Genomic DNA, 115,343 nt, shown 5'->3' with positions numbered 1-115,343 from the left:
CCGGTTTCTGAACCAGCGTCTGAGTGGCCAGAACATGTTCGACTTCAGACGTGCCGATACCGAATGCCAGGGTGCCAAATGCGCCGTGGGTCGAGGTGTGCGAGTCGCCGCAGACCATGGTAATACCCGGCAGGGTGAAACCTTCTTCGGGGCCGACAATGTGAACGATGCCCTGACGCAGGTCATTCATCGGGAAGTAATGGATGCCGGTATCCTTGGCGTTCTGGTCAAGGGTGTTGACCTGGATACGGCTGTCTTCTTCCTTGATGCCTTCGGAACGGTCCGTGGTCGGAACGTTATGATCCGGAACGGCAAGGGTGAGTTCCGGGTGGCGCACTTTGCGGCCAGAATTGCGAAGGCCTTCGAAAGCCTGCGGGCTGGTCACTTCATGAACGAGATGGCGGTCAATATAAATCAGGCAGGTACCATCATCCTGCGTATCGACCACGTGACTTTCCCAAATCTTGTCAAAAAGGGTTTTAGGCGCACCCATCTCGACCTCCTCTTAAAATCGATCTTGTATGCAGCGACGACCAGACAGTTGTGCCGGCAATGGACGTTAAACCGGGGATGTTTTTTACGACGGCAATCCCTGGATTGCGATGTCATGCGGCGCACTGTGTCGCCTGTTCCTCCGGGCATCCGGGTTTGTCCCGATATGCGAAATTTTATTATCCAGAACCGCACGGACTTGATCGTTTTTGCCGCGGGAGTGCCTTTATACACTCAAGCTTCCAAATCGCAAGCAACCGGGCGCGTGTTTTTTTACGCAATTACATCCCAAAGTAGATTCAGGGAAAATTGAGCATCCTGTAGTAGCCAAAACAACCAGATTCCGGGGGATGCGGCCAAAACAGGGATATCTGATATAAAATAAAGTTATATGTTATTCGCAAGGTTTCCGCGCGTTACATCAATCGGGCGCGAAAACCGGCGATTCGATATGATGCACGTATAAAGTGTATTTCGGGGTTCTTTGTCGCCCGAAACACAGGCAAAAGAAATAGCCCAAAAGAAACGGGCCCACCCGAAGGTGAGCCCGTAAATCATTCCGACAATACGGAACGCAGATTATTTCTTGCGTTCTGCAGCGGTCAGTTTGCCTTTGTGACCGGTGGTCTGTTCGGCGATACGCGCCGATTTACCGGTACGGCCACGCAGGTAGTAAAGTTTTGCGCGACGAACGTCACCACGACGGACGACTTCGATTTTGTCGATCGCCGGGGAGTAGTTCTGGAAGATACGCTCGACACCTTCGCCCGATGCGATTTTACGCAGGGTGAAGGACGAGTTCAGGCCGCGGTTTTTCTTGGCGATGCAGACGCCTTCGAACTGCTGGATACGCTCGCGGGTGCCTTCAACGACTTTCAGGTGAACACGGACGGTGTCGCCTGCGTCGAATTCCGGAACTTCGCGTTTTGCAGCGATTTTATCGAGCTGATCTTTTTCGATCTGCTGGATGATTGCGTTGGTCATGGTTTAACCCTCTTTGATGTGCCCGCGTGCGACATACTGATCCCAAAGGTCAGGACGCCGAGCACGGGTAATTTCCTCTGCCTGAGCATGCCGCCAGGCTTGTACCTTGGCATGATGTCCGGAAAGCAAGATCTCCGGCACGTCACGCCCGTTCCAATTGGCCGGGCGCGTGTAATGCGGATATTCAAGCAACCCGGTTTCAAAGCTTTCCTCGTCGACGGATTCGGTCTTGTTGACCACACCTTCGATAAGGCGAATGCACGATTCAATCAGGACCATGGCCGGCAGTTCGCCGCCCATGAGGATGTAATCGCCAATGCTGATTTCCTCGACCGCGTGTTCATCAAGTACGCGCTGGTCGATACCTTCGTAGCGACCGCACAACAGGATGGCACCCGGTCCCGCTGCCAGTTCGCGGCAACGTTTCTGGTTCAGCATTTTCCCGCGCGGGCTGAGATAAATCAGCGGCAATTGCGGAGCTTCCGCACGCAATTCACGCAGGGTGGCGTCGACAATATCCGGGCGCATGACCATACCGGCCCCACCCCCGAAAGGATTGTCGTCAACAGTGCGGTGACGGTCGGTTGCATGATCACGGATGTCTTTGACATCCAGCGACCAGATCCCGTTTTCCAGTGCCCGTCCGGCCAGAGACTGGCCGAGCGCGCCCGGGAACATTTCCGGGAACAGGGTTGCAACCTTGGCCTGCCACACAGACATCGATCAGGCCTCCTTTCCGCTGCCGGTCGCATTTTCTGCGCCTACTGCATCGGCAGTGACGGCATCAGAATCGCGGTCGGCCTGAGAGTCCTTGCGGGAGCTGCCCGGACGGCGGGTACGATTTCCCGGTCCTTCTTCTTCCTGCAAAAGCCCCTCGGGCGGATTTACCACCAGCTTGCGTTCCGAAAGCACCACATCGGGCACGACTTCCTTGGTAAACGGCAGAACGACGACTTTGCCACGGACTTCTTCCAGCGCGATTTCGATCACATCGCCCGCGCCAAAATCAGCCACACCCCGTACCGTCCCGAACAGCGAACCATCAACATGATGGGCTTTCAGGCCGACAAGATCGGCAAGATAGAATTCGTCTTCGTCTTCCGTTTCCGGCAGGGCCGTCCGCGGTACGTAAAGCTTGGTTCCCCGCAGCCGTTCGGCGGCGTCCCGGTCGTTCACACCATCGATCTTGGCGATCAGCTGGTCGCGAACATGTCCGACAGGAGACAGTTTGAATTTCGCCTGTCCCTTGGCGTCGAACAACGGGCCGTAACCGACAAGGTTATCCGGATCGACGGTATAGCTTTTGACGCGCACGGCACCACGCACCCCGTGCGGGGCGGTGATCATGCCGACGCAGACAAATGCATCGTCGGTTTTGGATTTGCGGGTATCAGCCATTTCGGTTCACAAATTTCCGGTATCTGATCAAAGCGTGCGAAAAGCTTATTCTTCGCTGGCAGCTTCTTCAGCAGGAGCCGCAGCAGCTTCGGCAGCTGCAGCAGCAGCGGCTTCGGCTTTTTCAGCTTTCTCACGAAGGCGTTCCTGGGCTTTCGCCTTCGGAGCAGACTTCTGGGGCTGTTCGGTCGGTTTGAACGCGTCAGCCAGGCCAGCTTTGCCCAGGAAACGTGCAACACGATCGGTCGGCTGTGCGCCAACGCCCAGCCAATATTTGATGCGCTCTTCTTTGAAGGTCACGCGGTTGTCAGCATCCTTCGGGAGCATCGGATCATAGGTACCGACTTTCTCGATGAAGCTGCCGTCACGCGGGGCACGGGCATCTGCAACTACGATACGGTAGTACGGACGCTTTTTGGCACCGCCACGGGAAAGACGAATCTTGACAGCCATTCGGATAAGTTCCTTTCAGCTTGGGTTTGTAGTCTTCAAGTTACGATCCCGGAGGATCAATTTATTCCGGTTCAGGGAACCGGGGTGTTTGGTTCTTTCGAAAAATCTTGAGAACCGGGGGCTTGGCTATTTCTTTTTACCGAACCCCGGAAATCCCGGCGGCAAACCACCGCCGCCCAATCCCGGGAACCCGGGCGGTAATCCGCCCCCGGCACCGGGAAATCCTTTTGGCAACTTGCTCATATCGGGCATGTCGCCGCCTTCGAGCATCGAGGGATCCATTTTCGGCATGCCGCCAAACAGTCCCTTTTTGCCCATCTTGCCCATCTTTTTGATCATGGTGGACATGGTCTGATACTGTTTGAGCAGCTTGTTCACATCCTGAACCGAAAGACCGCAGCCTGCGGCAATACGCTTTTTGCGCGATGCCTTGATCAGGGCCGGGTTTTCTCGTTCCTTGGGCGTCATCGACAGGATGATCGCCTCCTGATGGGTCAGAAGTTTGGGATCAAGCTTGGTCTGCGACATCTGTTTTTTCAGCGCGCCCATGCCCGGCAGCATCCCCATGATGCCGGAAAGATCACCCATTTTCTGAAGCTGCTTGAGCTGGGAAAGAAGATCGTTCAGGTCAAACTGACCCTTTGCGAGCTTCTTCGCCATTTTCTCGGCGTCTTCCTGTTTGATCGTCTCGGCAGCCTTTTCAACAAGGCTGACGACATCGCCCATACCGAGGATACGGTTGGCGATACGATCCGGATGGAAGGCTTCCATCTCGTCGATTTTTTCACCGGTACCGAGCATCTTGATCGGGCAGCCGGTGATCTGACGCATCGAAAGAGCCGCACCACCGCGTGCATCACCGTCGATACGGGTCAGAACGATACCGGTAATGCCGACCTTTTCGGCGAATTCCTTGGCCACATTGACCGAGTCCTGACCGGTCATCGCATCGGTGACCAGAAGGGTTTCGGCCGGGTTGACCGCGTCACGGACCTGGGCGACCTCGCTCATCAGTTCCATATCGATATGCAGGCGACCTGCAGTATCGAGGATGACGGCGTCATAGCCTTCCTTGCGGCCCATATCCATTGCGCGTTTTGCGATCGATACCGGCTTTTCGCCCATAATGATCGGCAGAACGTTCAGGCCGTTATTGTCGGCCAGAATTTTCAACTGCTGCTGGGCGGCCGGGCGATAGATATCAAGCGACGCCAGCAGGACTTTCTTGTTGCGCTTTTTGGTCAGATGCAGCGCGATCTTGGCCGAGCTCGTGGTTTTACCCGAACCCTGCAGACCGACCATCAGGATCGGAACCGGCGGGGTGGCCGCAAGGTTGATATCCTCGCCTTCACCCAGCATGTTTTTCAGTTCGTCATGAACGATCTTGACGACCATCTGGCCCGGTGTGACCGAACGCAGAACGTCCTGACCAACCGCACGCTCGGTTGCATTGGTGATGAATGATTTGACGACCGGCAGCGCTACGTCAGCCTCAAGCAGGGCGACGCGTACTTCGCGCATGGCTTCCTTGACGTCGGATTCTTTCAGCGCGCCACGTCTGCGCAGCTTATCAAGAACCCCGCCAAGGCGATCGCTTAGTCCTTCAAACATTCCAAATCCCGTCTGTGTTTCCGGTGTTTCCACCGTGTGCGCACAAAAAACTAAAACCCAGTGCTCGACAACTCGAGGACTGGGGGAGTCACCCCTTGGGCGACCTTTGTTGCGCAGGGTTTATGCGATAGGGGGTGGAGAGTCAAGCGCAATCAGGCGCAAAAGCGCGATGTTCTGCGCTTTTGATACCGCTTTCACCGCAATCGGCGATTCGTCCCGGCCAAGCCACTGTTTAACTCACGATATGGGCTGGTTCGATGGCGTGATTGTCAATCAGGCGGGCCTTGCCAAGATGGGCGGCGACAAAGACGCGGTTGGGACCTGTGACGCGTTCGGTGACCAGTTCAAGCGTATTGGCATCCCGGATTTCAAGGTAATCGATCGCGCTGAAACCCGCGCGCAGGATGTCTTCGCGTCCCCTGGCCAGAAGCGGGCCGATTTCCGCACCGGATACCGCGGCTTTAACGATTTCGCTTAGAACCCGGTTAAGGGTCGGAGCAACAGCACGTTCATCTGGGGTGAGGTAACGGTTGCGCGATGACATTGCCAGTCCGTCTTCCTCACGCAGGATCGGTGCACCGATGATTTCGACCGGTATGTTCAGGTCGGTGCTGAAACGCCGGATGACCATCAGTTGCTGATAGTCTTTCTGGCCGAATATCGCGCTATCGGGCAAGGCTTGCAGCAAAAGTTTGGTTACGATCTGGGCGACGCCGTCAAAATGGCCGGGCCGGGCGGCACCGCACAGCACGTTGGTCAGGGATCCGTCAACGCTGACACGGGTGGCAAAGCCATCGGGATACATTTCTTCGACCGAGGGGGCAAAGCACAGCTCCACCCCGGCAGCATCAAGCATCTTCTGGTCATCGGGCAAGGTGCGCGGATAGGCACCGAAATCCTCGTTGGGGCCAAACTGCGTCGGATTGACGAAAATGCTGACAACAACACGATCAGCGTGATTGCGGATATGCTCCGTCAGGCTGATATGCCCGGCATGAAGGGCCCCCATTGTGGGAACCAGTCCGACGCGCAAACCTTCTGCGCGCCATTGGGCAATAACCGCGCGCAGTTCTGCAACGCTGTGAACGGTTTTAAGCGTCATTGTCGTGTTGTCGATCGTCTGTTGGGCGTATGCGGTGCTGCTATTTTACAGCGCGCAATTTGCCGGGTTTGGTTACGCCAAAGCAATGATCATCGGTCGGAAACTGACGTGTCCGGACTTCGGTGGCGTAGCTTTCAACCGCCTTGGAAATCTGATCGCCGAGATTGGCATAGCGTTTGACAAATTTCGGGGTGAAATCGGAAAACATTCCGAGGATATCTTCGGTCACCAATACCTGTCCGTCGCAGGCGACAGATGCGCCAATGCCGATGGTTGGAATATCGATTTCCGTGGTGATGCGTCGTGCCACGGCTTCGACAGTGCCTTCGACAACAACCGAAAATGCACCGGCTTGGGCAACGGCTTTTGCATCGGCAAGCACCTTGGCAGCAGCGTCGTCACCACGGCCCTGACTTTTGAAGCCGCCCATGGTGTTGACCTGCTGGGGCATCAGGCCGATATGGGCCATGACGGGAATACCGCGCTGGCTCAGAAACGCGATGGTGTCGGCCAGCTCGGCGCCACCTTCAAGTTTCACACCTGCGCAACCGGTTTCGGCCAGAATGCGTGATGCGGTGCGGAACGCCTGTTTCTTGGATTCCTGATAGCTTCCGAATGGCAGATCAACGATCACACAGGCGTTCGAGCTGCCGCGCATGACAGCCTTGCCGTGGTTGATCATCATGTCGACGGTGACGGCAAGGGTGCTTTCCATGCCGTAAACAACCATGCCCAATGAATCACCGACCAGAAGAAGGTCGCAGTGTTCATCCAGGCGTTGTGCCATCGGCGTGGTATAGGCCGTAAGGCAGACAACCGGTTCTGCACCCTTGCGGGCACGAATTTCAGGAACCGTGATGCGGCCCTGTTTTCTTGTGGTGGCACTCATGACGTTTCTCCCCCGGTATAACCGGATTTGGCTGCCCGATCTGTGTCAGGCGTGCCGTCATGTTTACAATATGATGACCATTTGCGGGAACTGTTTTTTCGCAATCGCGAAACAGGCTTTTGGTCGAATAGCCTTTAACAGGACAGGTTCCCGTTATTGCAGTTGCAGGATATTCAGTCCATTTCGCGATTTGTTGTGCATTTGCACAACGCAATCACAAACCTTCGGCAAGGTCTTCGAGCATATCAATGCCGACCGCTTCGATATGACGGTTATCCCTTAGCGTAATCGTCGCTTCCTTGCGCAACTGCGTCAGGGTTCGTGACACCGTTTCAATGGTCAGGCCAAGATAATCGGCGATGTCGGAACGGCTCATCGGGACCTGGATCGTGTCACTTTCCTCGCCGCGATGTTCCTGACGGCGGGCCAGCATCAGAAGGAAGGATGCGACTTTTTCCTTGGCGGTCTTGCGACCGAGCAGCAGCATCTGGTCCTGTGCGGCGGCCAGTTCGTCAACCGCCATGCCCAGCATGCGTTTTTCAAGACGCGGGAATTCGTCAAACAGCTTTTCAAGCTTCTCACGCGGGAAGCGGCAGGCGGTTACCGGCTCGATTGCTTCGGCGGTGTAGCTGTATGTGGTGTTCAGCGCCAGACCAAGAAAATCACCGGGGAAAAGGAAACCGGTGATCTGTCGGCGGCCATCACCCAGAAGTTTGTAAAGCTTTACCGAACCCGATGTGACGTTGAAAACGTAATCGGCATCTTCGGCTTCATGGAAAATCGTGCTGTGCGGATCAAACTGAACATGAGTCAGCATCTGGCGCAGACGGTCATGCTCCGTACCCTGCAAAGAAGAGCAGAAGGTCAAGTCCTTGATTCCGCAGGCCTCACAAAGCTGGGAACGCACAGACATGGCAAACTCCGGAGCTACATTTATTAAGGTGTTGAATTGGAATTAATCTATTCGATCAGATAGGGGCAGTTCAAGCGATACTAACGTTTCATTCAGTTGTTTTTCGTATGGCTGTCCTGCGGTTCCTGATCGTCGTCATCAAAAAGGATGCGATTGGCGGCCCCTTCCATATCATCGAACTGCCCGGATTTAAGCGACCACAGAAATGCCGCCAGCCCGAGAAGTCCCAGAAACAGGGCGATTGGTATCAGAAGTAATAGGTTGCTCATACTGACGGAGCTCCTGCCTCTTGGGCACGTACGGCGAGGGGTGCGCGATCTTCGATTGCCGGTTTGTCACTTCCTGATCGCAGGCGCAATGCGTTGGCAATTACAATCAAAGATGATGAAGACATCGCAATGGCGGCCACCAGTGGGGTGACCATACCCGAAACCGCCAATGGAATCGTAATCATGTTATAGCCAAACGAAAGCATGAAATTCTGCCGCACAAGCCGGTCGGATTTTTTTGCAACATCGATGGCCTCTATCACGGCTGAAAGACGATCCCCCTGAAACACGATGTTGGCGACGTTCTGGCTGATTTCGGCGGCACTGGCTGGTGACATGGATGCGTGGGCCGCGGCAAGTGCCGGCGCATCATTAATGCCGTCACCGACCATAAGGTCGCATTTTCCGTCTTCTGCGCGGCGGGCGATTTCGTTTGCCTTGTCCGCCGGAGATAGTTGTGCCTTCCAGTCGCGGATGCCAAGCGTTTCGGCAAGCTGCGATACCGTCACCGGCCGATCCCCCGACATAAGGGCGATATCAAATCCGCGTGCAGACAGCGTTTCGATAACCTGTTCGGCATCATGGCGCGGGGCATCGCGGAAAACAAATCGGACGGCTGCCCGTCCCGGTTCCTGTAACCATATTTCGGGGCCCGCAACGTGGCTGGAAAGGTCAGCATTTTCAGCAATGCCGCAAAATGCACGGCTTCCCAGCCGAACCACGCCACCGGGCAATTCCGCAGACAATCCCTGCCCTGGATGTTCGGAGACGTTGGCGATTGGTGTTACATTTCCGGCGGCCCGAACCAGGGCACGGGATAGTGGATGGGTGCTATTGGCGGCGATGGAAGCCGCAAGTTCAAGCGACCCTTCATTTTCGGTATTGCTTATTAATTCGGGCTTGCCGGTGGTTAATGTACCGGTTTTATCAAAAATGACACCGCGAATGCTGGTCAGTCTTTCCAGTGCGGTGGCCGATTTGACAAGAATCCCTGCACGCAACAGCCGCCCGGTTGCAATCACCTGAACGACCGGCACAGCGAGCGCCAGCGCGCAGGGGCAAGTGATGATCAGAACGGCAATCGCATTCATCAGGGCATCCTGCCAGCCAATCCCGCCAATCAGCCACCAACCCAGAAATGTCGTGCCTGAAAGAATATGGACCACGGGGGCATAGGATTTTGCCACCCTGTCGGCAAGGGCCACATATTTGGCACGTCCCTGTTCGGCATTTTCCATCAACCGGACAATTTCCGCCAAAAGCGTGGTTTGACCGGTTGCGGTAACACGTATGCGCAAGGGGGCTGAAATATTGGTTGTTCCGGCAAAAACGGTCGCGCCCGGTTTGGCAATGCCGGGGATGCTTTCACCCGTGATCAGGCTGGTGTCGATATCCGACTGCCCGTCGAGGATTTCACCATCAATGCCGATCCGTTCACCTGCGGCCACCATAACAATCATGCCCGGCTTTGCCTTGTCCGGCGCAATCAGTCGGCGGGTGCCATCGTCATCCAGGACCGTGACCGACCGGGCATTTAGCGACAGCAGATGTTCGGCCGCCGATCGGGCCTGACCGCGAGCACGGTTGTCAAGATAACGACCGACCAGCAGGAAGAACAGAAGTGTTATCGCCGAATCAAAATAGGCATGAGGGCCGCCCCGCATGGTTTCGGCCAAGCTCATGCCAAGGGCAAGAATAACGCCGAGGCTGATCGGGACATCCATATTGACCCGGCGATTGCGCATTGCGCCCCATGCGGATCGATAAAACGGGATACCGGCATAGGCCGCCGCCGGAAGGGCAATCAGGGCCGATATCCAATGGAAAAGATCGCGGGTTGCCCCGCCCATGCCCTGAAAATACCCAGCCCAGACGGACACCGAAAGCAGCATGACATTGCCTGCGGCAAATCCGGCAACTGCCAGACAGCGGAGCAATTCGCTGTTGCGGGCCTGGGTCGCCTGTTCGAGCGCTGCGGGATCAAACGGAATCAGCCGGTATCCCATTTGCAGAACCGGTTTAACCAGCTCATCGACATCGGCAATGTCGCCGTTCCATGCCATCCTTAGGCGGCGGGTGGTCATGTTGACGCGCGCATGCAGGACGGACGGATTTTTTTGCAAAAGGGTTTCGATCAGCCAGACACAGGCAGCACAATGAATGCCGTCTACCATCAGGTTCAGATGATGAATGCCTTTGTCGTCGGTACTGGCAAGGTCGGTGAAATTAATCGCTGCGATTTCATCCGTATCGGGGCGCAAAGGTCTGGTTTTTGGATCAATGCTTCGACGGCTGTAATAAGATTTCAGCCCAAGATCACCCAGAAGCGCGAACGCACCTGCACAGCCCCGACAGCAGAAATCGGGTCCCGCCGGTGACATGGATGTCACCGGATCTCCACAATGGTGACAGGTGTTCGGGGTTGTCATGGTTTTACAAGAACGGTCTCGACGGTTTGGTAATCATCACCAAGAGCGCGTGCAACGGTCCGGATTTCCCAGCGTCCATAAACCGGGAAGGCGGCACTGGCACGATATTCCCCCGGGGCGATTTCGGCCAGCCGGACAGTCTGGTCAAGGTCATCACGATCCGAACGGCGCAGAACGATTTCCATTTCTGCACCGCTGATCGGTTGGAAATCACGATCCCGGAACAGGACAGTAACCGTCGCGGACTGATTGATCAGGCCATCAACGGACAGTTTGCTGCGCCATCCCAGTTCTGCCTGGCGTTGCGCGCCTGACATTGCGGCATTGTAATTATTGCCTTCTTCAAAGGCGTGTTTGGTGACAAGGCCATTCCAGCTGGTCATTGAAAACGTGATCAGCGAGATATTGGCAATCAGCATGATCGCGAAACCACCGACGAAATACCACGGGATCAGACGATCCGATTTGCGCGGGCCGGTGCCAGAAGCCTGTGATGTTGTGGTCTGGATCGTCATAATCTTTATCTCCTGCCCGGTGGCACGTGATCGGCGGCCGGATCATCAGGCCGGTCCGGTTATTTCGGACCGGCAAATACCGTATCATAAGTTTCGCGAACATTATCCTCCGGATCTGTCACGCTGAACTCGAAGGGTGTTGATTCACTGCTTAATGTTTCCGGATTTGCCGCAACAAAGACGCGGAAACTGCCGACACGATCAGGTGCGACATCCAGACTGAATGTGCCGTCCTGGTTCGGTGTCAGACCGATCACCTGAAAATCGCTGGCATCAAGGCCTTCGATCTGAAGGATATAGGTTTTCTCAGCCTGTTCCTTGTTCAGGACTTTCAGCGTATAGCCGTTTCTGACGTCGCCATCTGACAACGTGACAAAGATCGGGTTACGGTCACGCAGGACGTTGACCTCAAGCGTTGTGCGGTTCAGAAGCCCAAAAGCCATTACCGAGGCAACAAGCACGAGAATGACCGAATAGAAAATCGTGCGCGGGCGGACGATGCGGATTTTGGTTGCCTTGCCATGGGCACGAAGCTGGCTGTTTTGCACGGAATCGAACCGCACCAGATCGCGCGGGAAGCCGACTTTGTCCATCATCTCGTTGCAGGCATCAATGCACAGGCCACAGCCGATACATTCCATCTGCAATCCGTCACGGATATCGATCCCCGTTGGGCACACGTTAAAGCAGGCATAGCAATCAATGCAGTGACCGACTTCCGGGACTTCGCCGCGGACAAGGTTTTTACGCTTGATCGGACCACGCGGTTCGCCGCGCCAGCCTTCATAGGTGACGATCATCGACTCGTCATCAAGCATCGCCGACTGGAAACGCGGCCACGGGCACATATAGGTGCAAACCTGTTCGCGCGCCCACCCAGCCAGCAGATAGGTCGAAAAAGTCAGGAACGCGATGGTGACATAAACGCCCAGTGACGCTTCGCCGGTAAAGATATCAACCATTACCGTGGGGGCATCGTTGAAATACAGCACGAAGGCACCACCGGTTGCGGCGGCAATCACCAGCCATGAAAGATGGGTTGCGCCAATTTTCCAGATTTTTTCGAATGTCCAGGGCGATTTGTCCAGACGCATGCGGGCATTGCGGTCCCCCTGAATATGGCGTTCGACAAGCATGAAAAGATCGGTCCACACCGTTTGCGGGCAGCCATAACCGCACCAGATGCGACCAAACAGGGATGTCGCCAGAAAAAGACCGATTGCCGCCAGGATCAGAAGGCCGGTGATGTAATAGACTTCCTGCGGCCAGATTTCGATAAAGAAGAAATAGGCGCGTCCCATATCCATATCGATCAGAACCGCCTGATCCGGCGCCGATGCGCCACGATCCCAGCGCAGCCAAGGCACGATCCAGTAAATCGCAAGCAGGGTAATCAGGGCGAACCATTTCAGGTTACGGAAATACCCCGACACCCGTTTCGGATAGACCTTGTCGCGGGTTTTATATAAGGGCTGGTCACGATCATCTTCCGGCAGCGTGTCATTTTGCGGGACGGGATGTGCGGGATCGGGCTGTTGCAAATGGGGCATGGCCATTGTCGCTACCTGACTGTTGTGCCGCATCGCCGATAACTGCTCTCTTGTGGTTTTGGGCCACCAGTCACCGGCACATCACGCGACATTGGCATGCGGCATGCCAAGCCGGATTAGGATTATTCAAATTGCAGTGCCAACATACGAAAAACCCGCCGCACCCCACCATGATACAAATCAATTTTTGATCAGATCACAGTGCAGAAAGGTGCGGCGGGCAGAAGATTTTAAAGGTTACTGACCGCCACCAAGCGAGTGGACGTAAACCGTCAGCATTTTGATGGTTTCTTCGTCAAGACGACCACCCCAAGCCGGCATCACGCCACCGCGTGAATTGTTTACGGTTTCGGTGATGTTGGCAGCATCGCCGCCATACAGCCAGATTGCATCGGTCAGGTTGGGCGCGCCCAGTTCCTGAACACCCTTGGCGTCTTCGCCGTGGCAGGAAGCGCAGTTATCGGCGAACACTTCGGCTCCGCGATTGGCCGATGCCTTGTCGGTCTCGCGACCGGTAAAGGCCAGGACATACTGAACGACATCATTGATGTCTTCGCGTTCAAGTATCTCGTCACGACCAAAGGCGGGCATATCGTTGAAACGGGTGTCTTCATTTGCATCCCAGCGGACACCGACATGCAGCGTTTCATTGATGGTTTCAAGCGAACCACCCCACAGCCAGTCATCATCCTGCAAGGATGGGAAGCCCGGATTGCCCGAACCGCCCGTGCCGTGACACGGTGCGCAGTTCTCGGCAAATACCGCCTTGCCGCCTGCCATCGAGAAATTCAGCAATTCGCTGTCATTGACGATTTCATCAAGATCCAGTGCTGCCAGACGCTCCATATAGGGGGCGCGTTCGGCGGCAACATTGGCCATGGTTTCGTGCAGCTGTGTACGGTTGGTGGTTTCAAACATACCGGTGAGGTAGCTTGTTGCGGTTGGCCAGGACGGATAAACCACCCAATAGCCGACCGACCAGATGATTGTGGCCCAGAAGACATACACCCACCAGGAAGGCAGCGGTGTGTTCAGCTCCTTGATGCCATCCCATTCATGACCGGTGGTTTCGTGGCCAGAAACCTGGTCTTTTTCGACATGTGTCGACATAGCTCGGTTCTCCCCCTAATCCTGATCCCGAAGCGGAATCCGGGCATGCGCATCCATATCTTCGCGGCGTTTCTTGCTGGGCCACATGACCCACGCAATGATCGATCCGAAAAGCAGCATCAGCCACAGACCCCACAAGGGGCGGAAAAAGTCAGCGAGTTGCGTAAAGAATTCCATGACGTTCCCCTTCGCCTTAGCGCAGGTTCAGCTGCGGGTTGTAACTGGTGAAATCAACCATCCGGCCCAAGACCTGCAGATACGCGACAAGCGCATCCATTTCGGTCAGTTTTGCCGGATTGCCATCAAAGTCACCGGTTGCCGCATTCGGATAGCGTGCAAGGAGTTCTTCGTAATCCTCGTCCGCCATTGCCTGCAGATACAGGTCAGCCTTGGCATTCTCGATCTGCTCGTCGGTGTAAGGAACACCGACCATTTTCAGCGTTTCAAGGTGTGCCTGGGCGTCATCGAACTTCAATTCGCGTTCCGCCAGGAACGGGTAGCCCGGCATGATCGATTCCGGCACGACCGCGCGCGGATCAATCAGGTGGGCAACATGCCAGTCGTTGGAATATTTGCCACCAACACGGGCAAGATCCGGGCCGGTACGTTTCGATCCCCACTGGAACGGATGGTCGTACATCGATTCCGCGGCAAGGCTGTAATGGCCATAACGTTCGACTTCGTCACGGAACGGGCGAATCTGCTGAGAATGGCAGTTATAGCAGCCTTCGCGGAGATAGATGTTACGTCCCGCCTGTTCGAGCGGTGAATAGGGACGTACTCCTTCTACCTTCTCGATGGTCTGTTCCATCGTGAACAAGGGCACGATTTCAACAATACCACCGATGATGATGGTCAGGAAGATCCCGAGGACGAGAACAAAGACGTTCTTTTCAACAATATGGTGTTTTTTCAGAAGCATTTTCCCATCCCCCTTATTCGGCGGCCACGGTGGCAGGTGTGCCGATCGGTGCTTCGCGACGCAGATCACCCCTGATCGTCTTGTAGACGTTCCAGACCATGATCAGCGACCCCAGCACGAACAGCAGACCGCCCGTTGCACGAATGATGTAGTAGGGGTGCATGGCTTCAACGGTTTCGATGAAGGAATACTGCAGGAAGCCCAGATCGTCATAGGCACGCCACATCAGACCCTGCATGATCCCCGATACCCACATCGACGTGATGTAAAGAACGATACCGATGGTGCCGAGCCAGAAGTGATGGGCAACCAGACGCATTGAATACAGGCGTTCACGGTGCCACAGGACCGGGATCAGGTGATAGATCGCGCCAAACGACACGAATGCCACCCAGCCAAGTGCGCCGGAATGAACGTGACCAATGGTCCAGTCGGTATAGTGCGACAGGCCGTTGACTGCCTTGATCGACATGACCGGACCTTCGAAGGTCGACATGCCATAGAAACCGACAGCCGCCACCATGAAACGCAGGACCGGGTCGGTGCGCAGTTTGTCCCATGCACCCGAAAGCGTCATCAGGCCGTTGATCATCCCACCCCAGGACGGCATCCACAGCATGATCGAGAAAGTCATGCCAAGGGTCTGCGCCCAATCCGGAAGTGCGGTATAGTGCAGGTGGTGCGGACCAGCCCAGATGTAAAGGAAGATCAGCGCCCAGAAGTGGATGATCGACAGGCGATAGGAATAGACCGGACGTTCAGCACGCTTCGGAATGAAATAATACATCATGCCGAGGAAGCCTGCCGTCAGGAAGAAGCCCACCGCGTTGTGGCCATACCACCACTGCGTCAGCGCATCCTGAACACCCGAGAACATCGAGTAGGATTTGGCACCCGTGAACGAAACCGGTATCGCCAGGTTGTTGCCCAGATGCAGCATCGCAATCGTGACAATGAAGGCCAGATAGAACCAGTTCGCCACATAGATATGCGGTTCCGTACGTTTAAGCAGCGTACCGACGAAAACGGCAAGATACGCAACCCAGACCACGGTCAGCCAGATATCGACGAACCATTCCGGTTCAGCATATTCACGGCCCTGGGTAACCCCCGTGACATAGCCGATTGCGGCCATCACGATGAACAGTTGGTAGCCCCAGAAAACAAACGACGGAAGCGCCTTGCCACCATAAAGTGACGTGCGGCAGGTTCGTTGCACCACATAGAATGACGTCGCCAGAAGGGCGTTGCCGCCAAAGGCAAAAATCACTGCCGATGTATGCAGCGGGCGCAGACGTCCGAAGTTCAGGAATTCGTTATCAAAGTTAAGCGCCGGAAACGCGAGCTGCCAGGCAATTAAATCGCCCGCCAGAAATCCGACGACGCCCCAAAATACAGTCGCCAGTGCGCCCCAGCGCACAACGTCCATATTATAATCAACAGCAACTGGCGTTGATGCTGTCTGTGCCATGCTCCCCTGGCTCATGCTTGACTCCCGTTCAAGGTGTTCGGGTGAGTTGTCCCCAATCCGATCGGTCAACTCCATCAGTCCCGGCGGTGACCGGGTGCGACACATGCCATCCCCTTGCCACCTGCACCAAAAGCCCCACCGCTGCGGTGATGCGCTATTTGCGGCATCACATGCAAAACGGACGAGGCTTTTGAATGTCTGATGATTATGCGGGCAGGAGCCGCCGACGCCATTGATCCACGTCAATATCGGCGTGCAAAAGCTCCGTGTCTTTCAATCTTCAGGCAAAGCTCACCCGAGTTGCGGGACAATTGATTGCTAAGTGTGTTTATGCGCGTTCGGGTCTGCAAAGGTGTTGATACAGGTCAAGGTGGCCCCGAATTCTTTGCGGCATGATCGTCAAAATTCCCGGGAAGAGCAGCAATCATGTCAACAACCTATCAGGCACGGCCCTTAACACATCACACGGCGGATATGACCTTTCCGCTCGTGCAGATGATGCAAACCGGCCTTACGGTGGAACGCTGGCGCGAGTTTGTTGCCGAATTCTGTACGGATCGCGGCAACAGCGTAATCGGTGCCGGATGCGACGATATTCTGTGGCAGCGCCCGCGCGGCATCATCGTGATTGCCAATGAGCGGGGGTATATCCATGGTCTGTTTTCCTATCAGGTGCGTGACGACATTGCCGAGGGCCTTGTCCTGCATGTCGACAACATCATGGCGGTCGAAATCGTTTCCAGGCCCTATGTGCTTGATGCGATGCGCAATGCGATGAACCGTCTGGGTCGTGAACATCATTGTGCGGCGGTTCATGTTTCGGTCGGCGAAATGGAAGAACGCCTGCGCGATTATTTCAGCGGAGCCGGCTTTGTGCCGCGCAAAATCCGTTACTGCGCACCGGCAGCACAGCATTGATCGCATTGAGTTTGGTGGACGGCATCCGCTGACACCGTTATAAGGCGGTTATGAACGGTATTCCTTTTGTCAAAATGCATGGTCTGGGAAATGATTTCGTTGTCTTTGACGGACGACGCGATCCCGCCGTGCTTGATCTTGATAACGCGACCGCGGCCCGTATTGCCGATCGCAAGACCGGAGTCGGTTGCGACCAGTTGATCGTGATCGAACCGGCGCGAGACGAGCTTGCAGATGCCTTCATGCGCATTCGCAATAATGACGGCGGCGAGGTCGAGGCCTGCGGCAATGCCACGCGCTGTGTGGCAAACATTGTCATGGGTGAACTTGGCCGCAAGGATGTCATTATTGAAACCGTTGTCGGTTTGCTTGATGCCAATGGACTGGCCGATGGTCGTGTCACCGTTGATATGGGGCAGGTCAGGCTGGACTGGCGCGATATTCCGCTGGGGCAGGCGGTGGATACCAACCATATTCCGTTGTCTCTGGGCGGCCTGTCGGATGCGGTCGGTGTTAATGTTGGCAATCCGCACGCTGTGTTCTTTGTCGATTATGTCGAGTCGATTGATATCGAAAAGTTTGGTCCCGTCCTTGAACATCACGAGATGTTCCCCGAACGCGCGAATATCGAGGTATGCAGCATCATCGGCGAAAACCGGATTCGCATGCGGGTCTGGGAACGCGGTGTCGGTGTGACGCGCGCATGTGGCACGGGTGCCTGTGCTGCCGGTGTTGCGGCTGCGCGCCGTGGTTTGACGGGCCGGAAAACTGAAATCATTCTGGATGGCGGTCCGCTGACCATCGAATGGCTGCCCGATGATCATGTCCTGATGACCGGGCCGGTTGCGACCAGCTTCTCGGGTTTTTTGCACGGATCCCTTCTGGGACAGCATTGATTGGATTTATGGTGCCGACCCCGCGGGCAACATGACGGGTCGGTGTCGTTATGAACGGGTTCTCCGTTCACCCCATGTCGGGACGCCCCCTCCCGTCTTTTGTTAAACTCAAAAGCAGGTTCAGATAATGGCTGACTTCAATACGCTTGACGGTGTCAATGTCGCTGGCAAGCGCGTTTTGCTGCGCGCTGATCTTAACGTTCCGATGAAAGATGGCGTTGTGGGCGATACCACCCGCATCGAACGCACGGTTCCGGGGCTGATCGAACTGACGGATGCCGGTGCGAAACTGGTTGTGATTACCCATTTTGGCCGCCCCAAGGGCGAACGCGTTGCCGAAATGTCGCTTAAGCCGGTTGCTGATGCTCTTGCCAAACAGCTTGGTCGTCCGGTGAAATTTGCCGATGACTGCATTGGTGTAGCGGCGGCAGACGTGGTGAACAGCCTTAAGGACGGCGAAATCGCGGTTCTGGAAAACCTTCGCTATCACGCGGCAGAAGAAAAGAATGATCCGGCCTTTGTTGCCGAACTGGCAAAGCTTGGCGATATTTACGTCAATGATGCCTTTTCCTGCGCGCACCGTGCGCACGCCTCGACCGAGGGACTGGCGCGCAAGCTTCCGGCCTATGCCGGTCGTCTGATGCAGGCCGAACTCGAAGCGCTTGGCAATGCGCTTGAAGCACCGAAACATCCGGTGATGGCAATCGTTGGCGGTGCCAAGATTTCAACCAAGCTGGACCTTCTGGGCAATCTGGTTGCCAAGGTTGATCAGCTGGTCATTGGCGGTGGCATGGCCAATACCTTCCTTGCGGCTAAGGGTGTCAATGTTGGCAAGTCGCTGTGCGAGCATGACCTTCTGGAAACCGCGCGCGAAATCTTTGCCAAGGCCGAAGCCGCCAATTGTGAAATCGTTCTGCCGGTTGATGGTCTGGTCGCCAAGGAATTTAAAGCGCATGCCGATCACACGGTTTCCGACATCAATAATGTCGAAGCCGATGGCATGATCCTTGATGCCGGGCCGAAAACCATTGTCGATCTGAACAAACGCCTTGAGACTTGCGAAACGCTGGTCTGGAACGGTCCGCTGGGGGCGTTTGAAATCGCACCGTTCGATACGGCGACGGTTTCCGTTGCACAGCAGGCGGCAAAACTGACCAAAGCCGGTAAACTTTTGTCGGTTGCGGGTGGTGGGGATACGGTTGCGGCCCTTCGTCATGCCGATGCCGATCAGGATTTCTCCTATGTCTCGACGGCGGGCGGTGCCTTCCTCGAATGGCTTGAAGGCAAAGAGCTGCCGGGGGTTGCTGCCCTGCGTGGCTGATCCGCAATCTGCCGATTCTTAAATGCAAAGCCCCGCCGATTGGCGGGGCTTTTGTTATCCGGGCAGGCTGTTGTTTGCTGTTTGGGCGATGATTGTATCGCGATCTTTCAGGAAGGCTGCGTAACCATTATCCATCATTGCACTGGCCAGTTCGATATAGACGGCAAACAGGCGTGACAGGGTATCGGTTTCTTCCGGGTCAAGGATCGCCAGAAGTTCAGCCGACCGGGCCTGTCCGGTTTCAAAATGTTCCCACGCGCGTTCCAGAAGGATGGTGCCCAACCGATCCAGATCATCATATTTCTTCTGCCCGATGGCATTTCGGATTTCGCCAAGCGTGATATCGGCGGCAATCAGGATTTCGGCGGGTATCGTCACCAACCTGTCAGGGCCTTTGATATCGTCTGGCAGGTCACGCAGGATATGCACCACATAGCAGAAAATCGCCATGTCGCGCGCATGATAAAGCGGTGGGTTGGTCAGGGGGGATGTATATCCGATCTCGTTATCGAATCGTGCCGAAAGCAGATAGACAAAAATCGATGCTGGGGCCGCCGTTGCCCCCTCGCAATAGGCAATGAAATCGTCCCATTCATCCATCGGGTCTTCGGCAACATCGCGGCGCAATGCATCGGCCAGATCAACCCACGGATCAACTTCCAGGTCGCTGCGTCCCAGTGTCAGACGCAGGGCATCAAAAACCCGCTGGTTGAGCGGGCCGCTTTCGGGATGTGGATTGTCGTTATCCTTCTTGGCGGCTTCGATTTGTTGCTGCCACTGGTCAATCGCGATCAGGGTATCTTCGCGGGCATAGTCCCGTTCATGATCGGTCAGTTCAAGGAACCCGTCATCGACGATATCATCAATCACCCGCATCGACGCATAGGCGGCCAGAAAGAAACGTTGCCGTTCCGGACCAAGGCGCATGGCCGCACGATACAGATTGGCATTTTTGGCCGCAGCAAGGTCGTTGCAGGCGGAAAAGACGTCGGCATTCGGCCCGTCTATCGGTGCTGGCGTGGTGGTCATGCTTCGCGTCGTCTTTCCCTAATGAGTCCTGACCCTACGAGTCATACAGCCTCGTTCGGGCTGACAAAAGGGTAATTGAGCATCGCGTGCAGGATTGGTTCAAAGCGGGCTCAGAATTCCAGACGATAACCCGCCGTCAGGCCAAGCATTGCATCGAACCGGTCGGGTTCTGCTGCATTGGGGCCTGATGAAAGGTCGCTGGTTACACGGCCGTGCAATCCGATCCAGATATCCTGAAACGGCATGTAGGACAGGCTTGCCGCAATGCCTGCATCATCTGTTCCCGCAGGATTGCTTGAAAAGTTCTGACTGTAAACGCCACCGGGACGATGCGTTGGTGTCACATCGTAATCATTGCCCGACCCGATGCTGGCACTTTGTCCAATCGGGCCATTCAATTCGAAAACCGGGCCGAAGGCAAAGCCAAGATCGGGACGTGGCGCAAAACCGATTCCAATCTGGGCGGCAATACCGTTGCTTGATGTTGGTTGGCTGTCCATTTCAAGCCAGAAAAGGGACTGGTCACCCTCGGAATCGCCCAGCACGATCCCCCGATTGCCTCGCGTGGAAAAATAGTTGCGCATGCCACCCGGGGATGCGGGCGGTAAAATACCGGGAACCAGCGAATTGGGGGAGCCATCGATTTGGGGCAAGCCAATCGTTACACCGGTTTCATCTGGCGTGGAAGTTAGTGTCGACTGTGCTTGGGCCGTTTGCGAAAACCCGCTTGCCATCACAGCAATTGCAAGGCTTGCAATCGGCCACATTATTGGACGTGATACATTCATGCCTCGTATCCCGACAGCCTGATCCCAGTTGATGCACATCCCCTTGTGCGAACAAATACTGGATGTTTCCGGTCCCGGCTTTATCAGTCGGTGAGGAACGCCTTGATGGCTTTTATCTGTTCCTCGTCATTCAAGTGGGGTGCGTGACCACAATTTGCCACTATTAAAACCGGCATTTCCGGTTTTTGTTCCCGCATTTTTTTTACGATAGCGGGCGGGATCAGATCAGATTTCGCACCACTGATCAGCATTACGGGGCATGGAAGGGCGTTGAATTGATCCCAGGCATCAAAGGAATCAATATGTTCGGCAAAAACGCGCATCACTTCGGGATCGTAATGCATCATGAAATTTCCGTTGGGCATGCGCCGGACGGAACGCGCAGAAATAAATGACCATGTGGCTTCGTCAGTGATCCCGAACGGCGCATAGACCAGTTTGACGATTTCCTCGACATCATGAATTGTTTCGAACTCGGGCGTTGTGCCGACATATGACTTGATGCGGGCAACGGCGGTCGGATCAAGTTCCGGGCCGATATCGTTTAAAACCAGCTTTTCGATCCATCCGGCAGCTTCGGCTGTAACGGCAAGCCCGATCAGCCCGCCCATCGACGTGCCGATCCATTTGCAGCTTGAAATTTTGAAATATTCAAGCATTTCAAACGTCTGTGCGACGTAGAAAGGCAGGGTATATTCGCTGTCGGGATTCCTGGCCCACCCGGAAAGCCCGCGTCCGATCATGGATGGGCACAGGACGAAATAGGAATCGGTGAAATGCGGGGCTACATGATCGAAATCATCGGCCAGCCGCGCCAGACCGTGGCTCATGACAAGGGCCGGTTTATCCGGTGTGCCCCATGTCCGGACATGAACTTCATAACCGCAGCAGGGAATAAAATGATCACGAAAGGCGGGCATGGATTGCTCCTTCGGATGCCCGCCAATAAAACGGCGTGTCGGACTTAGGCGTCGCGTTTGCGGGCAATCATGAATAACCGGTTGAACGGAAACAGGGTGATGCCATCTTCACGCGGGGGATAGACCTGTTTCAAGCGGGTTTTGTATTTTTCGCAAAATGCGGCGCGCGCATCATCGTCGGGCAGGGCGGCCAGAACCGGCCGCAAGGCGGTTGACGAGGTCCAGTCAAACACCGGGTCTTCACCATGCAAGACATGGCAATACTGGGTCTGCCAAAGATCAATGGCATCACAGTCCGGGGAAAGAACATCGAAATAGTCGCCTGGCCGCATGATCCGGATTTGCTGGGTTGCTTCGGCAACGGCATCGCGCCATTCAATTCCGGCTTCGCCAATCAGCTGATGACTGGGGGCCAGGAAATTGTTCGGCACCTGAATGGCCAACAAGCCGCCGGGTCGTAAAAATCGTGTCAGCCGCGGGAACAGTTTTGCATGTTCGGGAACCCATTGCAGGGCGGCATTGGAAAACAGGATATCGATTGGCTCGTCAGGCTCCCATTGCGCGATATCAGCCTGTTGCCATTCTATATTTTCACCGCGTGTGCTGGCGGTTTCGAGCATTTCCGATGATGAATCAATCCCGACAATACGGACATCGGGATTTTCTGGTGTCCGATACGCCTGATCTAGCAATGCGGTGATTGAACCCGGTCCGCAGCCAAGGTCGACAATGTGACGCGGTACAAAGCCATCTGCCGGCTTGGGCAGGCGGGCGATCAAATCTTTGGCCGGGCGGCGGCGTTCATCGCCAAACAGGCCGTAGCGAACGGGATCCCAGTGTGTATTGGTCATACCCTGATCCATACCGCGCATGGTCCTGAAAGAAAACCTTTAAGGCGATGCGAACCGTTTCGGCGTTACTTATGGGAGTCCTTTTCCTGCTGGTCATAATGTCCCTTGATCAACTGGAACATGAACAGCACCGCCCCGATGAACAGTGCCAGACCAACAAAATACGAGTAGCCGTCAAGCGAACCCGAGGCATAGAACAGGCCAAAAAGACCTACCACGATCGTCAGAACACCGAAGATCAAGCGATCTGCACCCATCTTAGAACTCCTCTAAACTTCTGATGTATCTTGATTTTCTGCAATCTAGCGCTTTGCGCGCAGTGATCAAGAAATAACGTGGCGTCTTATGCCGTCCCCGAATTTCGAATTCTTTGAGGTACATCACGAAAGATTTCGACCAGTTGCAAATAAACCGGTCTTTTGAACGGCACGATCAGATCGGGCAAAGTTCCGAAATCGGTCCAGCGCCACGCGTCGAATTCGGGATGAGGCACATCGATTTTGATATGTTTTTCCTTGCCGGTAAAGCGCATGGCGAACCATTTCTGTTTCTGGCCACGATATTTGCCTCCAAATGCCTTGCCGATCAGATGGTCGGGCAGGTCATAGGTGAGCCAGTCGGGGGTTTCGGCAATGATGTCTGCCCTGTCGGTTCCGATTTCCTCGGACAGCTCGCGCCGTGCGGCCTGTTCTGCGGTTTCGCCGTCGTCGATGCCGCCCTGCGGCAATTGCCATGCTCCTTCAAATCCGATCCGGTTGCCGATCCAGACCTGTCCGTCATCATTGAACAGCGCAATCCCGACGCATGGACGATAAGGTAAATCTTCCGCTGTCAGGCCAGCTCCGCCGGTACTTTCGATCGGCTGATCCTTGTCCGGCTTGGCAGCTTTCTTCGACTTGCTACCTGATTTCTTGGCCATTTTTACCCCCTGTCCGCGTTTACGCGTCAGCTATGCCGTCAATTCTCGATTGTTTCATTTGCACCGTCGCCGGTATCTTCCGGGGCGGCATTCTGCTGCGCACGTTCTTCGGCCAGTGCCGCTTCACGCCGGGCGGCTTCCGCCTCGACCGCAGATTGCGGTGTGACCTGCATCTTTGCAAGGGCCGAAACCGGTGCAAGCTGAACCCCTTGACGCGCAAGCCGTGCCGACCAGTTGCGAAGGCGCTGAATGGTGACCGGATAGGATTGCGCGATCCCGATGGCGACACCATTGCTTTTTGCCTGCTCAACCAGATCGTTCAGGCGGGCGTCAATTTGCCGTCGGCTTGGTATTTCGTCGATCATGATATTGCCTATGGCATTCGGGGTATCGGCATTCGATGCCAGTTGTGCGCCAAGACTGATCGATCCTGAATTCGTGCCTTCAACATACATCAGGCCCGTCCGGTCGATGAACTCGATAACCGGGCGGATGGCACTGTCAAGGCTGCCAAACTTTGATCCAAGATAACTGACCACACCAGCATAGCCGGGGAACCGCGCCAGCAACCATTCCAGCCTGACAAGGTTTTCACCTTCCGGAAGGCTGGTCAGAAGCGCACGCGGACCGGGATCGGACAGCGGGAAGTCGATTGGCTCCATCGGCAACTGCAAGAATACTTCGTGACCCATCGCCCTTGCATTGGCTGCGACCTCGGGCAGATTGTTCGAATAGGGTGACAGCGCCAGCGAAATGTTCAGCGGCAAATCTTCGATTGCGGCCTGTGTTCTGTCACTATTCAGGCCGATACCGGTGACAATGATACCGACATAGGGTTGGCCTTCAACCGCGTCAAACGGGCGTTTATAAGCATCAAACGGCGTCGTGCCATCATCGGCAATTCGCGGAATGCGCCCAAAGCTGCCTTCCTCATCCAGACCGGGAATGGGGGCCGGGCGCAAGGGATCTGGCTCTATGGGCTGATCAAGTGCGCCTTCCTCGGCAAGGGCTGCAAGTTCTTCGGGGGTCGGTGTTGTGCTGCCTTCGGTCGTGCCATCCTGTCCCGGTGTTCCAACCAGATCTGCAACGCCTTCAAGCTGTTTGGCAATGTCTTCTGCATTTTGCGGTTCGCCGGACTGGTTGGTGCCGGCATTGGCAAGGGCCTCCTGCTCGGCACGGGTGCGTTCTTCAACGTCACGCACGCCCTTGGCGATTTCTTCCTGAAGTTCGCGTTCGGAACCGGGAACAGCAGCGATTGTTTTCGGGCTGCCCAGATGGAACAGCCGCCATCCGGTTTCTGGATCAAGGATCGGGATCAGGCCAATTGCCGCGGCCCCGATGGGGCTTAGAAACAGGGCAACGATCAGGAGCTTGGACAACCACCAGCGCCGCGATGGCGGACGCTTGGGCAGGCGTTCCCACTGGACCTCAATCGGCAGCTCGTTAAAGGGAAGATCCTCGTCAGACAGGGTGTTTGAAACATCTTCTGTTTCTTCATCGCCCATGTCATCGAGAGGATCCCGTTCCTTCTTTCGGCCAAACCGCAAGGATTTTATGAGTTTCCTGATCACGAAAGGTCAGTCTCTTTCGGTATTCGGTTCGCACCTCACCCTTGCGGGCGGGGTGCGAACAGGGCAATGCCCCGGATCATGTCAAGTGCACGTGACAGCTGATAATCCTCCAGCGCGATTTCCTCGGCGGCACTGCGGCGATCATTTGCATCGCTTTCAGCATTGCTGATGGTTTCGTCCTCGTTGCGCAAGGCACCGTTAAGGTCGGCTTCGGACCGGCGCTGGGCGGCTTCGATGCTCTCGACACGTGCTTGCGGTACGATGATGTCAGGCACAATGCCGACTTCCTGAATCGACTTACCCGACGGCGTGTAATAGCGCGCTGTGGTCAGACGAAGTGCCACGTTGCCCGGCATCGGCAGGATGGTCTGAACCGATCCCTTGCCAAAGCTGCGCGTTCCCATGATGACCGCCCGGCGGTGATCCTGAAGGGCGCCGGCAACGATTTCCGATGCGGATGCCGAACCATCATTGACCAATACAATCATCGGAAGACCGTCGGCAAGATCACCCGGACGGGCGTTGTAACGTTCGGTGTTTTCGGTATCGCGCGGACGGGTTGATACGATTTCACCCTTGTCTAGGAACGCATCCGAAACCGAAATCGCCTGATCAAGCAATCCACCCGGATTGTTGCGCAGATCAATCACGAGGCCCTTCATTTCCGGGCCGATCTGATCGCGCATATCGGTGATCGCGCGTTGCAGGCCGCTATAGGTCTGTTCGTTGAATTTGGTGATGCGGATATATCCGACATCGTCTTTTGCTTCGGAGCGGACCGACTGGATTTTGATCACGGCCCGGGTCAGCGTCACGTCAAACGGTGCGGCTTCGCCCTTGCGCATGATGGTCAGGCGGATATCGGTATTGACCTTGCCGCGCATCATCTCGACTGCCTCGTTCAGGCCAAGGCCCCGGATCGGTGTGCCGTCGATATGGGTGATGTAATCGCCCGGCTGCAAACCGGCTTTTTCGGCTGGCGTGTCATAAATCGGGGAAATGACTTTGACAAAGCCCTCTTCCATGGTGACTTCGATGCCAAGCCCGCCAAACTCGCCGCGGGTATCAACCTGCATTTCCTCGAAATTATCCATATTCAGATATGAGGAATGCGGATCAAGCGATGTGAGCATGCCGTTGATCGCAGCTTCGATGAGCTGCTTGTCATCGACTTCCTCGACATATTTCGATTTCACCTGTTCAAACACATCGCCAAACAGGTTCAGCAGCCGATAGGTTTCGGCCGAAGTTGTTGGTGAAGATTGCGCCAGCGCGGGCGAAGCAAGGCCCAAAGTCATGCCGGTAGCGAGTGCGAATACTGCCAATCGAGAGGTTTTCATCCACTTACCTTGCCGTTTTTCGAGGCCAGCCAGGGAAGCGGATTGACCGCTTCGCCGTCATGGCGCATCTCCAGATAGAGTTTAGGCGATATTTCACCCATTATTCCAACAGGTTCGCCCGCCAACAAATACTGTCCTACCACACTGTCGAGCCGATCAAAACCGGCGATAAGACTATGGTATCCTTCGCCGTGTTCGATAATCAAGAGGCGGCCATAGCCACGGAACGGCCCGGCGAATACAACTTTGCCGTCAAAGGGGGATACGACTTGCGCGTTTGGGCGCGTATCGATCTCGATCCCTTTGGAATGTGTAACCGCCAATCCGTCCGGTCCGCGGGACCGTTCGCCAAACAGTGTAACGACCTTCCCGCTTGCAGGCATACGCAATTGTCCGTGTGCCAGCGTGATCGAACTGCCAACGGCCATTTCTTCATCGGGGGCGGTTGACGGTTTGCTTGCCGGGGCCGTCTTTTCGGCAGGTGGGACGGGTGGTTCGTTTCTGGCAATGGTCGATGGGGGCGGGGCAGGTTTGGGCTCTTCACGTTTGGCAATCTGGCGTTCCGGTTTCATGCGGGGTTCGGGAACGCCTTCTGCCCGCTTTTTCAGGCTTTCCAGAAGATCGCCCAGTGATTTTGCCTCGGTCGCCAGTTCATTGACGGCGCGCGATGCCATTTTGGCCTCTGCCTCGGTTTCCGAACGCAGTTTGCGCTTTTCGTTAAGCAGAGCGGCTAATGACTGGCGTTCTGCCTGTAATTCTTCGGTGGCGGATGCCATTTCGCTGCGGCGCGTGCGGATGTCTTCGCGAAGGGTGCCGATTTCTTCAAGTTCGGCCCGCAGATCACGAGCATGCTGTTCGACGCCGGGCAAGGCGGCCTTCAGAAGGATCGCGGATCGCAACGTATCCTGCGGGCTGGTCGGAAGGGCGATCACGGCTTCTGGCGGAGTGGTCGACAGCCGCTGCAGGGCCATCAGGATGCGGGCATATTGCCCGGCTTTGTCTTCAAGGCTGGTGGCGGCGCGCTTTTCGCGGATTTCAAGTTCGGCAAGCTGGTCTTCAAGCTCGGTCAGCTTTGTCTCAAGGCGTTGGGCACGTCTGGCAACCGAAATGGCTTCGGATTGAAGCGCCTGTTCCTCGGTCCAGAGCTCTCGCGATTTGCGTGACAGGAATTCTTCCTGTTTCTGTTGTTCGGACAACTGGCTTTCAAGTTTATCAAGCTGGCTGTCGACCTTGCGCAGCGACTGCGCAAAAGAGGGCGCAGCCCCGCCCGCAATCATGGCTGCAAGCACAGCCAGCGCAGGCAGGGCGGTCCTGGAACGCAGATCAGCTCGCAAGAAGCGCATCATTCCCTTTCAAGCCCTTGATCAACGGTTTGCCGGTCATTTCCTTGGGCTGCGGCAGGCCGAGAAGCTGAAGCAACGTTGGCGCCACGTCGGCAAGGCGGCCATTTTCCAGTGTGACACCTTCTGGCCCGTTTACCAGAATGGTCGGCACCAGATTAAGCGTATGTGCGGTGTGCGGTTCACCGGTTTCCGGATCGACCATCATCTCACAATTACCGTGATCAGCGGTAACGAACATCACACCGCCCACCGATTTAACCGCATCAACAACCTGCCCAAGGCAGGTATCAACTGCTTCAGCGGCTTTCATGGCGGCTGAAAGAATGCCGCTATGGCCGACCATGTCGGGATTGGCAAAGTTCAGAATGATCGCGTCATAGGTTTCTGCCCTGATAGCAGCCACCAGCTTTTCGGTTACTTCCGGGGCCGACATTTCGGGCTGGAGATCATAGGTCGCAACCTTGGGCGAGGGTACCAGAATACGGTCTTCGCCTTCGAAAACCTGTTCTTCGCCGCCGTTAAAGAAGAAGGATACATGCGGATATTTTTCGGTTTCCGCAATGCGCAACTGTTTCATGCCTGCCCTGGAAACAACTTCGCCAAAGATATTTGGCAACACCTGCGGCGGATAGATCGCATCCATATATTTCGCATGGTCGGACGAATATTCGACCATGCCGGCCTGTACGGCGAATTTGATCGGGGTGCCACGGTCAAAGCCGTCAAAGTCCGGTGCGCAAATGGCGGCCAGAATTTCACGCGCGCGGTCGGCGCGGAAATTGGTCATCAAAAGTCCGTCGCCATCTTTCATGCCGTCATAATCGCCAATTACGGTCGGCAGAACGAATTCATCCGTGGTATCGGCATCATAGGCCGCCTTGATCGCGGTTTCGGCACTTTTGGCGATCCGGCCATCGGCGTAATTCTTGCCCTGCACCATCGTGAAGTAGGCTTGGCTGACACGTTCCCAGCGGTTGTCGCGATCCATCGCGTAATAACGCCCGGTGACGGTCACGATTTCAACATTGGCATCGCCAATCAGGGAGCGGAATTTTTCAAGGAATTTGGCTGCACTTTTGGGCGCGGTATCGCGGCCATCCAGATAGGCATGGATTTTTACCGGCACACCGGCTGATGCGATGATTTTGGCAAGGGCTGCCATATGGGCCTGATGGGAATGCACCCCACCTTCGGACAGAAGCCCTGCGATATGACAAACACCACCACTTTCTTTAAGCTTGACGATGACTTTTTTGACCGTGTCGGTTTCGGCAATCAAACCGGTTTTGACCGCGTCATCAATTTTCGGCAGTTCCTGCATCACAACCCGACCGGCACCCAGATTCATATGGCCGACTTCCGAATTGCCCATCTGCCCTTCGGGCAGGCCGACATCCAGACCGCAAGCCTTTAAAAAGCCGGTCGGATTATTGGCATAAAGCGCGTCCCAAACAGGGGTATTGGCCAATGCAACCGCATTGTCCTTGCTTTCCTCGCGATAACCCCAGCCATCCAGAATGCACAGCACCACCGGACGCGGGCGCTTTACGGTATTTGATACAGTCACAATCATAATCCCACGAAGTAAGGTACACGAAATAAGGTAAAAGGCTGAATTACCGGTAAAGATGGTTATTTTCCGGTAATTTCACCATCCGTACAATGACGTCGGGCGCGGTGGGTCCGCCATCAGACGCTGCCAATCATAGCATTTTCAACGCGCAATCTATCATGAATGGAAGCATTGAACAGCCTTCCGGCCGGGTATTTTTTGTGCGGTTGCAAAGCTGCTTTTTGACAAGGCTTGCCACCTGCCTGTAATCTGGCATGCAACGGTGATACCTCGAATAACCGCGATGGGAGAGCCCGCTTTGATTCTGCGATCAGATCGGCGCCGAAGGAGCAATAGCCCCGAAAACTCTCAGGCAGATGGACCGTTGCGGATTGAGGCTCTGGAGAGAGAAAGCGGTACGGGGCCAACGCCCGGAACCATATTTCCACCGAAGGATGAAGCCATGTTGTCAAAGGCGGTTGTTTTTGGTGGCAGGGTGCACAATCTCAGGTCAAGGGACAGAGGGGGCAAGACACCGGTTCTATAACGTCGTGCGGCATTTTTCCGCATGACAAAGAGCCGTGGGAGGCCCTTTTGACCGAAGAAAACAAACAACGTCCGCAAGACGTTAACCTTTCCGTTGTCGATCTTTATACCATCGGGATCGGGCCATCGAGTTCGCATACCGTCGGTCCGATGCGGGCAGGCTATCGGTTCTGTCTGGAACTCGAAGCCCGGAACATTTTGGAAAAAATCGGCTCGGTAATTGTTGATCTTTACGGATCGCTTGCCCTGACCGGCAAGGGGCACGCCACCGATACCGCGGTGATCATGGGGCTTTCGGGGGAACGACCGCGTTCTGTTGATCCCGACCGGATCGCACCGACGATGGATGCGATTGACCGGGACCGCGAATTACAGCTTTATGGTCGCCATCCGGTTTCCTTTAACCGCGATACCAATCTTGTGTTTCACATGGCCGAAAGCCTGCCCGAACATCCCAATGGTATGCGGATCACCGCCTTCGACCATGATGGTATTGTTTTGCACAAACAGGAATATTTCTCGGTCGGGGGTGGATTTATCGTCTCGGGAGATGATCGTGGGGCGGAATATTCCGGCGATAACATAACGCTGCCTTATCCTTTTTCCTCGGCCGACGAATTGATGGCGATCTGCAAACAGGAAAAGCTGTCTATTGCCGAAGTCATGGCCGAAAATGAAAAAAGCTGGCGCGACCCCGCCGAAACCGAGGAATTCGTTGATCGCGTGCATCGCGCGATGATGGATTGCATCGAACGGGGCTGCAAGTCGGATGGTATTCTGCCCGGCGGGCTGAATGTCAAACGGCGCGCGCGTAAACTTTACCTTGAACTGACCGAACGGCCCGAAGCCGGGCTTAAGGATCCGTTGACCGTGATCGACTGGGTCAATCTCTATGCCCTTGCGGTGAACGAAGAAAATGCTGCGGGTTCGCGCGTGGTTACGGCGCCGACCAACGGGGCAGCAGGCGTCATTCCCGCCGTGCTGCGCTATTACGAACGGTTCGGGGCCAATGTCACACAGGGAAAAATACGCGAATTCCTGTTAACCGCGGCGGCCATTGGTTCGATTTATAAAAAACGCGCCTCGATATCGGCTGCCGAAGTCGGTTGTCAGGGTGAGGTTGGTGTCGCCTGTTCGATGGCAGCCGGTGCCCTTTGTGCGGTTATGGGCGGCACGCCAGAACAGGTTGAAAACGCCGCCGAGATTGGTATGGAACATAACCTTGGCCTGACCTGTGATCCGATTGGCGGTCTGGTGCAGGTGCCTTGCATCGAACGCAACACCATGGGGGCGGTCAAGGCGATCAATGCCGCCCGTCTGGCGATGCGCGGTGATGGTCAGCATACAGTGTCCCTCGACAAGGTGATCGAAACCATGCGCCAGACCGGTATCGACATGCAAAGCAAATACAAGGAAACCAGCCAGGGCGGGCTTGCGGTTAATGTCAACGTCGTTGAATGCTGATTTGCCTGTCGAAATGACCCTCACACACCTCCGAAGCCATTGTTTTGGAGGTGTTTTTCGTCCGGCCTGATTCTTGCCACCTTGGATCTGTATTCTGATATGCTCAAGTAATTGATAACGGGGCAAAGACCCCGAACAGGTTGGGCAAAGCATGAAAAAGAAACTGTTCCGCATCTATATTGCGGTCAGTCTGGATGGCTATATCGCGCGCACCAATGGTGCGGTTGACTGGCTCGATGATTTCGATCCGGCCGAGTTCGATTTTGAGGGCTTTCTGGGCACCGTGGGAACACTGATCATCGGGCGAAAAACCTTTGATCAGGTGATGGAATTTGGTGAATGGCCTTATGAGGATCGCCGCACGATTGTTCTGACATCGCGCGATTTACCCGATAAACGTCCGGCCAATACAGAGGCCTATGGCGGCAGTCTTGTCGAACTGGCAAGATTGCTTCGCGATGACAGGTCCGATACCGGCGATGTCTGGATCGTCGGCGGGGCCAGTGTCGTGACCCAGTTCCTGTTTGGCGGTCTTGTCGATCAACTTGAAATGTTCATCATTCCGGAAATTCTGGGGGATGGCATCCGGCTGTTTGGCCGGGATGCTGCGGGCACAACACTGAAACTGGTGGCATCGGAACACTACAAGTCCGGTGTTGTGCGCATGCAGTATGATTTGCGGTAAGGCTGGTTATTTCAAGGTTTCCAGCTTTTCGGCAATCTTTGATGAAAGTTCGCGAAGGGCATTAACAGCACTGCTTTGCCAGTCGCTGTCAAGGACCATCTGCATCTTTTCCTGATAGCTGTCGGTGACTGTAACCGGTTCGCCCTTGTTCAGTTCATTGCCCTTCAACGTCACTTCGGACTTGTTATGCACCGTGACCTGCCAGAAACCGGGTTCAAACCATGACCAGAACTTGATCAGGTCGGCATCGACGGCGTCGGCGCTGTCATATTCGGCGTCCCCCGGTTCAAGAACACGGTATCCGGCCTGTTTGAAGCCGTTGGAGATTGCCTTGTTGACAGCATCGGCAACGGTTTTGCCTTCGGGCAGCAAAACATCCCCCATCGCCATTCCGTAACCATTGCGTTTGCGGGCATAGGCACGCGACGTAAAGGTGACATCATCAATCTCGTCATTCGACAGTGACGGGATATCTGGTGTGGACGGATCAATCTCGAACCGGCGTTTGTCTTCGACCGAAACGATTTTAACGGCCGGCCCAGTCGCCGGGTTCTCAATTTTGGCCGGTTCCTGAATTTCGACAACGCTACGCGAAGCTGCGCACGCGCCGGTCAGCATTGCCAAACCGATAACGGCGGCAATCTTTAAGTATCTGGTTTTCATCGTTAATTCCCCTTCTCAAACAGATGGAGGAATACTCAGGGATAAATTTTGAAACAACTTATCCAAGAGTGGGGGAACCGATGCTTTTGGTGACTTCGGGATTATTCCCGGTGATAGGGATGATTGGTCTGGATCGCGTGGGCGCGGAAAAGCTGTTCGGCAATCAGGGCGCGCACCAGCATATGGGGCCATGTCGCCTTGCCAAGTGACCAGAGCGTATTGGCGCGTGATTTGATGGCGTCTCCATGCCCATCGGCTCCGCCAATGGCAAAGGCGATATTTCCTGCATATTGATCGATCCAGCCTTCAAGTTTTGCGGCAAAATCGATGGAACCGTATTCTTGTCCGCGCTCGTCAAGTGCGATCAGAAAGGCATTATCGGGGATGACGCCCAGCAAAAGCTCCGCTTCGCGGTTTTTGAGCTGATTGGGTGGAAGCTTTTTCTTTTCTTCGACTTCCCGCACGGCAAAGGGCCAGCGCAGGCGCGCCGCGTAATAGTCAAAAAGATCTTTTTCGGGGCCGTTCTTCATCCGGCCCACTGCAGCAAGGGTAATTTGCATCTTTCCGATCCGGCTTTGGCCCGCATGGGGACCACCGATAGCCGATCCCCGCGGTGGTCAGGGCAAACCGGGGCGGACTGTATTAATACAGCCGCGCCGCCTGCTGTTTAAGCGCCGGGTTTTCAACGCCCCACATCTGTTCGATGTTGTAAAAAGCGCGAACTTCCGGGCGGAACAGGTGAACGATGACATCGCCGGCATCAACCAGTACCCAGTCACCCTGTTCCTTGCCTTCGGCCATTGCACGGCCCTGGCCGGCATCTTTCAGCTTTTCGACAATATGTTCTGCCATTGACGCGACCCTGCGAGAGGATGAGCCGGTTGCAATGATCATATGATCGGCAAGGGAGGTTTTATCGGTCAGATCAATGGTGACAAGGTCTTCGGCCTTGTCGTCTTCGAGCGTGCTCTGGATAAGGGCAAGGAGCTCGCCCGGGGTCAGAGTCTTTTTTGCGGTACCTATGGTCGCCACCTCAATTTACGCGAGAAATCCCGATCCAATTCGGATTCGGGAAATTCCCGCCGGTCAAACCTGCCATCTGCCTTCGGCGCGGATTGCGGTCGAAGAGGCCGGATGGCGCTTTATTGGCAGGTAAACCCAGGCCGGAACATCGAGATCGGCCAGCAAACCCGCCCTGTCCGATGGGATGCGCCAGCGTTCCATACGCTTGGCTGCCGTCCCGGACAATGCCTTGTTAGAATACCCCTCACGGTCAAGGACCGCAATGGGAGCGCGCAAAATCAACCTGTCCCACCATTTCCATTTATGAAACTGGGCCAGATTGTCCGCCCCCATCAGCCATACGAACCGCGTTCGGGTAAAACGACGCTGCAAGGCTGCGAGAGTGTCGGCCGTATAGCGGGTTCCAAGTTCTGATTCAATTGCAGAAACAACAATGCGGGGATGCTTTGCCATCATCAATGCCGAATCGAACCGGTCGGCAAGGTCTGCCATGCCCTGCGTCGGCTTTAGCGGGTTTTGCGGAGACACCAGCCACCAGACCGCGTCAAGACGCAGGCTTTTCAACGCTTCAAGCGATATATGAAAGTGCCCTTCATGTGCCGGATTAAAGGACCCGCCCAGCAATCCGACGCGGGGCGGGGCACTATGGCTTCTGGGCGTAGAAAAGCTCATGGGCGGGTCTGGCCGGTGCCGCGCACGATGTATTTATAGCTGGTCAGCTGTTCGACTCCGACCGGACCGCGTGCATGCAGCTTGCCCGTCGAAATGCCGATTTCCGCCCCCATGCCAAATTCGCCGCCATCGGCAAACTGGGTCGATGCGTTGACGATCACGATGCCGGAATCAACACCGTTCAGGAAGGTGGCGGTCGCATCGGCATCCTCGGCCAGAATCGCATCGGTATGGTGCGATCCATATGTGTTGATATGGCTGACTGCCTCATTGACCCCGTTGATGACCTTGATCGACACAATCGCATCAAGATATTCAGTGACCCAATCCTCGTCGGTTGCGGGCAGAATGCGATTATCGGCTTTCTGCGCGCGGGCATCACCGCGCAATTCACACCCCTTGTCGGCAAGGACGGCGGCAATTTTCGGCAACAGATCATCGGCAACCGCCTGATCGATCAGGATGGTTTCGGTTGCGCCGCAAATGCCGGTCCGACGCATTTTGGCATTCACCACGATATCAACGACTTTGGTAACATCCGCACTGGCATGTATATAGGTATGGCAAAGCCCTTCCAGATGCTTGAACAACGGAATGCGGCTTTCATCGGTTATCCGCGCAATTAGCGATTTGCCACCGCGCGGGACGATGACATCAATATAATCGGACAGTTTCAGCATCTCGCCAACCGCGGCGCGATCCGTAACCGGGATCATCTGAAGCGCATGTTCAGGCAAACCGGCATCAAGAATACCGGCGAGCATGCAATCGAATATCGCACGCGATGAATTGAAGCTTTCCGAACCGCCGCGCAGGATCGCGGCATTGCCCGATTTAATGCACATGGCACCGGCATCGGCGGTCACATTTGGGCGGCTTTCATAAATGATACCGATCACGCCAAGCGGTACCGATACGCGTGCGATATCAAGCCCGTTGCGCTCCGGGCTCCAGCGGGCCAGTTCGCGGCCAACCGGATCGGCAAGGTCCGCAACCGCCTCGACTCCGGCTGCCATGCTTTCGATGCGTGCGGGATCAAGCGCAAGGCGGTCCAGCAGGGCGGGCGTCAGACCCTTGGCGCGACCTGCTTCCATGTCGCGTGCATTGGCGGCCAGAATGATATCGGCATTTTCGCGCAATTTGCGTGCGGCCGCTTTAAGGGCATTGGTTTTTGGTTCGGACGGGACCTGTGCCAGTTTCAGCGAAGCTTCACGGGCATTGATGCCCATGTCGCGCATTAATGCCGCGATGTTCTGGTTTTCGATGCTGGCAAGTGCCGTCATGGTCCTGGTTCCGTTCCTTGAAGATGTCCCGCGGGCCGGAATTGCCGGGGCGGGCTTATCGCAATTTTATCGACAATTTGACAAAATATCCCTCTGACCGCGCAACTGCAATCGTCTAGCGTCGATAAATCAATGTTTTGCGAACTATCCCGTAGACGGCAAGACACGCTTTCTTGTCCGGCTTGCTTGCCAAATCATTGATTACGGGCCATCTGTTGTTTTGGGAAAGCGGGACGTCAATCAGAAAGTCGGGGCTGTGCCGGACACGCCACATCATGCCCACCAGGGGATAAGAACGTGAAAAATATGGGTGATAACCAGCCATCAGCCCGCGCTGAATTTGGTGTTGTTAAGACTTTTCTGCCGTATCTGTGGCCGCGTGGCGAGTTCGAGCTCAAGACCCGTGTGGTGATCGCCCTGCTGTTTCTGGTCGGGGCGAAGATCGCCAACGTTTATGTCCCGGTTCTGTATAAATACGCGGTTGATGCCCTTGGCGGCGGCAAAGCTGGTACCGGCTCCGCAGGTGCGGACACGACATCCCTGATCGTTGTGCCAGTGGGGATGATCGTCGCCTACGGGCTTGTGCGTGTTTTATCTTCGGCCTTCGGGGAATTGCGCGATGCTGTTTTTGCCAAGGTCGCGCAACGCGCCATTCGGACATCTGCCCTTGGTGTTTTTGAACATCTGCATGCCCTGTCGCTGCGGTTCCATCTGGATCGCCAGATGGGCGGGCTTTCGCGCGCCATTGAACGCGGGGTCAAGGGGATCGAATTCCTTTTATCCTTCATGCTGTTCAACATCCTGCCGACCCTGCTTGAAATCTTCATGGTCTCGGGCATTCTTTGGGTGCTGTATGATTTCTGGTTCGCGCTGATCACGTTTGTCACCATCGTGATCTATATCGCCTTTACCCTGATCGTCACCGAATGGCGAATGAAGTTCCGCCGCGAAATGAACCAGCGCGATGACGAGGCCAACACCAAGGCCATCGATAGTCTGATCAACTATGAAACGGTCAAGTATTTCAATAACGAGGATCACGAATCCCGTCGTTATGACAATGCCCTGCGCGGCTATGAAACGGCTGCGGTGAAGTCACAGGAATCCCTGTCCAAACTCAATATCGGGCAGGGTGCGATCATTGCAGTCGGTCTGGTTCTGAATATGCTTCTGGCGGCAAATGGCGTTAAAAACGGCAATATGACCGTTGGTGACTTTGTGCTGGTGAATACCTATCTTTTGCAGCTTTATATGCCGCTCAACTTCCTTGGTTTTGTCTATCGCCAGATCAAGCAGTCGCTGACTGACATGGAACGTATGTTTTCGTTACTCGACGTTGAAAAGGAAGTCGAAGACAAGATTGGCGCACCGGCATTGGCGTGCGGCGAGGCGGCAATCCGGTTCGAGGATGTCAAATTCGCCTATAATCCCGACCGCCAGATACTGAAAGGTGTCAGTTTCGAGGTTCCGGCGGGCAAAACCGTTGCCGTCGTCGGGCCGAGCGGGGCGGGAAAATCGACCCTCACCCGTCTGATGTTCCGTTTCTATGATGTATCATCGGGCAGGATCACGATTGACGGGCAGGATATCCGCGATGTGTCGCAGACATCCCTGCGTCGCTCGATTGGTATCGTCCCGCAGGACACGGTCCTGTTTAACGATACGATTGCCTATAACATCGCCTATGGCCGACCCGGCGCGGACGAGGCGGAAATCAACAATGCTGCCAAACTCGCCAGTATCGATGGCTTCATCGCCGGTCTACCGCAGGGCTTTAAAACCATGGTCGGTGAACGCGGGCTTAAACTTTCCGGCGGAGAAAAGCAGCGTGTGTCGATTGCGCGCATGTTGCTGAAACGTCCGAAAGTCATGATCTTTGACGAGGCAACGTCGGCCCTTGATACCCGTACCGAAAAAGACATCCAGCAGGCACTTCGCGATGTGTCGCGCGGGCATACGACGCTGGTGATTGCGCACCGGCTTTCGACCGTGATCGATGCCGATGAAATCATCGTGTTGCGTGACGGGCAGGTCGCGGAACGTGGCCGCCATCAGGACCTTTTGGAACAGGACGGCCTTTATGCCGAAATGTGGGCCCAGCAGCAGGAAATCCGGGAGGCCGAAGAAATCCTTGCCCATGCCGGGGAAGCGACCACTTAGGACGTTTTTTACTGGAATCCTCCCGTTTCAATCCCCACTATAAAATCGGATGGCATTGGGAGCCGTCCGGTCGGGGGAAGAAACCGGGGGAACAGTAATGACACTAAAAGGCCGACATGATCATCACGGTCATGATCACCATCATCCTCATCACGATCATGAGGTGGATGAAGGCGTTTATCGCGATAATCACGCACCCGAAATTGACCGGATGCGTCGCAATATGCTGGTCGGGCTTGGCATGTTGCCGCTCGCGGCCATGGTGCTTAACCCGGTGCGGCAGGCCTGGGCGATCAGCAATGAGGTCAATATCCGCGAAGACGGGCAATATCGTTACATCCGCTCCAACGCGATCCCGGATCACGCGACCGGCAGCTTCCCCAATCGTCACAATCCTAACAGCATCAAGGCACAGTCGCTTGAATTTCGTCTGCCGGTCAATCCGCAAAGAACCGGGCGCTTCATACCCAACACCCACGGTCTGTTCGGGATTGCGGTCAATGGGGTGCCGTTTGACCCTTTCACCGCTGAATACTGGCAGCGTGATCGGCAATCCGGATGGCGGTACGAGGCGATATCGCCCACGCTTGATCTTGGTCTTGATGAAAACAACGCCCATGTGCAGCCCGATGGCACGTATCACTATCACGGCATGCCAAAGGGTTTGATCAAAAGCTGGTCACCGGAACAGCATTCAATCCGCATCGGTTTCGCCGCAGATGGTTTCCCGATCTATGCCCTGTTTGGCTATCATGATCCTGAGAGACCCGATGCCGGGGTCAAGGCGCTGAGTAGTTCGTGGCGCGTGAAAAAAGGTGTGCGTCCGGGCGGGCCGGGTGGCAGTTATGATGGCACCTTTGGCGAAGATTATGAATTTGTCCCCGGCCTTGGTGACCTTGACGAAGCCAATGGCCGTGAAACCGTTACCCCGGAATACCCCGGCGGTACCTATGCCTATTTCGTGACAGAAAGTTTCCCCTTCATTCCGCGCTTTCTTGCGGGCCAATCCGATCCAAGCTTTGCCCGGGGGCCGGGTGGTCTTGGACCGGGCGGTGGACCAGGTGGCGGACCGGGCGGCCAACGACCCGGCGGTGGTTTTGGCGGGCCAAAAGGCTTTCCGGGGGATCGTCCTCCTCCGCCGCCATTCGGCCGTAACGGTGGTCGCGGGCCGGGTGGTTAAGCCCACTTAGGGCATGGGCCCGAAGACCTGCGTGATATCAAGAAGCCAAAGTGCCGTTGAAATGGTGATGAAGGATAGCAATGTCGCAACCATAAGCGATGCGGCACACAATCCTTCATGGCCATAACGTTGCCCAAAGATGGCGTAGATGCTTAGCATCGGAGAACAGGCGAAACTGACTGCCGCAATCTGTAAAACCGGTTCCATTGGCGGCAGTATCCAAACCAGAGTGAATACGGCAACCGGATGCAGGACCAGCTTGCCGAAGACAATGCGGGCCATGTCAATCCGCATGCCTTTCAGCTTCAACCCGACCAGTCCTGCACCGATGACAAACAGGGCCACCGGGCCGGATGCCATGGCCAGCATATCGATTGCCTTCAGGGCCGGACCGGGCAAGTTGATTCCTGTAAGGGCAAGACAAAGCCCAATAAAAATCGCAATGATGATTGGTGTCTTGCACAGGCTTTTTATCGCATTTCCAAGAACGTGAAGGCGTCCGTGGCCGTTGTTATTGGCACTGTCACCAAGAACAAGAACAAGCGGCATCATTACCAGGGTTTCGATCATTACACATAGTGTAAGCGCGATTGCTGCCGGTGGGCCAAGCACCTGTACCGCCACCGGATAACCGATAAAGCCGCTATTGGAAAAGGACATGCCAAGACCCTGCAGGGTCGCATTGGCAAAGGATTTCCGCGCAATAAAGCGTGTATAGGCGATGCCCAGCGTCAATATGATCAGCGACCCGCCACCATAGGCGATCAGAAATTCGCCGTGAATGATTTCGGCCGGTTCGCGCCCCGATAGCGTCTTGATCAGAAGGGCAGGCAGGGCAAAATTCATCACGAACGCGCCCATGCCGCGTGCCACATCCTGCGATATGATATTTTGCCGGACCGCGAAATAGCCCAAGGCGATGATCAGAAAGATGGGGCTGGTGATGGCCAGAACGTCAAGCATATGATGGCATGTCCCGAAATCGGCGTGGGTATCTGATCAACAGATCGCGCATGCGCCAAAAATATTTGATTTCATACATATCCCGTGCAATGGCAGACGGGTCAAGAAATGGAATGGATTTATCAATGAACCAACCGGTAATGGATTGGCCCGAAAGCCTCATGCCCGATGCCTTTCGCGGTCTTGATGTTTTGCGATCCGTTTCCGCGCGTGGTCAAAAGGCCGCCGGTCTGCTTTTACAGCATGGCATATGGAATGAACTTGCCGGGTTTGATCCCATTGTCGCCGGAACTTTTCCGATAAATCTTGATATCGTCGGATCAGATGTCGATATTTTGTGCTATTGCCCGGATGTTGACGGTTTCGAAGCCCGGGTGCAGACGTCGTTTGGTTATCTTGATGGTTTTGGGTTGCATCACCGTCCAGCGACGCAGCATGTCGGTTCGGCCATTGTCGTGCGGTTTGTTCTGGATGACCTTCCGGTCGAAATTTTTGCCACAGGCACGCCATCGCAAAGCCAGTTCGGCTTTCGCCATATGCTGGTCGAGGCGCGTGTGATCGCTCTTCTGGGCGAAGGCTTTGCATCAGATATCCGGCAATTGAAACGGGGCGGAGTTAAAACCGAGCCTGCCTTTGCCCGCCTGCTGAAGCTTGGCGGGGACCCCTATATCGCCCTTGATGGATTATATGAACTAGGGTCTGATGCCCTTCGTGATCGGGTTATGGCCGCGATCAATCCTTAAGATCGTCGAGACTGCCAAACGTATCAAGCGCACGATAACGCACGGTATCACGTCCGTTTTCCTTGGCCTCGTAAAGGGCTTCGTCGGCAATTCTAAGGATGTCGTGAGGCTCGTACTGTCCCGTTGATTCATTGGATATCCAGGTCGCCCCGACACTGACCGTGATCGGAACGGGATTGCCGTTCATATCGCTGACCCGGCATTGATCACGCACCGTATCGCACAGCTTGTAACCCAGATACATGGTCTGTTCGAGGCGAAGCCCCGGCAGGATACAGACAAATTCCTCGCCACCGAACCGGCCGACAATGTCATGATCGCGCAGGCTGGATGACATGATCGCGGCAATCCCTTGTATCACCTTGTCACCGATCAGATGGCCATAGCTGTCATTGACCTTTTTGAAATGGTCGATATCGAGCATGAAGATACCCGCCGAACCCCCTTTTATCCGCGAACTTGACATTTCGCGCGCCAGCAATTCCTCAAGCCCGCGGCGGTTCCACACCCCGGTCAGGCTGTCGATCATCACATCGCGATGGGCGGCATCAAGGTCGGCCAGAAGCTGTTTCTGGCTGCGTTCGGTATAGCGCAGCGCTAGAACAGTTTCGACCCAGTGGGCCAGATCCTTCAGGGTTTCGATTTCGCTATCTGAGAAATTGCGTGTTTTTGAATCGATAATGCAAAGTGTACCAAGCTTGAATCCTTCCGCGTTCGAAAGCGGAACACCGACATAAGACCGGATATGAGGGGCACCCGCTACCAGGGGATTGTCGCTGAAACGCTCGTCATTGATTGCATTGCCAACGACAAGCGGCGCGTCATGCATGATGGCATGACCGCAGAACGAAATATCGCGCGATGTTTCGGACGCGCTCAGATTGACCCGGGATTTGAAAAACTGCCGATCGCCATCAAGCAGCGAAATTGCCGTAAACTCGGTCTTGAAAATGCGTTCGGCCAAGCGCGTGATCCGGTCAAGCTCCGGGTCGCGAGGTGTCGACAGAATACCCATGCTTTCAAGCGATTTCTGCCGTTCGCTTTCGTTTTCCGGTATCGGTGCAACTTTCAAGCCGAATCTCCTGTGACGACATTGATCTATTTTAGGTAGAATCTAGTGTCGTTCAAATAATCCTTTGGTGCGGTCTTTCAACGGTTCAGCATTGAAGACAACCCTGTCACGGCCGCTGTATTTTGCGCTATAAAGTGCCTCGTCCGCCGTTTCAAAAACCGCCTTGCGGTTGATCGGGCCCATAACAGGCGAAAGCCACGTCGCCCCGATGGAGATTGTGAGATTAAGTGTTTTACCCTCGCTCGTTTCAATCGGGGTATTGCGTAGGATATCGCATAGTTTCTGGGCGATTTTCGGTGTCATGTCACGCGTCATGCCGGGAATGACACAAACAAATTCCTCGCCGCCGACCCGGGCAATGATATCGTTTTCCCGCAGATGATTTTTGAGCATTCCCGCAATGCTGATGATCACCTCATCGCCGATCAGATGCCCGTGCGTATCATTGACCGCTTTGAAGTGATCGATATCGCACAACAGAACGCCACAGGGTTCGGGGACCGGTGCGCCATCCGGCGCCAGCTCGCGATCAAGGATTTCGTCAAGTCCGCGCCGGTTCCATAGTCCGGTCATCGGGTCCATCATGCTTTGGCGCACCGCATCATCAAGGTTCTGCAAAAGGCGTTTCTGGCTGAATTGTGCGAACCGTAGCAGCAAAACCATCTCGACCAGATAGGCAAGGTCCTTGAGGTTATCGATATCGCGTTCGCTCATCTCGCGCGGTTTGTTGTCAAAGATGCAAAGCGTTCCGATCGGATAACCCTCGTGATGATGCACAGGCATTCCGGCGTAAAAAATGATCGGTTCGTTACACGCCACCAACGGATTGTCGCAAAATCGCTGGTCGGCACGCGCATCGTTGATCACCATTGGTCCGGTTCGGGTGATTGCATGTCCGCAGAACGAAATATCACGGCTGCTTTCGAGTTTTTCGAAATTTGCCCGTGATTTGAAAATCTGCCGGTCATGGTCCAGAACCGTCACCGTGGCCGATTTGACGTCAAAGATACGCTTGGCAAGCGACGTGATACGATCCAGTTCCGGTTCTGCATCAAAGGTTGCGATGCGCATTCGCGTAATGACGGCCTGACGTTCGGCTTCGTTATGCGGTATTGGAGCAAGTTCCATTCTTTCCTCTGACCATGCTTCTGCCTTTTAAGTGGGAAGCCGACAGGGGATTTCCAGATGGAACGCAGTACCGGTCAGACAGAAACAACCGCGTCCCCAACGCGGATTGCACCGGGTTCGATGGTGCGGCACGTAACACCACCCCGCCAATCGGGGGAAAGCGCCTTTTCAAGGCCTGCGGCGGCTTCTTCCATCCGGTTACAGGGATCGGTTTCGCCGGTGACTTCAAGGACCAGATCACCGATCCGGATACGTGCCCCACGCGTTCGTGGCAGTTTTATCCCCCGCACCAGCAAATTGGCCCTGCGCGTGGTCCATGGCAAGTCCGCGCGGTTAATCTCGGCACAGGCCGCCAGCCAGTCCTCTTCGGCCAGAACCGTGATCTGGCGTTTGCGAAGCCTGCCGCGATAATCGCCATCAACACCGAGATCAAGACTGACATTAACCCTGTCCAGTGTTTCCATCGGTGCACGGGACCGGGGCTTGCGGGCGATACCTATCAGGGTGGCGGTCATGGCTGTTTCTCCGATCAGGTTTTCCATTGGCCAGATACGACCCAGCGGCCGGCAAAGTTTTCGGGCACCAGAATGGTCTGGCGCGGGGTGGCGCTGTCATCGCGTTCCGGGTAATCGGTGGTGTAATGCAGACCGCGGCTTTCATGGCGCCACAATGCTGACTGGATGATCAGCTTGGCAACCACCGACAGGTTGCGCAATTCAAGCAGGTCATTGGTGACACGGAAATTGCCGTAATACTCGTCTATCTCTGATAACAGAAGATCAATGCGATGCTGCGCACGTTGCAGACGCTTGGTGGTGCGCACAATGCCAACAAAGTCCCACATCACGTTGCGCAACTGTTCCCAGTTATGGGCAACGATGACTTCCTCGTCGGAATCGGTAATCCCGGTTTCGTCCCAGTCCGGCAGGTCGTTGAAGCGGTCATCAACCGGAAGGGCTTCGACAATGTCGCGCGCCGCCGCCTCGCCAAATACCAGACATTCCAGAAGCGAGTTCGACGCCAGCCGGTTCGCACCGTGAAGGCCCGTTCCCGCACATTCGCCAATCGCATAAAGCCCGGTCAGATCGGTGCGCCCGCGAAGGTCGGTCAAAACCCCGCCGCAGGTATAATGCGCTGCCGGAACAACCGGTATCGGCTGTTTGGTCATGTCGATGCCATATGTCAGGCAGGTTTCATGGATGGTGGGGAAATGCTCGCGGATGAAATCCTCGCCCTTGTGCGTGATATCAAGGTACACGCAATCCGCACCCAGCCGCTTCATTTCATGGTCAATCGCGCGCGCGACAATATCACGCGGGGCCAGTTCGCCGCGTTCGTCAAACCGGTCCATGAAACGCGTACCATCGGCCAGCAGCAATTTGCCACCTTCGCCCCGAACGGCCTCGGTAATCAGGAATGATTTGGCCTGCGGATGATACAGGCAGGTCGGGTGAAACTGGCTGAATTCCATATTCATCACCCGGCAACCCGCACGCCATGCCATGGCAATGCCATCGCCTGTTGATCCGTCGGGGTTGGACGTAAACCGGTAAACCTTGCTCGCCCCCCCGGTGGCAAGCACCACGGTGCGCGCATTGAACGACCGGACCTTGCCGGTTGTAAGATCAAGCGCATAGGCACCGATGCATCGGCGGCCTTCGCCGCCCAGCTTGCGGTCTGTCACCAGATCAATCGCAAGGTAATTCTCAAAAATCTTGATGTTCGGATGTTTGACCGCCTCGCCCTGCAGGGTGGTCTGCACCGCGCGCCCGGTGGCGTCGGCGGCATGAACGATGCGGCGGTGGCTGTGCCCGCCTTCCCGTGTCAGGTGAAAGGGCTGGTCATTGCCGCCTTCCGGATCACGGGTCAACTGAATGCCAAGTTCATCAAGCCATTTGATGGCGTTGGGGGCATTGCGCGCTACAAATTCGACGGTATCGCGCTTGCACAGTCCGGCACCGGCAATCAGGGTATCTTCGACATGGCTTTCGATGCTGTCGGCGGCATCAAGAACGGCGGCAATCCCGCCCTGCGCCCAGTTGGTTGAACCATCGTCAATCTTGCCCTTCGATAGAACGGCTACCTTTACATGCGGGGCGAGTTTCAGTGCGGTGGATAAACCGGCAGCACCGCTGCCGATGACAAGCACATCATAATGGAAGGACAGATCGGTCATGATATCCCATCGCTTGTGAGGCAAGGCGACGGATGGCGTCTGGCGCGGTGGCGTCATCATCCGGGGCCCGAACAGAAGCGGCAGAATAGGACTGCTTGCGACGAAGCTCAAACATTATCGTCGCAATTTTGCCAGCAATTACATTGATATTGTAACATGTCATGCTTGCATGACATGCACCATCGCCCAGATACTGGGAAACGGAATTTGATCAGAAGGGGAAGGTAGATGAGCGCATCGATACCATCCGGGAAAGTTCATGCTGGCGGCTGCCATTGCGGCGAAGTCCGTTATGAAGTGCACGGCAAATTGCATGATACCAAGATGTGTCACTGCAAACTGTGCCGCAAACTGCATGGCCATGTCAGTTCATATGCCCGGGTGGAAAAGGATGCCCTGCATCTGATCCGCGAAGAAGGATTGCGCTGGTATCGCCTTTCCGATCAAAGCGACCGGGGCTTTTGCAAGGAATGCGGATCATCCCTGTTCTGGCGACCGGTCCGTTCGCAGGAAGTTGCGATTACACCCGGAACGCTTGATGGTGCATCGGGCATATCGACATCTGCCCAGATGTTTTGTGAGGACAAGGGCGACTATTACCCGATTGATCCGGCGATCCCCGCCTATGACGGGGATGACGAAGCCTGATTGGAGGAGTTGATGTGCAGTCAGTCCTGATCGGTCACGCCGGGGACCTTCATCCAGGTCAGTTCGTGCTTGTTGTTGTAAAGATGCACGACCTTTGATCCGGGAATGTCGGCAAACTGGGTAATTGCGGCATAATCAGTGTCACCCTGCAGCTTGATGGTGCAGATGAAATTGGTTGCCATCCCGGCATCTATCCACTGATTGACCAGCTGGAACAACCGGTCTGGATAACAGATCACATCCGAACAGAGCCAGTCGATATAACCGATTTCGTCAGGATTGAGGCCGAACGCGCTTTCCTGCCGGAAATCGACACGCGGTAATTTGGCGATCTTGGGATCAAGCCGCGCCTTGTCGATGCTGATCACATCGGTGCCAAATTCATGCAAAACCCATGTCCAGCCGCCGGGGCTGCCGCCCAGATCCATGGTGCGATCACCGGCTTGCGGTGTTACCCCAAGCCGCGTGAAGGCTTCCCATAGTTTCAGATAGGCGCGGTTGGGCGGGGTGGTCTTGTCTTCTTCAAACTCGACCTCGCCGTTTTTCCATGGGCTGGAACAATCCATCGACGCGATGATCGTATCGGGATCGATCAATGTCCATGACCCCAGTGGCGCGGTCGGGGCCGGTTCCCCAAAAACCTGCCGTTTGGCCGATACATGCGGCAGGTTGGCCTCGATCAGTTTCGCACGCGAAAAATGATCGAACTTGAACATGGCCCAGTTGCGCTGATTGAATTTCAGGATCTTGGCCGCACCCTTGATCGATGGGATCGCCATACGCACCGGGTTGCGCCAGACATTCTGCGCCCAGAAAACACGCCGTTCTGGACCGGGTGCAAACATCAGCCGGTCGTGGCTTTCGATCACGTCGCCAAGTTCGGCGCGCAACTGATCTTCAAAGCCGACAGGGGCGAGATAGCCGGTCGCATCCATCGGTTCGATGACCGCATCGATACCGTCGGGGATGTCAAAAGTCCGGGTGGTGTGTGTCTGATCGTTTTTCATGGGCCGCTTTTACGCTGATTTCGCCCAATAAAAAAGCGGGAAAGCCGCATAACAGCTTTCCCGCTTCGTCAGGTGCCGGGATTACCGATCAGAACTTGTCGGCCTGAACCAGACCGTCGATCAGAAGTACCTTGGTGGCATCACCCTTGATGCCGAAATCGTTGTCATTGATCAGGGCGAGCGCACCGTCACCCATAACCGCAAGACCTTCGATCTTGGTCGGGGCCATCGGATAATCGGCACTGTCAAAACGAAGGGTTTTAACAACTGCCTTCAGGTCAAGCTTTGACAGGTCGTTTTCCTGTTCAAGCGACGGGCTGGTCGACATGTCGTCCCAGCGCGATGCCAGAATGTTCGATGCACCATCAAGTTTGACTTCATGCAGTTTGGTGGTGCCATCGGTCCGTTCCAGAACCAGCAGGCGGTCATCGCCAAGGCCAAGGACCTCGGAAATGCGTGGAGCATTCTGTTTGTCGGACGGATCGTTGCGGAAGGTCTGCGGATCATCAAGTTGATAGATATATTCGCCTGCAAGCTCGCCCTTTACGCGGTCATAGACAAACAGACGGGTATTCTTGGCGGTTTTGTACGCATCGGCATTCGGGTTCGCCAGCGGGTTCTGCACCATGAAATACAGTTTGCTTTCATCGGGCGACACGGCCATCGATTCAATGCCGCGGTTGGTCTGGCGGGTGACAAGGATCGCCGGAAGGCCGCCGCTAACCTTATAGGCAGCACCTTCGAAGTCCTTTTCCGAGCCGGCCGGAACAATACGTTCATTAACCGTGCCATCAGCAGCGACATGCAGGATCGACGGGCCATTTTCTTCACCGATCCAGTACGAACCATCCGACAGGCGAATGATACCTTCGGCATCGATCGACGAAACCGACTGTGCCAGTTCCTTGCCATTGGCATCGACCGGCTTTTCGGTTTTGGCAACTGACAGTTTGTTGGTCAAACCGGTCAGTGGCACACCATTTTGGTCTTTCAGCGCAATGACATCCTTGACGTCAAAGCTGCCGTCATCATTCAGGAAGATGGTGTAGATCGACGGCGAATAATCCGGGGTCGGATAGACGCGAACCTTGCGGCCCTGGCAAACGACATCTTCGGAAACGCCAAGCACGTCCTGCACGTCATCGCAAACAAAGTTCGGACCGCGATCCGATACCGCATAAAACATATTGGTCGGATCACCCGGACGGCGATAGGCACCCGAACCGAAACCAACCGTCAGGTCACGTGCCTTGCCGCCATCCACCATGACAGTCGACAGATTGTTAATCGCACTTTTGGTTTCGAAAACCTTGGCCTCGCCCGCCATTGCCGTTGTCGCAAGAAGCATTGCAGCAATACCGGCAAAACCGGCTGCAATCGTCCGTTTCATGGTGTGATCCCCCACATCGTGTAATGCATACGAAGAAACGCCCGAACCCAGTTTAAGCATCGGTTCAGGCGCAAGTGATGGAGTTCACATTAGAATTTTACTGTGACAGTTTGTTTGCGATTGCGGGTCGTTTCCGTGAAACAACAGAAAGTCGTGATTTATCGTCGAAAACCGGCGGGACAGTTACCAGAAATCCTCGCGCCGGACGGTAAAGGTTTCCGCAACACTGGCATATTCGTGATAGCCCAGCCTTGCCAGTGGCTCGAACAGGGTGACATCGACCATGCCGTCACGAATGATTGCATCATCGATATGCAAGCCGACCACTGTACCGATTACCATCGCGTTTTCGCTTTGCGGGGTGGGGCCAGGCAGATCGACAATCTGGAACACCTTGCATTCCATATGGATCGGCACCCCTTTGATCCGGTGTGCGCGGACCAGTTTGCCGGGTTCCTTTTCAAGACCGGCATAATCAAATTCGTCCTGTTCCGGCGGTAACGGAGCCGAACAGAAATTGATTTCGCGCAGCATGGCACGCGGGGCGACTGCGGCAATAAACTCGCCGGTTTCACGGGCATTGTTCAGGCTGTCAATCGATCCACCGGATGCAAACATGACCATTGGCGGATTACCACAAACCGCATTGAAAAATGAATAGGGGGCCAGATTGGCGTGCCCGTGTTTATCGACCGTCGAAATCCAGCCAATCGGACGCGGCGCGACGCAGGCCTTGAACGGATCATGCGGTAGGTTATGGGGTGTTTTTCCGGGTTCGTAAAACATGATGTTTCCGCTATTCCTGTTGATCGCCCGAACGGGGAGCATAATCATCGCCGCGCAGTGTTTCTGGCCGTTCCGAAAGATGCAGGCGGGTTTGCTGCAACGGGGTCTCGGCGATGATGTTGCCACGCCGGATGACATAAAGCCGGTTGGCGCGCAGCCGGATGGCTTCTATTGTATCGCGGGCCTGCAACACGACGAAATCGGCATTGTTGCCAACCGCAATCCCGTAGCCTTCAAGGCCCATGATTTTTGCCGGTTCGGTTGTTACCGCGTCAAAACACGCCCGGATATCATCACGTGATGTCATCTGCGCCACATGAAGCCCCATCGATGCGACTTCAAGCATATCGCCCGATCCCATAGAATACCAAGGGTCCATCACGCAATCATGGCCGAATGCCACAGTAAGACCCGCCTTGCGCAATTCGGACACACGCGTCATGCCGCGGCGTTTGGGATATGTATCGTGGCGTCCCTGAAGGGTGATGTTGATCAGCGGATTGGCAATCGCGCTGACCTCAGCCTCGGTCATCAGGGCGATCAGTTTCGATACATAATAATTATCCATCGAATGCATCGATGTCAGATGCGAACCGGCGACCCGTCCCTGAAGGCCAAGGCGCTGCGTTTCATAGGCCAGCATTTCGATATGACGTGACAGCGGGTCGTCGGTTTCATCGCAATGCATATCAACCCGAAGGCCCCGGTTGGCCGCCATTTCGCAAAGTTCGGTGATGCTTTGCGCGCCGTCCGCCATGGTGCGCTCGAAATGCGGAATACCGCCAACAACATCGACACCTTTATCAAGTGCGCGAATGACATTCTGCTTTGCCGTCGGGCTGCGCAGATAACCGTCCTGCGGAAAGGCGACCAGTTGCAGATCAATATAGGGGGCGACCTGTTTTTTGACATCCAGCAACGCATCGACCGCAAGCAGACGGTCATCACAGACATCGACATGGCTTCGAATGGCAAGCAGGCCCTTGGACACTGCCAGATCGCAATAACGAAGCGCACGTTCGATCACTGCCTCTATCGTTAAAAGCGGCTTAAGCTCGCCCCAAAGTGCGATGCCTTCCAGCAGCGTACCTGACTCATTCATCCGTGGCAGGCCCAGGGACAGGGTCGCATCCATATGGAAATGGCTGTCGACGAAGGGCGGGCTGACCAGCATCCCGTCGCAATCGATTTCCTCGGCCGCCAGGATCGGCAATTGCGGCCCGATTTCGATGATCTTGCCATCCTTGCATGCGATATCAACGCCGGTACGGCCATCGGGCAGATTGGCATTTTTCAGGATCAGATCGGCTTGCATGGTGGCGTCCTTCGAAAGTGGAGCTTTTAAATCATCAGAGTCTTGGGTTGGCTGGGGCGGTGATGCAAATCAACGCTGCCCCTTGAACCATGGCACCAGCAACGCCTTGGGATAATCGGCCTTGCGCGCGACAATGATCAGGGCGGCAATCGATAACAGATAAGGCATCATCAGGAAAACCTGCGATGGCAGGAACGCGCCGACCTCGGTTTGCAGGCGGACCTGAAACGCATCAAACGCGCCAAACAGCAACGCACCCAGCAACGCCTTGCCCGGTCGCCAGCTTGCAAACACCGTCAGTGCAATACAAACCCAGCCACGACCATTGATCATGCCAAAGAAAAATGCATCAAACGCCGACATGGTCAGAAACGCACCGCCCAATGCCATCAGGCTTGATCCGGCAACCACGGCCCCGATGCGCAGCGCATAAACCGATAACCCTTGCGCCTCGACCGAGGGCGGATTATCGCCAACCGCCCGGATCGCAAGGCCAAGCGGGGTGCGATACAAAACCCAGCCGGTGACAAACACCATGACAAGCGCCAGCATCGTAAGGGCTGTTTGCGAAAAGAGTGCTGGGCCGATAAACGGCAAATCCGACAGGATTGGGATATCAAGCGGCTGGAACGGGATGATCCGCGGCGGGGACGACACATCGGGTAATGCCGTGCGATAGGTGAAATACGACAGACTGGTCGCCAGCAACGTCACCCCGATCCCAGACACATGCTGTGAAAGGCCAAGCGGCACGGTCAGGATCGCGTGGATCAGGCCGAAAAATCCCCCGGCCAGGGCGGCGACCAGAACGCCACCCCATAATCCGGCACCCAGCCAGACAGCCATCCATCCTGCCATCGCCCCGGCGGTGAAAATGCCTTCGATGCCAAGGTTAAGAACTCCGGCGCGTTCACAAATCAGCGCGCCCAGCACCCCGAAAATCAGCGGTGTTGCAATACGAAGGGCTGCGGCCCAGAAATTTGCGGTCAAAAGGATATCGATGATTTCCATGGTCTTTACCCTTTAACCCGCCGATTTCTGGCGTTCGAAATGGACCATGAACCGGGTCAGAAACCCGCCGATCAAAACGCACAGCAACGCCATTGCGACAATCAGATCGGCCAGATAACTTGAAACGCCAATCGCGCGGCTCATGGAATCTGCACCGACAAAAACCGACGCCACAAACAGTGCGGAAATGATCACGCCAATCGGTGACAGCCGGGCCAGCATGGCAACGACGATCCCGGCATAGCCATAACCCGGCGACAGATCGGTCGCGAGGTAGCCACGGGTTCCCGCCACTTCCGATACACCGGCAAGTCCGGCCAAACCACCAGACAGCATCGCGACCAGCACCATGGTTTTGGTCACCGAAATGCCGGAAAACCTGGCTGCGGCGGCATTTTCACCAACAGCGCGGATTTCAAATCCCCAGACGGTGCGCTTGACGAAAATCGCCAAAGCCACGGCACATATCAGCGCGACCAGAAGCCCCATATGCACCCGCATCCGATCGATCAGCGGCGGTAGGACGGCGCTATCAATCACCGGTTCGGACTGGGGCCACCCCATCGACATCGGGTCTTTCAGCGCACCTTCGAGCATCATCTGCACAAACAGAATGACGATGAAGTTCAGAAGCAAGGTGGTCACGACCTCGTCCACCCCCAGCCGCGTTTTCAAAAGCGTCGGCCCGATCAGCATCACTGCCCCGGCGAGAGCCCCGGCAATCAGCACCACCGGGATCATGATATAGCTTGGCCCGTCAATGACACCTGATCCGATGGCAACGGCGGCCATGGCCCCCATGTAAAGCTGCCCCTCGGCCCCGATATTCCAAAGCTTGGCCCGAAATGCGATGGCGGCTGCCAACCCGGTCAGGATCAACGGTGTCGCACGTGTCAGCATTTCCGAAATTGAAAACATCGATCCGAAAGCGCCACTAATCATCAGGCCATAGGCCTTGATGATCGGTGCCCCGGCCAAGGCAAGTGGGATCGCCGCCAGAAGAATGGCGATAATTGCCGCCATGACAGGCACGCCATAGACCATGATTGCGGGTGGATTGGTGCGGGGTTCAAACCGAATCACGCCGGGTCTCCTGATCTTGGGGCATTTTCATCGGCTTTTTCGCGGGGCTTTGTGCTGGACTCAAAATTATCAGCCCCGAAATCGATATCGCCTTTTTTCTGTCCAGCCATCATCAGGCCAAGCTCGGACCTGTCGATATCATGTGCCGCAATTGCTGCCGATACATGACCGGCATGAATCACCGCAATCTGATCGGACAGGGTCAGAAGTTCATCGAGATCCTCGGATATCAGAACCACCGCTGCCCCGCCTTCGCGTGCCTCAAGAAGCCGCCTGTGGACTTCGGATTGCGCACCAACGTCAAGTCCGCGTGATGGCTGGTTGGCGAGGATCAGTTTTGGTGATTTTTCCAGTACGCGAGCAAGGATAAGTTTTTGAATATTCCCGCCAGATAATAGGCGTGCAGGGGCATCCTGGCCCGGGCAGCGCACATCATAATCTACAATTGCATGTTCGGCCCGTTTGCGGATTGCCTCGAAATCAAGAAAGCCAAATTTCTGGTAATCGGGGGACCGGACATCTTCAATGGCGATGTTTTCCGCCACCGTCATCGATCCGACCATGCCGTCATGATGGCGGTCTTCGGGAATGCGAGCGATGCCATTCTGGGCGAACTGATGGGCATCGAATTTCGTGACTTTTTCACCAAAAATCTCGACTGAACCAATATCAGGACGATCCAGCCCTGCAATCAATTGTGCCAACGCCGCCTGCCCGTTACCCGATACCCCGGCAATGCCAAGAATTTCGCCTTCACGCGCCATAAGGTTCACCCCATGAAGGGAACGTCTGGCATCGCCACGATCAATCGTAACATCCCGAAGTCCTATGACCGGTTTGCCCGGTACGCGTTCGCTGCGTCGGCTGACCGGAACATCGCGGCCAACCATCAATTCGGCAATTGATCGCCGGTCGGCCTGATCGGTTGCCATTTCGCCAACCTTTTTGCCGCCGCGCAGAACCGCGATGCGATGGGAAACCGCCAGAACCTCGGCCAGTTTATGGGCAATGATAATGACCGAAAGCCCGGTCGCGGCAAGTTGGCGAAGGGTTGCAAAAAGGCTGTCTGCCTCCTGCGGCGTCAGAACCGCGGTCGGTTCGTCAAGCACCAGCAAACGGGCATCGCGATAAAGGGCTTTAAGGATTTCAACGCGCTGCTTTTCGCCGACGGTCAGTTTGTGAACCGGCTGATCAAGATCGACGTTAAGACCCGATCCCGCCATCAGCTTCGTCAGTTTGGCCCGTGCACCGGTGCGGTCGCGGCGCAGGCGGAAAATCGGTTCCGTACCAAGGACAATATTATCAAGGCCGCTTAGATTTTCGGCCAGCGTGAAATGCTGATGAACCATGCCGATGCCGGCATCAAGGGCCGCCTGCGGTGTGCCGGGTTCAAGCGGGGCAAGGATGCCATCCGCACCCGCGACCATCACGGTTCCCCCGTCGGCGACATAATGGCCAAACAGGATGTTCATCAGGGTGGTTTTGCCCGCACCGTTTTCGCCAAGCAGGGCAACGATTTCACCCTTGTGCACATCAAGGTCGATGGCGTCATTGGCGATCAGGGGGCCGAATTTCTTGGTGATTGCAGCCAGTTGCAGCAGCAATTGCGGGGACGTTTCCAAAGATGGGTTGGCAGCAGATGACATCCGGCTGATCCGTTAATTTTTATGTGTCACGCCTTGGCCGTATTGCGATAGCGGCGGGGGTGTTCCCCGAAAACGAAAGGCAGTCCGATGTTTAAACCGGACTGCCCGCAAAGTGGAAGAAATCTTACATGGAAGATTTCGGTTCTTCGTCATTTACGTTGACGGTAAAGCTGCCATCAAGAATTTCAGCCTGCTTGGCTTCAACTTCGGCAACGGTTCCATTGGGCAGAAGGGCGCCATCCAGAACGACGGTGCCGCCACCCGGTGCCATATAGCTGAACTTGCCGTAATCTTCGGCCTTGAATTCTCCCGCCTTGACGGCGGCAATAGCGTGATCAACGGTCGGTTCCATATGCCAGAGTGCCGAACCCAGAATGGTGCCCGGATAATCGGCTGCGGTATCAATCACGTTGCCAACCGCAAGAACACCGCGTTCCTTGGCAGCATCCGAAACGCCAAAGCGTTCGGCATACATGACGTCGGCACCCTTATCGATCATCGCAAACGCGGCTTCTTTTGCCTTGGGCGGGTCATACCAGCTATTGATGAAGGTCACGGTGAATTCGACATCCGGATTGACCGATTTGGCACCTTCCATAAAGGCATTCATCAGGCGGTTGACTTCCGGAATGGCAAAGCCCCCGACCATGCCGATCTTGTTCGATTTGGTCGCCTTGCCAGCCGCCATGCCGACGAGATAGCTTGGTTCATGGATGTAGTTGTCAAAGACCGAGAAATTGTCGCCTTCGGGGCCGAAGCTCGAACCCATCAGAAACGCGGTTTCGGGATAATCGGCGGCAACCTTCCGAGCCGCGCGTTCAACACCGAAAACTTCGCCCAGAATAAGGGCCGAGCCATTTTCGGCATATTCACGCATCACGCGTTCATAGTCGGTATTGGCGACGTTTTCGGAAAATTCATAGGTGATGTCGCCACGTTCCTGGGCCGCATTCAGCGCCTTGTGGATACGTGAAACCCATTGCTGTTCGACCGGAACGGTGTAGATCGCCGAAACCTTGATCGGGTCGGCGGCCATTGCCGGTGCGCCAAGGCCAAAAGATACCACCGCGGCTACTGCGGCCATGGCCGACAGCATTGCACGACGGGAAAGATGGAAAGTACCAGACTTCATGATGTCCCCCTGCAGGTTATTGCCAATCTTGGAAATTCTACTTTTCTGCGTATTTGATATGCAGATTGTATACATGATCAGAAGAAGGGCAAATACAGAGTTGTCCAAATGGTCAAATTGCCGTTTTCGGCTAAATTGCTGTAATCAAATTCACATCAGGATGTATTGAATTACGTGGATTTACGGATGCGTGAATTCAGAACCAGCGAATGCGCATGGCATATCGCCCACATCAATCCGGTCAGACCAGAATAAAAACATGGAGTCCGACGATAATATGCGGGGTTTTGGGCTGTTGATGTCGGGGACGAAAATCTTCCTGTTTTTGAGCCGAACCGGTTAAGATTGTCTAAACGGCTGAAATTACTTTGAAACTGTCGCGACTCCTTGAAAATTTTCGGAGTCTATTAACTTTTTGCGGTGATGCTTTCCTCAAGAAATATGGGGGAACCTAGAACGCATCATGACAAAGAAGACATCCTTACCGCTTGATCAGGTTATGGTCGGGGACTGCATCGAACTGATGAACAGCCTGCCGGAAAAGTCGGTCGATCTGATTTTTGCCGATCCGCCCTATAACCTGCAGTTGGGTGGTGATCTGCTGCGCCCTAATAATTCCAAGGTCGACGCAGTTGACGATCACTGGGACCAGTTTGACAGTTTTCGTCACTATGACGATTTCACCCGTGACTGGCTGACCGCCGCGCGCCGTGTCCTTAAGGATACCGGTGCGATCTGGGTGATCGGTTCGTATCACAACATTTATCGCGTCGGCACGGTGATGCAGGATATCGGTTACTGGATCCTGAACGACATCGTGTGGCGCAAAACCAACCCGATGCCGAATTTCCGTGGCAAACGTTTCTGCAACGCGCATGAAACCCTGCTGTGGTGTTCGAAAAACGCCGAGCAAAAGGCGATCACTTTCAATTATGAAGCGATGAAGCAGCTTAACGAGGGATTGCAGATGCGGTCCGACTGGCTGCTGCCGATCTGTTCCGGGTCCGAGCGTCTGAAGAATGAAAAGGGTAAAAAGGTCCATCCGACCCAGAAACCCGAAGCATTGTTGCAGCGTGTTCTGCTGGCGACGACCCGTCAGGGCGACGTTGTGCTTGATCCGTTCTTTGGTACCGGCACCACCGGTGCGGCCGCGCGTCGTCTTGGCCGTCATTTCATCGGGCTTGAGCGCGAAGAAGAATATGCCAAGGCCGCCAAGGAACGCATTGCCAAGGTTCAGATGCTTGATGGCGAGAGCCTCGAGATGACGGAGTCGAAGCGGTCGCTTCCGCGTATTCCGTTTGGTGCGGTCATCGAACGCGGTCTTCTGGCGCCGGGCGACAAGATTTATGACAACCGCGGCAATGTTGCAGCGCTTGTTCGTGCCGATGGCTCAATCAGTCACAAGGACAATGCCGGTTCGATCCATCAGATCGGGGCCCATGTTCAGGGCGCACAGGCTTGCAATGGTTGGACTTACTGGCACTACAAGTGTGATGGGCGTCTGGTTGTGATCGACAATCTGCGCAGTCAGCTTCGCAAGGAAATGGGACAGGTTTCCGCCTGATTTTTTGCGGAGCAGCACGCGTAAAATGATCTGATCTGGAAGGCCGGACGGTTGTGAAACCGTCCGGCCTTTTGCATTTGGGGACAATTCTTGTTATATCTTGAATATTGGAATCATCCGTAAGGATAGATGGAGAGCCCCATGCAGGTTGGCGCAACAGGTAGTGCCGCTTACGCACCGAACCCGGTCCAGATTCAGCAGGCAACAGCGCCGATCGCCGAAACTGGTGGTAACGATCTTCAGTCACCGCCGACCCAACGGGTCGATCAGGTGGCGGAAACCGACACATCGCAACAATCGGCCCCGCCCAGTAGTACGGGTCGTGGACAGGTCATTGATATCTACGCCTGACCGATTGCATACGAGTTTAAAAGGCCCGCGCCGGGATGGCAGCGGGCCTTTCTTTTTGTTCAGGTGAATCGATTGAACCCGGTTCAGCGGTACTTTAGCGCATGTCTGACGATTTTTTTCATCACCGTCGGCAGGGCAAATTCCGATAACCCATCAATTGTTGTCCAGCTGCCATCAAGCTTCGCGGCATCGCTTTCAGATATGTTGGCGGCAAGAACCGTCACATCGAGATGGAAATGGGTGAAAGTGTGCCCGACAGTGCCATCCAGTGCCGTCCAGCTGACCTTGATCGGGGCTTCGGACAGCATCACGTCGTCCGGGGCATCAATCGCACGCCAGTCACTACCGGGAACTTCGTAAAGTCCGCCCAGCAATCCTTTTTCGGGGCGTCGGCGGACAAGGATCTTCCCGTCATCGCGCCGTATCCAGAAGGCATATCCGACCCGGGTCGGTTTGGCAGGCTTTTTGCGTTTTCTCGGCAGTTCCGGGGCGATGCCCGATTTGCGGCCCTCGCAGGAGGCCTGCCACGGACAAATGCCGCATGCGGGATTACGCGGCGTGCAGATGGTTGCCCCCAAATCCATGAGTGCCTGTGCGTAGTCGCCCGGCCGGTCGGCCGGGGTCAGGGTTGCCGACTTTTCCTTGATTTCAGGTTTGACGTCGGGCAACGGGGTTTCAAGGGCAAAAAGACGGGAAATGACTCGCTCGATATTGCCATCGACCGGGCTTGAATGGCGGTTAAAGGCGATGGCTGCAACTGCGGCGGCGGTATAGGGACCGATGCCGGGCAGCTTCAGAAGGTCTTCCTCGGTATCAGGGAACCGGCCGCCATACTCATCGGCAATAACCTTGGCACATTTATGCAGGTTACGCGCACGTGCGTAATATCCCAGCCCCTGCCAGGAATGCAGAACTTCGTCGAGATCGGCATTGGCAAGATCGGTTATGGTCGGCCAGCGTTGCAGGAATGCTGCGAAATAGGGACCGACCGTAGTCACGGTGGTCTGTTGGAGCATGATTTCGCTCAGCCAGACGCGATAAGGGTCCTGTGCGTCGCCCGGTTCGGCGCGCCATGGAAGGGTGCGATGATGACCGTCGTACCAGTCCAGCATGGTCCGGCCGAGGTGATGGATTTCGTCGTTGGTGAAATGCACGGCGTTCCCGTGTTATGTTGCGGGGATGAAAACGGGTAATTACGTTTAGGTTCTTAGCAGACCCTACGAAAGAAGCGGGCGTGAGCAAGCAAAAAGATATGACCGATACGCCGACACATAGCACGCCCGATCAGCGTGCCGATATGGTCGCGGCAAAAAATGCGGTCAAAAAGAAACAGAAAATTACTCCGATGGGCAGCTCAGAACGCCGGATGGGCCTGCGTAATATCGCTGCCATGGTTGGCAATCTGACGCGCCCACTGGTGCGCAAACGAGGTTTCTTTCAGGCCGAAATTATTTTGCACTGGGCGGAAATTGTCGGTCGTGACCTTGAACAATTCACCATGCCGGTCAAATACAACCCGCCGCGGGGTGAAAATGCCGGGGGTGGGACGCTTGTGATCCGGGTGACCGGGCCGGTGGCGATTGAATTGCAGCACCGCATGCCGCAGATCATCGACCGGGTGAATACCTATTTTGGGTATCGTGCGGTGGAACGCATCAAGATGATGCAGGGTGATATTTCCCGCCCCGAACGCAAGGTCAAACGACCGGAAAACGTGCCCGAAGGCCCAATCCGCGAAACCAGCGAAGTCGATATCGCCAAAATCGAAGACCCGCATCTGCGCGAAGTGCTGACCCGACTTGGACGTCGCATTTCGGGGGATATCCATTCACGCGGGCAACCGGGACAGAAGAAATAGCCGGTGAAATTGTATTTTAAATCACGTGTAAGTCATTTGCCAATCAGGGGCCCAAAGCCTTATTCCGGTGCGGGCCGGATCGAATCATTTTCCCATAATGTGTGATCACGGAGTTGCCGTATTTCCAAACGATGTTGGCGACTCGTTGGCTCATTAGCGCTTTTGGGGGGCGTGTTGACTCCCGCGCTGCAACAGGCTTGTAATCACAAAATATTGTTTTAACGGAGGTTTCCTTGCTGAAGGCAGTTAAGTTTTTTGCGGTCGTATTCGCGTTTGCGATTGGTGTTGTCGGGGCGCAGCAGGCCAAGGCTGTGGAATATAAGGAACATGTGCTTGGTAATCCGGATGCGCCGGTGACGATCATTGAATATGCGTCGCTGACCTGCCCGCATTGCGCCGCGTTCCACAATGAAACCCTGCCGGAAATCAAGAAATCGCTGATCGATACCGGTAAGGCGAAACTGATCTTCCGCGATTATCCGCTGGATGGTGTTGCCGTGCGCGCCGCTGCTGTTGCACAGTGTGCCGGTGATGATCGTTATTTCGGTGTTCTGGGGATGCTGTTCAAATCGCAGATGACCTGGGCACGTGCATCTGACCCGATCGAAGGGATCAAACAGGTGGTCCGTTTTGCCGGTATGGATAGCGATGCGGTTGATGCCTGCATGTCGGACGAGGCCCTGATTGACGGGATCGTTGCATCGCGCATGCGCGGTGAACAGGAATTCAAGGTCAATTCAACGCCGAGCTTCGTTATCGATGGCGAAACCTTTGCCGGTTCGCGCGATCTGAAGTTCTTCGAAGATAAGGTCGAAGAACTGACCAACTGATAAATGTGATCTTGCTAGATGCCGCAAATGCGGCATCTGGCAATCAGGGGAAGGGACGGACCGGGGGCATGATTGGTCCAGTTTAAATCGCTACGGCTGACGGGGTTCAAATCCTTCGTCGATTCAACCGAATTATTGGTGGAAGACGGGCTGACAGGGGTTGTCGGCCCGAATGGTTGTGGCAAATCCAATCTTGTCGAAGCGCTGCGCTGGGTCATGGGGGAAACCTCGGCCAAGCAGATGCGCGGCTCGGACATGTCTGACGTTATTTTTGGCGGAACATCGTCCCGTCCTGCACGAAATGTTGCCGAGGTTACTGTCGTTCTGGATAATGCGGAACGTAAAGCCCCGGCAATGTTCAACGATCACGAGACACTTGAAGTCGTTCGACGCATCGAACGCAGTGGTGGCTCGAATTACAAGGTGAATGGCAAGGATGTCCGCGCGCGTGACGTCCAACTGCTGTTTGCTGATGCGGCAACCGGGGCGCGGTCAAACGCCATGGTGTCGCAGGGCAAGATCGGGGCCCTGATCGGGGCGAAGCCAAGCCAGCGCAGGCTTGTTCTGGAAGAAGCCGCCGGGATCACCGGCCTGCATTCACGCCGCCATGAGGCCGAGCTTCGGCTTAAAAATGCCGAACAGAATATGGAACGTCTTGAAGACGTTCTGGTGACACTTGATAGCCAGATCGCATCCCTGCAAAAGCAGGCCCGACAGGCCGAACGGTATCGCAAACTTTCCGAAAGTATTCGCCAGACCGAAGCATTGCTGTTCCTCATCCGCTGGACAGATGCCGACAAACGGCAGGCAGATGCCCGTGAATTGCTTGTGCTCGGTGAAAGTGCCGTGCGTGACCTGACCGGTCAGGTGACCGAGGCCACCACCATTCAGGCCCATATTGCTGCAAGCCTTCCCGAACTTCGCAAAAAGGAAAGCGATGCGGCAGCGGCCCTGCAGCGTATGCTGATCGAGCGCGAAGGGCTGGACAAGGACAAGGCCCAGATCGAAACACAGATGTCGCAGCTTCGCGCGCGCATCCAGCAGATTGATGCCGATCTTGCACGTGAAGCCGAACTGGCAAGCGACGCCGAAGGTGCCCTGAACAAGCTTAAAAATGAACGCGAAGAACTGCGCGAAGCGCAGGGCGGCGAGGATGACGAGCTTGACGAGGCAAAGGAACGCGCCGTCGAGCAGGCCGCAAGGGTCGAGACGTTGGAAGGGCAGGTTGACGAACTGACCAGCCGGGCCGCGGCCGAGGAAGCCCGACTTAAAAGCGTTCAGCAGCGGCTAAGCGAACTTTCCGCCCGCCGGTCGCGTCTGACCGAACGCTATGACGAGGCGGTTGCACGCCTTGATGATATCCGGATTGAAGCCGATTTTACCGATGCCCTTGAAGAAGCCGGTCTGGCGCTTGAGGAATGCGAGGAACTTTGCGAGCAGCGCAAGCTTGCCATCGAAGAAGCCGAGATGCGCCTTGCCGAATTGCGGGATCGTGAAGATAGCCTGAAAACAGCCGAAACCGCATCGCGCGATGCGCTTCGTGATGTTGAAAGCCGCAAGGCACGGCTTGTGGCCGAAATCGAAGCGCTTGAAAGTCTGGTCAAGGGAAATGCTGATCAGCAATTCCCGGCGGTGATCGAAAAGCTTTCGGTGACCAGCGGTCTTGAAATGGCGATGGCCGCGGCACTTGGAGAAGACCTTGACGCGCCCGATGCCGAAGATGCGCCGATGCACTGGTCGGTGGTTGACCCCGGTGCGGATGACCCGGCCCTGCCCGAGGGGGTTCAGGCGCTGGCGAAATTTGTTGAAGGTCCGGCATTGCTGAACCGCCGTCTTTGGCAGATCGGGGTTGTCGATGACGAGGCAACCGGGAACTGGCTGGCCAAAACGCTGAAAACCGGGCAACGGCTGGTGTCGCGCGACGGTGCGCTTTGGCGGTGGGATGGTTATCGTATTAAGGTTGGTGCGGAACTTCCAGCGGCAGCACGGTTGCGGCAGCGTAATAGACTTGAAGAATTGCGTCATGAGCTTGAGGAGGTCGACGAAGCGGTCGAACTTGCGGTCGAAAAGGCCGATACGGCACGTGAAAATGTCGAACGTCTTGAAGAAGATATCGAAGCCGCGCGCAATGGCGAACAGGAAGCCCACCGCGCCCTTCGCGAGGCGGAGGGATCTTTGGCCCGCGCGCGTGAGGAAATTGCCAATATCAAACGTGACGCCAGCGCCATTGAAGGTCGTCTGCAACATGCTGAAGAAGCCGAAAAGCGCGCCAAGCAGGATCTGGACGAACTGATCGCCGAGCAGGAAGAGCTTGCCGCAACGCCCGAGGAATCGAGCGAAGGCCTGATGGAAATCAAGGCAGAGTTGATTGAAAAGCGTGCCGAGCTTTCGGATGCGCGTGCCGATCAGATGGAAGCGCGAAGCCAGCTTGAACGGATGCAGCGTGACGCATCAGGCCGTCGCAAGCGCCTTGAATTTGTCGAAAGCGAAATCGCATCCTGGAATGATCGCGCATCGGGGGCGGGTGAACGTGTGGCCCAGCTTCGCGAGCGTCAGGAAGAAGCGCGGATGGAGATCGAGGAGCTTGAGCTTAAGCCCGACGAGATCGAGGAACGCCGTGCGATCCTTTCGGACCGGATCGAAATAGCCGACCAGGCGCGCAAGGATGCGGCTGATGAATTGGCACGTGCCGAAAATGCGCAGCGCGAAGCAGATCACAACCTGAAAGAAGCGGAACAGAAACTTGCCGAGGCCCGCGAAGGCCGGGTTAGGTGTGAAGCACTTCTGGAACAGGCAGAACAGCACCGCCGAGATTTGATTGAACGCATTCGCGAACGGGTTAATGCCACCCCCGATCAGCTTGTTGAACTGGCCGAAATCGACCAGACCAAGGAATTGCCTTCCGAAGACGATATCGAAGCCCGTTTGCAACGTCAGTCGCGCGAACGCGAAAACCTTGGTGCGGTCAACCTGCGCGCCGAGGTCGAACTGGCCGAGATGGAAGAACAGAAAGACACGCTGGTTTCCGAACGCGATGACCTGATTGCAGCGATTGATAAATTGCGCAACGGCATCAACCAGCTGAACCGGGAAGCGCGAAACCGTCTGAAGGCCGCATTTGACGAAGTCGACAAGCATTTCCAACAGCTGTTTGTTAGGCTGTTTGGCGGTGGTGGCGCGCATCTGATGCTGACCGACGCGGATGACCCGCTTGAAGCCGGTCTTGAGATCATGGCATCTCCGCCGGGCAAGAAATTGCAGCACCTTTCATTGCTCTCGGGGGGCGAGCAGGCATTGACCGCTGTTGCGCTTTTGTTTGCGGTGTTCCTGACCAACCCGGCCCCGATCTGCGTGCTTGACGAAGTTGATGCACCGCTTGACGACGCCAACGTGGACCGGTTCTGCAAGCTGCTTGAAGCGATTGGTCGCCACGCCAATACGCGCTTCCTTGTGATTACCCACCATCGCATGACCATGGCCCGAATGAATCGCCTGTTTGGTGTGACCATGGCGGAACGCGGCGTTTCCTCGCTGGTGTCGGTGGATCTGCGTCAGGCAGAGGTTTATTCCCAGAAAGAGCAAAAAGAGCTCGATTTCACCAACTGATCATTTTTCCCGTATTGGGGTTTCGTTAGGATCTGTCTTTAGGTTAAGAGGGAGTCTTGACGAGACACTCCAACCGGGAAAAGTGTGCAGAATGTCCAAAGAAGTCCGCGCGTTATACGAACAGTTTCCTTATCCGATGCGCGACCCGCAGGAGGAAAAGGACCGGTTGCTGATGCCGCCGATGGATACTCTTTCCCGGGTCAATCATTATGGTTTTGGTGGCCGCAAAAAGATTGATGCCGGTTTTCACGCACTTGTTGCCGGCGGGGGAACCGGAGACAGTCTTGTCTGGCTGGCGGAACAACTGCGCGATTGCGGCGGGCAGGTCACCTATCTTGAACCATCAAGTGCCAGTACGAGGGTGGCGCGTGCGCGCGTCGAGGCACGCGGTTTAACCAATGTCACCTATGTAAATGCGACGATTGGCGAGTTCGCCGCGACTGCACCGAAAAAGTTCGATTACATCAATTGTGCAGGTGTGCTGCACCACCTTGAAATGCCGGAAGAGGGGCTTGGTGATCTGGTTGCAGTCCTTGCCGATGACGGGTGCATCGGTGCGATGCTGTACGGTGAACATGGCCGCTTTGCCGTGACCGAGTGGCGCAGGATGGTTGCGCCGCTTCTGCCGGGCAAGACACTTGACGAACAGCTCGCCATGACGCGGAGCCTGCTTTCGACCCTACCCGAAGGCAACATGCTGCTTAAAATGGGTGGTGGTCCGGGCTTTATCAAAGGATTGCTTGAAAATGATCCCGAGATTGTCGATCTGCTGCTGCATCCGGTTGAATGTGCCTATGACGTGCACGGTGTTTATGACTTTGCGGCGTCAGCCGGGCTTGAAGTTGCAGCCTTTACCGGCTTTTTCGGCTTTGGCGGCACCGGCAAGGCGCATTACAGCATTGATAACCAAATTGCCGATCCGAAAATCCTGCGCGATCTGATGTCTTTGCCGCTTCGTGATCAGCAGGCATTTTGTGAACGTTACAGTGGTGCAATGCCGTTGCACGCGTTTTATCTTACGCGTCCTGACTCCAAACGTGCAGTGTCCGCAACCGCAATGCCGGACCGCGATTTATGTCCGTGGTTCTTTGCTGCCCCTTCTGAAAGCTTCTTTGACGATCTGCTCAGCAATGCGGGCAAACCGATTGTCCTTGCAGATGGTACCGGCAATGCGGTCGACCTCACAGCTGGGCCAGATCTGGCACGGCTTTTGGCGCTGTTTGATGGCAAGACGTCCTTTGAGGATATATCGGCCCGGTTGCGCGACGAAATCCTGCATAAACAGCCAATCGACATGAACCAGATAGCAGACAATACATTGGCAGCGGTCTGGGGGCTATTTCATAAGTTTGACTGGATGCTGGCATCGTCATCCGAAAGCGGCTGGCAGCAGCAGGACGGACAGCGATGCCTATCGGTCGATTTGCCGAAGTAATCGCGGATCGGTGTTTCTGTTGGTAACGATGCGAGCGGATTTGCGATGAATCGGCCAGGTAGGTGGTGCCCCTTTGTGACCGGTGTCGGGACATCATTGCGATATTGGGCCCAAACCGCGCGGTAAAAGGTTGAAATCGATAAAAAGCGATTGAATTCACACTCGTTACACAGAAGGCCAATTCTGCGGTTCAAAGGGGCAGGAACCAAGGGAAACCGCCGGTTGCGCGACGGCTTTTGGGTAAATCTCCGGTAAATGCGGGTGCGACTATCGCCTAACGTCAAATGTGAATGATCGCACATTTCGACAATAAAATTGTTACAAAACAAATGGTTAAATGCAATTGCATCCCCCCGGCAGGGCCGGGTTTTACGGCTTGACAGCCTATGGGGCGCTAAGTATGTTGCCCGCGCATTTCCTTGCGACGTTTGCAAGGCTGCCACAGCGGGGTTCACGACAATGAGCGATGATAAAGATCGCGCTTCATTAGCAGAGCTTGAAAGCAAGTTGGCGGCTGTAGCAAGCAAGCGTGAAGAAACGCACGGCCCGAACCGGGCGACCGGCAAACCATCCCAAGGGATGGCATTAGGAATGAGAATTTCGGCGGAAATGATAGCTGCGGTTCTTGTTGGACTATTGATTGGCTGGGCGCTGGATCGGGTGCTTGATACGACGCCCTGGTTGCTTGTTCTGTTTGTATTTCTCGGAGCAGGTGCCGGTGGTCTTAACGCTTATCGGGTGGCCAAAGGATTCGACAGTGCAGTCGGACTTGGGCGCGCGATGGGGGAGCGCAAGCAGGGGGACAAGGATTAGCCTTGGCCCTCAAAAGATTGAGCGAGGATTACGGTGGCTGGACCGCTAGAGCAGTTTGAAATCAAGCCCTTGGCCGAGCTTTCGGTTGCTGGCGTTGATGTTTCCTTCACCAACTCCGCACTTTGGATGGTGATCGCAGCCGTTCTCGTAACGGGCTTCATGACGCTCAGCATGCGTCGCGGGGCATTGGTACCTGGCCGTTGGCAGGGTGCCGCCGAGGTGATGTATGAATTCGTCGCCAATATGTTGAAAGATAACGTTGGAACTGCGGGTCGCAAGTACTTCCCGTTCGTTTTTACCCTGTTTATGTTTGTTCTGTTCGGGAACCTGCTTGGCATGATCCCGCACAGCTTTACGTTTACAAGCCATATCGCTGTTACCTTTGCGATGGCTCTGGTGATCTTTATCGGTGTGACCATTATTGGCTTCGTTCGCCACGGTACGCATTATTTCCGGATGTTCTTCCCGGAAGGTGCGCCGATCGCAACGGCCTTCATTCTGATCCCGATTGAAGTCATCTCCTATTTCTCTCGTCCGTTCAGCTTGGCGATCCGACTGTTTGCGAACATGACCGTCGGACACATCATGCTGAAAGTGATTGGCGGGTTCGTCGGCCTGATCGGCATCTTCGGCGTCCTTCCGTTCGCTCTTCTGACGGGGATTACGGTTCTGGAGTTCGGCATTGCTGCGCTTCAGGCTTATGTCTACACCATTCTCACCTGCATCTATCTCCATGATGCAATCCACATGCACTAATGCTAGTGGACCGGTGTGATCTCTTCTGATTGCCTTTAAGAAATTCGAAAGGGTGAAGTTATGGAACTCGATGCTGCTAAGATGATCGGTGCTGGCCTGGCTGCTATTGGCATGATTGGTGCCGGTATCGGGGTTGGTAACATCTGGTCGAGCCTGATTGCGACTGTTGGCCGTAACCCGGCTGCAAAAGGCGACGTTGAACTGTATGGCTGGATCGGCTTTGCCGTTACCGAAGCTATTGCACTGTTCGCACTCGTCGTTGCGCTGATCGTTCTGTTCGGCTAATCGGCGCCTTTTGCGCGAATACTCGGCCCGGCGAGGATACCCCTCGCCGGTGTCGTTGAATTCGGGAGTAGGCTATGCCGCAGTTTGATATTGCGACGTTCTCGGAACAGATTTTCTGGCTGTTCGTTATTTTTGGCATCCTGTATTTCCTGATGTCGAAGATCGCGCTGCCGAAGGTTGGGGAAGTTCTGGAACGCCGTCACAAAACCATTGAAGACAACCTTGGCAAGGCCCGGGCGTTGAAAGACGAAACCGATGCCGCCATCGCGAAGTACGAAGCTGCCTTGGCAGAAGCTCGTGATGCCGCACAGGCAGATATTCGTGAAGCAACGGAAAAAGCAGCTGCGGAGCATGCTGCGAAAACCGAAGCGCTGGTCAAGAAATTGTCGAAAAAGACCGCTGATGCCGAAAAAGCCATTGCCGGTGCAAAAGACGACGCGATGAAAGGTGTGGCAGAAGCCGCATCCGAAATCGCCCGTGAAGCAACCGACAAGCTTATCGGTGTCAAGGTTCAGGCCAAAACTGCCGACAAGGCTGTTTCGGCGATCGTAGGAGAGTAAGAAGATGGCAACCCCGCACGAGGTTACGTTCCTTACCGATCCCTATACCTGGACCACGCTTTCCTTCTTGCTGGTTGCCGGTTTCGGCGGCTTCAAGGCTGTTAAGGGTATTTCCGGCGCACTCGACAAGCGTGCGCAGAAAATTTCCGAGGAGCTTGATGAAGCACAGCGCCTGCGTGAAGAAGCTCAGGAGCTTCTGGCCAAATACCAGGCCAAACAGCGCGAAGCATTGAAGGAAGCGGATGAAATCCGTGCCCATGCCAAGGCGGAAGCCGACCGCATGCTGGAGAACGCCCAGGCCGAACTGAAAGCGTCGCTCAAGCGTCGTGAACAGCAGGCCATGGACCGTATTGCCAATCTCGAAACCCAGGCCATTGCCGAAGTTCGTGCCCGTGTGGCCGAAATCGCGGCACAGGCAACGCTTGCATTGGTTTCCGAAAAGGTTACCGCTGCAAAGGCAGACGAGCTTGTCGATAATGCGATCGCGGAAATCAAAGGTCGGCTGAACTAAGAATCTCCGGTTTTCCGGAACGCAAAACCCCCGCAGAACTTCTGCGGGGGTTTTTGTTTGGCGATCTGTTCGTCACGCCAGTGCTCAAACCCGGCAAGGGATACCTAAATGGCGAACTGTTTATCCCGGCCATGTGGCTGATCAAGATCAAGAACTGGTCCCTTGGGCACGATACCCGTTGGGTTGATCATCAGGTGGCTTTCGTAATAGTGCCCCTTGATGTGATCAAAGAATACGGTCTGTTGGATGCCGGGGACCTGATAAAGCTCGCGCGTATAGGCCCAAAGATTCGGGTAATCCTTCAGCATTTTCAGATTGCATTTGAAATGCCCGTGATAGACCGGATCGAAACGGATCAGGGTGGTGAATAGCCGCCAGTCGGCCTCGGTCAATCGATCACCAGCCAGATAGCGATTGGATGTCAGACGGTCTTCGAGCCAATCCAGCGTGCCAAAAAGCGTCGTTACCGCATCTTCATAGGCATCCTGTGCGGTAGCAAAGCCGGATTTGTAAACACCGTTATTCACATCGTTATAAACGCGGTCATTGATCGCATCGATTTCGGTGCGCAAATCTTCGGGATAATAATCACCTGGTTTGGCACCCAGATCATCAAAGGCGGTGTTGAGCATCCGGATGATGTCAGCAGACTCATTGCTGACAATCCGGTTGGTTTTCTTGTCCCACAGTACCGGCACCGTAACGCGCCCGGTGTACTCGGGTTTTGCTGCTGTATAAATCTGATGCATGAAACGGTGATTACCAAGATGATCGGGCAATCCTTCATCGGGGGAAAATTCCCAACCGTTTTCAAGCATGCGCCAATGTACAACCGACACCGAAATCAAATCTTCCAGTCCTTTGAGGGCGCGAAAGATCAGTGTGCGATGCGCCCACGGGCAGGCATACGAAACATATAGATGATAGCGACCGGCTTCGGCTGGAAATTCTGCGCCACTGTCTTTCGACAGCCAGTTTCGGAATGCGGAATCCTGACGCTTGAACTTGCCGCCGGTCGATTTCGTGTCGTACCAATGGTCTTTCCATTCTCCATCGACCAAAAGGCCCATAATCGTATCCTCCGGCTTTTTGTTGGTCCCGTGATATGCCGATTACGTGCGGCCGGGGTGGTTGTTCCCATCATCGTCATTTCCCCGTTGAACGCAATCAGGGGATATGACATTAATTTGTTTCCAAATAGGCAACAATTGCGCGGCAGTGATATAGCAGTGACGCAGCATGGCGGGGAGCAGGGTGATGCTGATCGGCAATCTGGACGGAATGACGGTTTTTGCCCGTGTTGTGGAGGAGCAAAGCTTCTCCGGCGCCGCGCGCAAGCTTGCCATGTCCAAATCTGCAGTCAGCAAGCATGTCACCAAGCTTGAAGACAGTCTTGGCATCCGACTGCTTAATCGCACGACACGCCGGTTGAGTCTGACCGACGCAGGAGCAACTTTTTATCAGCATTGCGCGCGGGTGGTTGAGGAAATCGAAACAGCCGAACATGCCCTGACCGATTTGCGCGGTACACCGCGCGGCACACTTCGGATTTCAGCACCTCTGACATTCGGGCAGCGTTACATGCCCGATCTGGTGTCGGAATTTATGGGGCTGCATCCGGGATTGCATGTCGACATTCATCTGGCCGATCATATGGTTGATCTTGTTGCCGAAGGGTTCGATATGGCAATCCGCATCACGCGGTTGAAAGATTCCAGCCTGATTGCCCGCAAGCTTGCCGATTTTAACGGTTATGTTGTGGCATCGCCGGGCTATATCGCCGAACATGGGGAACCCCGACACCCGACCGAACTGGCGAACCACAGGACGCTTGCCTATACCAATCTGGCGAACCCGAATGTATGGGAGTTTGAAGGTCCGGAAGGCCAGATCAATGTCCGCGTCAATCCGGTCATGTCGTGCAACAATGGCGATTTCACTTCGTTCGCGGCCATCCGGGGGCTTGGTATTGCACGTGAACCGGAATTTATCGTTGCCGAGGCACTTCAAAAAGGATCACTGGTCTCAATCCTGAATGAATATAATTCACTGGCCAGCGGCGGGATTTACGCAGTGTATCCGGAACGGCGTCATCTGCCGACCAAGGTACGTATCTTTATCGATTTTCTGGTTGAAAAGTTTCGTGGCGGATTGTGCAATTTCCACAAAACAATGTTTCCGTCCGATTAGGACTACTTGCTTTCGATCCGCCAGCCAATCAGGCATATAAGCCCGAGCAGAACAGCAACGACCGGCAGCGGCAAAAGATTGGTAATGCCGCCGATCACGGTACGATAGCTTTCCGTTTCCATCAGACCAGCCCAGTTGGTACCGTTCCAGATACGGTCATCCTCTACCCGGCGGAAATCGGGAAGTCCTTTTTCGATACGGTCGATATATCCGCCATTGGCTAGAACCAGATCCCGTAGAAGATCGGGCGTGGAATTGGTGTTGCGGCGCTCACTGGTCAAAACATCACGGTCAACATGCAGGGCTGATTGGGTGCCACCTTCGCGATCAAGTGTCTGAACGCGGATCAGGCCCCGTTCCGCAATCGGTAAAGTAGCCTGCCAGGTCTGGTCGGATTGCCGTTCAAAGGTGGTGCGGACAACCTCACCGGTTTCCGGATTGGCGCCGGTTGCGGTTGTTGGTTCCGCCCCGATCTTTCGCCAGGTCAGGTTCAGGCTTTTGCCATCGGCACTGCGTTCCGTGGTGATGGTGTTTTCATCAAGCGCCGGTTCCTTCATCAGCCAGTGCGACAATCGGCGCAGCATTTCAGCAATCGGTCCACCACCATCATGGCCGCGCTGCCACAGCCACATCTGATCCGAGCTCAGCATCGCCGCCCGACCTTCTTCGATCCGGCGCAAGGACAGCAATGGCAATTGATCCGCGCCGGTCAGAAGGGTCATGACATTGTTGTCGGCTTCCCGGGTTTCAATCTGACGGTACCAGTGCCCCCATTTGGGCGGTGTATTGACCGATCCTGCAATCGGGGCCGTAACCGGGTGAATGCGCCCGGCGGTGTTTACCTGCGGGACAAAGGGTTGTTCAATGACGCGGCCGGTGACACGAACCGGCATTAAATCACCCAGGACCGTGTTCGAAAGTCCGTCAGGACCCAAATATTCCGGCCCGGCGACGACAAGTGCGGCACCGCCCCATTTTACATAATCCACGACCTTTTCAAGATAATGCGGCGGAAGGACGCCACGCATCTGATAGCGATCAAAAATGATCAGATCGAACTGGCGAAGACGAACCTCAAACAGATCCCGGATCGGAAACGGGATGAGGGCCAATTCGTTGATCGGTGTATCGTCGCCTTTTTCCGGCGGGCGCAGGATGGTGAAATGCACCAGATCAACACCCGGGTCGGCACGCAGAAGGTTACGCCAGGCCCGTTCGCCGGGGTGTGGTTCCCCCGAAAGCAGCAGAACGCGCAGCCGGTCGCGTACACCGGTCGTTTCAAGGATCAGCCGGTTGTTTGTCTGATCTGTTTCGTTCGGACTTTCTTCCATTCGCAGTTCGGCGATGACAGGTCCGGCATGCGGAACGGGAATGGTTACGCGATGCGGTTCATTTGCGGGTAGTGTGAGATTACGTTCGCTTCCGTCTTCATGTAACATTCGAACCGATACGGGGCTTCCGGTGGCAAGGCTGTGATCAATGGCTTCGACCATAAAATCCGCATTTTTGCCAACGATGCCGTAATCGGCTGTCTGGCGGATTTGCAAACGCCGGTCGCGTTCGTCTTCGCGTCCGGTGATGAGGGCATGAAGCGGTGCGCCCAAATCCAGATTCGCCGGAATGTCGTGAATCTGGCCGTCGGTGATCATCACGACACCGCCCAGTCTTTCGCGCGGGATACCGCCAAGAAGTCGGTCAAGGGCGGAAAATATACGGGTGTCCGTTTCGCCCGGAACGTCCTCAATACGTAGCTCGATACTGGGATCGTCGGCAAAACGGTTACGTATCTGCGAAATAGCGGCATCGGTTTGGTCCATACGACCGCCGATATTCTGGCTGCTAGAACGGTCAACCAGCACCAGGACGATGTCGCTCAGTTTTTCGCGGTTCTGATCGGTAAATTGCGGGGCAATCAGGGCAAGCAACATGATCGCCATTACGATTGCCCGCCAGATCGTGCCACGCAGACGAAACACGGCAAACAGCAGGATTGCTGCGACGCAGATTACCGCAAGGATCTGAAGTAGTCCGATATCAAGTAACGGTGCGATCTGAAAGTCCTGCCAGTTTCGGTTCATCGGCCAAGCCTTTCAAGGATCGCAGGCAAATGAACCTGATCCCCCTTGTAGCTGCCAGTCAGCGCGTACATCACCAGATTGACACCGAAGCGCCATGCCATTTCGCGCTGCCGCGGGGAAATATCATCCGTGCGGTTCTCAGGTGTGCGGCCTTCTTCCAGCATCCAGGCGGATGCCCAGTCATTACCGCCAAATAAAACAGATGCAACACCATCCAGCCGTTGATCCGGACGGGCATCAAGCCAAAGCGGTGTCGCGAAACGCCCATAGGCATGATCAAGCAGATAGAAGCTGCGAAAAAGGATGTGATCGCCGGGTGCCTTGTCCAGTATCGGAATTTCAAGCCCGGCAAGCAGGCGACGCAGTCGGGCTGGCTCAACTTCCTGATCACGACTGTCGATCAGTATCATTCCTCCGCTGTCGAGATACCGGTTGATACGCGTCTGGGCAAATTCCGAAAACGGCTGTTGCCCGTCAACCAGCGGCCAGTAGATCAGCGGATAAAAACTAAGATCATCTGCTTCAGGGTCAATCGCATCTGCCGGTGCCAGATCGGCGGCACTGCGCCGGCGCAGAATTTCGGTCAGGCCTGCAAGTCCCGATTGGCTGAGGCGATCAATCGGGGCAACGTCGGTCTTGAGATAGGCCAGACGCGGCTGTAATGCGGCGGCCTGCGTTTCGACAGCTTGGGCGCTGTTACTGGTGCCAACAGTCATTGCTGTTGCCGCAGTGCCAATAAATGCAATCATAAGCACAGAGGTAAGAGCATCACTGCGCCGGGAGCGTCTTAAACTGACATGGTGAACCAGTATCAATGCAACCCCGTCAAAGATCAGAAGCAGCATCGCTACCATCAGGCACATCGCAGCGAGATCAATCTGGTCCTGATTGGTGATCTGCCTCATTGTTACGTCAGAGGGCCAGCGAATCTGATGATCCAGATTTTGAAGGGATGAACCAAGGTTAAAGGCAACAGCCTGGCCGTTTTCCCCATATATGCCAGGTGGGTGCCGTGGGCCGGGAACCGGTAGCGGCATCCGCAATGGCAGGATCGTCGCATCGGGTTGATGGGCGCGCCCGAAGCCGTCAAGGACAGACTGGGGGGGCAGGCTTGTTTGCAGTTCCGTGTCCGAGCGATCACTTGGGCTGGCAAGAGGCAAAAGGCGCTGCCAGATTTCGACGAATAAACCCGACATCGGCAGGTTCGACCAGTCGGCCCACGGGGTTACATGGAACAGAACAATTCGCCCAGCATTGCGTGGTGCGCTGGTAACAAGTGGGGTACCATCGGTCAGACGCGCCCAGGTCTTGGCAACAATATCCGGATCAGGTTCGGCAAGAAGTTGTCGGTTTACAGTAATTTCCTCGGGAATGGAGATCCCGGAAAACGGGCTGGTTTCAGGAAATGCCAGAAGACGTTTCGGTTTCTCCCATGACATCGATCCACCGAAATCACGATTACCCAAGCGAAGGGTTACAGGCAGGAATTCCGGTTCGACTTCGGTTGTGCTGTCACCAGCAAACCTCACCAACATGCCACCATCCCTGAGCCAACGTTCAAGGGCGTTATACTGGCTCCCGAGGCCCGAAATCGGACCGGCCACAACCAGAATATCCATCCCGCCTTCAAGCAGTTTTCCAAGCGGTGCATAGGTCACATCCGCATAGGGCGAAATTGCGCGATCAAGGAAGAAATATCGATCTGACAGGAGGACCGGACTGTCGCCGGAGCTTACAATCACACCAACCTTGCGCTGCTGCCAGCGGGCACCGGTCTGAAAGACGGTGGCCGCGGATTCAATGCCTTCAATTCCGACCGACTGGATCGAATTGGTGATATCACTGGGCAGGGGGATTTCGGCTTCGGTCCGATTTGTGGCCGGGGCAATTTTTACCTTGTGCCGCAATAGAACCCGGCCACGTTCATTTCGGGCCAGAAGAACAATTTCGCGCGGAGCATCAATATTTTGATGGGTCAGCGTTATGCCAAGTCCGGTCCGGTTACGGATCAGCGACTGCACAGCAATCCCGTTATCCCGATCAGGTCCAAGTACGGTAATCGGGGCGATTGTTGCCAGATCATTGGCAAGATCGGCTTTGCCGGATTGTTCCATATTGTCGGTCAGCCACAAAATGCTGCCTATGGAATTGGCCATATACTGATGATCGGCAATCTGATTGGACAAAGCCGCATAATCCGGTGCCCAGGGTCGAGGATGCAGACGATCAATGAAGTGTTCGGCCTCATGCGGGGATACCGGGCCGATGATGTCGGGGAGGCGGGTTGTGGTTGCGCCCGAAGCTTCCGGCGCGGTTTGCGCGATATAGATGCTACGCAAGTCAAGTCGCGCCTGATTTATAATCTGACGCAGACCCGTCCGATATTCCGTCCAGTTTGCTGCGGATGACCAGCTATTGTCGGCGATGACAAGAAGGGCACCTTCGTTTTGCGAAAACTCTGTCCGGTTCAGAACCGGTCGGGAGGCCGCCAAAATCAGCATGGTGAGGATCAGGCAACGCAATATCGTCTGCCAGATAGGTGCGCGTTGCATGTCGCGCCGGTTGGCACGCAGCCCCCGCAATAGCCGGGCCGCCGGAAACACGATTTGTTTCGGAGCCCTGGGTGCTGAGCGGATAATAAGCCAGACAATCGGCAAAACCAGCAAACCGGCAAGCATTGCAGGATATAAAAACGTTATCGCCGCAAGGTTCATCGCGGCCTCGTCGTGCTATTGCGGTTCATCGCCGGACGCCCGCGCCCGTTCGATCCACTTTGGCTCTGGCGTTCGCTCAGATGCTGATAAAGTGCAAGCAGGGTAGGGCTTGCACTTTCCGATGTCACATGCCGATCGCAAAGCCAGTCATTTTCGCGTGCAGCATCTCGAATGTCGGCACGCCATGTTTTGGCACGTTGCCGGAAACCTTCCCGAAGGTCTTCGAACCGTTCGCTTCGGTATATCATCTGATCGTCGGTATCCATGAAATTGACCCGTCCGGTAAAGGGGGGCTCGATCTCAGCGGGATCAAGGACATGTACCAGCGCGCCGTCATTCTGATACTGGCCGAGGGTTTTGATCGCGCGAACCGGTGACTGGTTACTGTCCACGAACTCCAGAAAATCACCAAGTACCAGAACCGAATGTTTGCGACCGGCATGCATCGCACCGGCATGATCGGTGATGTTGCCCGGACTTGCCAGCATGGCATGAGCCAGTTTTTCAAGATGTTCGGCAGATGTGATGCGGGTTCGTTCGGCATCGAACGTTCCGACCGTTTCCCCGTTGCGCAGCAGCAAATCAGCGAGTGCGATGGAAATGATCAGGGTACGTTCGGCCTTGAACGGGATGTCCCGTGCCGATGACCAGTACATGGACGGGGATAGAACCGGCCAGATCCAGTAATTGTGGCTTGCCTGCCACTCGGTCTGGCGGATGAAGGTATGATCACTGCGCGCGGAACGGCGCCAGTCGATCTGGTTGGTGGGGTCACCGGTGATATAGGGGCGGAATTGCCAGAAATCGCTGCCGGGACCAACCTTGCGGTTGCCATGAAGGCCACTTCGCAGGCTGATCGCCATGCGTCGGCTTTCATCGATCAGTTGCGGCAATCGGGCCGCCAGTGCCCGCGCGGCTGCAACATGATCGTGGACCGCGGCCAATGCCAATTCCTATTTCTCCTGCAGATAATCCAGCGCGTTGGTAATCAGGCCCCGTGCGGTAAAGCCCTCGGCCCGGGCCCCGTAAGTCAATCCGAAGCGATGGCGCAGAACCGGAACGGCAAGGGCTTCTATATCCTCGATTGAGGGTGCGAAACGCCCAAACAGCATTGCTCGCGCACGACAGGCAAGTGACAGCGCCTGTGCCGCGCGTGTGCCGGGACCCCAGGCAACATTATCGCGTATATCGGCCATATGCGTGCTTTCGGGGCGACATTCGCGGCAAAGGGCGATGATGGTATCAAGCACCCGGTCAGGCATCGGCAGGCGACGGACAAAATCCTGCGCCTCGGCCAGATCGTCCGCCTGAAGAACCTGCCTTGGGCGCACCGGATAGCGTCCGGTGGTTTCGGTCACGATGCGGCGTTCTTCATCCTGATCGGGATAGCCTAGCCGGACTTCCAGAAGAAAGCGGTCAAGCTGTGCTTCGGGCAGGGGATAGGTGCCTTCCTGTTCCAGCGGGTTCTGGGTGGCCAGAACGTGGAACGGTTCAGGAAGCTTGTGGCTGTAACCGGCGACGGATACCTCGCGTTCCTGCATGGCCTGCAACAGGGCGGACTGGGTGCGCGGGCTGGCGCGGTTGATCTCGTCGGCCAGTAGCAACTGGCAGAATACCGGCCCCTTGATGAACCGAAATGCGCGTTTGCCATCCGCGCCTTCTTCCAGAACTTCGGAGCCAAGGATATCTGCTGGCATCAGGTCGGGGGTGAACTGAACGCGTTTATCGAGAAGGCCAAGGACCTTGCCCAATGTGTGTGCAAGTAATGACTTTCCAAGGCCGGGTGCACCGACCATCAGGACGTGACCACCAGATAAAATGCCGATAAGTGTTTGCTCTACGGCCTCATTCTGCCCAAATATAACAGATGAAACCATCTTGCGGGCTTCGTCCAAACGGCCAACACAGGCGTCAAGTCGCGCTGCGTCGCGTTCAAGGCTGCTGTCTTGTGAGAGTCCCATTTCTTCGGGAAAACGTGGCGCGTTTGTCATGACAGGAAACTTTGCTTCCTCTGTTGTGCCGGTAATGGATGCCGGTTACCCAAGAAGGATGGTATCAGCGTAGAACAGGTGCGCAATCTTTTGGTTCCGGACTCAAGTGTATAGCATGAGCAAAAACGAAAAAACCGTCGATCTCGCTGAAAAGCTTTGGACCCGTCTGCGTGCCGGAAAACCGGCAGGCGGACGCCATCCGCAGATTTGTGGCGACATACCCATGTCTATAAGTCGGGATGGAACATGGTTCTATCAAGGTGGTCCGATTGGCAGGATCGAACTTGTCAAACTTTTCTCATCCGTATTGCAACGTGACGAAGAGGGTGGTCATTGGCTTGTGACTCCCGCGGAAATGGCGCGGATCGAGGTCGAAGACGTTGCGTTTATCGCAGTCGAGATGGAAAAAAGCGGCAAGGGCGAGGCATCGGTCATTCGGTTCAGAACCAATATCGATCAGTGGGTTGAGCTTGATGAAAGCCACGGTTTGCGGGTGGAGCACGATCCCGAAACTGGTGAACCATCGCCTTATGTGCAGCTTGATCGCGGGCTTGAAGCACGGCTGAACCGGGCGGTATTCTATCAGCTTGTGGACATGGCCGATGAGATTATGGAACCGGAGACCGGCAAAGTGCGTATCGGTGTTTACAGTCATAATAAGTTCTTCGAGATCGGGACCTTGGAGGAGGCCGACCAATGACACCGGCCCAGATCATTGCGGCACTGAACGCACCGCGCGGCGATATCCTGCAGCGACGCGGAGATCATGCGGTCGATTATCCCGGTTCGAAATCACGGGCACGTGCTTTCGCCGAAGGAGAACTGATCGCCCGCCCGGCTGCGGTTCTGGTGCCACTGGTGCAGCGCGACGAAGGTTTGCATGTCATTCTGACACGCCGCACCGACCATCTTAGCGATCATGCCGGCCAGATCAGTTTCCCTGGTGGCCGTCAGGAGGACCATGACAACACGCTGGAAGAAACGGCACTGCGCGAGACCGAGGAAGAAATAGGACTGGCGCGTGTGCATATCGAACTGGTCGGCCGTCTTGATGATTATTATACCGTAACCGGTTATCAGGTTACGCCGGTTGTCGGATTGATCACGCCGCCTTTCGACCTTGCGCCAGATGCACATGAAGTGGCAGAAGTATTTGAAGTACCGTTGGAATTCATCCTTGAGCCTCGAAACCAGAAACTGCAGACCGTGACCTTTGAAGGGGCGAAACGCCGTTATTTCGCCATTCCGTACCGGGAATATTACATTTGGGGGGCAACGGCGGGGATGCTGGTGAATTTCAGCGAAGTCCTGAAAGCCAGCGCAGAGCGATAATGATTGGAGACCATTGGTAATGTTGCGACAGATTATCCAGATTGTCCTGCCCGTTATCCTGCCGTTTCTGGTTTATGGTCTGTGGCTTAAATGGGCACGGGCAAAGGCCATTCGGGAAGGCCATGATGTGATCCCGCCTTGGGACAAAGGGCCATGGCTTTTGCTGCTTGGTATCGGTGTGGCTTTGGCGGCGGCAATCCTGATTGTGACGGCACTTGGGACTGGCGCATCACCTGATTCCATCTATCATGCGCCGACATTGAAGGATGGCGTCGTTCAACCTGGATATTTCGAACCCAAGGAATAATCCGGAACAAGCCATCTGCTTGCAAGGTTTTAGGCCAGCAAAGATTTACCGATGACCGCACTGACAGCAACAGGCCATTTGCAGCCTTACGGGGTCATGACCCATCCCGATACGGCACGCGTGTTTGACGCAATTGCAGCACACGGCGGCAAGGCACGTTTTGTTGGTGGCCTTGTGAGGGATGCGCTTTTGAAGCGCGATCTGGTCGATGTGGATATTGCTTGCGATCTGAAGCCGGAAGAAACGGTTATCGCCCTTGAAAAGGCAGGACTGAAAGTTGTCCCGACCGGGCTTAAACATGGCACGGTGACAGCGGTCACCGATACGGCTGCCTATGAAATCACGACGCTGCGCATTGATGTGACAACCGATGGCCGCCATGCCGAGGTTGCCTTCACCGATAGCTGGTTTGGCGATGCCAAACGTCGCGATTTCACCTTCAATGCAATTTATTGCGATCCAGACGGGACGATTTACGACCCGTTTGATGGTGAAACCGATTTGCGCGAAGGGCGGGTGCGCTTCATTGGCATTGCCGAGGATCGCATCGCAGAGGATTACCTGCGTATTTTACGGTTCTTCCGTTTCCATGCGTGGTTCGGGCGACCGCCGCTTGATCCGATCGGTGCCGAAGCATGCCGCAAAGGGGCCCATGGGCTTCGAAGTATTTCCCCGGAACGTCTTCGTGATGAAATGCTGAAACTGCTGCGTTCCCGCAGTCCTGCCGCCACGATCAAGGACATGATCGGCTTTAAAGTCATGCCCGTTATATTGCCGGATCTGGCAGATACGTCGCGGCTTCGCATGATGGAATGGCTTGACAGTTCCGCCCTTGCCGACCCAGCGATTATGCCTGATCCGTTGCGTCGCCTGGCAGCCCTTTATCGTGCGCCGGAAAACACCGATGATGATTTTCTGGCAGCAACCGATTTTGGTAAGGCATTGCGATTATCAAACGATGAAACCGAACGTTTCGCTGCGATGATTTCCAATGCCAGCCTGATCAGCGCAGATATGTCTGAGGAAACAACCCGCCGTGATCTTTATCGTTTGGGGGCCGACGCATTTCGTGATGCGGTTCTGATTGCCTGGGCCGCCCGGGCTTCGGTCCCGCCTCGTCCCGGAAGTGTTGAAAATAAGCAATGGCAGGGTTTGTTGCAGGCGGCAACCGATTGGACACCCGCGACACTGCCAATACAGGGGCGTGATATTCTGGCGGCTGGTCTTGCACCTGCCGGACCGCAAATGGGGCGGTTGTTAAAGCTTGCCGAGGAATATTGGCTTGCCAATGCCTTTGTGCCGGAGCGCGACGAATTGATGGTCTATCTGGCGTCGCAAAGTGCCGTAAAGTTGCAGGAGTAATTATGGCCGAAGGTGTTATAGGTCATCGCATTTGCTGTTTTGGTGACAGTCTGGTTAATGGCGTGCGCGACAGCGAAAAGGGGGGCTGGCCAATGCGGTTGGGCCGCCGTTTGCTGGACGAGGCGAAGCGCGAAACGACGATCTATAATCTGGGTATTCGTGCTGAAACCAGTGACGGGCTTAAAGCCCGCTGGAAATTCGAGGCGGAGCTTCGCATGGTGCCGGAATTCCCCACCATCCTGATGTTCAGCTTTGGCGTAAATGATGCCAATCATGCCGAAGATCGCGGCGAAGAAACCACGATGCGGGTTTCCCCTGGCAAATCGGCAGCCAATGCTGCCGATATCATTGGCGAGGCATCAAAACTGGCACCGACATTGTGGATCGGGCCGCAGGCGGTGATTGATGGCAGCAAGTCGAGCAGGGAAATCAACGAACGTCTTGAGGGGCTTAATCAGATATATGCCGAAACGGCACATGGGTTTGATGTGCCTTATCTTGATTTGCATGCCACAACCCTTGCCGATCAGGATTGGCAGCGTGCGCTTCGTCGCGGGGATGGATATCACCCTGACCGCGCTGGTTATGACCGGGTTGCAGAATTGATCTGGAACTGGGATGGCTGGAAACGCGCAATCGGGCTTTAAGGACGCGATATTGCCGTCTTGCTAGACATAGAAATCAACCAGACTGCCGCGATTGCTGGATGCGTTGATGAAACTGCCGTTAGACTGTCCTTTGGCGCCATAACCATTCGCGGCATCTTCTGACTGGTTGTTTTCCAGCGTCAAGGTATTCTGACCGTCCTGAAACCGCTGTTCATTGCGAGCTGTTTCCGCTGCACGCTGAACACGTTCGATTTCGTCGTCCGAAAGCTGGATCGAATTTGCGACCTGCTCTACGGATTGTTTCTGCTGTTCCTGTTGGGCTTGGGACGTACGCGGAGAAACCGGGCTCGCAGGGCGAACCGGGATCGGCGGCAGAATTTCAGACGTGCTGGTAACGCTGACCATAATGGCGGGATGGCTCGATACGTTTGTTGTTACGGGCAGCATGACAGGCATGCTGCGATAATCCGGATTTTAGCGTCAGCGATTTTAAAGAAAAGTCTTATTTGCAACGATAAGGCGCACCACGCAGGTTATCCGGCTTCTGGTTGCGTCGATGTGGCGGTATCGGTGGCATCATAATGACCGCTGGCAAACCGGGTCGGGCTGTTTTTGGCGACTGCCTTCAGCTTGGCTGCCTCGATTGATATGTGATCAAGGGTGATGTCCGTACGCTCCGGCGGGATACGAACCAATGCGGCACTTACGGTCATAAGTGGAAATTCGCTTGTTTCACCGTTGCGTCCCTTGCCAATCAGATAACCCTGATCGCGGGTTTTGGCATCATAGAAGCTTTTGATCTGTTCATCGAACATGTATTGGGCACGTTGCACCGCGCTCACGGCATCCTCGAAATCAATCGACTGAACATAGGCAAAGAAATCATCGCCACCGATATGGCCAACAAACCAGTCATTCTGGCTAAGTGCTTTGCCAAGTATGTCCTTGAAAAGCAGAATGGCGCGATCCCCCTGCCGGAATCCGTATAGATCGTTGAAGGGTTTGAAATTGTCGAAATCAAAATAGACAGCAAATCGACGGCGACGAGGTTTGGCGAGTGCATTTGCGGCATATCGATAAATGGCACTGTTCCCCGGGAGGCGCGTCAGCGGATTTTCATCGCGGGCATTAAGCGTGTTGCGTTCATTGACAGCGCGTAACAGTGCACTTTGATCCAGAACCCCAAGATAAAGTCCGTTCTCGGTCAGGATCACACCGTCAAGCGAGTCTGCTGCCACAAAAGTTTCAAGCAGTTCTGAGAGACTGGTATTGATGTCAGCAATGGGACAACGGCGTAAAAACCGGCTTATATTGGTTCGGTTCGCCGGATTTTGCAAAAGCTCGCGTCCGAACGGGGTATAGATGAATGCCTTGAAATCAGAGTCCCGGATAACGCCAAGCGGTTCGCCTTGCCGGTTGATGACCGGAGCGATGGCAATGTCGGTATTTTTCTGGAAATAGGATAGAATCTCGACCGGGTTGATATTGTTTTCGATTGGTGGTGTTTCAAGAAGATATGACCGCAGCACATCACCATCACGTTCAACACCGCGCCGGTTTTCCAGTGAAACACCGGAAATGGCAGGCACAATATCTGTACGTTCTGGTAAATCGACAGATGGCCGCGCGATGAAAAAACCCTGAACCAGATCGCACCCGATCCGGCGACAGCACAGAAATTCCTCTCGGGTTTCAACGCCTTCGGCGACAACCTGTGCGGCAATCATGTGCGCGAAAGCGGTGATCTGCGATACAAACAGTTCCTTGCGCCGGTCGCGATCAATGCCGTCGATGAAAAACCTGTCAATCTTGATAATGTCGGGTTCGCATTCATACAGGGCGCGCAACTGGGCAAAGCCACTGCCGTAATCATCAATTGCTACCTTGAAACCCTGACTGCGATATCGCAGCAGGATATCCTGAAGGTACTGAGCGTTGCTGATGTCGTGCCGTTCGGAAATTTCAAGAAAGATGGTGTCGCGTTCAAGTCCGGCATTGCGCAGAAGTTCCGCGGTGCGACCGGGCTGATAATCCCGGGTGCGGACAACGCGACTGTCAAAATTATAGAAAAGTTTTAAACGGCGGGCTTCGGGCAGACGCGCGAATTTTGCAATCGCCTTCTCGCGCAGCATCATATCCACACCGTGCAGGTTTCCGGTTTCCCAGGCGGTATCGAAAAGAGACTGGATAGAGCTAAAGCCGCTGTCTTCCCAGCGACGTAGCAAGGCTTCATATCCGAAAACATGACCGGTATGTGGATTGACGATGGGCTGAAAGGCAAAGTCGACTTTCTCGACGATTTGCTTCCAGTTTCGAAGGCGAATAGCTGGCCCCTCCGATCTGTCAGCTGTCAGTTCGTCCTCCGCATCAAATGCCAAGGCTGTTCCCCGATCTTGAAAAATTTTACCGACCCTTTGGTTAGCAAAGCATCATGAATGATGTACCGCTCCTATCGCAGGATCGGCAACAACCTGATGACAGTACAGTTACGAATATATGACATCCGCAGAAAACCGACATTTTTTGCGGGATTTGGTCGAGTATTCTTATACGGAAAGCTAGACAAATTTGGCGATCTCCGGTTGATCGTGATCAACCGCGCAGCAATTGCGCCAGTGGATGATGTTCTTGCACAAGGCCGCGCAATCGCGATTCGAGAACATGCGTATAGATTTGTGTCGTCGAAATATCGGAATGACCTAGCATCTGTTGCAGACTGCGCAGATCAGCACCGTTTGCCAGAAGGTGACTGGCAAACGAGTGACGCAAGACGTGCGGTGATACCCGTGACGGGGCGATTCCGGCTTCGGCGGCAAGGTCTTTGACCATATTCAGAAACATTTGCCGCGTCAGATGACCGGACTTCCCGCGCGACGGAAACAGATAGGGTGAGTGGCCGGGTTGTTTTGCCTTTGTCATCGGAATGAAAGAGTCCCGGATTTCAAGGTAGTTTCGTAAAGCATCACGTGCCGGATCGGACAACGGCACGAGGCGCTCCTTGCTTCCCTTGCCGCGCACGATCAACATTTGCGGATCGCGCGCTGCGGCGGAAAAAGGCAGTTCAACCAGTTCCGAAACGCGCATGCCGGTGGCATACATCAGTTCCACCATTGCAAGAAGCCGCTTGCCTTTGATGCCGTCATGGCGGGTTGCGGTGATAATCAGCCGATCAATTTCATCAATTGTCAGAAACTTGGGCAGTGTATTGCCTTGTCTGGGGCTGTCTATATGGGCGGATGGATCGTCATTGCGATATCCGTCGGCATAAAGGAATTTGTGAAACTGCCTTACGGCTGAAAGACGCCGGGCCTGGGTACGCGGCGCCAGACCGGCATCGCCAAGTGATGCCATGTATTTTCGAACATGTATGTCCTGTGCCCCGACAAGGTCTGATTTCTGCCCGGTCAGACTGGCAACATAATCTTCGAGATCGCGGCGATACGCATCGAGCGTATGAATACTCGCACCGCGTTCTGCCGCCATCATTTCCAGAAAGGCAGCGACAAGATTACTGTGAAGCGGCTGGGCCACAATTCATATCCGTTACTGGCTGCGTGCCATCAGTATTTCGACGGCAAGGCGACGTGCTTCTTGTGTCAGTCCGATATGGTTGAGTGCGGCAACCGCATCCGATAGGTCCTTTGGGTCCCCATCCGGGGCGCCGGCAACCTGCTGTGCCTGAATGGCCAGGGCAACCGTCTTGCCACGTTGCATATTCATTGCTGCGGTTTCAAGATGATGGCTGACAGCCGTGCTGATGGTCTGGCGCGTGTCAAGATAGGGGGCGGTCAGAAGCACATTCCAAAGTGCGACCGGTACTTCGATCCCGAACCCGTCAAAAAGGCTGAAGATCAGTTCTGCATCACGCTTTGCCTGTATCTGATCGCCACGCGCCGCGTCCATTTCCTGCCATTCGGTCATGCGGGCACGATGTTTGGCTTGCGCGTCGCTCATCGGGGCGGATGTCGTCGCTGGCGGGGTAAGTGTCACAGCACCGCCAAGTCCATATCGCACCGGTGTCGTGGCCGTATCATCGGGCAGATTAACCGTAACGCTGCCGTTGGACGCATCGTCATCGGCCTCGGTCATCATCGAGGCACCTGTATCCTCCAGTCCGGCAAGTGCAAGAACCGGATATAGAAGGATCAGACGGGATTCGATATCGTTCCCCGGATTGGCGTTATTCTTGGCGGTTTGCAGCCAGCCAGACGCACGTTCCATATTGTCTGCGGCGACCGAGGCTTTGAGCGCATCAATTGCGAACCAGGAAAAATCGCCATTCACGGGGATATCGGCCAGAAGATCAGATGTCAGACGCGATGCCTGTGCAAAATCACCATTTATGATTGCATTGTCGTAAAGAGCTGCGAGGATTTCCGCACGTACCGCCGGAACGTCACTTTTGCCCGCCGCCTGATAAAGTTTGGCATACTGACGGGCCGGGACGGCTTCTGGGGCAGCATCAAGGGCGTTGATAAGTGTATCGGCATCAAATGACACTGCGCCATATATGTTGCGCAACCGGGTAGTATCAATCAGGCCCAGACTTTCAGCTTTCCGTGCGGCTTCAAGCCGGATATCGGTCGATGTTGCCGACGCATTGACCAATCCAAGAATGGCAGAGGGATTGCCGGTCTCAAGTTGACTGGTCGGGATGTTTTGTTTGGCGATTTCAAGCAGGGCGATGTCAATCGGTCGCAGATTGACCAGAATGTCCGAAGATGCGGCGGCTCCGTTCCTGATAGCGGCAACCAGACCAAAGAACGTCTTGTCGGTTTCACCTTCCATTTCGCGGACCAGATCGGTCGAGAACGAGGCCGATGCACGGTCATTGGCATGAAGGGCGCACATGACATTGGCCTTGAGCCAGAAAAGATCATCGAAACTGTTGCCGTAACCATCAATCGCGGCACAGGCATCGTCAAGTTTGCCGGAAATCATCAGGGCATTGACTTCTGTCTGGGCCAGAAGCGAACCGCGTGCGCCTTGCGGAGTGGCACGAACAAGAGCAATTGCACCATCGAGTTCCCCCATATTGATCAGTTTGGCCGCACGCGTTTCGAGCATGCTGATTTCCTTGTGATCATCGGGAACTGCCGCGATGCTCAGTAGCAGGCGACGCGCAAGATCGCGGGCTGTGTGTGTGGCGGGTGTTGCCGGAAGATCCGTAAGCAGGCGCGCAGCAGTTTCACGGCTTGTGCCATTCCACATGTCAACGCCAAGTCCGCCACGTTCACGTCCCAGTGTGCCGACAGCTTCGGCATCGACCGCTTGGAGGGTTACTGTCTGTACGGCATCGGGGTCGCTGGGGAATGTTTCGGGTTGGGTCCCGTCACCCTGACCGAAATTGTTGTTTGTGGTGGGAGAGGACGGCGCAGATTGTGAATTTGCGTTCTGTTCTGCTTCCTGTTTCAAAAACAGTGGCACCGGTGCCTGTGCATTGGCAAAAGCCGCGGGCAAGGTGATTCCGGCGCCTGTCATCATGGTGATGAAACAGGATTGCATCAGCAGTCGAGAACGCAAGCGCATGTCAGTTAAACCTCGAATTCGGAATGGTTTCTTCCATCTGGGTTGTCGGTGACGGTATATCCCAGGTGACCAGAAATGTTGCGCCACCAACGATGACGGCAATGATCAGCAATAAAATGAGACGCGAAATTATCTTCATGGTTTCCAGACTTCAGTGCGTTGGTTCGATATGCGCAAAGATAAGTATGCGGAGCCCGGTACAGGATGCAAGACAGAGCCGAACCGATTTGGCCCTAGCCATGAATTCAGCCTGTGATTTCTCCAACCCCGTTCCCCGAACCTTTTCCCTGACATTCCAATTCGGCGATATAAAGGCAGTTTAGGGTCCGGGTCCTCACAGAGGGTTAACGCGATTGGCAAAAGTTTTCGGTCGGTATGCAAATGACCCGGCTACCCGATAGTGCGCAGATCCCCTGTGTGACGAAGGAATTTGTCGGTCAATAGCGCGGTTTGCTTGCGTTTAGACCTTAGCTGGCCTAAAGAAATGGGTAAATTGTGTGATAACCGGATTAAAGACAGGACTGCAAACCGATCATGGAGAGCAATATTGCCGAGTCGGGTTTGCGCGATGACGTGCTTGCAAATATCCGGACAAGCCTGAAAGGCAGACCGCTGGTGTTTATCGGTCTTATGGGGGCCGGAAAGAGCTGCATCGGACGGATGGTCGCCAAGGCGCTTGATCTGGATTTTGTCGATGCCGATCGTGAGATCGAGGAAGCCGCAGGCTGTTCGATCGCCGACATATTCAAACTGTATGGCGAAGAAGCCTTTCGCGACGGCGAGGAACGTGTGATCGCCCGATTGCTTGATGGCGAGCCGCTTGTACTTGCGACGGGTGGCGGTGCGTTTATTCGCGAAAAAACCCGTGCGCTTATTCTAGAAAAGTCGATCTCTGTCTGGCTGCGTGCCGACCTTGATCTACTGCTGCAACGTACCAGCGGGCGGACGCATCGCCCGCTGCTGAACAATGGTGATCCGCGTCAGATTCTCGCTGATCTGATCGAGGCGCGCTATCCGGTCTATGCCGGGGCTGACATCATTTTTGATTGTGACGAATCTTCCAAGGAAGAAACGCGCGACGGGGTTCTGGCCCTGCTTGCACGTTCATTTGATAAAGACGGGAATATAATCCGGTGAGCAATCAGACGCCCTCCGCTGCAAAAAGTCATGACGTCCTTCGCGTTGAACTTGGCGCACGCAGTTATGACATTCTGGTCGGCAGTAACCTTCTGGCAGATACAGCCGGTCATATTGCACCGCTCGTTAAAAAGGCCGGTGTCGTCATTATAAGCGATGCGACGGTCGCCGACCGTCATTTGCCAACGGTTCTGACATCGTTGAATGCTGCCGGGATTGCACATCGTGAAGTTATCGTTCCCGCGGGTGAAAAATCCAAAAGCTTTGCCGTGTTCGAGGATGTCGTTGAACAGATTCTTGCGATGGGGATTGAGCGTTCAACCCTGATCATTGCACTGGGCGGTGGTGTTGTTGGCGATCTTGCCGGTTATGTTGCCGCATCGCTTTTGCGCGGTCTTGATTTTGTTCAAATCCCGACAACCCTGCTGTCGCAGGTCGACAGTTCCGTTGGAGGCAAGACCGGTATTAATTCGAAATCGGGCAAAAACCTTGTCGGGGCGTTTCATCAACCGCGGCTGGTTCTGGCTGATACGGCGGTACTCGATACGTTGCCGCGTCGCGAAATGCTGGCCGGTTATGCCGAAGTCGTTAAATATGGCCTGATTGATGATCCGGAATTCTTCGACTGGCTTGAAAGCAATGCCGAAGCCGTTCTGAATAATGATGGCCCGGAACGCCGTGTTGCCGTAATGCGAAGCTGTGCGGCAAAGGCAAGGATCGTTTCGCAGGACGAGCGCGAGTCCGGAAAACGTGCCCTGCTTAACCTTGGGCACACTTTCGGCCATGCGCTGGAGGCCGAAACCGGATACGGTGCAAAGCTTTTGCATGGCGAAGCGGTGGCGATGGGCATGGTCATCGCGCATGATGTCTGCGGTGCCATGGGGATGGCTCCGGCTGGTGAAAAAGACCGGATTGTCAGCCATCTTAAATCTGTCGGATTGCCGGTATGTGCGTCTGAAGTGCCCGGTATGCACTGGGACATCGACCGTTTGATCAGTCATATGTCGCGTGACAAAAAGGTAAGCGATGGCGAGATTACGTTTGTGATGACGCGTGGAATCGGCAAGGCCTTTACATCCAAGGCGATGGATATCCAGAAAATGCGTGCAGCCATTACCCGGTCCTGCCACGCCTGATATCGGGTAGGGCTAAATAAATCGCTGTGAAGTCGATGACTTGCCGGATCGATGATTGACCTGATACCTCGCAACAGCACAATGTGATGATCTGTTGTGTGTACCCATTGGAGACGGACCTGAATGACAATCACGATTGTCGTGATTTTTATCCTGCTGATGCTTTCGGCTTTCTTTTCTGGCTCGGAGACTGCGCTAACGGCGGCATCAAAGCCTGTCATGCATCACAAAGAACAGGACGGGGATCCACGGGCAGGTATCGTCAACCGGTTGCGTCAGTATCAGGAACGTCTGATCGGGGCGATTTTGCTGGGTAATAACCTTGTCAATATTCTGGCCTCGGCCCTGGCGACGTCGGTCATGATCGAACTGTTTGGCGAGCGCGGTGTGGTTTATGCAACTGCAGCCATGACAGCACTTGTGCTTATATTTTCTGAAATCCTGCCGAAAACCTATGCGTTGCAACATGCCGACAGCATGGCGCTTCGTGTTGCGCGACCGATGAGTATTCTGGTCGTTGTCTTTGCACCCGTCACCCAGACTATTCAGGTGATTGTTCGTGCTACCTTGCGATTGTTCGGCAGCGGCGAAGGCCCGGGAACGGATCGCGAGCGTGAATTGCGCGGTGCGATCGAACTGCATGCTGATGATGTGGTTGTTGGTGATCACCATGCAGAACGCACAATGTTGCACGGGGTGCTTGACCTTGAAGATGTCGGGGTTTGGGAAATTATGGTGCACCGGCGCAAGGTGCAGATGATCGACATCACCCGTCCGATGGAAGAGATTCTTGATACTGTTCTGGCAAGCCCGCACACGCGTATTCCGATCTATGACAAGGACCCTGACAATATCGTCGGCGTCCTGCATGCGCGGGAGGCGTTAAAGGCGATTGTTCGCGGGGCCAAACCGGAAACTGCTGAAGATGTTCGCGCACTGAGTTCCGAACCATGGTTCATCCCTGACAGCACCACACTTGCCGATCAACTTAAAGCGTTCAAGGAACGTCACGAACATTTTGCCATCGTCGTGGATGAATATGGTGCCTTCGAAGGCGTTGTGTCGCTGGAGGATATCCTTGAGGAAATCGTTGGCGATATCGCTGATGAGACCGATGTCGAGGTTGTCGGAGTCCAACCACAAACGGATGGCTCGGTCATTGTACGCGGTGATGTAACCATTCGCGATCTGAACCGTCGATTTGGCTGGCGCCTGCCGGATGAAGAAGCCGCCACCGTTGCCGGTTTGCTGCTTTACGAGACCCGTCGTATTCCCGATGTCGGACAGCAGTTTCGTTTCCACGGGCTGGAATTCGAAGTATTGCGCCGTATTCGCAACCAGATCACCCGGATCAAATTGCGCGAAGTTCGCGAAGTCGCCACCGACGAACTGAACTAGCACCAAACCCGCCAAAATAGACAGGCAGCACGGCTTCCCGTGCTGCCTGTTTTGCGTTATTCGGCGCAAAACTGTTCTGTTAAATCTACTTATCGGTTAAAATGATCATCAAAGGTCTTGATCGATGTGATTGCAGGGCCACTTGCAAATAAGGGCCCCAATGCGCGTTTGAAGCGCTGTTTCAGGCAATCTGATCGGGGCAGGGCACGTGGCAACAGCAACCCGCAGAGAGAAAAATATGGATACGAAAATCGTACCTGGTGTGGTCAAAGAGCAGTCGATCGCAACCTTGAATCCCGCAGACTCGGTTATGGATGCCGTCAATATGATGACCGAACGCAAGATCGGTGCCGTAATCATTGTTGATAACAGTGCCAGACTTGCCGGTATCTTTACCGAACGCGACCTTGTGAACCGGGTTGTGGCGAAGGGACTGGATGCGGCATCCACACCTCTTAAACAGGTCATGACGGCCAATCCTGATACGCTTGGTCCCGATGACACAGCAATGAATGCTCTGGAATTGATGAGTGCCCGGCGTTATCGCCATCTTCCGGTAATTGACGGAGAAACTGTTGTCGGCATGGTCTCCATTCGTGACCTTTTCAATGTCGTCAAGGCACAGCTCGAAGAAGATTTGCGGGAACGCGAGAAGTTTATTTTCGGTTCCGATTACGGCGTTGCGTAAATCAGAGTCTGTCGATGTATTATGCTTTATCGCGGCTGATGCGGGCTTGCGCGTCAGCCGTTTTGCATTTTTGAAGGTTGACAACGTAGCGGTTAATGTCTTTACGTTTACGTAAAGGAGAGATGCGCCATGCCCTTGTCCAGCCCCGCTGCTGAGCGTGAACATATCCACACCCGCAATGTCACCTGCACCGGATATCGCCGGAAGGACGGTCTTTGGGATATCGAAGGCCATATTACCGATACCAAGACATACGGGTTTGAAAATAACGACCGTGGGGAAATACCGGCGGGTGTACCAATCCATGAAATGTGGCTGCGCATCACTGTTGGAGATGACATGGTGATTAACGCGGTTGAAGCCGTTACAGACCACGCACCATTCAATGCCTGCGATGAAATCGCCCCGAATTACGAGGCATTGGTCGGACTTCGGATCGGGCCAGGGCTGAAACAGCAAATCCGCGAGAGGGTCGGCGGCATTCACGGATGCACCCATCTGACGGAATTGATGGGACCGGTTGCAACAACTGCCTTTCAGACAATCTTTCCTATCCGTGCCCGAGAAGCCGAAGAATGGCGTAAACAGCAGGAAAAGGACGGCACCGCATCGAACCTGCCTAAAAAACGCAGGTCCCCCTTGGTCAATAGCTGCCATGGATGGCGCAGCGACGGTGCTGCGGTTAAGCGCATCGCCCCGGATATGTATACCGGCGACTGAACCGCGATCTTGTAACGACAATTACCAGCTACAATATCATCTGTGATGGGTTTTCGGTGAAGATCAGGTGTTGCATGGGACGCCACACGCAGTCATGGGGACGAAATATTTTCAGGCAATCGGCATTTGCCTGTATCAGCATTTCGCGACTTTGTCTGGCCGCATTCGGTTTTGCCTTAATCCTGAATAGTTCGTCCGCAGGGGCACAGGATTTCCCCGGTTCACCCGGAGAGGATGCGTTTCTGATCCTGCAAACCAATCTGCAACCCCCCTATCAGCAATTGCAGGATGGCATTCTTCAAGGCTATTCCATAACCGTATTGAATTGTGCGTTTGACCGGATCGGTGTGGGCTACGGAATTGCAATTGCACCTCGCCAGCGTAATCGGGAAATGGTTAGAAACGGGCAGGCGGATGGCTTTTTCCTAGCGCGGATAAGCCCGATTATGGACGAATACGCCGATCCTACCTTGCCGCTAGCCCTTGAAAAATGGGTCTGGATTTCAGCAGCCGGGCAACAGGGCAGTTTCGCGGCAATCCCGGCACCTGAAAGCCTGCTGTCTGTCGGCGCCATCCTTGGTTCGAACGAGGCCGAGTGGCTAGTCGAGCAGGGATACCATGAAATCGCCAAGGTGCCGTCGATTAACTCGCTGATCTCGCAGGTTCTGGCCGGGCGGGTGGAATATGCGTTGGTGGACAAGCAGACATTTGAAGCCGCACGCGACGACATGGGGCATCATGAAACCCAGTTCAATATTCAGTTCGAACGATATGCACCGCTTGTTGTCTATTTTGGGCGCGAATATACCCGCCGCAATCCGGATCTGATTGCGGCCTTGAACACGGCACTTCGTACCTGTGAAACTTTGCCCATGCGGCTTGAGGATTGGGAACGCGACCTTATCACCCGTCAACAATTGCCGATGATCCGTTCGATGGCAGGTGATCCAAAGCTGATTGCAGCGGTACGGTCTGCATTGGGCGGGGCTGATGCGCGCGCAGGGGCACTTGCCGATCTGGATCGTGAATGGCGGCGGGACAGCGAGCGCGGTGTCGCCAGTGCCAAGGCGACCGAGATCCTTGAAAATCCTCTTTCCGGTATGTTGCGTTCATTCCAGGAAGACGATGCCGACAATATCGCGGAAATATTTGTCTTCAACACCAAGGGCGCGGTGATCGGCATGAACCGCCTGACATCTGATTTCGATCAGTCCGACGAACCGAAATTCAAAGTCATAATCCGGCAGGACCCTGATCTGAGCCAGATCGCCGATATCTATTTTGACGGATCGACCCGTACCTTCCTGTCGCAGGTGACAGTGCCGGTTATCGATCCCGATACCGGAAATATCATTGCGGCAATGACGGTTGGCCTTGATGTCTCGGGCGCTTTGCGTCCCGATAGCTGATCGTCGGTTCAGTTCGGTTTTGCCGGGACGGTGATTTTTATTTCAATGGAACTGTACCAGTCGGCCGCTGCCTGGATATCTGCATCCGTCAGGTCAGCCGCAATCGGCGACATGATTTCATTATTTCGTTTGCCGTTCCGAAACGCTTTCAACTGGGTTTCGATATAGATATTGGTTTCGCCCGCAAGGTTCGGGGCATCCGGCATTTCCGAGATACCGTTCGCGCCATGGCACGCCACGCAAAGTTCTGGCGCATTGTCGCCGGGTTTTCCGGTGGGGAATGTGGTGGTAATTTCAAAATGGCTGTACCAGTCGGCCACGTCTGAAATCTGCTGATCTGACAGGCCTTTGGCGACGACGGTCATCATTTCGTGTTCCCGGCTGCCATCGCGAAAGGCGCGTAACTGGGCTTTGATATATTCCGAAGGTTCGCCACCGATGTGGGGCGCAATAGGGACGCGGGCAAAACCGTCCAGCCCGTGACAGGTGCGGCACATTCCCGCAACTTTTCGACCAGTATCAATATCCTGCGCCAAGGAGACCCCGGCGGGCAGAAGCCCGCCGAGGATCATGAAAAGCACTATCCGCATCAGGAGCCCTCGTACCAGATGCGGTAAAGTGCACCGGCAAGGTCATCGGACACGATCAGCGATCCATCCCGAAGTTGTGCGACATCGACCGGGCGGCCAAGATATTCGCCATTTTCATCAATCCAGCCTTCGGCAAAGGGTTCTGTACTCGCATTGCCGTCGCTGTCGATAAAGGTCACCATTACCCGCGCCCCGACCGGTGTTGTTCGGTTCCATGAGCCGTGCTGGGCCGAGAAAATGGCATTGCTGTATTTGGCGGGAAACATCTTGCCGGTATAGAAGCTCATGCCAAGGTCAGCGGCGTGTGCCACGGTTTCCACAGCCGGCATCACGACGTCATAGGGGACTTCTTCACCGGCATATTCGTTGGTTCGAACGTCGCCACCACCATACCAAGGATGGCCGAAATGTTGACCGGCTGCGGTTTGTCGGTTGATCTCACCCGGGGGAATATCATCGCCCATGCCGTCAACCTGATTATCGGTCCACCAAAGTTCACCTGTTTCAGGGTGAAAATCATGTCCGACCGAGTTGCGAACACCATAGGTGTAAACTTCGCGACCGCTTCCATCGATATTGATCCGGATGATGCCACCGATCCCGTGTTCCCGATACAGTTCCAGCTTGTCTTTGGGAGCAAAGTTGAACGGTTGTCCAAGCGAGATATAAAGTTTGCCATCCGGGCCGATTTTGCAAACACGTGCGGTGTGATTGTAACTTTCTTCAGATGGCGGCACCAGTTCACCCTCCTTAACGACATTGAACGCCGCAACATCCGGGCTTTCATAAAAAAACTCGGCTGCGGGGAATGTCAGAACCCGATTCTGTTCTGCGATATAGAGCATACCATCGGGTGAGAAGCATGGGCCGTTTGGAATGGAAAACCGTAAAGACGGGGCGAAATCCTTTACTTCATCGGCAACGCGATCCTTGTTGCGGTCTGTCACCGACCAGACTTTATCCTTGCGCGTGCCTACAAATGTCACGACCCCCTGCGGGCCAACCGCGATATGGCGGGCATCGGGCACGACAGCATAAAGGGCGATCTTGAAACCGACAGGTAGGGTAATGCGTTCAAGAGTCTTTTTGATGCCGTCGGCATAGTCTCCGGTTTGTTCAATCCTGGTGAATTCAGTGGTTCCGGTCGACTGGAAGTTGGAAAGCTTTTCGAGATTGTCCGGGGCAGGGGCCTGCGCGTAGGCCGTTCCGGACATAAACAGGGCGACGCTCGCCCCGACAAGGCGTGTTTTCATCACATAGTCCTCCCGTTTGTATCGGACGCAGATTTGACCAGCGCCCGTGTTGCATGTGCAGCGAACTGCACGTGCAACTTCTGGGCAGATATTGCGCCGAAAGATAACGGTCGTCTAAGTTGATTTCACTATGTGGAATAAACGCAATGGTTATTTTGGGGCGAGGGCAGCGGCGTACTCGGCAGGCGTCATGGTCTTGAGCGCCAGTGCATGAACCCGGTCCTTGAGAAGCTGGTCAAGGGCGATATAAACTAGCCGCTGGCGATTGACGCGATTCTCACCTTCGAATTTTTTTGAAACCACCAGCACCGAAAAATGGGATTCGCCACGCGGGTCGGCCCCGGAATGACCGGCATGTTTTGACGAATCGTCGATGATTTCGAGTTTCTCGGGGGAAAATTCCGTGGTCAGGATGTCTCGAATCTGCTGGGCTACCTGCATGACAATGGCCTCTTGTTTCGGTGTGTTTCACATTGATGAATGCGAAAATCTAACTGTTGGCAACGTTCTGGCACGCGATGGCAGTTTTTCAAGCCTTTTATCGCATTAAATCGGCCCGTATGATATTGCGAAGCCGGATGATCAGAACATATAGACGCAGATGAACCGAGGCCAACGCAACAAGCGCAAAACCCTTTACCACGAAGAACCAGACCTGCCCGAATGCGAGTGGCCGGGATGCGAAGGTCATGGCGAATTTCGCGCACCCAAAGATCGCAAGCTGCGCGACTATTACAAATTCTGCCTCGACCATGTCCGGGAATACAACAAGTCCTGGAACTACTACGAGGGCATGAAGGCCGAAGACATTGAAAATGATGTCCGGCGCGATACCCATTGGCAGCGTCCGACCTGGCGGTTTGGTCATATTCGCGGTGCCAAAAAGCCGTTCAACTTCAAATTCAGCGACGGTTTCGGTTTCTTTAACGAAGATGGGGACCCGACACACCATGGCCCGGGCGGCGATCCGGCCGGTGACCGGAAACGCAGAAGTGAAGACGCCCAGCGCCGGGCAGGCGCAATGGGCATGCCATCCGAACAGCAGCAGGCGATGGCGACACTCGATCTTGGCTGGCCGTTTTCAAAGGATGAGTTGAAGTCCAAATACAAAACGTTGTCGAAGAAATACCACCCTGATGCTAATGGCGGGGACAAGGGAGCCGAGGAACGGTTCAAGAAAATCAGTGCCGCCTATTCATCATTGATGAGCTATATCCGCGATCTGGAAGCACGGGTTCCCCTTTGATCTGAATACGATGCCGGAACAGATTTTGATAAAATCTGTCTTGCAATTCACGCCCTGGACCTTTTCATTGTTCGATCCATTTGCGGCGATAGACGTTTTTTGCGCATCTTCCCTTTGTCACGCGCATCTTAGCCGCTATTAATGAGCTAGTTTCAAACGAGACCGCGTCACCGGTCCGATAAAATGCGCGAGTACTTATGAGCCAAGGTTACGAAGCGACAGGTGCAGCCGCCGAACATCCGCTGGATGCACCCGACATCAAAATATCCGTCCGCGAAGCGTTCGGAATTGATAGCGACATGAAAGTCCCGGCATTCAGCCAGGGCAGCGAACATGTCCCCATGATCGATCCAACCTACCGGTTTGATCGCGATACCACATTGGCCATTCTGGCGGGCTTCGCCCATAACCGCCGTGTGATGATCCAGGGGTATCATGGGACGGGTAAATCGACCCATATCGAACAGGTCGCTGCACGCCTGAATTGGCCATGTGTCCGTGTGAACCTTGATAGCCACATCTCGCGTATCGACCTGATCGGCAAGGACGCCATTGTGTTGCGCGATGGCAAACAGATTACCGAATTCCGCGAAGGCATTCTGCCCTGGGCGCTTAAACGCCCGGTCGCGATGGTGTTTGATGAATATGATGCCGGTCGTCCGGACGTGATGTTCGTGATCCAGCGTGTCCTGGAAGTCGATGGCAAGCTGACCCTGCTTGACCAGAACAAGGTCATTCACCCGCATCCGAATTTCCGCCTGTTTGCGACGTCGAACACGGTCGGTCTTGGCGACACCACCGGTCTTTATCACGGGACCCAGCAGATCAACCAGGCCCAGATGGACCGTTGGTCGATTGTGGCAACGCTTAACTATCTTTCGGTCGCGGATGAAACCAACATCGTCACGGCCAAGGTGCCGTCGTTCGATACTGCCGAAGGCCGTAAGAAGATCGAAGCCATGGTGGCCCTTGCCAACCTGACCCGTCAGGGGTTCGTCGCAGGCGACATTTCGACCGTCATGAGCCCGCGTACCGTTATTACGCTGGCCGAAAATGTCGAGATTTTCGGGGATATATCTTATGCCTTCCGCGTGACGTTCCTTAACCGCTGCGACGAGGTGGAACGCCCGATCCTGGCTGAATATTATCAGCGTTGCTTTGGCGAGGAACTGCCCGAAGAAGCCATTAATGTGATGGTCCGTTAAGAACCATCCGTTGTTAAAGCAAATCGGCGACCTGATCCCAGAAGCGAGTAGTGCGATGAAGAATGATGAAGCGCTTTCCGGATTTTTGCGCGGCACAGCGGCGACGTTTCGCGCGCTTGCCGGACGCAATGATCTTGAAGTCGGCTTTGTCAAAGGCGGCCGGGCAGGTGGCTATGGCGAACATGTGCGCCTGCCGATGCCCAAACAGGCGCTGCCGAAGGACGAGGTTGCTGATCTGCGTGGTGTTGCCGATGGCTGGGCCCTGAAACTGCGTCACCATGACGTGGCCCTTCATGCCCGGCGCATGCCCGAAACGGCCGAGGCACAGGCCGTCTACGATGCGCTGGAAACGGCGCGTTGCGAGGCGGTCGGTTCGCGTTATTTCCCCGGTGTGCGCAAGAACCTTCGGGAACATGCCGAACAGGATTGCCGAGCAAAGAACTTCCATCGACTGACCGCGCGCGAAGATGCGCCTTTTGCCGATGCTATCGGCATGCTCGCGCGCGAGATTTTTACCGGTGAACCGGCCCCGCAGTCAGCCCGCCCGCTGATCGATTTGTGGCGTGCCCATATCGAAAAAAATGCCGGTGCGGATCTGACCTACCTGCGTGACGTGCTTGACGATCAGGACGCATTTGCCCGTGGGTTGCGTCGTCTTCTTGATCATCTTTCGCTGGAAGATGATATCGACGATGCTCCGCCTGAAAACGAAGGCGAGGACGAAGACGAAAAAGACGGCGAGACCGACCCGGACGAAGAACTCGACGGTCAGGGCGGTCAGCAGGGGCAGGCCGACGAGTCTGAACCGGATGGCGACGACCAGCAACAGGATGCCGGTACCGAAGAAGCCGAAGCAGGCGAAGGCGATATCGATGACCAGCAGCTTGAAGCCATGTCGCAGGAAGAACAGCCTGCCGGACCGGGCGAACAGCCAGAATTTGATGGCCGGAACGAACCGATTGAACGCGGCTATGAGCCATTTACCCGTGAATTCGATGAAATCGTCACCGCCGACGAGCTTTGCGAAGGTCTGGAACTGTCGCGTCTGCGCGCGATGCTCGACAAACAGCTGGCGAATTTGCAGAACGTTGTTTCGCGTCTTGCCAACCGCTTGCAACGCCGCCTGATGGCGCAGCAGAACCGCGGTTGGGATTTCGATCTTGAAGAAGGCATTCTTGACGCAGCAAAGCTCGCCCGCATTGTTGCAACGCCGTCAACCTCGCTGTCTTTCAAGCAGGAACAGGATACGGATTTCCGCGATACGGTCGTGACGCTGCTGATCGATAATTCCGGTTCCATGCGGGGCCGACCGATTACGATTGCCGCCCTTTCGGCCGATATTCTGGCGCGTACCCTTGAACGTTGCGGGGTGAAGGTCGAAATTCTTGGTTTTACCACCCGGCAGTGGAAAGGCGGGCAATCGCGTGAAAGATGGGTTGAAAATGGCAAGCCGCCGAAACCCGGTCGTTTAAACGATCTGCGTCATATCATCTACAAGGCCGCCGATACACCTTGGCGGCGTGCACGCAAGAATCTTGGCCTGATGTTGCGCGAAGGACTGCTTAAGGAAAATATCGACGGCGAAGCGCTGCTCTGGGCGCATGAACGACTTCTGGGCCGTTCGGAACAACGCCGGATATTGATGGTGATTTCCGATGGGGCACCGGTCGATGATTCGACCCTGTCGGTAAATTCCGGAAACTATCTGGAACGCCACCTGCGCGAGGTGATCGACTGGATTCAGACCCGTTCGCCGGTTGAATTGCTTGCAATCGGCATTGGGCATGACGTCACACGCTATTACCAGCGTGCCGTGACGATCAATGATCCGGAAGAATTGGGCGGTACCATGTTGCGCGAATTGTCCGATCTGTTCGATGAACAGGGCGCGCGCCAACCCAAACGCCCGATGCGTCATGTGCCTGCGGATAACGCAAAGGACAAGGCGACCGGTGATCGTGACCGCTGGTAGGTAAAGGGGATAGGGCCGTCATGACAGCCATTACCCGATTTGCCCCCAGTCCGACCGGCTTTCTGCATCTTGGCCATGCGGCTTCGGCCCTGTTTTCCACAAAACAGGCCGGGCCGGATGGCCGTTTCCTTTTGCGGATTGAGGACATCGATCAGACCCGCTGTCGTCCGGGATATATCGATGCGATCTACGAAGATCTCGGCTGGCTGGGGCTTCAATGGGAAGAACCTGTTCGCATCCAGTCGCAACATTTCAGCGATTATCAGCAGGTGCTTCATCGTTTGACCGATGCCGGTCTGCTTTATCCCTGTTTTTGCACGCGAAAAGACATCCAGGCCGAAATTGCGCGGATTGGAAATGCTCCTCACGGCCCGGATGGGGCGCATTATCCGGGAACCTGTCGCGATTGCAGCGTGTCCGAACGTACGGACCGCATTGCCGCCGGTGAGAGCTATGCCCTGCGTCTGGATATGGGGCGGGCCCTCAGGCAGGTTGGTGGCCCATTGTCATGGTATGATCGCAAGGCCGGCAAGCAGGAGGCAACGCCGGAAATATTTGGCGATGTTGTGCTTGCCCGCAAGGATACACCGACCAGCTATCATCTGTCGGTGACTCATGATGATCATTTGCAGGGCATCAACCTTGTCACCCGTGGCGAAGATCTGTTTTTCGCAAGCCACCTGCATCGGTTGCTGCAGGAATTACTGGGGTACGACGTTCCTGAATATCACCATCACGGCTTGCTGATCGGGCCGAATGGCAAACGTTTTGCCAAACGCGACAAATCCAAAACGCTTCGATCCATGCGCGACGAAGGCATGACCGCGGACGAGGTCATTACGATGACCGGCTTTGTCTGAGCGATCCGGTTCTGGTTTCCAGAAGGTCCGGCCGTTCAATAAACCAGTTGCGGATAAAATCGATCATCAGCCGGTTCTTGACCGGCAGGTTCGCCTGATACGGATAGACCAGATAGATCGGCCGCAAGGGTGATGAATAGCCATCAAGTGCCGTTTCAAGCAATCTTTCGGAGATTGCCGGAAGGGCAACATAACGCGGTAGTCGGGCAACACCCAGTCCGCGGATTGCGGCATTGCGCAGCAGCGGATAATGGTTCAGACGCAAATTACCGATTGCCGGGACGGATTGTGCGCCGTCATCGGAAAAGAAAACCCAGTTGCCATCCTTGTAATACTGAAAGTTCAGCAGGCAATTGTGGTTTGCCAGATCGGCGGGTGTTTCAGGTTTTGGGTGCTTTGCCCAATAGACCGGGCTTGCGCATACCAGTTCGGAAAGTTGTCCCAGCGGAATGGCAACCTGTTCCGGATCGTTCGTCAGTCCCGCACGGATCGCGATATCGATATGGGCCGATTGCAGATCGCGAAATGTGTTTTCCAGCTCCATCTCGATCTGGATACGCGGATGGGTTCTTTGAAACGCGACGATGATGTCATCAAGAAACATTTCCCCAAAGGAAACAGGAACCGTGATGCGTACGGTTCCCACCGGCTCGCCACGAAGGGCTTCGACGGCCTCGAATGCGGCGGTGGCACTTTGGGTGATGTTTTGGCAATACTCCAGAAAGGTCGTACCGATCTCGGTCGGTTCGACCTTGCGGGTGGACCGGAACAGCAATTGCGCACCCAGTTCTGATTCCAGTCTTTTGACATGCTGGCTGATCAGGCCCTTGGACACACCAAGCACCTTGGCGGCCTGCGTGAAGCCACCATTTTCTATCACGGCCGCAAAGCTGCGCATTTCGCTAAGATAATCTTTCATTGTTTAAAATATTAAACAAAATGTTTGAAAATCACCAGATTAACATCACCATTGTCCTATGGGACGATCTCTCCATTACGACATATTCCGAAGATGGAGGATTAAATGAAAGTTCTGTTGGTGGGCGCATCGGGAATTATCGGACGTGGAATTGATGCCGAATTATCCCAACGTCACGAAATCGTTCGTGCGTCCCGTTCAAGCGGGGATGTCAATGTTGACCTGACCGATATTGCATCAATCAGGGCAATGTTTGCCAAGGTAGGCAAGGTCGACGCGGTTATTTCAGCGACGGGTAAGGTTCATTTCGGTGACTTTTCCGAAATGGACGATGACAAATACCGCATCGGTATCAATGACAAGTTGATGGGGCAGGTCAATCTGGTGCTGGTCGGGCGTGACCATGTGGCGGATAGCGCATCATTCACGCTGACTACCGGTATCCTGTCCAAAGACCCGATCCGTTATGGCAGCTCGGCCTCGATGGTGAATGGCGCAATCGAGTCATTCGTGCGTGCCGCAGCGATTGAAATGAAGCCGGGCCTGCGAATCAATGCAGTCAGCCCCGGTGTGATCCTTGAGGCAATGGAAGGATATGCGCCGTATTTCCGCGGGCATGATCCCGTTCCGGCAGCACGTGCAGCCCTTGGTTATGCAAAGTCGGTCGAAGGTCTTCAAACCGGTCAGGTTCTCGAGATTTTCTGACGACAGTTGAGAAAACCGGTCGGGACATCATGTCTTGGCCGGTTTCGGGCATTACAAGGGGCCTTGCTCCGAAAAAACCATACTTTCTATCTGGAATTATGCAGGGCGACTGCTTACTATCCAAACAGCTAATGTTGCGCATCCGATGGTTGAGCGTGTAAACGGCTGTAACGGAAATACCGGATGGGGCAGTTAACGGCCAGGATGGCCAAAACCTTGAAGCGGCTGCTTTTGGAACCCGGACACGGGAACGAAGCAGGGCCGGCGCTGCAAAAGAAGGTTCGTGGGGACCTTCTTGACCTTGCCTATCGTAACAACTGGGCGAACGTTCTTGTCAATCTGGCGGCCGGAAGCGGCCTTGCAGGGACCCTGTGGTTTCAGGGCGAACTGTCATTTGGCATGAGCATATGGGTTGCCGTTATCATTATAACGACCGCGATCCGGTTGTTTGGCGGGTATCGTTATCATGCTGAACGGCGACTGGTTTCGGCGTTTGATGATACGGATTTCCACAAATGGCTTGTCCGATATGCCTTGGGTGTTTGTTCTGGGGCAACGCTTTGGGCGTTGGCAGCCATATTTGATCTGCCGGGACAAAGCAATGAAAGCCGGTTTGTCATGCTCATCATTCTTGCCGGGCTTGCCGGCGGGGCAACCGGTATTCTGGCCCCTGTTTTTCGGGTCGGGCGGTTTTATCTTGTGATGCTGCTGCTGCCAGCCTGCATTGTATTGATCGTCATGCCCGAACCGAACTATGTGCTGGCTGGACTGGGCTTCATATTTCTGACTGTCATGATGGTTACCCATCGCAACAATCATGTGATCCTCTATCGGTCGCTTGCGCTTAAACATGAAAATGACGGTCTGGTCGATGATCTGCGCGAACAGAACCGCATCACCCGGGACTGGAATGTGACACTGGAAACCCGCGTGGCGAAACGGACGCGGGAACTTCGCAATCTTCTGGTCCGTGACACTTTGACCGGATTGCTGAACCGCGACGGCATTGTGTCCTGGTTTGAAGAAGCTCGTGCAAGCCACGGTAATCGTGCTTATGCAGTTCTGTTCATTGATCTTGACCATTTCAAACAGATCAATGACGGGTTGAGCCATGCGATCGGCGATCTGGTGCTTAAGGAAGTTTCGGCCCGCCTGCGGGAATATGTTGATGAACGTCATGCGGTGGGGCGTTGGGGTGGTGATGAATTCATCATGATCCTGACCGACCAGCCCGAAAACCTGCATCAACTGGTTGATCAGACCATCGGTGAGGTTCGTGCGGCGGTCAACCGGCCCATCCATATTGCGGGACAGACATTGCATGTCGGTTTTAGTACCGGCGTTGCTTTCGGGATGACGGAAAACCCGCAAATTGCCGAAATGATCCACTGGGCCGATCTTGCCGCGGCGGAAGTCAAACGATCAGGACGTGGCAGCGTGCACAGTTATGACAGCAAATTACTGGTCGAACAGGAACGTCGGCTTGCCATAAATCAGGCCCTGCGTCAGGCGATGCCAAGCGACGAGCTGTATCTTGAATATCAGCCAGTGGTAAGTGCAAAAAATGGGGAAATCGAGGCTTACGAAGTTTTGCTACGGTGGGAAAGTGGCGAACTTGGGCGTATACCGCCTGACGAGTTTATCCCGATTGCCGAGGAATCCGCGCTGATTGTCGATATCGGTGAATGGGTTATGCGCGAGGCCTGCAAAACCATTCTTGACTGGTCCGGTTTTGCAGGCGGGCCTAAGGTGGCGGTTAACGTCTCGGTCCGTCAGATCGTGGTTCCGCGTTTTGCCCGTATGGTGGAGAACCTTCTGCTTGAAACCGGGTTGCCAGCCAACCGTCTGATTATTGAGGTAACGGAATCGATCTTTGATATCCGGCGCACGCAACTAATTTCGGAAGTCCTGTCTGATTTGCATGATCAGGGGGTGGAAATCCATATTGATGATTTCGGCACCGGCTATTCATCCCTTTCACGGTTGCATCAGATCCGTGTCGACGCCGTAAAAATCGATAAATCTTTCATCCTGAACATGGATATCAATGCACGTGCGGTGATTGAAGGGGCGATTTTGATTGCGCACCGGTTTGGGCTTGATGTGATTGCCGAAGGTATTGAAACCGAGCAACAGCGCAGTGAACTTGCCGCGATGGGTGTGGACGCCTATCAGGGCTATTTCTTTGCCCGGCCATCCAGCAGCCCTTGTGATGATCCGCATTGGCAGAAAACGGAATCAAACGTTTAATCCTGCGTCGGATAAACAAAAACGGCCCGTCCGCAATGCGGCTGGCCGTTTTGTTTTCAGCGTGCAGTGCAAATGCTTAGCGGCTGAAATCCAGAAGGACAAGAAAGCAGACAGGAACCAGCGCCAGGGCGACATAAATCCAGATCGATGCGACAGGAATACCGAAATGCGCAAGCACATACCCGGCCAGATACAGAACCAGACCAATTACAGCGACAAGTAAAATGCCCAAAAGGGGCAGGGATACCTTGGAATCGGTTTTCATCTTGCGCAATGCTCCCCAAGCGTGTGCGGAATAACTATGACAGCACGCTAACACCGAATGCGCGATGATGTTTTGACAAGGATCAATCTGTGCTTCGGCGACATGGGGCAAATTACAGAGTGATCGCTACGTAACCTGTTCATTGAGCATGTTGATCAGACATATTCAGTAATCTGGCCACATGCTGAAGCTTGTCCGGATTGCGGGTGATAAAGATGCGAGTGATTTTGCCGTCCCGAATTTCAAGGGCGGTGGTTTGCAAGACGTTGCCGCGCTCCAGACTGGCAAATCCTGGCAACCCGTCGATCCAAAGAAAAGACAGCAGCTTTTCAGCTTCGCCATACCGTTTGCGGAACAGTCCGGCAAACAGCCGCATGATCCGGTCGGCACCACGGATCGGGTTAAGCCACGCGTGAACTTTGCCGCCCCCGTCAGCGTGCATTACAACATTATCGGCCAGCATGGTACTTAATGTGCTGATATCGCCTTGGGTCGCGGCCTTGAAAAAGGCCAGTGTGATTTTTTCGCCTTCGTCGCGTTCGACGCTATATCGAGGTTTGGCTGCCCGGACATGTTTTCGGGCGCGCACGGCAAGTTGCCGGATGGCCGCCGGGTCACGATCCAGTGTTTCGGCGATATCATTAAGCGAGACCGAAAAAACGTCATGAAGTAGAAATGCCGCGCGCTCTAGCGGTGACAACCGTTCAAGCACCAGCATTAACCCAAGGGTCAGTTCATCGGTTTTTGGTTCTTCCTCGACTTCGACCAAAGGTTCGGGAAGCCAGTTTCCGACATAAATTTCACGTTGGGCGCGAGCGGACTTCATTACATCAAGGCATAGATGGGTGACGATGCGTTTCAGAAAAACACCGGGATTCCGGACAACACTTTGATCGGTGCGTTGCCAACGAATCCAGGCGTCCTGCACAATGTCATCAGCCTCGGCCAGAGAGCCAAGCATTCGGTAAGCCAACCGTTTGAGTTGAATGCGGTGTTCTTCGAACACCGCAATTGCATCATCAGGCGGGTACATCGGACGCATTAACCGGATGAGATGCAGCAAAGCCGATCTGGAACCGGTTCCAGCTATTGATCGCACCGATAGCCATCGTCAGATAAACCTGTTCTTCAGGGGTAAATACGCTGGCAAGGGCGGTATATTCCTCGTCAGAGGTGGCGTTGTTGGCGATCAGGGTCAAGGTTTCGGTCCAGGCAAGTGCAGCCCGTTCCCGTTCGCTGTAAAGCGATGATTCCCGCCATGCATCAAGCATATAGATACGCATTTCGCTTTCTCCGGCAGCACGGGCATCGGTGGTGTGCATATGAAGACAAAATGCACATCCATTGATCTGAGACGCACGGATTTTAACGAGTTCAAGCAGGCGATGCTCAAGGCTGCTTTCCTGAATGGCATCTTCCAATGCCATCATCGGCTTTATGCATTTTGATGCAAGTTTGAAATGGTTTTCAACACGCAGTGTCATGGTTTGTTTTCCTTGTTTTGCTTGGTGGACCGGTTGGCGGGTTCTCGGTGCAGCCAACATGTCGGATAAGGATCGCCGCACCCGGGTCGGGGGGAAACTGATGCGGCGATCCGTGCCGACGGCGGTGTTCCCCGCCGACGGGTTATTTCTCAATCGGGGTGGTCAGGACGGTCTCGTTGGTATCGACAACAAACACGGCAAGCAGTTTTGCAGGTTCGGTGTCACTGGCATTTGCGCTGACACCGTGGCGGTCGCCTGGATATTCGGAGAAGCTCTCACCGGCGCGATAGGTAATGACCGGGCCATCATTCACCTGACTGTTGATCGCACCCTCAAGGATGGTTGCGTAGATGAATGCCGATTCCGGATGGGTATGTGCCGAGGAAAAGCCGCCAGGGCCATATTCGACCAATACCGCCTTCATACTTTTGCCCGGTACATTGGGCAGTTCGTGCTCATAGACAACAGTGACTTTGGCGTCTTTGTCGTCCGAATGGGCCGCGGCGGCGTGTGCAAAAGTGATGGTCGCAAGCAGGGCGGACGCGAAGAGAAATTTCCTGATCATTTTTGCCTCCTGTCGGGGATGGGGAAACAAGCAAAGGTGGTCGTAGGTTGTGGATGTATGGGGCATTCACTGGGCTGCAATTGAATGCCCGAGCCAGTCTTCAAACCGGTTCATGCCAAGCCGCGCATCGATATCCGGGACAAGTGCCTTTTCGGAAAGTTCAACACCGAAATAGGGCGCTTTGGGATCGGCAATGACGGTGCGAGGGTCCTGCATGGCACGCAGATATTTCGCGACCAGCTCATGCATGCGGAAACGATCCGGTCCGGCGATTTCGGCAATGCCGTTCATCGGTTTGCCAAGCGCAAAGGCCGCCATTGCATCGGCAACATCGTCCGATGAAATTGGCTGAATAAAGGCTGTTGAAAGGTGCACATCGTTCCCGATGGTGCCGGCATTGGCAATGCCACTGACAAACTCAAAGAACTGTGTTGAATGGACGATGGTAAAGGGAATGCCTGATGCCCTGATCAGGTCTTCCTGCGCCTTCTTGGCGCGAAAATATCCGCTGCCCTGCAACTGATCTGTACCGACAACCGAAAGGGCGATGTGATGGCGGATACCGGCAGCTTTTGCGGCCGTCAAAAGGTTCCGCCCAGATGTCTGGAAAAATTCCATGACTGCTGCGTCTTCAAACGAGGGAGAGTTGGCAAGATCAATAACGACCTCAGCCCCCTCAAGTGCCTCCGCAAGCCCGTCGCCGGTGATTGTATTGATACCTGTATTGGGGGAGGCCGCGATCACGTCATGGCCCTGCGCGGCAAGACGCGCTACGGTTTTGGTGCCGATAAGGCCCGTACCACCGATAATGACGATCTTCATGTCTGAACCCTTCAAGCTGGTCTCGAGCGCTCGGACATCGGAATGACATTCCGTCGACGCTCGTAAACAAGACGAGACGGATTTTGCAGAAGTGACATGGCCCGGCATTTTTTGTGAAAAAAATCGACTGGCCTGTTGGAGAAGCATCCGGAGGGCGACAGAGGGAAGCCCTCACCTTGATATTATATGTGCTTGGTCGCGATCTGTCAGAATCGGGTATCCCGCAGGTATACGGAGCGCCAAACCGAACCGGAGGTATGGCGGCATGTCGGGGAAAATCGCTTGATTCCGTGTGGTTGAGATGGGAAAAGCCGTTCTTGCGCGATGCAATATGAACGGAATGTGCAAAACAGGTGTTTTTGTCGTGTAAAAGCGTGGATGAAGGCTTGACGGCATCTGCCAGAGGCGGTAATAACCCGGCTCCAAGCGCGGGCCTGCATGTCAGGCCAAGCGTCCTTTTGCGAATTATAGACCAGGAGATCAGGTCATGGCACGTCGCTGCCCGGTATCCGGCAAAGGCGTTTTGGTCGGCATGAATGTGAGCCACGCCCACAACCGCACCAAACGTCGTTTCCTTCCGAACCTGCAGCCGACCTCGCTGCTGAGCGAGGCGCTCGGTCGTTCGGTGCGTCTGCGTCTGACCACCAATGCGATCCGCACCATTGAAAAACGTGGTGGTCTGGATGCATATGTGCTCGGCACTGCAGCTTCCAAGCTGTCGGCAGAGCTGGTGAAAATCAAACGCCAGGTCGCCAAGGCTGTTGAAGCAAAAGCTGCCTAAGGCACGCTTTCTGCTTTAAGAATTACGAAGGCTCGCGATTGCGGGCCTTTCGTTTTTCAAAGAATTCAGATCGCCCTGTTCCGGGGCCATAAAAGGGTCGTGCATCACCGATGTGCGGCCTTTTTGTTTGTTCGGGCGGCAGGACGCAGATACGAGTCGTCTTTGTTCATGCCGGTTTTATGCAAATGTTTGCGACTCGGCTTCAAGCGGCATTTGCGCTTTGCGAAAATTGGTCTATACTTTGCTCTATCAGTGATTTACGCGACCGCGTCGCATGGCTTGATGAAACGTCACGATATGTTCATCACCCGCGATTCGCGAACCTGCTAAATAGTGGGTGCGACTCGGTAAACACGGTGGAGCGGATGGTATGCATTTATCGCCCAATGCGTGTCCGGCACTTGTTCTTAACGCCGATTTCCGGCCGTTAAGCTATTTCCCGCTGTCCTTGTGGTCCTGGCAGGATACGCTAAAGGCAGTGTTTCTGGAACGCGTTGATGTCCTTTCAGAATATGACCGTGAAGTCCATTCCCCGTCCTTCAAAATGAAACTGCCGAGCGTAATATCGCTCAAGGAATATGTTTCGCTCAAAAGCAGCCCGGCCTTCACCCGGTTCAACGTGTTCCTCCGCGATCAGTTCTCCTGCCAGTATTGCGGGGATCGTCTGCCCACCAGTGATCTGACATTTGATCACGTTATTCCACGGTCGCGGGGCGGTCGCACGAACTGGTCCAACATTGTGACGGCCTGTTCGGACTGTAATCTGTTTAAGGGCAGTCGATCGATCCGGGAAGCCGGACTTCGGCTGCGCAGGACCCCCGAACAGCCGAGCATGCACGAACTCCAGACCATCGGACGCCGCTTCCCGCCAAACTATCTTCACGAAAGTTGGCGGGATTTTTTGTACTGGGATACCGAACTGGAATACGATTTCTGATTTTCCAATTCTGACGGGGCGGCAAAAGCCGACGAATCTTCGTCGGCTTTTGCTTGGTGTGGATCAGAATACATCCAGATCGTTGGCCAGAACGACCTTGCCATCATAACGTTCGGTTATTTCATTCAACGTGCTTTCGATCGGAGCCGCATAGTGCAGCACATGATAAAGCACCAGCAAACCCGGTCTGGTTTCGTTAGCAAGTTTTGCCAGATCGGTTGAAAGAGTATGTGCCGAAGCGTGATAAGCCTGCCAGTTCTCGGGAAGTCCTGACCAGCCTTCATGGCTTATGGCCTCGTGAAGCAGGACATCGGCACCACGTGCAACTTCGCGCAGCTTTTCATTATAGGTCGTATCACCGGAAATGACGATAATGCGGTCGGGCGTGGTGACACGATAGGCAAAGGCATTGTCCCAGTTGCCATGTGTGACGGCGAAGGCCTCGACCGTTACATCCCCGTCTTTGAGAATGACACCATCATCCGAAAATTCGGTAACGTCGGCATAGGCAGCGTCACGATTGACAACCGGCTGGTTGCCTCCAAGACGGGTCTGCGTATCGTCGGCAAGCATTTCATATACACCTTCGCTCATGGCTTTGGTGCCGAAGGGGCCGAAGACCTTTATCTGATTGTCTCGCCGCCACCAGTAAGTCGTAATCAGCTCTGGATAATCAAGGACATGATCGCTGTGCAGGTGGGTTAAAAACAGATGATCGATCTTGGTTGGATACAGGCCGGAGATATTCTTCTTCTGTGCTGCTGCGATGGCATTCTGAACTACACCACCACCAATATCGAAGACATATGCCTCGTCATTATAGACAACAGCGATCCCGGCACCTGCGCGGTCGGCATCTGGCACGGGGGTACCCGTACCCAGCATGACGATTTTGGTTTCGGCTTGCGCTGTCTGTGCGTCAAACATGGCGATGCAGGCAAAAAGAACGGCACTAACAATGCCCGAAGTTTTTACGGATTTGTGCATAGGTTTCCTCCCGATGCGAATGGATCAATATCTGCGTGTTGTTGTTTTTATGCGCATCCCAAAGGCTACGGGTGATAGGCAGCAAACCCTAGAAATTGACATTGGGGGCTGTTCTATTTTGATATCATGGGCCGCATGGCGGCCCATATGACGAAACCATTATCGTAAGGATACAATAATGATATGCGAAAACACGCATGCAATGTTGGGACCGGACGACATGAGCGAACCTGCGAAGCGTGAAAAACGTGAAGAGTTGACCAACCGTGCCCTTGCGCGCGGATTAGAGGTTGTCCGTATTCTGGATCGGGCGGGTGGATGCAGAATTGCCGATCTGATGCGCCTGACAGGTTTGCCCAAAACCACGTTGCGGCGATTGTTGGCGGTTTTGCTTGATCAGCGTTTCGTACGGCGCAGCATGGGCGATGGCCGGTATCGGGCAAATGTCAGTTGGACATCACACCCATTGCAGAATGGCATGGCCGATCTTTCAGAGTTTCTAGACATTGCCTGTGATGTGATGCGTGATCTTACGGCCCGTGTGCAGTGCCGTCCGATGTCTTGGTCCGCAATGGCAATCATATGCAGGTGATTGAAAGTACACGATCCATTAGTCCACTTTTTGTTGCACCCGGAAAGCTGGAAGCCGTCGTGAACATGATCCGGTCCGCAGCTGGGCCAGCCTATCTGGCATATTGTCCGGCCAAAGAACGTGAGGCGATCCTGTCGGGCCTCCGCATTTCGGGGGGGGGGGCAGCCGGTTTGATGGTGTGTTGGCAGAAACCCGCAAACGCGGATATGCACTGCGTGATCCGGATTATTGGGGGGATAGTGTTGTCAATGATCGCCTGCGTGCCATCGCGATGGCAATTCCCGGAAGGCAGGGCATTGCTGGTGTCATCAATCTGGTCTGGACCGCAGGGATGATTGATGAAAACACGTTCGCGGCACGGCATGCCACAGATCTTAGAATGGCGGTTAATACAATCAGTGAACGTTATTGTAGTTTGGTAAAGGTCTGAGCAAAATGAAAACGCCGCTTTGTTTGAGCGGCGTTTCCGTTATGGTTGTTTTGTGCTGTGACTTACCAGTTCACGGTAAGCTTCAGCAGGGCGCTGCGTCCTTCAGCGTAGCCGCAGGCGGTGATAGAGCTACAACCTGCGACATATTCCTTATCGAGAAGATTGGAGACATTCAGGCTTAGGTCCCACTGATCGGCAACGCCATAGCCAATGCCTGCATCAAACACAGTGGCCGATGGCACTTCATGTTCGTTGCTTTCATCGGCATAGGAAGCTCCCTGATACCTTACGCCGCCGCCCAGACGGACACCTTCAAGCATTCCCTGACGGAACGTGTAGTCAAGACCAAGGCTGGCCATTTCGGTCGGAACAGTGACCGGTTGTTTGCCGATAACGCTTTGATCTTCATCTTCTGTGACTTCCAGATCAAAAGCGGTGGCAGCAGCCGTTAGTCTCAGTTCTTCAGTCAGGTTTGCTTTGGCTTCAAACTCGATACCGCGGGAATTGACTTCGCCCAATTGGCGCTCGTTGTTGAAGGTTCCGGTAACAACATTCTGCCGGGTAAGATCAAAGACTGCCAAGGTGAACAAACCGTCCAAACTTTGCGGTTCATACTTCAGACCTGCTTCGTACTGTTCACCTGTTTCAGGTTGAAATACGCCAAGCGAGCTCGAACCCAAAACCGGGTTGAAGAAGGTTGAGGCGCTGACATACGGCGTCAAACCGTTGTCGAAGGCATAGGCAAGACCGGCTCGGCCGCTCCATTCACCTTCTGTATCGCTGAAGTTATGGTAAGTTGAAATCGGGTCATTGGCATTGATCCAGATGTAATCGTACCGACCGTTCAGGGTGGTTATCCAGCCATCACCAAAGCGAATTTGATCCTGCGCATAGAACCCGAACTGGTTCATGTCGATGTCTTGGTCCAAATAAGCGGTACGTGCAGCCTGGCTTGAACCATGTATAGGATTAAGCGGATCAACAGTCGTGCCGGACGCTGAGAGCTCGAGACGATTCATGTCGAACCGTTTAATGTCGATCCCGCCGAGCAAGGTGTGGTCCAGCTCGCCGGTTGCGAATTTCTGTTCCAGCTGGTTATCCAGACCAATACTTGTTAGTTCGGTCCGGTGTTCAAAGCCCCAACGTACCAGATCGTTGCTGGCCGTGGTCGGGCTGGCGGCGCCACCAGCGACGTAGCCGCTTGGGTAATAGTAGACTTCATGAATATCAATATGACTGACACGGGCATTTTGGCGGAATGTCAGGTCATCATTTATGTCATGTTCCAGTTCATAACCGACAAGCGCTTGGCGACGAATATCCTTGTCCAAGCCCGGTTCGGTGAAGTTGGTTTCAGGGTCGATCTTGCCGTAACGCGCATCGACGACAGTGCCGTTGTAAGGCAAAAAGCCAAGTCCGCCATTATGCTGGCCGTCAACAAACGTGAAGCTGCTAAGTAGTGTCAGGCTAGTGTCCTGGTTGGGGGTCCACAGGAAGCTAGGTGCAATAGATCCCTGAAATCCTTCGTTCTCCTCGGCCTGTTCTTCACCTGCCGTGAACTGGCCGGTGACGCGATAAGCCGCCTCGTCGCTCATGCGGTCGCTGAAATCAATGCCGGTGCCAATTTTTCCGGTGTCTGTCACGGACAGTTCCAGACGTCGAAGAGGTTCGGCTGTTGGGCGTTTACTGACGTAATTTACCATCCCGCCGGGATTGGTGCCCCCGTATAGAACCGATGCAGCGCCACGCAAAACTTCGATGCGTTCAAGGTTATAATCATTAACAAGGAATGAACCGAAACCAAAAGCCGGACTTTGCAGACCGTCAAGATAGACGCCGCTCTGTGTCGCGTTGAAGCCACGAATATAGAACCAGTTGGTATCAGTATCCGAGCCGTAGGGCTGAGTGAAAACGCCACTGGTATAGCGCAGAGCTTCATCAACCTTGTTAACGCCCCGATTATCCATTTCTTCCCGGCCAATGACCGAAACGGATTGAGGAATTTCACTGAGCGGTGTGTCTGTTTTCGAGCCCGTAGCGCTACGCTTTGCAACATACCCTTGTACAGGCGAAGTCGGCGTTTCAGGTTGTTCGGCATTAATCACAAGAGGATCGACAACGATTTCCTTGTTGGTTTCATCCGTGGCTTGCTGGGCGCGAAGTTGTGTGGGCAAGCTGGTGCATAGAATTGCAACGCTGCCGAGAAGGGCTGTTTTGAAGCGCGTTCGGGTCAAGAACGTCATTTGAGGGGTTTCCTGCATCGGTTGTCATGTGTGACAGTCCGATAGCACGATTAGGAAAACCGGATATTGAACCCTATTTGCCCGTATTGAACGGATTTTGGTTTAATTTTCAGGCGGATTGTTCGCGTCGCCATACGCCCGGTGTGGTGCCTGTGATGCGGCGGAAGACGCGGGTCAGATGGGCCTGGTCGGCAAAGCCGACATGTGCCGCGACACTGGCAAGCGGTGTTGTGTTGTCGCGCAGCATGGATTTGGCGCGTTCAATGCGTGCCTTCATTTGCCATTGATGGGGCGGCATGCCGGTTGTTTCGCGAAATGCCGAGCAGAAATAGGATTGTGACAGACCAGTCAGTTCCGCCAGTTCATCCAGCCGGATAACGCGACCGCAATTCTGTTCAATAAATTCGACCGATTTGCGCAGGTGGTGCGGGGCAAGTTTGCCGCGTTTGCGCGATGTTTCGCTTTCGGGAAGTGGTGTCAGCAACGCACTGGTAAGAGCCGTTACCAGACTCTCTCCATACAGGTCGGGCGAGGCGATATCGCTGGCGAGGTCGTCAGCGATCATGTGCACAAGTGATCTGATCCGGGGATCGCAAAAACCGATCCGGGGCGTTTCAAGGATTGCGCGATCAATCTCTTGATCAAGATGCTTTTCAAGGCTGTTGATATCGAGATGGATATCAAGGTGGCGTAACCGGCATTTTTCCCGAATTTCGGCAGAAATTTCCATTCCTGCCGGAATATATGACAGGCACCCCTGTTCGCGACGAGAAGATCCAAAAGGATCTTCGGGCGTTTTGACGCGGAAGTTCGATTGTCCGCTGCAATCAAGAATGGCGACCAGTCTTGGTGCACAGGAAACATAGGTGCCCCCAGCCTTTTCACAGCATTCGACATGCCACAGATCGGTAATCGCAGAATTCCAGCGACGAAAACGCAGATCGTCCAGAAGCGAGATGCCCTCTATCCTGCTGGTCATTTGGGGATGGAATGTCATGTCCGGCATTCCTAGGATCGTCCTTGTCTGTGTTATGGCAGAAGCCGGTTGCCTTCAATGCCCCGATCCTGCTTGATCAATTAATGGTTGGATTGGTGAACACTATAAGAAGAATTGTATGCAAACAAGAACAATTCGCATTATCAACCTGGAAAAGGCAGAAATGGAGCAATTTTAATCGGGCGGATATTGACCGCGTTAGGTGTCGGTCTTCAAACCCACCAGATCGTTACAGGCGGGTTCGTGGGGCAGATCGCAAATGTTACCGCTTCATCCAGCGCGACGGAGCGATAAAGCACAGGATGGCAAGAATGGCGGAGAAGAAGACATTGACCGTTGGCATCGTGATGCCAAACAGGGCCCAGTCAATCTTGTCGCAGCGAACAATCGGCTGCGCCATCAACTGTGCCTTGAGGTCCGCGACCGAAGCCGCACCACTTGTCAGGCCGCCGCACATTGCCGGGCCTTCCCACCATAGTTCCTGGACACCGACGTGATAGAACGCAATGCCGGTTCCGATGGCAAATGCCATGCCACACAGATAAACAAGAACGCGTGACGCGCCAGGTATCCTAAGCAAAAGCAGGGCAAGGATGGCAAGGCCGCCCGCTACATAAAACGGAACGCGCTGATACAGGCACAACACGCAGGGTAGAAGCTTCTGCACATACTGTGCATAGAAGGCAAAGCCGAGGCTTCCCGCAGAAATCAGGAAAATGGCAACCGGTGGCAGGGCTGGGGCATAATGTGCGCGAAGCAATTTTATCATCGGGTCGTTCCGTTATCGTTTTGCGGTATTAACCGTGCGGGATCAGCTTGATGGCGGCAAATCCACCGACAAGAACCACAACAAATATGGTAAAAACGAGGCCAAGCCGTTTTTCGATAAAGTCGCGAATAGCCGGGCCGAATTTCCAGATCAGGGCTGCAATGATGAAGAAGCGCAAACCGCGCGCCAGAACTGATGCAACCATGAATATTGCCGGGTCGAGCGCTGTCACACCCGACAGAATGGTAATGACCTTGTAGGGGAACGGGCTTACGCCGGCAATAAACACCGCCCATGCACCCCATTCATTATAATAGTCGCGGAATGTATCGAACTTTGCGCCATAGCCGTAAAGCTGCAATACCGGCTGGCCGATGCTTTCAAACAGGAAGTAACCGATGCCATAGCCAGCAATGCCGCCCAGTACAGACCCGACAAGGCAGATCAAGGCATAACGCCATGCTTTGGTTGGTGCTGCGATTATCATGGGAATCAGCAGGACGTCGGGCGGGATCGGGAAAATTGAACTTTCCACAAAGGCGATAATGAAAAGCGCAATGGCAGCGTGGCGATGGGCGGCCAGGCCAAGGGTCCAGTAATAAAGGCTGCGCAGCACGGAAACGCCCTTTGCGGTTAAGACGATCAAAACGATGCGGCGCGGTGGCCGATATGGGGGTGATGTAACCGCATTTGGCCTTGTGCCGCAATGACCTTTTCCCGCAGAAAGTCCCATCTGGTTGACAACGCAATTTTTGCGCAAAGCCCCATTGACCGGACGAAATTTACAGCTATTATCCGCCCCACGATGGCGGGTGCGCAACGCACCCATATGTGCCTGCCCCTGTGGCGGAATTGGTAGACGCGGCAGACTCAAAATCTGTTTCTCTTTGAGAGTGGGAGTTCGATTCTCCCCGGGGGCACCATCGACCTGCAAATTAGCGGATTGCCGCTGGTTGCAGATTTTCTCAATTTAC

General features: G+C 54.8%; 111 protein-coding genes, 1 tRNA gene and 2 riboswitches (1 of these 114 only partly in view). Of the genes, 43 read left to right on the top strand and 69 right to left on the bottom strand.

Going from position 1 to position 115,343, the window contains the following annotated elements; all coding sequences use genetic code 11:
• The 17 genes from leuC to ccoN form a co-directional block, all read right to left on the bottom strand.
• A protein-coding gene (gene leuC, locus AUP42_RS10835; protein WP_062951621.1) for a 3-isopropylmalate dehydratase large subunit crosses the window boundary here: on the bottom strand, positions 1-493 show its 5' portion. Its footprint begins 914 nt before the window's first position; the window shows 493 of its 1,407 coding nt (coding positions 1-493); the start codon lies at positions 491-493; its stop codon lies beyond the left edge, outside the window.
• Positions 494-1,071: 578 nt separating this feature from the next.
• Complete coding sequence (gene rplS, locus AUP42_RS10830) at positions 1,072-1,476, bottom strand: 50S ribosomal protein L19 (RefSeq protein ID WP_007089127.1); 405 nt, start codon at positions 1,474-1,476, stop codon at positions 1,072-1,074.
• Between the two features lie 3 nt (positions 1,477-1,479).
• Positions 1,480-2,196, bottom strand: a complete 717-nt coding sequence (trmD, locus tag AUP42_RS10825; RefSeq protein WP_062951620.1) for a tRNA (guanosine(37)-N1)-methyltransferase TrmD — start codon at positions 2,194-2,196, stop codon at positions 1,480-1,482.
• Between the two features lie 3 nt (positions 2,197-2,199).
• Positions 2,200-2,874, bottom strand: a complete 675-nt coding sequence (gene rimM / locus AUP42_RS10820) for a ribosome maturation factor RimM (protein ID WP_062951619.1) — start codon at positions 2,872-2,874, stop codon at positions 2,200-2,202.
• A gap of 45 nt (positions 2,875-2,919) precedes the next feature.
• Entirely contained in the window at positions 2,920-3,324 is a 405-nt protein-coding gene (rpsP, locus tag AUP42_RS10815; RefSeq protein ID WP_007089124.1) for a 30S ribosomal protein S16, read from the bottom strand.
• 126 nt (positions 3,325-3,450) lie between these two features.
• Positions 3,451-4,935 carry a signal recognition particle protein gene (gene ffh / locus AUP42_RS10810; RefSeq protein WP_062951618.1) on the bottom strand — a complete coding sequence of 495 codons (1,485 nt, stop codon included), beginning with the start codon at positions 4,933-4,935 and terminating at the stop codon, positions 3,451-3,453.
• Between the two features lie 232 nt (positions 4,936-5,167).
• Complete coding sequence (gene panC, locus AUP42_RS10805) at positions 5,168-6,037, bottom strand: pantoate--beta-alanine ligase (RefSeq protein WP_062951617.1); 870 nt, start codon at positions 6,035-6,037, stop codon at positions 5,168-5,170.
• Positions 6,038-6,077: 40 nt separating this feature from the next.
• Positions 6,078-6,926, bottom strand: a complete 849-nt coding sequence (gene panB / locus AUP42_RS10800; RefSeq protein ID WP_062951616.1) for a 3-methyl-2-oxobutanoate hydroxymethyltransferase — start codon at positions 6,924-6,926, stop codon at positions 6,078-6,080.
• 214 nt (positions 6,927-7,140) lie between these two features.
• Entirely contained in the window at positions 7,141-7,839 is a 699-nt protein-coding gene (locus AUP42_RS10795; RefSeq protein ID WP_062951615.1) for a cyclic nucleotide-binding domain-containing protein, read from the bottom strand.
• 92 nt (positions 7,840-7,931) lie between these two features.
• Complete coding sequence (ccoS, locus tag AUP42_RS10790; RefSeq protein ID WP_062951614.1) at positions 7,932-8,108, bottom strand: cbb3-type cytochrome oxidase assembly protein CcoS; 177 nt, start codon at positions 8,106-8,108, stop codon at positions 7,932-7,934.
• Positions 8,105-10,489, bottom strand: a complete 2,385-nt coding sequence (locus tag AUP42_RS10785) for a copper-translocating P-type ATPase (RefSeq protein ID WP_062951613.1) — start codon at positions 10,487-10,489, stop codon at positions 8,105-8,107. Before AUP42_RS10785 ends, ccoS begins: the two co-directional genes overlap by 4 nt.
• Positions 10,490-10,533: 44 nt before the next feature.
• Entirely contained in the window at positions 10,534-11,052 is a 519-nt protein-coding gene (locus AUP42_RS10780; RefSeq protein WP_062951612.1) for a FixH family protein, read from the bottom strand.
• Positions 11,053-11,111: 59 nt separating this feature from the next.
• Positions 11,112-12,608: a cytochrome c oxidase accessory protein CcoG gene (gene ccoG / locus AUP42_RS10775; protein WP_062951611.1), complete on the bottom strand. Its 1,497-nt coding sequence runs from the start codon at positions 12,606-12,608 to the stop codon at positions 11,112-11,114.
• Positions 12,609-12,839: 231 nt separating this feature from the next.
• Positions 12,840-13,712 (bottom strand): cytochrome-c oxidase, cbb3-type subunit III, encoded by an 873-nt coding sequence (gene ccoP, locus AUP42_RS10770; RefSeq protein ID WP_062951610.1) that lies wholly within the window; start codon positions 13,710-13,712, stop codon positions 12,840-12,842.
• A 15-nt stretch (positions 13,713-13,727) separates the two neighbouring features.
• Positions 13,728-13,889, bottom strand: coding sequence for a cbb3-type cytochrome c oxidase subunit 3 (locus tag AUP42_RS21195; RefSeq protein WP_082824732.1), 162 nt, complete (start codon positions 13,887-13,889; stop codon positions 13,728-13,730).
• 16 nt (positions 13,890-13,905) lie between these two features.
• Complete coding sequence (gene ccoO, locus AUP42_RS10765) at positions 13,906-14,634, bottom strand: cytochrome-c oxidase, cbb3-type subunit II (protein WP_062951609.1); 729 nt, start codon at positions 14,632-14,634, stop codon at positions 13,906-13,908.
• A gap of 13 nt (positions 14,635-14,647) precedes the next feature.
• A complete protein-coding gene (gene ccoN, locus AUP42_RS10760; protein ID WP_062951674.1) occupies positions 14,648-16,105 on the bottom strand; it encodes a cytochrome-c oxidase, cbb3-type subunit I in 1,458 nt (485 codons plus the stop codon).
• A gap of 474 nt (positions 16,106-16,579) precedes the next feature.
• On the opposite strand from ccoN, the gene AUP42_RS10755 reads away from it, so the two are divergent.
• The 3 genes from AUP42_RS10755 (at position 16,580) to AUP42_RS10745 (ending at position 19,240) form a co-directional block, all read left to right on the top strand.
• A complete protein-coding gene (locus AUP42_RS10755; protein ID WP_231858239.1) occupies positions 16,580-17,023 on the top strand; it encodes a hypothetical protein in 444 nt (147 codons plus the stop codon).
• Positions 17,024-17,073: 50 nt separating this feature from the next.
• Positions 17,074-17,919, top strand: a complete 846-nt coding sequence (dapF, locus tag AUP42_RS10750; RefSeq protein WP_062951608.1) for a diaminopimelate epimerase — start codon at positions 17,074-17,076, stop codon at positions 17,917-17,919.
• Between the two features lie 127 nt (positions 17,920-18,046).
• Entirely contained in the window at positions 18,047-19,240 is a 1,194-nt protein-coding gene (locus tag AUP42_RS10745; protein ID WP_062951607.1) for a phosphoglycerate kinase, read from the top strand.
• Between the two features lie 54 nt (positions 19,241-19,294).
• On the opposite strand, the gene AUP42_RS10740 is transcribed toward AUP42_RS10745, so the two are convergent.
• The 10 genes from AUP42_RS10740 to gpmI form a co-directional block, all read right to left on the bottom strand.
• Positions 19,295-20,269: a phytoene/squalene synthase family protein gene (locus AUP42_RS10740; RefSeq protein ID WP_062951606.1), complete on the bottom strand. Its 975-nt coding sequence runs from the start codon at positions 20,267-20,269 to the stop codon at positions 19,295-19,297.
• Between the two features lie 110 nt (positions 20,270-20,379).
• A complete protein-coding gene (locus tag AUP42_RS10735; protein ID WP_156484598.1) occupies positions 20,380-21,057 on the bottom strand; it encodes a hypothetical protein in 678 nt (225 codons plus the stop codon).
• Between the two features lie 83 nt (positions 21,058-21,140).
• Entirely contained in the window at positions 21,141-21,977 is an 837-nt protein-coding gene (locus AUP42_RS10730; protein ID WP_062951604.1) for an alpha/beta fold hydrolase, read from the bottom strand.
• 44 nt (positions 21,978-22,021) lie between these two features.
• On the bottom strand, positions 22,022-22,828 hold the full coding sequence (locus tag AUP42_RS10725; RefSeq protein ID WP_062951672.1) for a methyltransferase domain-containing protein: 807 nt from the start codon (positions 22,826-22,828) through the stop codon (positions 22,022-22,024).
• 65 nt (positions 22,829-22,893) lie between these two features.
• Positions 22,894-23,085 (bottom strand): hypothetical protein, encoded by a 192-nt coding sequence (locus tag AUP42_RS10720; protein ID WP_062951603.1) that lies wholly within the window; start codon positions 23,083-23,085, stop codon positions 22,894-22,896.
• Positions 23,086-23,171: 86 nt separating this feature from the next.
• A complete protein-coding gene (locus AUP42_RS10715; protein ID WP_082824731.1) occupies positions 23,172-23,747 on the bottom strand; it encodes an RNA pyrophosphohydrolase in 576 nt (191 codons plus the stop codon).
• Between the two features lie 38 nt (positions 23,748-23,785).
• Positions 23,786-25,252 carry a divergent polysaccharide deacetylase family protein gene (locus AUP42_RS10710; RefSeq protein WP_062951602.1) on the bottom strand — a complete coding sequence of 489 codons (1,467 nt, stop codon included), beginning with the start codon at positions 25,250-25,252 and terminating at the stop codon, positions 23,786-23,788.
• Positions 25,253-25,353: 101 nt separating this feature from the next.
• Complete coding sequence (locus tag AUP42_RS10705; protein ID WP_062951601.1) at positions 25,354-26,658, bottom strand: S41 family peptidase; 1,305 nt, start codon at positions 26,656-26,658, stop codon at positions 25,354-25,356.
• Positions 26,655-28,001 carry a peptidoglycan DD-metalloendopeptidase family protein gene (locus tag AUP42_RS10700; RefSeq protein WP_062951600.1) on the bottom strand — a complete coding sequence of 449 codons (1,347 nt, stop codon included), beginning with the start codon at positions 27,999-28,001 and terminating at the stop codon, positions 26,655-26,657. Before AUP42_RS10700 ends, AUP42_RS10705 begins: the two co-directional genes overlap by 4 nt.
• Positions 27,982-29,574: a 2,3-bisphosphoglycerate-independent phosphoglycerate mutase gene (gene gpmI, locus AUP42_RS10695; protein WP_062951599.1), complete on the bottom strand. Its 1,593-nt coding sequence runs from the start codon at positions 29,572-29,574 to the stop codon at positions 27,982-27,984. The genes AUP42_RS10700 and gpmI overlap by 20 nt, the downstream gene beginning before the upstream one ends.
• Positions 29,575-29,848: 274 nt before the next feature.
• A riboswitch (glycine riboswitch) is annotated at positions 29,849-29,948 on the top strand.
• A 3-nt stretch (positions 29,949-29,951) separates the two neighbouring features.
• Positions 29,952-30,077, top strand: a riboswitch (glycine riboswitch).
• A 70-nt stretch (positions 30,078-30,147) separates the two neighbouring features.
• Between gpmI and AUP42_RS10690 the strand changes: the two genes are divergently transcribed.
• Both AUP42_RS10690 and AUP42_RS10685 read left to right on the top strand, forming a co-directional pair.
• A complete protein-coding gene (locus AUP42_RS10690; protein ID WP_062951598.1) occupies positions 30,148-31,563 on the top strand; it encodes an L-serine ammonia-lyase in 1,416 nt (471 codons plus the stop codon).
• Between the two features lie 151 nt (positions 31,564-31,714).
• Positions 31,715-32,248 carry a dihydrofolate reductase family protein gene (locus tag AUP42_RS10685; RefSeq protein WP_062951597.1) on the top strand — a complete coding sequence of 178 codons (534 nt, stop codon included), beginning with the start codon at positions 31,715-31,717 and terminating at the stop codon, positions 32,246-32,248.
• Between the two features lie 6 nt (positions 32,249-32,254).
• Here AUP42_RS10685 and AUP42_RS10680 read toward each other — a convergent pair whose 3' ends face one another.
• The 5 genes from AUP42_RS10680 to AUP42_RS10660 all read right to left on the bottom strand — a co-directional run bounded on the left by AUP42_RS10680 (position 32,255) and on the right by AUP42_RS10660 (position 35,889).
• The gene (locus AUP42_RS10680) at positions 32,255-32,911 is read right to left on the bottom strand and encodes a hypothetical protein (protein WP_062951596.1); all 657 of its coding nucleotides are present in this window, start codon (positions 32,909-32,911) and stop codon (positions 32,255-32,257) included.
• A 101-nt stretch (positions 32,912-33,012) separates the two neighbouring features.
• Positions 33,013-33,471, bottom strand: a complete 459-nt coding sequence (gene rlmH / locus AUP42_RS10675; RefSeq protein WP_062951595.1) for a 23S rRNA (pseudouridine(1915)-N(3))-methyltransferase RlmH — start codon at positions 33,469-33,471, stop codon at positions 33,013-33,015.
• A gap of 82 nt (positions 33,472-33,553) precedes the next feature.
• Positions 33,554-33,943, bottom strand: coding sequence for a ribosome silencing factor (gene rsfS, locus AUP42_RS10670; RefSeq protein WP_062951594.1), 390 nt, complete (start codon positions 33,941-33,943; stop codon positions 33,554-33,556).
• A gap of 54 nt (positions 33,944-33,997) precedes the next feature.
• Positions 33,998-34,606 (bottom strand): nicotinate-nucleotide adenylyltransferase, encoded by a 609-nt coding sequence (locus AUP42_RS10665; RefSeq protein WP_062951593.1) that lies wholly within the window; start codon positions 34,604-34,606, stop codon positions 33,998-34,000.
• A complete protein-coding gene (locus AUP42_RS10660; RefSeq protein WP_062951592.1) occupies positions 34,603-35,889 on the bottom strand; it encodes a glutamate-5-semialdehyde dehydrogenase in 1,287 nt (428 codons plus the stop codon). Before AUP42_RS10660 ends, AUP42_RS10665 begins: the two co-directional genes overlap by 4 nt.
• Before the next feature lie 306 nt (positions 35,890-36,195).
• Between AUP42_RS10660 and AUP42_RS10655 the strand changes: the two genes are divergently transcribed.
• Positions 36,196-38,049: an ABCB family ABC transporter ATP-binding protein/permease gene (locus AUP42_RS10655; RefSeq protein ID WP_062951670.1), complete on the top strand. Its 1,854-nt coding sequence runs from the start codon at positions 36,196-36,198 to the stop codon at positions 38,047-38,049.
• 97 nt (positions 38,050-38,146) lie between these two features.
• The gene (locus tag AUP42_RS10650; RefSeq protein WP_197468269.1) at positions 38,147-39,229 is read left to right on the top strand and encodes a YHYH protein; all 1,083 of its coding nucleotides are present in this window, start codon (positions 38,147-38,149) and stop codon (positions 39,227-39,229) included.
• A 6-nt stretch (positions 39,230-39,235) separates the two neighbouring features.
• On the opposite strand, the gene AUP42_RS10645 is transcribed toward AUP42_RS10650, so the two are convergent.
• Entirely contained in the window at positions 39,236-40,192 is a 957-nt protein-coding gene (locus AUP42_RS10645) for an AEC family transporter (RefSeq protein WP_062951591.1), read from the bottom strand.
• Between the two features lie 125 nt (positions 40,193-40,317).
• On the opposite strand from AUP42_RS10645, the gene AUP42_RS10640 reads away from it, so the two are divergent.
• Positions 40,318-40,935 (top strand): DUF4269 domain-containing protein, encoded by a 618-nt coding sequence (locus AUP42_RS10640; RefSeq protein ID WP_197468268.1) that lies wholly within the window; start codon positions 40,318-40,320, stop codon positions 40,933-40,935.
• Here AUP42_RS10640 and AUP42_RS10635 read toward each other — a convergent pair.
• From AUP42_RS10635 to nadB, 4 genes are all read right to left on the bottom strand, one after another.
• Positions 40,925-42,007, bottom strand: a complete 1,083-nt coding sequence (locus AUP42_RS10635) for a sensor domain-containing diguanylate cyclase (protein WP_062951589.1) — start codon at positions 42,005-42,007, stop codon at positions 40,925-40,927. The two genes, AUP42_RS10640 and AUP42_RS10635, sit on opposite strands and share 11 nt — an antisense overlap.
• A gap of 42 nt (positions 42,008-42,049) precedes the next feature.
• On the bottom strand, positions 42,050-43,135 hold the full coding sequence (locus AUP42_RS10630) for a sensor domain-containing diguanylate cyclase (protein ID WP_062951588.1): 1,086 nt from the start codon (positions 43,133-43,135) through the stop codon (positions 42,050-42,052).
• 74 nt (positions 43,136-43,209) lie between these two features.
• Positions 43,210-43,650, bottom strand: coding sequence for an MOSC domain-containing protein (locus AUP42_RS10625; RefSeq protein WP_062951668.1), 441 nt, complete (start codon positions 43,648-43,650; stop codon positions 43,210-43,212).
• A 14-nt stretch (positions 43,651-43,664) separates the two neighbouring features.
• A complete protein-coding gene (gene nadB, locus AUP42_RS10620) occupies positions 43,665-45,311 on the bottom strand; it encodes an L-aspartate oxidase (RefSeq protein ID WP_181850029.1) in 1,647 nt (548 codons plus the stop codon).
• Positions 45,312-45,539: 228 nt separating this feature from the next.
• On the opposite strand from nadB, the gene AUP42_RS10615 reads away from it, so the two are divergent.
• Entirely contained in the window at positions 45,540-45,959 is a 420-nt protein-coding gene (locus AUP42_RS10615; RefSeq protein ID WP_062951587.1) for a GFA family protein, read from the top strand.
• 20 nt (positions 45,960-45,979) lie between these two features.
• On the opposite strand, the gene AUP42_RS10610 is transcribed toward AUP42_RS10615, so the two are convergent.
• From AUP42_RS10610 to AUP42_RS10575, 8 genes are all read right to left on the bottom strand, one after another.
• Complete coding sequence (locus AUP42_RS10610) at positions 45,980-46,966, bottom strand: SAM-dependent methyltransferase (RefSeq protein WP_082824729.1); 987 nt, start codon at positions 46,964-46,966, stop codon at positions 45,980-45,982.
• Positions 46,967-47,054: 88 nt separating this feature from the next.
• Positions 47,055-48,356: an esterase-like activity of phytase family protein gene (locus tag AUP42_RS10605; RefSeq protein WP_062951586.1), complete on the bottom strand. Its 1,302-nt coding sequence runs from the start codon at positions 48,354-48,356 to the stop codon at positions 47,055-47,057.
• A gap of 183 nt (positions 48,357-48,539) precedes the next feature.
• On the bottom strand, positions 48,540-49,142 hold the full coding sequence (locus AUP42_RS10600) for a flavin reductase family protein (protein WP_062951585.1): 603 nt from the start codon (positions 49,140-49,142) through the stop codon (positions 48,540-48,542).
• A gap of 10 nt (positions 49,143-49,152) precedes the next feature.
• Positions 49,153-50,457 (bottom strand): amidohydrolase family protein, encoded by a 1,305-nt coding sequence (locus AUP42_RS10595; protein ID WP_062951584.1) that lies wholly within the window; start codon positions 50,455-50,457, stop codon positions 49,153-49,155.
• Positions 50,458-50,526: 69 nt separating this feature from the next.
• Positions 50,527-51,468, bottom strand: a complete 942-nt coding sequence (locus AUP42_RS10590; RefSeq protein WP_062951583.1) for an ABC transporter permease — start codon at positions 51,466-51,468, stop codon at positions 50,527-50,529.
• Positions 51,469-51,480: 12 nt separating this feature from the next.
• Positions 51,481-52,551: an ABC transporter permease gene (locus tag AUP42_RS10585; RefSeq protein ID WP_062951582.1), complete on the bottom strand. Its 1,071-nt coding sequence runs from the start codon at positions 52,549-52,551 to the stop codon at positions 51,481-51,483.
• Positions 52,548-54,197, bottom strand: a complete 1,650-nt coding sequence (locus AUP42_RS10580) for an ABC transporter ATP-binding protein (RefSeq protein ID WP_062951581.1) — start codon at positions 54,195-54,197, stop codon at positions 52,548-52,550. The genes AUP42_RS10585 and AUP42_RS10580 overlap by 4 nt, the downstream gene beginning before the upstream one ends.
• Before the next feature lie 124 nt (positions 54,198-54,321).
• Positions 54,322-55,329, bottom strand: coding sequence for a BMP family protein (locus AUP42_RS10575; protein ID WP_062951665.1), 1,008 nt, complete (start codon positions 55,327-55,329; stop codon positions 54,322-54,324).
• 463 nt (positions 55,330-55,792) lie between these two features.
• On the opposite strand from AUP42_RS10575, the gene AUP42_RS10570 reads away from it, so the two are divergent.
• Both AUP42_RS10570 and AUP42_RS10565 read left to right on the top strand, forming a co-directional pair.
• Positions 55,793-56,893 (top strand): site-specific DNA-methyltransferase, encoded by a 1,101-nt coding sequence (locus tag AUP42_RS10570; protein ID WP_037990538.1) that lies wholly within the window; start codon positions 55,793-55,795, stop codon positions 56,891-56,893.
• Between the two features lie 141 nt (positions 56,894-57,034).
• Complete coding sequence (locus tag AUP42_RS10565; protein WP_062951580.1) at positions 57,035-57,244, top strand: hypothetical protein; 210 nt, start codon at positions 57,035-57,037, stop codon at positions 57,242-57,244.
• 83 nt (positions 57,245-57,327) lie between these two features.
• Here AUP42_RS10565 and mutY read toward each other — a convergent pair whose 3' ends face one another.
• Positions 57,328-58,398, bottom strand: a complete 1,071-nt coding sequence (gene mutY, locus AUP42_RS10560; RefSeq protein WP_156484596.1) for an A/G-specific adenine glycosylase — start codon at positions 58,396-58,398, stop codon at positions 57,328-57,330.
• Between the two features lie 80 nt (positions 58,399-58,478).
• Between mutY and AUP42_RS10555 the strand changes: the two genes are divergently transcribed.
• From AUP42_RS10555 to AUP42_RS10515, 9 genes are all read left to right on the top strand, one after another.
• Entirely contained in the window at positions 58,479-59,102 is a 624-nt protein-coding gene (locus AUP42_RS10555; RefSeq protein ID WP_062951579.1) for a DUF721 domain-containing protein, read from the top strand.
• A gap of 233 nt (positions 59,103-59,335) precedes the next feature.
• Positions 59,336-59,932 (top strand): thioredoxin domain-containing protein, encoded by a 597-nt coding sequence (locus AUP42_RS10550; RefSeq protein ID WP_062951578.1) that lies wholly within the window; start codon positions 59,336-59,338, stop codon positions 59,930-59,932.
• Positions 59,933-60,004: 72 nt separating this feature from the next.
• Positions 60,005-63,538 (top strand): chromosome segregation protein SMC, encoded by a 3,534-nt coding sequence (gene smc / locus AUP42_RS10545; RefSeq protein WP_062951577.1) that lies wholly within the window; start codon positions 60,005-60,007, stop codon positions 63,536-63,538.
• A gap of 91 nt (positions 63,539-63,629) precedes the next feature.
• The gene (locus AUP42_RS10540) at positions 63,630-64,973 is read left to right on the top strand and encodes a class I SAM-dependent methyltransferase (protein WP_062951576.1); all 1,344 of its coding nucleotides are present in this window, start codon (positions 63,630-63,632) and stop codon (positions 64,971-64,973) included.
• A gap of 459 nt (positions 64,974-65,432) precedes the next feature.
• Positions 65,433-65,786: an AtpZ/AtpI family protein gene (locus AUP42_RS21900; protein WP_062951575.1), complete on the top strand. Its 354-nt coding sequence runs from the start codon at positions 65,433-65,435 to the stop codon at positions 65,784-65,786.
• 33 nt (positions 65,787-65,819) lie between these two features.
• Positions 65,820-66,542 (top strand): F0F1 ATP synthase subunit A, encoded by a 723-nt coding sequence (locus AUP42_RS10530; RefSeq protein WP_062951574.1) that lies wholly within the window; start codon positions 65,820-65,822, stop codon positions 66,540-66,542.
• 60 nt (positions 66,543-66,602) lie between these two features.
• The gene (locus AUP42_RS10525) at positions 66,603-66,827 is read left to right on the top strand and encodes an ATP synthase subunit C family protein (protein WP_007089066.1); all 225 of its coding nucleotides are present in this window, start codon (positions 66,603-66,605) and stop codon (positions 66,825-66,827) included.
• 74 nt (positions 66,828-66,901) lie between these two features.
• The gene (locus tag AUP42_RS10520) at positions 66,902-67,387 is read left to right on the top strand and encodes a hypothetical protein (protein ID WP_062951573.1); all 486 of its coding nucleotides are present in this window, start codon (positions 66,902-66,904) and stop codon (positions 67,385-67,387) included.
• Between the two features lie 4 nt (positions 67,388-67,391).
• Entirely contained in the window at positions 67,392-67,898 is a 507-nt protein-coding gene (locus AUP42_RS10515) for a F0F1 ATP synthase subunit B (RefSeq protein WP_062951572.1), read from the top strand.
• A gap of 104 nt (positions 67,899-68,002) precedes the next feature.
• Here the strand turns inward: AUP42_RS10515 and AUP42_RS10510 are convergent, their stop codons facing one another.
• On the bottom strand, positions 68,003-68,968 hold the full coding sequence (locus tag AUP42_RS10510) for a glutathione S-transferase family protein (RefSeq protein ID WP_062951571.1): 966 nt from the start codon (positions 68,966-68,968) through the stop codon (positions 68,003-68,005).
• Between the two features lie 187 nt (positions 68,969-69,155).
• Here AUP42_RS10510 and AUP42_RS10505 point away from each other — a divergent pair, with 187 nt between their 5' ends.
• Entirely contained in the window at positions 69,156-70,088 is a 933-nt protein-coding gene (locus tag AUP42_RS10505) for a LysR family transcriptional regulator (protein ID WP_062951570.1), read from the top strand.
• 2 nt (positions 70,089-70,090) lie between these two features.
• Here the strand turns inward: AUP42_RS10505 and AUP42_RS10500 are convergent, their stop codons facing one another.
• From AUP42_RS10500 to AUP42_RS10485, 4 genes are read right to left on the bottom strand one after another with little or no spacing between them, the layout of a single operon-like run.
• Positions 70,091-72,166 carry a hypothetical protein gene (locus AUP42_RS10500; protein WP_062951569.1) on the bottom strand — a complete coding sequence of 692 codons (2,076 nt, stop codon included), beginning with the start codon at positions 72,164-72,166 and terminating at the stop codon, positions 70,091-70,093.
• The gene (locus AUP42_RS10495) at positions 72,163-74,880 is read right to left on the bottom strand and encodes a DUF4159 domain-containing protein (RefSeq protein ID WP_062951568.1); all 2,718 of its coding nucleotides are present in this window, start codon (positions 74,878-74,880) and stop codon (positions 72,163-72,165) included. The genes AUP42_RS10500 and AUP42_RS10495 overlap by 4 nt, the downstream gene beginning before the upstream one ends.
• Positions 74,877-75,830 carry a DUF58 domain-containing protein gene (locus tag AUP42_RS10490; protein WP_062951567.1) on the bottom strand — a complete coding sequence of 318 codons (954 nt, stop codon included), beginning with the start codon at positions 75,828-75,830 and terminating at the stop codon, positions 74,877-74,879. Before AUP42_RS10490 ends, AUP42_RS10495 begins: the two co-directional genes overlap by 4 nt.
• A gap of 3 nt (positions 75,831-75,833) precedes the next feature.
• Positions 75,834-76,871 (bottom strand): AAA family ATPase, encoded by a 1,038-nt coding sequence (locus AUP42_RS10485; protein WP_062951566.1) that lies wholly within the window; start codon positions 76,869-76,871, stop codon positions 75,834-75,836.
• A 115-nt stretch (positions 76,872-76,986) separates the two neighbouring features.
• Between AUP42_RS10485 and AUP42_RS10480 the strand changes: the two genes are divergently transcribed.
• The 5 genes from AUP42_RS10480 to AUP42_RS10460 are packed head-to-tail and all read left to right on the top strand — an operon-like array spanning position 76,987 to position 80,519.
• Positions 76,987-77,571, top strand: coding sequence for a DUF1285 domain-containing protein (locus tag AUP42_RS10480; RefSeq protein WP_062951565.1), 585 nt, complete (start codon positions 76,987-76,989; stop codon positions 77,569-77,571).
• Entirely contained in the window at positions 77,568-78,203 is a 636-nt protein-coding gene (locus AUP42_RS10475) for a CoA pyrophosphatase (RefSeq protein WP_062951564.1), read from the top strand. Before AUP42_RS10480 ends, AUP42_RS10475 begins: the two co-directional genes overlap by 4 nt.
• Before the next feature lie 19 nt (positions 78,204-78,222).
• On the top strand, positions 78,223-78,510 hold the full coding sequence (locus tag AUP42_RS10470; RefSeq protein WP_062951563.1) for a hypothetical protein: 288 nt from the start codon (positions 78,223-78,225) through the stop codon (positions 78,508-78,510).
• A gap of 51 nt (positions 78,511-78,561) precedes the next feature.
• Positions 78,562-79,872, top strand: coding sequence for a CCA tRNA nucleotidyltransferase (locus AUP42_RS10465; protein ID WP_062951562.1), 1,311 nt, complete (start codon positions 78,562-78,564; stop codon positions 79,870-79,872).
• 2 nt (positions 79,873-79,874) lie between these two features.
• Positions 79,875-80,519 carry a GDSL-type esterase/lipase family protein gene (locus AUP42_RS10460; protein WP_062951561.1) on the top strand — a complete coding sequence of 215 codons (645 nt, stop codon included), beginning with the start codon at positions 79,875-79,877 and terminating at the stop codon, positions 80,517-80,519.
• A 21-nt stretch (positions 80,520-80,540) separates the two neighbouring features.
• On the opposite strand, the gene AUP42_RS10455 is transcribed toward AUP42_RS10460, so the two are convergent.
• The 4 genes from AUP42_RS10455 to AUP42_RS10440 all read right to left on the bottom strand — a co-directional run bounded on the left by AUP42_RS10455 (position 80,541) and on the right by AUP42_RS10440 (position 86,009).
• Positions 80,541-80,936: a hypothetical protein gene (locus AUP42_RS10455; protein ID WP_062951560.1), complete on the bottom strand. Its 396-nt coding sequence runs from the start codon at positions 80,934-80,936 to the stop codon at positions 80,541-80,543.
• 77 nt (positions 80,937-81,013) lie between these two features.
• Positions 81,014-82,858 carry a GGDEF domain-containing protein gene (locus tag AUP42_RS10450; protein ID WP_062951559.1) on the bottom strand — a complete coding sequence of 615 codons (1,845 nt, stop codon included), beginning with the start codon at positions 82,856-82,858 and terminating at the stop codon, positions 81,014-81,016.
• A 214-nt stretch (positions 82,859-83,072) separates the two neighbouring features.
• Positions 83,073-84,011, bottom strand: a complete 939-nt coding sequence (xerD, locus tag AUP42_RS10445; protein WP_062951558.1) for a site-specific tyrosine recombinase XerD — start codon at positions 84,009-84,011, stop codon at positions 83,073-83,075.
• 12 nt (positions 84,012-84,023) lie between these two features.
• A complete protein-coding gene (locus AUP42_RS10440; protein WP_231858238.1) occupies positions 84,024-86,009 on the bottom strand; it encodes an antifreeze glycopeptide in 1,986 nt (661 codons plus the stop codon).
• 534 nt (positions 86,010-86,543) lie between these two features.
• Between AUP42_RS10440 and AUP42_RS10435 the strand changes: the two genes are divergently transcribed.
• The 6 genes from AUP42_RS10435 to AUP42_RS10410 all read left to right on the top strand — a co-directional run bounded on the left by AUP42_RS10435 (position 86,544) and on the right by AUP42_RS10410 (position 92,497).
• On the top strand, positions 86,544-87,146 hold the full coding sequence (locus AUP42_RS10435; protein WP_082824728.1) for a shikimate kinase: 603 nt from the start codon (positions 86,544-86,546) through the stop codon (positions 87,144-87,146).
• Positions 87,143-88,282: a 3-dehydroquinate synthase gene (gene aroB, locus AUP42_RS10430; protein WP_062951557.1), complete on the top strand. Its 1,140-nt coding sequence runs from the start codon at positions 87,143-87,145 to the stop codon at positions 88,280-88,282. Before AUP42_RS10435 ends, aroB begins: the two co-directional genes overlap by 4 nt.
• 123 nt (positions 88,283-88,405) lie before the next feature.
• A complete protein-coding gene (locus tag AUP42_RS10425; protein WP_062951556.1) occupies positions 88,406-89,680 on the top strand; it encodes an HlyC/CorC family transporter in 1,275 nt (424 codons plus the stop codon).
• 238 nt (positions 89,681-89,918) lie between these two features.
• Positions 89,919-90,368, top strand: coding sequence for a CBS domain-containing protein (locus tag AUP42_RS10420; RefSeq protein ID WP_062951555.1), 450 nt, complete (start codon positions 89,919-89,921; stop codon positions 90,366-90,368).
• 129 nt (positions 90,369-90,497) lie between these two features.
• The gene (locus tag AUP42_RS10415; RefSeq protein ID WP_062951554.1) at positions 90,498-91,088 is read left to right on the top strand and encodes a DUF2889 domain-containing protein; all 591 of its coding nucleotides are present in this window, start codon (positions 90,498-90,500) and stop codon (positions 91,086-91,088) included.
• Between the two features lie 74 nt (positions 91,089-91,162).
• Entirely contained in the window at positions 91,163-92,497 is a 1,335-nt protein-coding gene (locus AUP42_RS10410) for a substrate-binding periplasmic protein (protein WP_062951553.1), read from the top strand.
• An 8-nt stretch (positions 92,498-92,505) separates the two neighbouring features.
• Here AUP42_RS10410 and AUP42_RS10405 read toward each other — a convergent pair whose 3' ends face one another.
• The 3 genes from AUP42_RS10405 to AUP42_RS10395 form a co-directional block, all read right to left on the bottom strand.
• Positions 92,506-93,087: a c-type cytochrome gene (locus tag AUP42_RS10405; RefSeq protein WP_062951552.1), complete on the bottom strand. Its 582-nt coding sequence runs from the start codon at positions 93,085-93,087 to the stop codon at positions 92,506-92,508.
• A complete protein-coding gene (locus tag AUP42_RS10400; protein ID WP_062951551.1) occupies positions 93,087-94,340 on the bottom strand; it encodes a PQQ-dependent sugar dehydrogenase in 1,254 nt (417 codons plus the stop codon). The genes AUP42_RS10405 and AUP42_RS10400 overlap by 1 nt, the downstream gene beginning before the upstream one ends.
• A 150-nt stretch (positions 94,341-94,490) precedes the next feature.
• Positions 94,491-94,781, bottom strand: a complete 291-nt coding sequence (locus tag AUP42_RS10395) for a BolA family protein (RefSeq protein WP_062951550.1) — start codon at positions 94,779-94,781, stop codon at positions 94,491-94,493.
• 160 nt (positions 94,782-94,941) lie between these two features.
• Here AUP42_RS10395 and AUP42_RS10390 point away from each other — a divergent pair, with 160 nt between their 5' ends.
• The 4 genes from AUP42_RS10390 to gluQRS all read left to right on the top strand — a co-directional run bounded on the left by AUP42_RS10390 (position 94,942) and on the right by gluQRS (position 99,623).
• Positions 94,942-95,586 (top strand): J domain-containing protein, encoded by a 645-nt coding sequence (locus AUP42_RS10390; RefSeq protein WP_062951549.1) that lies wholly within the window; start codon positions 94,942-94,944, stop codon positions 95,584-95,586.
• 197 nt (positions 95,587-95,783) lie between these two features.
• The gene (cobS, locus tag AUP42_RS10385; RefSeq protein WP_062951548.1) at positions 95,784-96,791 is read left to right on the top strand and encodes a cobaltochelatase subunit CobS; all 1,008 of its coding nucleotides are present in this window, start codon (positions 95,784-95,786) and stop codon (positions 96,789-96,791) included.
• A gap of 55 nt (positions 96,792-96,846) precedes the next feature.
• Positions 96,847-98,763 carry a cobaltochelatase subunit CobT gene (gene cobT / locus AUP42_RS10380; RefSeq protein WP_062951547.1) on the top strand — a complete coding sequence of 639 codons (1,917 nt, stop codon included), beginning with the start codon at positions 96,847-96,849 and terminating at the stop codon, positions 98,761-98,763.
• 20 nt (positions 98,764-98,783) lie between these two features.
• Complete coding sequence (gluQRS, locus tag AUP42_RS10375) at positions 98,784-99,623, top strand: tRNA glutamyl-Q(34) synthetase GluQRS (RefSeq protein ID WP_062951546.1); 840 nt, start codon at positions 98,784-98,786, stop codon at positions 99,621-99,623.
• Here the strand turns inward: gluQRS and AUP42_RS10370 are convergent.
• A complete protein-coding gene (locus tag AUP42_RS10370) occupies positions 99,601-100,542 on the bottom strand; it encodes a LysR family transcriptional regulator (protein WP_062951545.1) in 942 nt (313 codons plus the stop codon). The genes gluQRS and AUP42_RS10370 overlap by 23 nt on opposite strands.
• A gap of 105 nt (positions 100,543-100,647) precedes the next feature.
• On the opposite strand from AUP42_RS10370, the gene AUP42_RS10365 reads away from it, so the two are divergent.
• Positions 100,648-101,247, top strand: coding sequence for a short chain dehydrogenase (locus tag AUP42_RS10365; RefSeq protein ID WP_062951544.1), 600 nt, complete (start codon positions 100,648-100,650; stop codon positions 101,245-101,247).
• 216 nt (positions 101,248-101,463) lie between these two features.
• Entirely contained in the window at positions 101,464-103,497 is a 2,034-nt protein-coding gene (locus tag AUP42_RS10360) for a putative bifunctional diguanylate cyclase/phosphodiesterase (RefSeq protein WP_231858237.1), read from the top strand.
• Positions 103,498-103,573: 76 nt separating this feature from the next.
• Here AUP42_RS10360 and AUP42_RS10355 read toward each other — a convergent pair whose 3' ends face one another.
• The 5 genes from AUP42_RS10355 to AUP42_RS10335 all read right to left on the bottom strand — a co-directional run bounded on the left by AUP42_RS10355 (position 103,574) and on the right by AUP42_RS10335 (position 106,633).
• The gene (locus AUP42_RS10355) at positions 103,574-103,762 is read right to left on the bottom strand and encodes a hypothetical protein (protein ID WP_062951542.1); all 189 of its coding nucleotides are present in this window, start codon (positions 103,760-103,762) and stop codon (positions 103,574-103,576) included.
• 139 nt (positions 103,763-103,901) lie between these two features.
• Entirely contained in the window at positions 103,902-104,795 is an 894-nt protein-coding gene (locus tag AUP42_RS10350) for a sigma-70 family RNA polymerase sigma factor (RefSeq protein ID WP_197468267.1), read from the bottom strand.
• A complete protein-coding gene (locus AUP42_RS10345; RefSeq protein ID WP_062951540.1) occupies positions 104,782-105,246 on the bottom strand; it encodes a carboxymuconolactone decarboxylase family protein in 465 nt (154 codons plus the stop codon). Before AUP42_RS10345 ends, AUP42_RS10350 begins: the two co-directional genes overlap by 14 nt.
• Positions 105,247-105,388: 142 nt before the next feature.
• Positions 105,389-105,811 (bottom strand): cupin domain-containing protein, encoded by a 423-nt coding sequence (locus tag AUP42_RS10340; RefSeq protein WP_062951539.1) that lies wholly within the window; start codon positions 105,809-105,811, stop codon positions 105,389-105,391.
• Between the two features lie 66 nt (positions 105,812-105,877).
• Positions 105,878-106,633 (bottom strand): SDR family oxidoreductase, encoded by a 756-nt coding sequence (locus AUP42_RS10335; RefSeq protein WP_062951538.1) that lies wholly within the window; start codon positions 106,631-106,633, stop codon positions 105,878-105,880.
• Between the two features lie 487 nt (positions 106,634-107,120).
• Here AUP42_RS10335 and rpmB point away from each other — a divergent pair, with 487 nt between their 5' ends.
• Together rpmB and AUP42_RS10325 are read left to right on the top strand one after the other, a co-directional pair.
• Positions 107,121-107,414: a 50S ribosomal protein L28 gene (gene rpmB, locus AUP42_RS10330; protein WP_062951537.1), complete on the top strand. Its 294-nt coding sequence runs from the start codon at positions 107,121-107,123 to the stop codon at positions 107,412-107,414.
• A 370-nt stretch (positions 107,415-107,784) separates the two neighbouring features.
• Positions 107,785-108,351 carry an HNH endonuclease gene (locus tag AUP42_RS10325; protein ID WP_007089028.1) on the top strand — a complete coding sequence of 189 codons (567 nt, stop codon included), beginning with the start codon at positions 107,785-107,787 and terminating at the stop codon, positions 108,349-108,351.
• 63 nt (positions 108,352-108,414) lie between these two features.
• On the opposite strand, the gene AUP42_RS10320 is transcribed toward AUP42_RS10325, so the two are convergent.
• Positions 108,415-109,338 (bottom strand): MBL fold metallo-hydrolase, encoded by a 924-nt coding sequence (locus AUP42_RS10320; protein WP_197468266.1) that lies wholly within the window; start codon positions 109,336-109,338, stop codon positions 108,415-108,417.
• Between the two features lie 220 nt (positions 109,339-109,558).
• Between AUP42_RS10320 and AUP42_RS10315 the strand changes: the two genes are divergently transcribed.
• The gene (locus AUP42_RS10315) at positions 109,559-109,930 is read left to right on the top strand and encodes a helix-turn-helix domain-containing protein (protein WP_197468265.1); all 372 of its coding nucleotides are present in this window, start codon (positions 109,559-109,561) and stop codon (positions 109,928-109,930) included.
• A 181-nt stretch (positions 109,931-110,111) separates the two neighbouring features.
• Positions 110,112-110,360, top strand: a complete 249-nt coding sequence (locus tag AUP42_RS10310; protein WP_156484595.1) for a hypothetical protein — start codon at positions 110,112-110,114, stop codon at positions 110,358-110,360.
• Between the two features lie 62 nt (positions 110,361-110,422).
• On the opposite strand, the gene AUP42_RS10305 is transcribed toward AUP42_RS10310, so the two are convergent.
• From AUP42_RS10305 to AUP42_RS10290, 4 genes are all read right to left on the bottom strand, one after another.
• On the bottom strand, positions 110,423-112,603 hold the full coding sequence (locus AUP42_RS10305; RefSeq protein WP_062951534.1) for a TonB-dependent siderophore receptor: 2,181 nt from the start codon (positions 112,601-112,603) through the stop codon (positions 110,423-110,425).
• A gap of 109 nt (positions 112,604-112,712) precedes the next feature.
• A complete protein-coding gene (locus tag AUP42_RS10300; RefSeq protein ID WP_062951660.1) occupies positions 112,713-113,600 on the bottom strand; it encodes a helix-turn-helix domain-containing protein in 888 nt (295 codons plus the stop codon).
• Between the two features lie 262 nt (positions 113,601-113,862).
• Positions 113,863-114,369, bottom strand: coding sequence for a disulfide bond formation protein B (locus tag AUP42_RS10295; RefSeq protein ID WP_062951533.1), 507 nt, complete (start codon positions 114,367-114,369; stop codon positions 113,863-113,865).
• 28 nt (positions 114,370-114,397) lie between these two features.
• On the bottom strand, positions 114,398-114,985 hold the full coding sequence (locus AUP42_RS10290) for a YqaA family protein (protein ID WP_062951659.1): 588 nt from the start codon (positions 114,983-114,985) through the stop codon (positions 114,398-114,400).
• 221 nt (positions 114,986-115,206) lie between these two features.
• Between AUP42_RS10290 and AUP42_RS10285 the strand changes: the two genes are divergently transcribed.
• A tRNA-Leu gene (locus AUP42_RS10285) sits at positions 115,207-115,292 on the top strand.
• Positions 115,293-115,343 lie beyond the last annotated feature (51 nt).

The sequence above is a fragment of the Thalassospira lucentensis genome (assembly GCF_001613805.1).
GTDB lineage: Bacteria > Pseudomonadota > Alphaproteobacteria > Rhodospirillales > Thalassospiraceae > Thalassospira > Thalassospira lucentensis_A.
The sequence above is the reverse complement of the archived record's forward strand: the minus strand, read 5'-3'. Positions and strand labels throughout refer to the sequence as shown.

What these genes read in the sequence shown, in the direction of transcription:
- rplS (WP_007089127.1), bottom strand. Translation starts at nt 1,476, where the DNA reads ATGACCAACGCAATCATCCAGCAGATCGAAAAAGATCAGCTCGATAAA.
- trmD (WP_062951620.1), bottom strand. Translation starts at nt 2,196, where the DNA reads ATGTCTGTGTGGCAGGCCAAGGTTGCAACCCTGTTCCCGGAAATGTTC.
- rimM (WP_062951619.1), bottom strand. Translation starts at nt 2,874, where the DNA reads ATGGCTGATACCCGCAAATCCAAAACCGACGATGCATTTGTCTGCGTC.
- rpsP (WP_007089124.1), bottom strand. Translation starts at nt 3,324, where the DNA reads ATGGCTGTCAAGATTCGTCTTTCCCGTGGCGGTGCCAAAAAGCGTCCG.
- ffh (WP_062951618.1), bottom strand. Translation starts at nt 4,935, where the DNA reads ATGTTTGAAGGACTAAGCGATCGCCTTGGCGGGGTTCTTGATAAGCTG.
- panC (WP_062951617.1), bottom strand. Translation starts at nt 6,037, where the DNA reads ATGACGCTTAAAACCGTTCACAGCGTTGCAGAACTGCGCGCGGTTATT.
- panB (WP_062951616.1), bottom strand. Translation starts at nt 6,926, where the DNA reads ATGAGTGCCACCACAAGAAAACAGGGCCGCATCACGGTTCCTGAAATT.
- AUP42_RS10795 (WP_062951615.1), bottom strand. Translation starts at nt 7,839, where the DNA reads ATGTCTGTGCGTTCCCAGCTTTGTGAGGCCTGCGGAATCAAGGACTTG.
- ccoS (WP_062951614.1), bottom strand. Translation starts at nt 8,108, where the DNA reads ATGAGCAACCTATTACTTCTGATACCAATCGCCCTGTTTCTGGGACTT.
- AUP42_RS10785 (WP_062951613.1), bottom strand. Translation starts at nt 10,489, where the DNA reads ATGTCACCGGCGGGACCCGATTTCTGCTGTCGGGGCTGTGCAGGTGCG.
- AUP42_RS10780 (WP_062951612.1), bottom strand. Translation starts at nt 11,052, where the DNA reads ATGACGATCCAGACCACAACATCACAGGCTTCTGGCACCGGCCCGCGC.
- ccoG (WP_062951611.1), bottom strand. Translation starts at nt 12,608, where the DNA reads ATGGCCATGCCCCATTTGCAACAGCCCGATCCCGCACATCCCGTCCCG.
- ccoP (WP_062951610.1), bottom strand. Translation starts at nt 13,712, where the DNA reads ATGTCGACACATGTCGAAAAAGACCAGGTTTCTGGCCACGAAACCACC.
- AUP42_RS21195 (WP_082824732.1), bottom strand. Translation starts at nt 13,889, where the DNA reads ATGGAATTCTTTACGCAACTCGCTGACTTTTTCCGCCCCTTGTGGGGT.
- ccoO (WP_062951609.1), bottom strand. Translation starts at nt 14,634, where the DNA reads ATGCTTCTGAAAAAACACCATATTGTTGAAAAGAACGTCTTTGTTCTC.
- ccoN (WP_062951674.1), bottom strand. Translation starts at nt 16,105, where the DNA reads ATGGCACAGACAGCATCAACGCCAGTTGCTGTTGATTATAATATGGAC.
- AUP42_RS10755 (WP_231858239.1), top strand. Translation starts at nt 16,580, where the DNA reads ATGACCTTTCCGCTCGTGCAGATGATGCAAACCGGCCTTACGGTGGAA.
- dapF (WP_062951608.1), top strand. Translation starts at nt 17,074, where the DNA reads ATGAACGGTATTCCTTTTGTCAAAATGCATGGTCTGGGAAATGATTTC.
- AUP42_RS10745 (WP_062951607.1), top strand. Translation starts at nt 18,047, where the DNA reads ATGGCTGACTTCAATACGCTTGACGGTGTCAATGTCGCTGGCAAGCGC.
- AUP42_RS10740 (WP_062951606.1), bottom strand. Translation starts at nt 20,269, where the DNA reads ATGACCACCACGCCAGCACCGATAGACGGGCCGAATGCCGACGTCTTT.
- AUP42_RS10735 (WP_156484598.1), bottom strand. Translation starts at nt 21,057, where the DNA reads ATGAATGTATCACGTCCAATAATGTGGCCGATTGCAAGCCTTGCAATT.
- AUP42_RS10730 (WP_062951604.1), bottom strand. Translation starts at nt 21,977, where the DNA reads ATGCCCGCCTTTCGTGATCATTTTATTCCCTGCTGCGGTTATGAAGTT.
- AUP42_RS10725 (WP_062951672.1), bottom strand. Translation starts at nt 22,828, where the DNA reads ATGACCAATACACACTGGGATCCCGTTCGCTACGGCCTGTTTGGCGAT.
- AUP42_RS10720 (WP_062951603.1), bottom strand. Translation starts at nt 23,085, where the DNA reads ATGGGTGCAGATCGCTTGATCTTCGGTGTTCTGACGATCGTGGTAGGT.
- AUP42_RS10715 (WP_082824731.1), bottom strand. Translation starts at nt 23,747, where the DNA reads ATGGCCAAGAAATCAGGTAGCAAGTCGAAGAAAGCTGCCAAGCCGGAC.
- AUP42_RS10710 (WP_062951602.1), bottom strand. Translation starts at nt 25,252, where the DNA reads ATGGGCGATGAAGAAACAGAAGATGTTTCAAACACCCTGTCTGACGAG.
- AUP42_RS10705 (WP_062951601.1), bottom strand. Translation starts at nt 26,658, where the DNA reads ATGAAAACCTCTCGATTGGCAGTATTCGCACTCGCTACCGGCATGACT.
- AUP42_RS10700 (WP_062951600.1), bottom strand. Translation starts at nt 28,001, where the DNA reads ATGCGCTTCTTGCGAGCTGATCTGCGTTCCAGGACCGCCCTGCCTGCG.
- gpmI (WP_062951599.1), bottom strand. Translation starts at nt 29,574, where the DNA reads ATGATTGTGACTGTATCAAATACCGTAAAGCGCCCGCGTCCGGTGGTG.
- AUP42_RS10685 (WP_062951597.1), top strand. Translation starts at nt 31,715, where the DNA reads ATGAAAAAGAAACTGTTCCGCATCTATATTGCGGTCAGTCTGGATGGC.
- AUP42_RS10680 (WP_062951596.1), bottom strand. Translation starts at nt 32,911, where the DNA reads ATGAAAACCAGATACTTAAAGATTGCCGCCGTTATCGGTTTGGCAATG.
- rlmH (WP_062951595.1), bottom strand. Translation starts at nt 33,471, where the DNA reads ATGCAAATTACCCTTGCTGCAGTGGGCCGGATGAAGAACGGCCCCGAA.
- AUP42_RS10665 (WP_062951593.1), bottom strand. Translation starts at nt 34,606, where the DNA reads ATGAGCTTTTCTACGCCCAGAAGCCATAGTGCCCCGCCCCGCGTCGGA.
- AUP42_RS10660 (WP_062951592.1), bottom strand. Translation starts at nt 35,889, where the DNA reads ATGACGGCACTTGCCAGCATCGAAAACCAGAACATCGCGGCATTAATG.
- AUP42_RS10655 (WP_062951670.1), top strand. Translation starts at nt 36,196, where the DNA reads ATGGGTGATAACCAGCCATCAGCCCGCGCTGAATTTGGTGTTGTTAAG.
- AUP42_RS10650 (WP_197468269.1), top strand. Translation starts at nt 38,147, where the DNA reads ATGACACTAAAAGGCCGACATGATCATCACGGTCATGATCACCATCAT.
- AUP42_RS10645 (WP_062951591.1), bottom strand. Translation starts at nt 40,192, where the DNA reads ATGCTTGACGTTCTGGCCATCACCAGCCCCATCTTTCTGATCATCGCC.
- AUP42_RS10640 (WP_197468268.1), top strand. Translation starts at nt 40,318, where the DNA reads ATGAACCAACCGGTAATGGATTGGCCCGAAAGCCTCATGCCCGATGCC.
- AUP42_RS10630 (WP_062951588.1), bottom strand. Translation starts at nt 43,135, where the DNA reads ATGGAACTTGCTCCAATACCGCATAACGAAGCCGAACGTCAGGCCGTC.
- AUP42_RS10625 (WP_062951668.1), bottom strand. Translation starts at nt 43,650, where the DNA reads ATGACCGCCACCCTGATAGGTATCGCCCGCAAGCCCCGGTCCCGTGCA.
- nadB (WP_181850029.1), bottom strand. Translation starts at nt 45,311, where the DNA reads ATGACCGATCTGTCCTTCCATTATGATGTGCTTGTCATCGGCAGCGGT.
- AUP42_RS10615 (WP_062951587.1), top strand. Translation starts at nt 45,540, where the DNA reads ATGAGCGCATCGATACCATCCGGGAAAGTTCATGCTGGCGGCTGCCAT.
- AUP42_RS10610 (WP_082824729.1), bottom strand. Translation starts at nt 46,966, where the DNA reads ATGAAAAACGATCAGACACACACCACCCGGACTTTTGACATCCCCGAC.
- AUP42_RS10605 (WP_062951586.1), bottom strand. Translation starts at nt 48,356, where the DNA reads ATGAAACGGACGATTGCAGCCGGTTTTGCCGGTATTGCTGCAATGCTT.
- AUP42_RS10600 (WP_062951585.1), bottom strand. Translation starts at nt 49,142, where the DNA reads ATGTTTTACGAACCCGGAAAAACACCCCATAACCTACCGCATGATCCG.
- AUP42_RS10595 (WP_062951584.1), bottom strand. Translation starts at nt 50,457, where the DNA reads ATGCAAGCCGATCTGATCCTGAAAAATGCCAATCTGCCCGATGGCCGT.
- AUP42_RS10590 (WP_062951583.1), bottom strand. Translation starts at nt 51,468, where the DNA reads ATGGAAATCATCGATATCCTTTTGACCGCAAATTTCTGGGCCGCAGCC.
- AUP42_RS10580 (WP_062951581.1), bottom strand. Translation starts at nt 54,197, where the DNA reads ATGTCATCTGCTGCCAACCCATCTTTGGAAACGTCCCCGCAATTGCTG.
- AUP42_RS10575 (WP_062951665.1), bottom strand. Translation starts at nt 55,329, where the DNA reads ATGAAGTCTGGTACTTTCCATCTTTCCCGTCGTGCAATGCTGTCGGCC.
- AUP42_RS10570 (WP_037990538.1), top strand. Translation starts at nt 55,793, where the DNA reads ATGACAAAGAAGACATCCTTACCGCTTGATCAGGTTATGGTCGGGGAC.
- AUP42_RS10565 (WP_062951580.1), top strand. Translation starts at nt 57,035, where the DNA reads ATGCAGGTTGGCGCAACAGGTAGTGCCGCTTACGCACCGAACCCGGTC.
- AUP42_RS10540 (WP_062951576.1), top strand. Translation starts at nt 63,630, where the DNA reads ATGTCCAAAGAAGTCCGCGCGTTATACGAACAGTTTCCTTATCCGATG.
- AUP42_RS21900 (WP_062951575.1), top strand. Translation starts at nt 65,433, where the DNA reads ATGAGCGATGATAAAGATCGCGCTTCATTAGCAGAGCTTGAAAGCAAG.
- AUP42_RS10525 (WP_007089066.1), top strand. Translation starts at nt 66,603, where the DNA reads ATGGAACTCGATGCTGCTAAGATGATCGGTGCTGGCCTGGCTGCTATT.
- AUP42_RS10520 (WP_062951573.1), top strand. Translation starts at nt 66,902, where the DNA reads ATGCCGCAGTTTGATATTGCGACGTTCTCGGAACAGATTTTCTGGCTG.
- AUP42_RS10515 (WP_062951572.1), top strand. Translation starts at nt 67,392, where the DNA reads ATGGCAACCCCGCACGAGGTTACGTTCCTTACCGATCCCTATACCTGG.
- AUP42_RS10510 (WP_062951571.1), bottom strand. Translation starts at nt 68,968, where the DNA reads ATGGGCCTTTTGGTCGATGGAGAATGGAAAGACCATTGGTACGACACG.
- AUP42_RS10505 (WP_062951570.1), top strand. Translation starts at nt 69,156, where the DNA reads ATGCTGATCGGCAATCTGGACGGAATGACGGTTTTTGCCCGTGTTGTG.
- AUP42_RS10500 (WP_062951569.1), bottom strand. Translation starts at nt 72,166, where the DNA reads ATGAACCGAAACTGGCAGGACTTTCAGATCGCACCGTTACTTGATATC.
- AUP42_RS10495 (WP_062951568.1), bottom strand. Translation starts at nt 74,880, where the DNA reads ATGAACCTTGCGGCGATAACGTTTTTATATCCTGCAATGCTTGCCGGT.
- AUP42_RS10485 (WP_062951566.1), bottom strand. Translation starts at nt 76,871, where the DNA reads ATGACAAACGCGCCACGTTTTCCCGAAGAAATGGGACTCTCACAAGAC.
- AUP42_RS10480 (WP_062951565.1), top strand. Translation starts at nt 76,987, where the DNA reads ATGAGCAAAAACGAAAAAACCGTCGATCTCGCTGAAAAGCTTTGGACC.
- AUP42_RS10475 (WP_062951564.1), top strand. Translation starts at nt 77,568, where the DNA reads ATGACACCGGCCCAGATCATTGCGGCACTGAACGCACCGCGCGGCGAT.
- AUP42_RS10470 (WP_062951563.1), top strand. Translation starts at nt 78,223, where the DNA reads ATGTTGCGACAGATTATCCAGATTGTCCTGCCCGTTATCCTGCCGTTT.
- AUP42_RS10465 (WP_062951562.1), top strand. Translation starts at nt 78,562, where the DNA reads ATGACCGCACTGACAGCAACAGGCCATTTGCAGCCTTACGGGGTCATG.
- AUP42_RS10460 (WP_062951561.1), top strand. Translation starts at nt 79,875, where the DNA reads ATGGCCGAAGGTGTTATAGGTCATCGCATTTGCTGTTTTGGTGACAGT.
- AUP42_RS10455 (WP_062951560.1), bottom strand. Translation starts at nt 80,936, where the DNA reads ATGCCTGTCATGCTGCCCGTAACAACAAACGTATCGAGCCATCCCGCC.
- AUP42_RS10440 (WP_231858238.1), bottom strand. Translation starts at nt 86,009, where the DNA reads ATGCGCTTGCGTTCTCGACTGCTGATGCAATCCTGTTTCATCACCATG.
- AUP42_RS10435 (WP_082824728.1), top strand. Translation starts at nt 86,544, where the DNA reads ATGGAGAGCAATATTGCCGAGTCGGGTTTGCGCGATGACGTGCTTGCA.
- AUP42_RS10425 (WP_062951556.1), top strand. Translation starts at nt 88,406, where the DNA reads ATGACAATCACGATTGTCGTGATTTTTATCCTGCTGATGCTTTCGGCT.
- AUP42_RS10420 (WP_062951555.1), top strand. Translation starts at nt 89,919, where the DNA reads ATGGATACGAAAATCGTACCTGGTGTGGTCAAAGAGCAGTCGATCGCA.
- AUP42_RS10415 (WP_062951554.1), top strand. Translation starts at nt 90,498, where the DNA reads ATGCCCTTGTCCAGCCCCGCTGCTGAGCGTGAACATATCCACACCCGC.
- AUP42_RS10410 (WP_062951553.1), top strand. Translation starts at nt 91,163, where the DNA reads ATGGGACGCCACACGCAGTCATGGGGACGAAATATTTTCAGGCAATCG.
- AUP42_RS10405 (WP_062951552.1), bottom strand. Translation starts at nt 93,087, where the DNA reads ATGCGGATAGTGCTTTTCATGATCCTCGGCGGGCTTCTGCCCGCCGGG.
- AUP42_RS10400 (WP_062951551.1), bottom strand. Translation starts at nt 94,340, where the DNA reads ATGAAAACACGCCTTGTCGGGGCGAGCGTCGCCCTGTTTATGTCCGGA.
- AUP42_RS10395 (WP_062951550.1), bottom strand. Translation starts at nt 94,781, where the DNA reads ATGCAGGTAGCCCAGCAGATTCGAGACATCCTGACCACGGAATTTTCC.
- AUP42_RS10390 (WP_062951549.1), top strand. Translation starts at nt 94,942, where the DNA reads ATGAACCGAGGCCAACGCAACAAGCGCAAAACCCTTTACCACGAAGAA.
- cobS (WP_062951548.1), top strand. Translation starts at nt 95,784, where the DNA reads ATGAGCCAAGGTTACGAAGCGACAGGTGCAGCCGCCGAACATCCGCTG.
- cobT (WP_062951547.1), top strand. Translation starts at nt 96,847, where the DNA reads ATGAAGAATGATGAAGCGCTTTCCGGATTTTTGCGCGGCACAGCGGCG.
- gluQRS (WP_062951546.1), top strand. Translation starts at nt 98,784, where the DNA reads ATGACAGCCATTACCCGATTTGCCCCCAGTCCGACCGGCTTTCTGCAT.
- AUP42_RS10370 (WP_062951545.1), bottom strand. Translation starts at nt 100,542, where the DNA reads ATGAAAGATTATCTTAGCGAAATGCGCAGCTTTGCGGCCGTGATAGAA.
- AUP42_RS10365 (WP_062951544.1), top strand. Translation starts at nt 100,648, where the DNA reads ATGAAAGTTCTGTTGGTGGGCGCATCGGGAATTATCGGACGTGGAATT.
- AUP42_RS10355 (WP_062951542.1), bottom strand. Translation starts at nt 103,762, where the DNA reads ATGAAAACCGATTCCAAGGTATCCCTGCCCCTTTTGGGCATTTTACTT.
- AUP42_RS10350 (WP_197468267.1), bottom strand. Translation starts at nt 104,795, where the DNA reads ATGTACCCGCCTGATGATGCAATTGCGGTGTTCGAAGAACACCGCATT.
- AUP42_RS10345 (WP_062951540.1), bottom strand. Translation starts at nt 105,246, where the DNA reads ATGACACTGCGTGTTGAAAACCATTTCAAACTTGCATCAAAATGCATA.
- AUP42_RS10340 (WP_062951539.1), bottom strand. Translation starts at nt 105,811, where the DNA reads ATGATCAGGAAATTTCTCTTCGCGTCCGCCCTGCTTGCGACCATCACT.
- AUP42_RS10335 (WP_062951538.1), bottom strand. Translation starts at nt 106,633, where the DNA reads ATGAAGATCGTCATTATCGGTGGTACGGGCCTTATCGGCACCAAAACC.
- rpmB (WP_062951537.1), top strand. Translation starts at nt 107,121, where the DNA reads ATGGCACGTCGCTGCCCGGTATCCGGCAAAGGCGTTTTGGTCGGCATG.
- AUP42_RS10325 (WP_007089028.1), top strand. Translation starts at nt 107,785, where the DNA reads ATGCATTTATCGCCCAATGCGTGTCCGGCACTTGTTCTTAACGCCGAT.
- AUP42_RS10320 (WP_197468266.1), bottom strand. Translation starts at nt 109,338, where the DNA reads ATGCACAAATCCGTAAAAACTTCGGGCATTGTTAGTGCCGTTCTTTTT.
- AUP42_RS10315 (WP_197468265.1), top strand. Translation starts at nt 109,559, where the DNA reads ATGAGCGAACCTGCGAAGCGTGAAAAACGTGAAGAGTTGACCAACCGT.
- AUP42_RS10305 (WP_062951534.1), bottom strand. Translation starts at nt 112,603, where the DNA reads ATGACGTTCTTGACCCGAACGCGCTTCAAAACAGCCCTTCTCGGCAGC.
- AUP42_RS10300 (WP_062951660.1), bottom strand. Translation starts at nt 113,600, where the DNA reads ATGACATTCCATCCCCAAATGACCAGCAGGATAGAGGGCATCTCGCTT.
- AUP42_RS10295 (WP_062951533.1), bottom strand. Translation starts at nt 114,369, where the DNA reads ATGATAAAATTGCTTCGCGCACATTATGCCCCAGCCCTGCCACCGGTT.